Source organism: Paenibacillus sp. FSL R5-0623 (assembly GCF_037974265.1).
Taxonomy (GTDB): domain Bacteria; phylum Bacillota; class Bacilli; order Paenibacillales; family Paenibacillaceae; genus Paenibacillus.
Genome location: NZ_CP150233.1, coordinates 3,460,291 through 3,575,633 on the forward strand (window position 1 = coordinate 3,460,291; position 115,343 = coordinate 3,575,633).

92 protein-coding genes and 7 pseudogenes (2 of these 99 only partly in view) are annotated in these 115,343 nt (G+C 43.8%); 76 read left to right on the top strand and 23 right to left on the bottom strand.

The features are described from left to right. The 3 genes and pseudogenes from MKY92_RS15160 to MKY92_RS15170 form a co-directional block, all read left to right on the top strand. Nucleotides 1-637, top strand: partial view of a hypothetical protein gene (locus MKY92_RS15160; RefSeq protein WP_339301590.1) — the 3' portion only. The gene continues 80 nt to the left of window position 1, outside the view; the window shows 637 of its 717 coding nt (coding positions 81-717); its start codon lies off the left edge, out of view; its stop codon occupies nucleotides 635-637. A gap of 331 nt (nucleotides 638-968) precedes the next feature. Then, nucleotides 969-1,697, top strand: a pseudogene (locus tag MKY92_RS15165) (IS5 family transposase); the annotation flags it as partial. 141 nt (nucleotides 1,698-1,838) lie between these two features. Beyond that, entirely contained in the window at nucleotides 1,839-2,963 is a 1,125-nt protein-coding gene (locus MKY92_RS15170) for a phosphotransferase (RefSeq protein WP_339301591.1), read from the top strand. Between the two features lie 98 nt (nucleotides 2,964-3,061). Here the strand turns inward: MKY92_RS15170 and MKY92_RS15175 are convergent, their stop codons facing one another. Further along, nucleotides 3,062-3,913: an AraC family transcriptional regulator gene (locus tag MKY92_RS15175; protein ID WP_145326062.1), complete on the bottom strand. Its 852-nt coding sequence runs from the start codon at nucleotides 3,911-3,913 to the stop codon at nucleotides 3,062-3,064. A gap of 176 nt (nucleotides 3,914-4,089) precedes the next feature. Between MKY92_RS15175 and MKY92_RS15180 the strand changes: the two genes are divergently transcribed. Further along, the gene (locus MKY92_RS15180) at nucleotides 4,090-5,496 is read left to right on the top strand and encodes a glycoside hydrolase family 4 (RefSeq protein ID WP_339301594.1); all 1,407 of its coding nucleotides are present in this window, start codon (nucleotides 4,090-4,092) and stop codon (nucleotides 5,494-5,496) included. 88 nt (nucleotides 5,497-5,584) lie between these two features. On the opposite strand, the gene MKY92_RS15185 is transcribed toward MKY92_RS15180, so the two are convergent. Then, on the bottom strand, nucleotides 5,585-6,472 hold the full coding sequence (locus MKY92_RS15185) for a LysR family transcriptional regulator (RefSeq protein WP_339301596.1): 888 nt from the start codon (nucleotides 6,470-6,472) through the stop codon (nucleotides 5,585-5,587). 151 nt (nucleotides 6,473-6,623) lie between these two features. On the opposite strand from MKY92_RS15185, the gene MKY92_RS15190 reads away from it, so the two are divergent. From MKY92_RS15190 to MKY92_RS15210, 5 genes are all read left to right on the top strand, one after another. Next, nucleotides 6,624-7,370, top strand: a complete 747-nt coding sequence (locus MKY92_RS15190) for an acetoacetate decarboxylase (protein WP_339301598.1) — start codon at nucleotides 6,624-6,626, stop codon at nucleotides 7,368-7,370. Nucleotides 7,371-7,383: 13 nt separating this feature from the next. After that, entirely contained in the window at nucleotides 7,384-8,415 is a 1,032-nt protein-coding gene (locus MKY92_RS15195) for a ketopantoate reductase family protein (protein ID WP_339301600.1), read from the top strand. A 199-nt stretch (nucleotides 8,416-8,614) separates the two neighbouring features. Continuing rightward, nucleotides 8,615-9,265, top strand: a complete 651-nt coding sequence (locus MKY92_RS15200; RefSeq protein WP_339301602.1) for a hypothetical protein — start codon at nucleotides 8,615-8,617, stop codon at nucleotides 9,263-9,265. A gap of 360 nt (nucleotides 9,266-9,625) precedes the next feature. Further along, complete coding sequence (gene codB, locus MKY92_RS15205) at nucleotides 9,626-10,903, top strand: cytosine permease (RefSeq protein WP_339301604.1); 1,278 nt, start codon at nucleotides 9,626-9,628, stop codon at nucleotides 10,901-10,903. Next, a complete protein-coding gene (locus MKY92_RS15210; RefSeq protein ID WP_101313810.1) occupies nucleotides 10,872-12,140 on the top strand; it encodes a cytosine deaminase in 1,269 nt (422 codons plus the stop codon). The genes codB and MKY92_RS15210 overlap by 32 nt, the downstream gene beginning before the upstream one ends. An 85-nt stretch (nucleotides 12,141-12,225) precedes the next feature. Here the strand turns inward: MKY92_RS15210 and MKY92_RS15215 are convergent, their stop codons facing one another. Beyond that, nucleotides 12,226-13,350, bottom strand: a complete 1,125-nt coding sequence (locus MKY92_RS15215; protein WP_339301606.1) for a GerAB/ArcD/ProY family transporter — start codon at nucleotides 13,348-13,350, stop codon at nucleotides 12,226-12,228. Nucleotides 13,351-13,480: 130 nt separating this feature from the next. Here MKY92_RS15215 and MKY92_RS15220 point away from each other — a divergent pair, with 130 nt between their 5' ends. The 7 genes and pseudogenes from MKY92_RS15220 to MKY92_RS15250 all read left to right on the top strand — a co-directional run bounded on the left by MKY92_RS15220 (nucleotide 13,481) and on the right by MKY92_RS15250 (nucleotide 18,305). Beyond that, nucleotides 13,481-14,443 carry a YafY family protein gene (locus MKY92_RS15220; RefSeq protein ID WP_339301608.1) on the top strand — a complete coding sequence of 321 codons (963 nt, stop codon included), beginning with the start codon at nucleotides 13,481-13,483 and terminating at the stop codon, nucleotides 14,441-14,443. 85 nt (nucleotides 14,444-14,528) lie between these two features. Then, a pseudogene (locus MKY92_RS15225) lies at nucleotides 14,529-14,979 on the top strand (VOC family protein). A 190-nt stretch (nucleotides 14,980-15,169) separates the two neighbouring features. Next, a complete protein-coding gene (locus MKY92_RS15230) occupies nucleotides 15,170-15,526 on the top strand; it encodes a DoxX family protein (protein ID WP_339301610.1) in 357 nt (118 codons plus the stop codon). Between the two features lie 29 nt (nucleotides 15,527-15,555). Then, the gene (locus tag MKY92_RS15235; protein WP_339301612.1) at nucleotides 15,556-16,323 is read left to right on the top strand and encodes a pirin family protein; all 768 of its coding nucleotides are present in this window, start codon (nucleotides 15,556-15,558) and stop codon (nucleotides 16,321-16,323) included. 43 nt (nucleotides 16,324-16,366) lie between these two features. Further along, nucleotides 16,367-16,819 (top strand): MarR family transcriptional regulator, encoded by a 453-nt coding sequence (locus tag MKY92_RS15240; RefSeq protein WP_339301614.1) that lies wholly within the window; start codon nucleotides 16,367-16,369, stop codon nucleotides 16,817-16,819. Between the two features lie 65 nt (nucleotides 16,820-16,884). Beyond that, on the top strand, nucleotides 16,885-17,940 hold the full coding sequence (locus MKY92_RS15245) for an LLM class flavin-dependent oxidoreductase (protein WP_339301616.1): 1,056 nt from the start codon (nucleotides 16,885-16,887) through the stop codon (nucleotides 17,938-17,940). Between the two features lie 194 nt (nucleotides 17,941-18,134). Further along, on the top strand, nucleotides 18,135-18,305 hold the full coding sequence (locus MKY92_RS15250; protein WP_339301617.1) for a hypothetical protein: 171 nt from the start codon (nucleotides 18,135-18,137) through the stop codon (nucleotides 18,303-18,305). Nucleotides 18,306-18,382: 77 nt separating this feature from the next. Here the strand turns inward: MKY92_RS15250 and MKY92_RS15255 are convergent, their stop codons facing one another. Continuing rightward, nucleotides 18,383-19,261, bottom strand: a complete 879-nt coding sequence (locus MKY92_RS15255) for a helix-turn-helix domain-containing protein (protein WP_339301618.1) — start codon at nucleotides 19,259-19,261, stop codon at nucleotides 18,383-18,385. A gap of 102 nt (nucleotides 19,262-19,363) precedes the next feature. Here MKY92_RS15255 and MKY92_RS15260 point away from each other — a divergent pair, with 102 nt between their 5' ends. Then, on the top strand, nucleotides 19,364-21,304 hold the full coding sequence (locus MKY92_RS15260; protein ID WP_339301619.1) for a beta-L-arabinofuranosidase domain-containing protein: 1,941 nt from the start codon (nucleotides 19,364-19,366) through the stop codon (nucleotides 21,302-21,304). A 101-nt stretch (nucleotides 21,305-21,405) separates the two neighbouring features. Here MKY92_RS15260 and MKY92_RS15265 read toward each other — a convergent pair whose 3' ends face one another. Then, nucleotides 21,406-21,543 (bottom strand): winged helix-turn-helix transcriptional regulator, encoded by a 138-nt coding sequence (locus tag MKY92_RS15265; RefSeq protein ID WP_339301621.1) that lies wholly within the window; start codon nucleotides 21,541-21,543, stop codon nucleotides 21,406-21,408. 107 nt (nucleotides 21,544-21,650) lie between these two features. Here MKY92_RS15265 and map point away from each other — a divergent pair, with 107 nt between their 5' ends. The 4 genes from map to MKY92_RS15285 all read left to right on the top strand — a co-directional run bounded on the left by map (nucleotide 21,651) and on the right by MKY92_RS15285 (nucleotide 26,024). Further along, nucleotides 21,651-22,391: a type I methionyl aminopeptidase gene (gene map, locus MKY92_RS15270; protein ID WP_339301622.1), complete on the top strand. Its 741-nt coding sequence runs from the start codon at nucleotides 21,651-21,653 to the stop codon at nucleotides 22,389-22,391. Between the two features lie 169 nt (nucleotides 22,392-22,560). Continuing rightward, a complete protein-coding gene (locus MKY92_RS15275) occupies nucleotides 22,561-23,799 on the top strand; it encodes a DUF418 domain-containing protein (protein ID WP_339301624.1) in 1,239 nt (412 codons plus the stop codon). A gap of 542 nt (nucleotides 23,800-24,341) precedes the next feature. Then, a complete protein-coding gene (locus tag MKY92_RS15280; RefSeq protein ID WP_339301626.1) occupies nucleotides 24,342-24,704 on the top strand; it encodes a hypothetical protein in 363 nt (120 codons plus the stop codon). Between the two features lie 180 nt (nucleotides 24,705-24,884). After that, nucleotides 24,885-26,024: a GntR family transcriptional regulator gene (locus MKY92_RS15285; RefSeq protein ID WP_339301627.1), complete on the top strand. Its 1,140-nt coding sequence runs from the start codon at nucleotides 24,885-24,887 to the stop codon at nucleotides 26,022-26,024. A 58-nt stretch (nucleotides 26,025-26,082) separates the two neighbouring features. Here the strand turns inward: MKY92_RS15285 and MKY92_RS15290 are convergent, their stop codons facing one another. Next, entirely contained in the window at nucleotides 26,083-28,566 is a 2,484-nt protein-coding gene (locus MKY92_RS15290; RefSeq protein ID WP_339296746.1) for a family 43 glycosylhydrolase, read from the bottom strand. A gap of 264 nt (nucleotides 28,567-28,830) precedes the next feature. Between MKY92_RS15290 and MKY92_RS15295 the strand changes: the two are divergent. From MKY92_RS15295 to MKY92_RS15365, 15 genes and pseudogenes are all read left to right on the top strand, one after another. Next, nucleotides 28,831-29,791 (top strand): annotated as a pseudogene (locus MKY92_RS15295) (ArsR family transcriptional regulator). Then, nucleotides 29,781-30,629 (top strand): AraC family transcriptional regulator, encoded by an 849-nt coding sequence (locus tag MKY92_RS15300; protein WP_339296747.1) that lies wholly within the window; start codon nucleotides 29,781-29,783, stop codon nucleotides 30,627-30,629. Before MKY92_RS15295 ends, MKY92_RS15300 begins: the two are co-directional and overlap by 11 nt. A gap of 161 nt (nucleotides 30,630-30,790) precedes the next feature. Next, complete coding sequence (locus tag MKY92_RS15305) at nucleotides 30,791-31,741, top strand: glycoside hydrolase family 43 protein (RefSeq protein ID WP_339296748.1); 951 nt, start codon at nucleotides 30,791-30,793, stop codon at nucleotides 31,739-31,741. 318 nt (nucleotides 31,742-32,059) lie between these two features. Further along, nucleotides 32,060-32,200, top strand: coding sequence for a hypothetical protein (locus MKY92_RS15310; protein WP_339296749.1), 141 nt, complete (start codon nucleotides 32,060-32,062; stop codon nucleotides 32,198-32,200). Next, a pseudogene (locus tag MKY92_RS15315) lies at nucleotides 32,200-32,427 on the top strand (sugar ABC transporter permease); the annotation flags it as partial. The gene MKY92_RS15310 and the pseudogene MKY92_RS15315, both read left to right, overlap by 1 nt. Nucleotides 32,428-32,443: 16 nt before the next feature. Next, a pseudogene (locus MKY92_RS15320) lies at nucleotides 32,444-33,346 on the top strand (carbohydrate ABC transporter permease). Nucleotides 33,347-33,362: 16 nt separating this feature from the next. Continuing rightward, nucleotides 33,363-35,123 (top strand): sugar-binding domain-containing protein, encoded by a 1,761-nt coding sequence (locus MKY92_RS15325; protein ID WP_339296750.1) that lies wholly within the window; start codon nucleotides 33,363-33,365, stop codon nucleotides 35,121-35,123. A gap of 55 nt (nucleotides 35,124-35,178) precedes the next feature. Then, nucleotides 35,179-36,579 carry a family 43 glycosylhydrolase gene (locus MKY92_RS15330; RefSeq protein WP_339296751.1) on the top strand — a complete coding sequence of 467 codons (1,401 nt, stop codon included), beginning with the start codon at nucleotides 35,179-35,181 and terminating at the stop codon, nucleotides 36,577-36,579. Nucleotides 36,580-36,784: 205 nt separating this feature from the next. Continuing rightward, nucleotides 36,785-37,726 carry an ArsR family transcriptional regulator gene (locus MKY92_RS15335; protein ID WP_339296752.1) on the top strand — a complete coding sequence of 314 codons (942 nt, stop codon included), beginning with the start codon at nucleotides 36,785-36,787 and terminating at the stop codon, nucleotides 37,724-37,726. A 189-nt stretch (nucleotides 37,727-37,915) separates the two neighbouring features. Next, nucleotides 37,916-39,208 (top strand): ABC transporter substrate-binding protein, encoded by a 1,293-nt coding sequence (locus tag MKY92_RS15340; RefSeq protein WP_339296753.1) that lies wholly within the window; start codon nucleotides 37,916-37,918, stop codon nucleotides 39,206-39,208. Nucleotides 39,209-39,286: 78 nt separating this feature from the next. Then, a complete protein-coding gene (locus MKY92_RS15345) occupies nucleotides 39,287-40,177 on the top strand; it encodes a sugar ABC transporter permease (RefSeq protein WP_339296754.1) in 891 nt (296 codons plus the stop codon). Continuing rightward, nucleotides 40,177-40,983, top strand: a complete 807-nt coding sequence (locus MKY92_RS15350) for a carbohydrate ABC transporter permease (RefSeq protein ID WP_339296755.1) — start codon at nucleotides 40,177-40,179, stop codon at nucleotides 40,981-40,983. Before MKY92_RS15345 ends, MKY92_RS15350 begins: the two co-directional genes overlap by 1 nt. 86 nt (nucleotides 40,984-41,069) lie before the next feature. Continuing rightward, on the top strand, nucleotides 41,070-42,836 hold the full coding sequence (locus MKY92_RS15355; RefSeq protein ID WP_339296756.1) for a sugar-binding domain-containing protein: 1,767 nt from the start codon (nucleotides 41,070-41,072) through the stop codon (nucleotides 42,834-42,836). Nucleotides 42,837-42,885: 49 nt separating this feature from the next. Continuing rightward, nucleotides 42,886-44,652 carry a sugar-binding domain-containing protein gene (locus tag MKY92_RS15360; RefSeq protein WP_339296757.1) on the top strand — a complete coding sequence of 589 codons (1,767 nt, stop codon included), beginning with the start codon at nucleotides 42,886-42,888 and terminating at the stop codon, nucleotides 44,650-44,652. Beyond that, a complete protein-coding gene (locus MKY92_RS15365; protein WP_339296758.1) occupies nucleotides 44,609-44,929 on the top strand; it encodes a hypothetical protein in 321 nt (106 codons plus the stop codon). Before MKY92_RS15360 ends, MKY92_RS15365 begins: the two co-directional genes overlap by 44 nt. A 473-nt stretch (nucleotides 44,930-45,402) precedes the next feature. On the opposite strand, the pseudogene MKY92_RS15370 reads toward MKY92_RS15365, so the two are convergent. Both MKY92_RS15370 and MKY92_RS15375 read right to left on the bottom strand, forming a co-directional pair. After that, a pseudogene (locus MKY92_RS15370) lies at nucleotides 45,403-45,588 on the bottom strand (LacI family DNA-binding transcriptional regulator); the annotation flags it as partial. Between the two features lie 231 nt (nucleotides 45,589-45,819). Beyond that, complete coding sequence (locus MKY92_RS15375) at nucleotides 45,820-46,263, bottom strand: MarR family winged helix-turn-helix transcriptional regulator (RefSeq protein ID WP_339296759.1); 444 nt, start codon at nucleotides 46,261-46,263, stop codon at nucleotides 45,820-45,822. A 116-nt stretch (nucleotides 46,264-46,379) separates the two neighbouring features. Here MKY92_RS15375 and MKY92_RS15380 point away from each other — a divergent pair, with 116 nt between their 5' ends. The 8 genes from MKY92_RS15380 (at nucleotide 46,380) to MKY92_RS15415 (ending at nucleotide 53,218) form a co-directional block, all read left to right on the top strand. Next, on the top strand, nucleotides 46,380-47,132 hold the full coding sequence (locus MKY92_RS15380) for an SDR family oxidoreductase (protein ID WP_339296760.1): 753 nt from the start codon (nucleotides 46,380-46,382) through the stop codon (nucleotides 47,130-47,132). A 45-nt stretch (nucleotides 47,133-47,177) separates the two neighbouring features. Beyond that, entirely contained in the window at nucleotides 47,178-48,008 is an 831-nt protein-coding gene (locus MKY92_RS15385; protein WP_339301803.1) for an SDR family oxidoreductase, read from the top strand. 202 nt (nucleotides 48,009-48,210) lie between these two features. Next, nucleotides 48,211-48,603 carry a metalloregulator ArsR/SmtB family transcription factor gene (locus MKY92_RS15390; RefSeq protein WP_339296761.1) on the top strand — a complete coding sequence of 131 codons (393 nt, stop codon included), beginning with the start codon at nucleotides 48,211-48,213 and terminating at the stop codon, nucleotides 48,601-48,603. Further along, nucleotides 48,600-49,466 carry an aldo/keto reductase gene (locus tag MKY92_RS15395; RefSeq protein ID WP_339296762.1) on the top strand — a complete coding sequence of 289 codons (867 nt, stop codon included), beginning with the start codon at nucleotides 48,600-48,602 and terminating at the stop codon, nucleotides 49,464-49,466. The genes MKY92_RS15390 and MKY92_RS15395 overlap by 4 nt, the downstream gene beginning before the upstream one ends. A gap of 396 nt (nucleotides 49,467-49,862) precedes the next feature. Beyond that, nucleotides 49,863-51,011: a DNA polymerase III subunit beta gene (dnaN, locus tag MKY92_RS15400; protein ID WP_339296763.1), complete on the top strand. Its 1,149-nt coding sequence runs from the start codon at nucleotides 49,863-49,865 to the stop codon at nucleotides 51,009-51,011. A gap of 90 nt (nucleotides 51,012-51,101) precedes the next feature. After that, nucleotides 51,102-51,956: an AraC family transcriptional regulator gene (locus MKY92_RS15405; RefSeq protein ID WP_339296764.1), complete on the top strand. Its 855-nt coding sequence runs from the start codon at nucleotides 51,102-51,104 to the stop codon at nucleotides 51,954-51,956. Between the two features lie 333 nt (nucleotides 51,957-52,289). Next, nucleotides 52,290-52,718: a 3-hydroxyacyl-ACP dehydratase FabZ gene (gene fabZ / locus MKY92_RS15410; RefSeq protein ID WP_339296765.1), complete on the top strand. Its 429-nt coding sequence runs from the start codon at nucleotides 52,290-52,292 to the stop codon at nucleotides 52,716-52,718. A gap of 50 nt (nucleotides 52,719-52,768) precedes the next feature. Then, nucleotides 52,769-53,218 (top strand): GNAT family N-acetyltransferase, encoded by a 450-nt coding sequence (locus MKY92_RS15415; RefSeq protein WP_339296766.1) that lies wholly within the window; start codon nucleotides 52,769-52,771, stop codon nucleotides 53,216-53,218. Between the two features lie 187 nt (nucleotides 53,219-53,405). Here MKY92_RS15415 and MKY92_RS15420 read toward each other — a convergent pair whose 3' ends face one another. Next, nucleotides 53,406-54,755, bottom strand: a complete 1,350-nt coding sequence (locus MKY92_RS15420; RefSeq protein ID WP_339296767.1) for a response regulator — start codon at nucleotides 54,753-54,755, stop codon at nucleotides 53,406-53,408. Next, nucleotides 54,755-56,446 carry a histidine kinase gene (locus MKY92_RS15425; protein WP_339296768.1) on the bottom strand — a complete coding sequence of 564 codons (1,692 nt, stop codon included), beginning with the start codon at nucleotides 56,444-56,446 and terminating at the stop codon, nucleotides 54,755-54,757. The genes MKY92_RS15420 and MKY92_RS15425 overlap by 1 nt, the downstream gene beginning before the upstream one ends. A 335-nt stretch (nucleotides 56,447-56,781) precedes the next feature. Between MKY92_RS15425 and MKY92_RS15430 the strand changes: the two genes are divergently transcribed. The 5 genes from MKY92_RS15430 to MKY92_RS15450 all read left to right on the top strand — a co-directional run bounded on the left by MKY92_RS15430 (nucleotide 56,782) and on the right by MKY92_RS15450 (nucleotide 63,051). Further along, a complete protein-coding gene (locus MKY92_RS15430) occupies nucleotides 56,782-57,666 on the top strand; it encodes an ABC transporter permease subunit (protein ID WP_026081071.1) in 885 nt (294 codons plus the stop codon). Between the two features lie 18 nt (nucleotides 57,667-57,684). Next, the gene (locus tag MKY92_RS15435) at nucleotides 57,685-58,554 is read left to right on the top strand and encodes a carbohydrate ABC transporter permease (RefSeq protein WP_339296769.1); all 870 of its coding nucleotides are present in this window, start codon (nucleotides 57,685-57,687) and stop codon (nucleotides 58,552-58,554) included. Nucleotides 58,555-58,603: 49 nt separating this feature from the next. Beyond that, nucleotides 58,604-60,289 carry a hypothetical protein gene (locus tag MKY92_RS15440; RefSeq protein WP_339296770.1) on the top strand — a complete coding sequence of 562 codons (1,686 nt, stop codon included), beginning with the start codon at nucleotides 58,604-58,606 and terminating at the stop codon, nucleotides 60,287-60,289. 71 nt (nucleotides 60,290-60,360) lie between these two features. After that, nucleotides 60,361-62,079 carry a discoidin domain-containing protein gene (locus MKY92_RS15445; protein WP_339296771.1) on the top strand — a complete coding sequence of 573 codons (1,719 nt, stop codon included), beginning with the start codon at nucleotides 60,361-60,363 and terminating at the stop codon, nucleotides 62,077-62,079. 30 nt (nucleotides 62,080-62,109) lie between these two features. Further along, nucleotides 62,110-63,051, top strand: a complete 942-nt coding sequence (locus tag MKY92_RS15450) for a family 43 glycosylhydrolase (protein ID WP_339296772.1) — start codon at nucleotides 62,110-62,112, stop codon at nucleotides 63,049-63,051. A gap of 78 nt (nucleotides 63,052-63,129) precedes the next feature. Here the strand turns inward: MKY92_RS15450 and MKY92_RS15455 are convergent, their stop codons facing one another. From MKY92_RS15455 to MKY92_RS15465, 3 genes are all read right to left on the bottom strand, one after another. Beyond that, nucleotides 63,130-63,657, bottom strand: coding sequence for a DinB family protein (locus MKY92_RS15455; protein WP_339296773.1), 528 nt, complete (start codon nucleotides 63,655-63,657; stop codon nucleotides 63,130-63,132). Between the two features lie 146 nt (nucleotides 63,658-63,803). After that, the gene (locus MKY92_RS15460; protein WP_339296774.1) at nucleotides 63,804-65,825 is read right to left on the bottom strand and encodes an ATP-dependent DNA helicase; all 2,022 of its coding nucleotides are present in this window, start codon (nucleotides 65,823-65,825) and stop codon (nucleotides 63,804-63,806) included. A gap of 60 nt (nucleotides 65,826-65,885) precedes the next feature. Beyond that, complete coding sequence (locus MKY92_RS15465) at nucleotides 65,886-67,373, bottom strand: PLP-dependent aminotransferase family protein (protein WP_339296775.1); 1,488 nt, start codon at nucleotides 67,371-67,373, stop codon at nucleotides 65,886-65,888. A gap of 147 nt (nucleotides 67,374-67,520) precedes the next feature. Between MKY92_RS15465 and pdxS the strand changes: the two genes are divergently transcribed. From pdxS to MKY92_RS15500, 7 genes are all read left to right on the top strand, one after another. Further along, nucleotides 67,521-68,405, top strand: coding sequence for a pyridoxal 5'-phosphate synthase lyase subunit PdxS (gene pdxS / locus MKY92_RS15470; RefSeq protein WP_200869424.1), 885 nt, complete (start codon nucleotides 67,521-67,523; stop codon nucleotides 68,403-68,405). A gap of 204 nt (nucleotides 68,406-68,609) precedes the next feature. Next, nucleotides 68,610-71,069, top strand: coding sequence for a helix-turn-helix domain-containing protein (locus MKY92_RS15475; RefSeq protein ID WP_339296776.1), 2,460 nt, complete (start codon nucleotides 68,610-68,612; stop codon nucleotides 71,067-71,069). Between the two features lie 202 nt (nucleotides 71,070-71,271). Beyond that, complete coding sequence (locus MKY92_RS15480; RefSeq protein ID WP_339296777.1) at nucleotides 71,272-72,504, top strand: PTS transporter subunit EIIC; 1,233 nt, start codon at nucleotides 71,272-71,274, stop codon at nucleotides 72,502-72,504. Nucleotides 72,505-72,523: 19 nt separating this feature from the next. Then, on the top strand, nucleotides 72,524-74,797 hold the full coding sequence (locus MKY92_RS15485) for a glycoside hydrolase family 3 C-terminal domain-containing protein (protein ID WP_339296778.1): 2,274 nt from the start codon (nucleotides 72,524-72,526) through the stop codon (nucleotides 74,795-74,797). 189 nt (nucleotides 74,798-74,986) lie between these two features. Beyond that, nucleotides 74,987-76,069: an ABC transporter substrate-binding protein gene (locus MKY92_RS15490; RefSeq protein WP_339296779.1), complete on the top strand. Its 1,083-nt coding sequence runs from the start codon at nucleotides 74,987-74,989 to the stop codon at nucleotides 76,067-76,069. A 212-nt stretch (nucleotides 76,070-76,281) separates the two neighbouring features. Then, nucleotides 76,282-76,941, top strand: coding sequence for a TetR/AcrR family transcriptional regulator (locus tag MKY92_RS15495; protein WP_339296780.1), 660 nt, complete (start codon nucleotides 76,282-76,284; stop codon nucleotides 76,939-76,941). Then, nucleotides 76,938-78,074 carry a choline esterase gene (locus tag MKY92_RS15500; RefSeq protein ID WP_339296781.1) on the top strand — a complete coding sequence of 379 codons (1,137 nt, stop codon included), beginning with the start codon at nucleotides 76,938-76,940 and terminating at the stop codon, nucleotides 78,072-78,074. The genes MKY92_RS15495 and MKY92_RS15500 overlap by 4 nt, the downstream gene beginning before the upstream one ends. Nucleotides 78,075-78,205: 131 nt before the next feature. Here MKY92_RS15500 and MKY92_RS15505 read toward each other — a convergent pair whose 3' ends face one another. Further along, nucleotides 78,206-78,544: a cupin domain-containing protein gene (locus MKY92_RS15505; protein ID WP_339296782.1), complete on the bottom strand. Its 339-nt coding sequence runs from the start codon at nucleotides 78,542-78,544 to the stop codon at nucleotides 78,206-78,208. A 78-nt stretch (nucleotides 78,545-78,622) separates the two neighbouring features. Further along, the gene (locus MKY92_RS15510) at nucleotides 78,623-79,450 is read right to left on the bottom strand and encodes an AraC family transcriptional regulator (RefSeq protein WP_339296783.1); all 828 of its coding nucleotides are present in this window, start codon (nucleotides 79,448-79,450) and stop codon (nucleotides 78,623-78,625) included. 202 nt (nucleotides 79,451-79,652) lie between these two features. Here MKY92_RS15510 and MKY92_RS15515 point away from each other — a divergent pair, with 202 nt between their 5' ends. The 4 genes from MKY92_RS15515 to MKY92_RS15530 all read left to right on the top strand — a co-directional run bounded on the left by MKY92_RS15515 (nucleotide 79,653) and on the right by MKY92_RS15530 (nucleotide 84,164). Next, nucleotides 79,653-81,110, top strand: a complete 1,458-nt coding sequence (locus tag MKY92_RS15515; RefSeq protein ID WP_339296784.1) for a HAMP domain-containing sensor histidine kinase — start codon at nucleotides 79,653-79,655, stop codon at nucleotides 81,108-81,110. A gap of 18 nt (nucleotides 81,111-81,128) precedes the next feature. Beyond that, nucleotides 81,129-81,821 carry a response regulator transcription factor gene (locus MKY92_RS15520; protein ID WP_339296785.1) on the top strand — a complete coding sequence of 231 codons (693 nt, stop codon included), beginning with the start codon at nucleotides 81,129-81,131 and terminating at the stop codon, nucleotides 81,819-81,821. A 119-nt stretch (nucleotides 81,822-81,940) separates the two neighbouring features. Beyond that, on the top strand, nucleotides 81,941-83,449 hold the full coding sequence (locus tag MKY92_RS15525) for an S-layer homology domain-containing protein (RefSeq protein ID WP_339296786.1): 1,509 nt from the start codon (nucleotides 81,941-81,943) through the stop codon (nucleotides 83,447-83,449). A 10-nt stretch (nucleotides 83,450-83,459) separates the two neighbouring features. Next, entirely contained in the window at nucleotides 83,460-84,164 is a 705-nt protein-coding gene (locus tag MKY92_RS15530) for an ankyrin repeat domain-containing protein (RefSeq protein ID WP_339296787.1), read from the top strand. A 116-nt stretch (nucleotides 84,165-84,280) separates the two neighbouring features. Here the strand turns inward: MKY92_RS15530 and MKY92_RS15535 are convergent, their stop codons facing one another. After that, nucleotides 84,281-85,237, bottom strand: coding sequence for an IS30 family transposase (locus MKY92_RS15535; protein ID WP_339296788.1), 957 nt, complete (start codon nucleotides 85,235-85,237; stop codon nucleotides 84,281-84,283). Nucleotides 85,238-85,553: 316 nt separating this feature from the next. On the opposite strand from MKY92_RS15535, the gene MKY92_RS15540 reads away from it, so the two are divergent. Both MKY92_RS15540 and MKY92_RS15545 read left to right on the top strand, forming a co-directional pair. Further along, nucleotides 85,554-86,267 carry a glycoside hydrolase family 16 protein gene (locus MKY92_RS15540; RefSeq protein ID WP_339301804.1) on the top strand — a complete coding sequence of 238 codons (714 nt, stop codon included), beginning with the start codon at nucleotides 85,554-85,556 and terminating at the stop codon, nucleotides 86,265-86,267. A 188-nt stretch (nucleotides 86,268-86,455) separates the two neighbouring features. Beyond that, nucleotides 86,456-88,141, top strand: coding sequence for an extracellular solute-binding protein (locus MKY92_RS15545; protein WP_339296789.1), 1,686 nt, complete (start codon nucleotides 86,456-86,458; stop codon nucleotides 88,139-88,141). A gap of 153 nt (nucleotides 88,142-88,294) precedes the next feature. Here MKY92_RS15545 and MKY92_RS15550 read toward each other — a convergent pair whose 3' ends face one another. Both MKY92_RS15550 and MKY92_RS15555 read right to left on the bottom strand, forming a co-directional pair. Then, nucleotides 88,295-89,935, bottom strand: a complete 1,641-nt coding sequence (locus MKY92_RS15550) for a response regulator (protein ID WP_339296790.1) — start codon at nucleotides 89,933-89,935, stop codon at nucleotides 88,295-88,297. Nucleotides 89,936-89,946: 11 nt separating this feature from the next. Continuing rightward, entirely contained in the window at nucleotides 89,947-91,656 is a 1,710-nt protein-coding gene (locus MKY92_RS15555; RefSeq protein WP_339296791.1) for a histidine kinase, read from the bottom strand. A 212-nt stretch (nucleotides 91,657-91,868) separates the two neighbouring features. On the opposite strand from MKY92_RS15555, the gene MKY92_RS15560 reads away from it, so the two are divergent. From MKY92_RS15560 to MKY92_RS15585, 6 genes and pseudogenes are all read left to right on the top strand, one after another. Continuing rightward, nucleotides 91,869-92,753 (top strand): ABC transporter permease subunit, encoded by an 885-nt coding sequence (locus tag MKY92_RS15560; protein ID WP_339301805.1) that lies wholly within the window; start codon nucleotides 91,869-91,871, stop codon nucleotides 92,751-92,753. 15 nt (nucleotides 92,754-92,768) lie between these two features. Continuing rightward, entirely contained in the window at nucleotides 92,769-93,647 is an 879-nt protein-coding gene (locus MKY92_RS15565; RefSeq protein WP_017688354.1) for a carbohydrate ABC transporter permease, read from the top strand. A gap of 43 nt (nucleotides 93,648-93,690) precedes the next feature. Continuing rightward, nucleotides 93,691-98,139 (top strand): carbohydrate binding domain-containing protein, encoded by a 4,449-nt coding sequence (locus tag MKY92_RS15570; protein WP_339296792.1) that lies wholly within the window; start codon nucleotides 93,691-93,693, stop codon nucleotides 98,137-98,139. Nucleotides 98,140-98,236: 97 nt separating this feature from the next. Beyond that, nucleotides 98,237-98,365 (top strand): DUF6254 family protein, encoded by a 129-nt coding sequence (locus MKY92_RS15575; protein ID WP_219845137.1) that lies wholly within the window; start codon nucleotides 98,237-98,239, stop codon nucleotides 98,363-98,365. 365 nt (nucleotides 98,366-98,730) lie between these two features. Then, nucleotides 98,731-100,020 (top strand): annotated as a pseudogene (locus MKY92_RS15580) (NCS2 family permease); the annotation flags it as partial. 167 nt (nucleotides 100,021-100,187) lie between these two features. Continuing rightward, on the top strand, nucleotides 100,188-101,171 hold the full coding sequence (locus tag MKY92_RS15585; RefSeq protein WP_339296793.1) for an alpha/beta hydrolase: 984 nt from the start codon (nucleotides 100,188-100,190) through the stop codon (nucleotides 101,169-101,171). Between the two features lie 92 nt (nucleotides 101,172-101,263). Here the strand turns inward: MKY92_RS15585 and MKY92_RS15590 are convergent, their stop codons facing one another. Next, nucleotides 101,264-102,616 (bottom strand): MATE family efflux transporter, encoded by a 1,353-nt coding sequence (locus MKY92_RS15590; RefSeq protein WP_339296794.1) that lies wholly within the window; start codon nucleotides 102,614-102,616, stop codon nucleotides 101,264-101,266. Between the two features lie 136 nt (nucleotides 102,617-102,752). On the opposite strand from MKY92_RS15590, the gene MKY92_RS15595 reads away from it, so the two are divergent. Continuing rightward, nucleotides 102,753-103,436 (top strand): TetR/AcrR family transcriptional regulator C-terminal domain-containing protein, encoded by a 684-nt coding sequence (locus tag MKY92_RS15595; protein WP_339296795.1) that lies wholly within the window; start codon nucleotides 102,753-102,755, stop codon nucleotides 103,434-103,436. A 46-nt stretch (nucleotides 103,437-103,482) separates the two neighbouring features. Here MKY92_RS15595 and MKY92_RS15600 read toward each other — a convergent pair whose 3' ends face one another. Then, a complete protein-coding gene (locus MKY92_RS15600; RefSeq protein ID WP_339296796.1) occupies nucleotides 103,483-104,370 on the bottom strand; it encodes a LysR family transcriptional regulator in 888 nt (295 codons plus the stop codon). A gap of 157 nt (nucleotides 104,371-104,527) precedes the next feature. Here MKY92_RS15600 and MKY92_RS15605 point away from each other — a divergent pair, with 157 nt between their 5' ends. Beyond that, nucleotides 104,528-105,367 carry an SDR family NAD(P)-dependent oxidoreductase gene (locus MKY92_RS15605; protein ID WP_339296797.1) on the top strand — a complete coding sequence of 280 codons (840 nt, stop codon included), beginning with the start codon at nucleotides 104,528-104,530 and terminating at the stop codon, nucleotides 105,365-105,367. Continuing rightward, nucleotides 105,357-106,535, top strand: a complete 1,179-nt coding sequence (locus MKY92_RS15610) for an MFS transporter (protein ID WP_339296798.1) — start codon at nucleotides 105,357-105,359, stop codon at nucleotides 106,533-106,535. The genes MKY92_RS15605 and MKY92_RS15610 overlap by 11 nt, the downstream gene beginning before the upstream one ends. Before the next feature lie 29 nt (nucleotides 106,536-106,564). Here the strand turns inward: MKY92_RS15610 and MKY92_RS15615 are convergent, their stop codons facing one another. Together MKY92_RS15615 and MKY92_RS15620 are read right to left on the bottom strand one after the other, a co-directional pair. Further along, entirely contained in the window at nucleotides 106,565-106,966 is a 402-nt protein-coding gene (locus MKY92_RS15615) for a VOC family protein (protein ID WP_339296799.1), read from the bottom strand. Between the two features lie 200 nt (nucleotides 106,967-107,166). Next, on the bottom strand, nucleotides 107,167-107,826 hold the full coding sequence (locus MKY92_RS15620) for a metalloregulator ArsR/SmtB family transcription factor (protein ID WP_339296800.1): 660 nt from the start codon (nucleotides 107,824-107,826) through the stop codon (nucleotides 107,167-107,169). Nucleotides 107,827-107,992: 166 nt separating this feature from the next. On the opposite strand from MKY92_RS15620, the gene MKY92_RS15625 reads away from it, so the two are divergent. The 5 genes from MKY92_RS15625 (at nucleotide 107,993) to MKY92_RS15645 (ending at nucleotide 114,410) form a co-directional block, all read left to right on the top strand. Beyond that, nucleotides 107,993-109,351, top strand: coding sequence for an MFS transporter (locus MKY92_RS15625; RefSeq protein ID WP_339296801.1), 1,359 nt, complete (start codon nucleotides 107,993-107,995; stop codon nucleotides 109,349-109,351). A 349-nt stretch (nucleotides 109,352-109,700) separates the two neighbouring features. Then, nucleotides 109,701-110,060 carry an iron-sulfur cluster assembly accessory protein gene (locus MKY92_RS15630; RefSeq protein ID WP_339296802.1) on the top strand — a complete coding sequence of 120 codons (360 nt, stop codon included), beginning with the start codon at nucleotides 109,701-109,703 and terminating at the stop codon, nucleotides 110,058-110,060. A 326-nt stretch (nucleotides 110,061-110,386) separates the two neighbouring features. Continuing rightward, a complete protein-coding gene (locus MKY92_RS15635; protein WP_339301806.1) occupies nucleotides 110,387-111,751 on the top strand; it encodes an MFS transporter in 1,365 nt (454 codons plus the stop codon). Between the two features lie 70 nt (nucleotides 111,752-111,821). Beyond that, nucleotides 111,822-113,042 carry a macrolide family glycosyltransferase gene (locus MKY92_RS15640; RefSeq protein ID WP_339296803.1) on the top strand — a complete coding sequence of 407 codons (1,221 nt, stop codon included), beginning with the start codon at nucleotides 111,822-111,824 and terminating at the stop codon, nucleotides 113,040-113,042. A 138-nt stretch (nucleotides 113,043-113,180) separates the two neighbouring features. Beyond that, a complete protein-coding gene (locus MKY92_RS15645; protein WP_124114815.1) occupies nucleotides 113,181-114,410 on the top strand; it encodes a multidrug effflux MFS transporter in 1,230 nt (409 codons plus the stop codon). A gap of 161 nt (nucleotides 114,411-114,571) precedes the next feature. Here the strand turns inward: MKY92_RS15645 and MKY92_RS15650 are convergent, their stop codons facing one another. After that, nucleotides 114,572-115,343, bottom strand: partial view of an HTH domain-containing protein gene (locus MKY92_RS15650; RefSeq protein WP_339296804.1) — the 3' portion only. The gene runs 203 nt beyond the window's last position; the window shows 772 of its 975 coding nt (coding positions 204-975); its start codon lies off the right edge, out of view; its stop codon occupies nucleotides 114,572-114,574.

A 115,343-nucleotide genomic window follows, 5' to 3' on the forward strand; every position in this document is an offset into this window, starting at 1 on the left:
TGCTTCTAATACTAATGATCCCTATGCACCAACAGTTACATATGAACAAAATGGAAGCCTTCGAGCTCCCAATGGAATACCGATTACAGTATCTCCTTCTTACAGTAGCTTGGGAGTGTTCGTTGGGAATATTGGTGTAGATGCATTGGATAATGTAACAGTGAGTGGTACCGCAACTGATTATGGCGCTTTAGCTCCTAAATCAGGAAAAGTACCTGCAGTAGTTGGAAAAACATTTGTTTGGAACGTACCTATGACTAAAACGACAATGGTCTACGATGTTAAAATAAAAGTTATTGACGGTAGCGGCACGAGGAATTTAACAGGTAATGCCCGATTGGAGTATTCAGAAGCACAATTGGCTTCTCTAAATTGGCATAAAGGTTCATTTGTCGATCGTAGGAAGTCTCTAGATCACCACTTTGATAAGCATAAGGGTGAAGTAGGTGCAAGAAATTTATATGCATATTTATTAGATGCTGGTACTACTAGAGAAGATGCTATAGCAAACCCCAATGATTATAATGAAACTGAAAGTTTTGGCGCAACTCGCGCACATAAATACAAACACAAAACTAATGGAAAGTTTGTAATTTTAGCTGATTCCGGAAAAGGAATCTTAAGTTTCGGTAGGTAGTTCTAAAATCTTAAATAGCTAGCCACCATTCTTGGATCGTTGCAGATATGCTGACGATCCTTTTTTTTGTATACCTTTAAGGACAGAGAAAAGAAGCTTAGTGTTAACTAAGCTTCTTTGAAAAAGGCGATTTATTGGGATTATGCTTTAATCTGCATTATACAAAACTCTATGAATACCGTCTTGTACTTTGTTGCTATGTCTCATCTCAAAATAGATAAGACTCAGTAAGACAGTTTTCAGCACTAGGGCATGTCTTCAAACTGATTAAATGGTAATAGATGGGTTAATTATTTTAAATGAATACACGATACGAAATTCACGAGAGACAATGGCGGCTAATTCAAGATTTGTTTCCACCTGAACGAAAACCACAAGGAGGACGTCCCGCAGTGGACAATCGAATCATGTTAAACGCGATGCTATGGGTAGCTCGTTCAGGTGCCCCTTGGCGTGATCTGCCAGACCATTTCCCCAATTGGAAATCCGTCTACACCCGCTTTCGGCGTTGGCAGAAAGCGGGCATTTGGGATGAAGTGTTAAAGCATGTTTCCCTAGATTCTGACGAGGAAAGCGTGATGATTGACGCCACGATTGTGCGGGTTCACCAGCATGGATCAGGCGCAAAAGGGGGCAAAGCAAGCAAGCGATCGGACGTTCCCGGGGTGGATTAAGCACGAAAATTCATGCGGTAGTTGACGCGTTAGGAAATCCACTGCGCTTCGACTTGACTGGAGGTGAAGCGCATGACTCCGTCCAAGGTTTCAACATCCTTAAAAGCATGATACTGACCCGGAAGCAAGTCCTAGCCGATCGAGCGTATGATACGAATGCCATTCGGGCCTTTTTGAAGGAACAACAGGCCATACCGGTTATTCCCGGAAAGAAAAATCGCCGAACGACCCTAAAATATGATCGGGATGTCTACAAAGAGCGCCATTTGGTGGAATGCTTCTTTAATAAAGTAAAGAATTATCGTCGTTTAGCCACTCGTTATGATAAATTAGCGTGCACGTTCAAGTCTTTTTTGGCCTTGGCATCCATTATGGTGTGGCTTGCTTGAGTTTGAAGACACGCCCTAGTCAAATCAGGAATAATTATGTAAACTTGTGATATTCAAACAAGAGGAGTGAATTCAATGTCTAACAAGGTGATTTTGCTTTAGGTTCACAGAAGGATATTTGCGTTACAGGGATTCCTTTTGTGGACATTGCAGTGCGGGAAACCGTCTAAACAATGTTTACTGGAGGAGATTATTATTAATTTTAACGAAGCTGTTAACATCAGCAATACACATGTACTGACGCTAGTACCCCAGCTGTTTCATCTGGAGGGTTACAATATTCAGCTTATTCCGCCTCATGAGGGTGGACGTAATGTCGTTTACACTTGCGAGCAAGAGGGGCGTGAATCGCTAATTCTACGGGTGTCTTTTTTGCCTGACAGAAAGCGGGAAGATTACATTGCCGAACTGGAGTATGTCCGGTATCTGTTTGAGCACGGTGCAAGTGTCTCGAATGTAGTGAGCTCGAAAAAGGGTTATTTGTTAGAAGAGATCACTTATGATGAGCATACGTTCTTTATCTGTATGTTTGTGAAGGCCACAGGGAAGTTGCTGGTAGAAAACCATTATCAGTACCGTGAAGGGGTCCCACTTAGCGAATACTATTATAATAGCGGAAAAGTTCTGGGCAGAATGCATCAATTATCGAAAGGGTACACTCCCGTGCATCGCCGGCATCATTTGATTGACAATTACAGCGGTGAATATATCGATAACCTGGTACCTGAATCATTCCCTCTGCTTAAGGAGAAGATGGTTGAGCTTCTGAATACCTTACAAGGTTTGGATACAAACCAAGAGATATTCGGCATGATTCATTTCGATTATAATGACGGGAATTACTCGATCGATTTTGATACCGGTCAGATCACCGTGTATGATTTTGATAATTCATGCTTCGGTTGGTATATGTATGATCTGGCAGATCTATGGACACACGGCGTCGGCTGGATTCAATTTGAGCCGGATGCGGATAAACGCAAACAGTTCATGGATGACTATTTCCAAACCGCCCTCGCTGGATATACTTCCGAAACCAAGATCGAAGATTCGATGCTGGAGAAGCTGCCTTTATTTATTCAAGTCACTCTCTTGGAGAATATTCTAGGTCAATTTGAGGAAATGCAGCGTGCTGGCGAAGAACCGGAAGCTAACGAAGAACTGTTGTATCTCATTAAATGTCTGGAAGAGGATATACCGTATAAAGGATTTTTCCATGAGATGTATTCCACTGAAGCTCCTTTTGAGTATGAGGGACGCTGAAGGGACCTTTACGTAAACTAAGCCATGAATAACCAAGGATTCATCGAGTGTGGAGGCAGCCGGATCGACCGGGTGCCTCTTTGTTTGTCTGCGGCATGTTATTCAAATTTGGAAGGAGGCACGTTGTAGAATTTTTTGAATGCTTTGGAGAACGTAAAGGGATCGGGATAGCCCAGAAATCCGGCAATTTGCTGGATCGTATATTTTTTCTCGTACAGATAGTCTCTGGCCCGGTTCATTTTGATCTGATTGATGTACTGCCCCGGTGTAATACCCAGAATTTTCTTGAACAAAGAAATAAAATATTTCTCTGAGACGCCGGCAATGTCTGCAAGCTCATTAACTCGGATGGCACGATGGAGATTCGCATCCACGTAGGGAAACACATTCTGAAGAACCTCCAAACTTCCTTCGATTTTCCTCAGTTTTCGGTCTTTCAGAAACACACCATGATACAGGCCTTGCCTGTATAATTCAAAAATTTTGGCGATGACGAGAAGCAGAGAGGCTTTCAAGTAAAGTGGACTTCCGGAAGCACCGCTACTCTGCTTGAACCTTCGATAGGACGAAGTGAACAGCGTTGATTCCTCTTGAATCAGATTGCCAGATACAATGCCAGGGAGTTGAAACTCGCCGAGAATTCGCTTTTGCTCAGCGATGCTGAAATCAAAATGCATGTATATGAATCGGCACAACTCTCCTGTCGTGGAAGCAGTGTAGGGCATATCCGGATAAAAAAACACCACGTCACCCGGTTCTGCCTTATGCTCGATTCCATCGATGGTAATCTGCACGGAGCCTGCTGTAATGAACCACAGATCATAATCGGAATGAGACTTGTGTTCCGTCCAAGTGCTGTCGTGCGTTTGTTCCAAATAAGAGCTCATGCGAAGTGTGATATACTCCGAAAGTTCATCGATTATACTCATATTCACAGTTCCTGCATGCATCTAATCCAAACCATTCCTCTCTACTTTATGACATCCTTTATATTTTACTATCATAACAAAGGTTTTTCTTCTTGTTAATCATCGTACTATATGACATGCATTGAAAACTATCACACATTCCGATTCCAGCCCACTCACCTATAATGAACTTATATCGTTACGAGGAGGGGTTATTGATGAATGCTACAAGTACACAGCATCCAAAGGTAGTCGTTATTGGGGCGGGCAGCCTGTTTTTTGGTCGTCAGTCCATCTGGCAGATGGTTCACTCCCCATATTTGAATCAGGGAACGTTGGCTTTGGTGGATACGGACGAGGAACGGCTCTCGAAAATGGTAACACTAGCGGAAATGGTCGCCAAGGAGAACAACGTATCCCTAAAGATTGAGGGTTCAGTGGACCGCAGACAGGTACTTCCGGGAGCCGACTTCGTTGTGCTCAGCTTTGCGGAAGAATCGGTGAAATATCGGGGCATCGACTGCCAGGTTTCTCTAAAGTATGGGATTCGCATGTGTTCCGGCGATACGATTGGCCCTGGAGGAATCTTTCGCGCGATGCGGGAGCTACCGGTTATTATGGAATGCGCCAAAGACATTGAGGAGTTGTGTCCGGATGCGTGGGTGATCAATTATATTAATCCGTCCACCGTGCACGGTATCGCTCTACATCGTTATGCACCCAATCTCAAATCATTTGCGCTGTGCGATAGTCATCATATGCCGCATAAGAAAGCCTATTATGCCGTACGAGCCGGAATCATCAAAAATACAAGCCAGTTCACCGCAGAAATAGACCAGAAATTCGATTTTCGCATCGCTGGTGTCAATCATTTCACTTGGCTGCTCAAAGCAGAGTATGATGGAAAAAATGTGATGTCCACAATCGCAGAAGCCATGCGCAAGATGGCAGGTGAGGAGAATAACGGCGGCGATCGCGGCGCAAAAGCTCTGTATAACGATGCGATTACCTACGAACTGTATGATATTTTCGGAATCATTCCCACTTGCACAGCGCATACGAAGGAATACGTGCGGTATTGGCAGGGTCTTGGCAAAACTTCGGACACTATTCCGCCGTTATCAATCTGGGAGACAGAGGACAGGTATCAGCGCCACGATGAGATGTGGCAGCAGGTCGATGACTTCCTTACAGGAAACATCCCGATTGCCGATTACATGAGCACCTTCGGACCGGATCATGCGACCGACATCATTGAGAATATGGTGGGGAACTTGGGCAAAAAGTTCTTCATCAATACGCTCAATCAAGGCGCGGTAACCAATATGAATAACGATTCGTTCCTGGAACTCCTGTGCGATGTAGATATGGATGGAGTGAAGCCACTCCATGTAGGCGAGATGCCACGTGGAATTAGAGGTATGCAAGAACTTGTACTGGATACGCATGAGCTTACGGTTGAAGCTGTTCTGGAACAGAGCTACGAGAAGCTGAGAAGGGCGATGCTCACTGACCCGCTCGTGAGTTCCATCAGTGACGCGGACAAGATCATCCATGAATTGTTGGAATTGGAGCGTAAGATGATTCCTGACGTTTGGTACAAGGACAGACTGCAGTATAGCTAAGAATAAGATAATGATAAAGATAAAGACCACGTTGGCTCCTTCAAAGGACTAACGTTGGTCTTTGTTTTTTATCATTTATCCAGACTTCCTACTCCACTTTAAACAATCCAGCATGGTCTTCATAGTACGAAGTAATAAAATCACGAAATTCTCCAACAGCAGGAGATAACCATTTTTGTTTGACCCAGGAGAGGCTAATTGGATATATCGCGGAATCATCAGCAATTTTTACATAACTTAACCCCAGTGTTCTACATACGGAGATCGGAAGCAACGCAACACCCTGGTTAAGTCTAATAATTTCGAGCAGGGTATGAGAATCGACCTCAAATGCATGATTGGGCAGGAAACCTGCTTTTTCACAGAGCATGGTGGTAAATCGGCTGTACTCTTTATTATCTGCAAGGGAAATAAAGGGCTCATTTGCAACAACACTTAATGAAATGCTTGTCTCTCCGCCGTATGCATGATTCGTGGGCACAACCAGAACAATGTCCTCCTCAACAAGAACAACACTCTCAATCTCCTCATCCTGAATCGGATGCCCCGTAATCCCCAAATGCATGTCGCCTTTCTTCAAACCTGTAATAATTTCACTGCGGGTTCCAATACCCTGATGAAGCTTGGTTTCGGGGGAACCGTTGATGTAGTCACTAATGAGGCCAGTGAGAAATCGGGTATTCGTAATTGAGATCCTGATTGTATTGGATATTTGCTGTTCCTCCGTTTTAATCTCCATCTCTGCATTTTCAATTTCAATAAAAATCCTGTTCACATGTTTCAATAAAATTTCACCTGAGGAATTCAATTGAATGTTTCGTCCTCTCCTATGAAATAGAGGAGTACCCAGTTCATCCTCAAGTCTTTTAATCGTCAAGCTCAGGGAAGGTTGAGCAATATTCAATTGCGCAGCTGCCTTGGAGATGTGTTCAGTATAGGCAACAGTCTGAAAATATTTGAGCTGAAGCAATTCCATTTATCTGCACTCCTTATTTATTCTGATAAATATATATAGTACTTATTATGTATTATATTAAATTGAAATATTGATGTAGAATTTTTTTATGAGATACAGATCAAATTTTAAATAACAAAATTCAACTAAATTTATAAGGTAGGTGTCTTTGATGAAAATCGATGTGAATAACATAGCTAAAAATCTGAATACACCCCTAACGGCTCCGGCATACCCGATGCCACCGTACAGATTTGTGAATCGTGAATACTTGAATATTATTTACAGAACCGATGAAAAAGCGTTGCGGGCGGCCGTACCAGAACCACTAGATATTACGGAACCACTGGTTAAATTCGAAGTGATGTGGATGCCGGATGTTTCTGGACTGGGTGCTTATACCGAAGCTGGACAAGTTATCCCTGTGCAATTCAATGGGGAGGAAGGCGATTATGTGCATTCGATGTACGTAGACAACTTCCCCGCAATTGCGAGTGGTCGAGAGCTCACCGCCTATCCGAAAAAGTTGGGCACACCCAAGTTGTATACCGATTCAGATACACTAGTTGGCACACTAGATTATGGAACGCTGCGTGTAGCCACGGCAACGATGGGATATAAACATGTGGAGATGGATAAAGAGTTGGCCAAACGTGAAATATGCCGACCTAATTTTATGATTAAGATTGCTACGGACTATACCGGGAATTTAAGAATATGTGATCTGATCCGTACTCAAATTACGGACATCGAAGTGAAGGAAGCTTGGACAGGACCTGCCCGACTTCAACTGTTCGAACATGCGTTGGCACCTCTTGCAGATCTGCCTGTGTTGGAAGTGGTGTCCGCTTCTCATATCCTTACCAACCTAACCTTAAACGCTGCACAACCTGTATATAACTATCTGGAAGAAAAATAAGGAGGAAATTAAAATGAGAATTGCAATTGTAGGAGCAGGATCTTTGGGAACTATCGTAGGTGCATACCTTGCGGATGGCGGACTTGACGTTGAGTTAATTGATGCATATCAAGAACATGTAAATGCTTTAAATCAGACGGGTGCTAAAGTGACGGGTACCACAGAGTTTCAGGCAAAAGTAAAAGCAATTACTCCTGATCAAAAATCAGGACAATATGACCTCGTGTTACTTTTAACCAAACAACTCTACAACGATTCCATCCTTCAGGAATTAATTCCATTCTTGAATGAAGACAGTATGGTGTGTTCCTTGCAGAACGGGATTCCCGAAGAAAAAGTGGCGTCCATCGTGGGTGAAAAACGTGTTATTGCTGGCTCCGTTGAATTCGGCGCTACGTTCATTGAACCGGGTGTGTCAAGCCTGACCACTGAGTACACTCAATTTAAGCAGTATGCTTTTCAAATAGGCGAATTAAATGGTGAAATCACCGAACGAATTCAACACGTGAAATCGGTGTTGGACCTTGTGGGTGGAACACATATTTCCGATAACCTGGTTGGAACCAAATGGTCCAAATTGCTGATCAACAATGCCTTCAGTGGTTTATCGGCTGCATTGAATGGTGAATATGGGGACATTATTGATCATGAAGCCGGTATTGTGAGTGCAGCCCATATTGCGGACGAGACAATTAAAGTTGCTCGCGCCAATGGGGTTACCTTGGTTAAAATGAATGGATTCGACATCGCTTCACTCGAACTGAACAGCAAGGAAGATATTCCTGAACGGGTGAAAACATTACGTTACGTGATGGAGCCCTCCAGACTGCTCAAAGCAAGCATGCTTCAAGATCTGGAGAAAAACCGCAAAACGGAGATTGATTATATTAACGGGGTTGTTTCAAGCAGAGCAGAGGGTACAGGAATTGCGACACCTTATAATGATTTAGTTGTAAAACTGGTCAAATCTGCTGAAGAAACGCAAACCGTTCCTGATTTTGATACGAATATAAAAGCTTTTGAAGAACTATTAAGTGCACAATAATAAATTCAATTATTTCAACTGAAAGTCGCTAATAAATATAGCGGCTTTTTTGTTGTATCAGTAAATCTAATCGGACCTGATTTTAGGATGATTAGACTGTTCTTTGTGATTTTTATTTCCTAACATTATACAAAAAGGGGAATTAAATTTGATATAATATAGACTTGCTGGTTATTTTTCTATTAGAAGGAGATTCATTATGAGGTACTCTTGGTGGGAATTCGGGTTTTATTTGGTTGTATTGATGTTTGTCTTGTTTATGCAAATAAACGAATATTCTCTATTTCTGATTGTGGGGGTTGTAGTCGTTACCATTCTTGTCGCATTTATTAAACATGTTTTTTATCCTTTAGTATTTGATAAGCGTATAGATCGTTTAGAGTCCTTTTTATCCAAGCAGCAAAATACACCTGGGACATACATTATTTATGTCCTTGCAAACAGACTTGATGATGAGGTAGAACTAGTTATGGAGCAAATTATGCAGAAATATAAGCGAAGAACAACACAAGCACAGTTCAAGGCAGCTTACGGATTATATCGCAAGGATATGTTTGCCATTCGGCAAGCTGTACCTCATATCGGCTTATCGGACTACCGTACATATTACGAAACCATTCTACTCTTGGAAGACGGGAAAAGTGAAGATGCGCGTGAGAGACTTCAATCCATTAAAAAACAGTGGATGCGATCAACATTGCTCGCGGGTATTGAACTCAAAGCAGAAAACCGTGATACCGCTATTCAGCACGCGCATGAAGCACTTAACTCTTCCAGAGGTGTTAATCGGTATGTTTTATATAAGGAATACGAAAGAGTATTACCAGAGGTTGTTGGACACATATCGTAAACTCGACATTATTTATTTGCTTGTTCCAGCCACTGGTTAAGGAGGAATGATCAAAAAAATAGCTTACTGTATAAGGAATTAATAACCGTTGGATAATAATGACATTGACAACTGCATGTATTTCCAAAATAATAGAATGTAATTGAATACTGGTACCTTTAATTCAGTCCAGAGAGGCTGGCAAGGGCAGCGGATTTCATAATCACGCGAGAATCAGGGCATATCCCGTAATAGGATGCTCTGTGTCTTCGCGCGGATTATGATGCAAAAAGAGGCTACTTGTCAGTGTATAACTTGACGAGTAGCCTTTTTTTTCTGCTTTTTTTGGTATCGGATACACTTTATGTTGGGGGTATTCTGATGAGCAAACAAGATCAAGAATTTTCATGGCAAGCCGTGCCAAAAGCACAAAGAAACCAATTTTGGAAGACGTTATCCGTCATGCTCGGTTTTACTTTCTTCTCTGCAAGCATGCTGGCAGGAGGGACATTGGGCGTGAGCTTGACGTTCATGGAGTTCATTGGGATCGTACTTGCAGGCAATCTGGTGCTCGGTATCTATACAGGGGCACTGGCACATATCGCCGCCAAAACGGGACTGTCCACACATTTGCTCGCTAAATATGCGTTCGGCGCAAAAGGGTCGTATCTACCTTCGTTCCTGTTAGGCTTCACACAAGTCGGATGGTTCGGAGTAGGCGTAGCCATGTTCGCGATTCCGGTCGCCAAAGCCATGGACTGGAACGTGTACCTGTTGATTGTCGTGTTCGGACTTGCCATGACAGCATCAGCCATCTTTGGCATGAAGTCACTCGTCATCCTCGGATATATCGCAGTTCCTGCGATTGCCATTCTCGGTGGTTACTCCATGTTCGAAGGTGCAGGTTCACTGGGAGGTCTGCAAGGGTTGCTTGATTACACGCCGACTCAGTCGCTTACCGCGGCGGCGGCATTGACGATCTGTATCGGATCATTCATAAGTGGAGGAACACTGACACCCGATTTTGCCCGGTTTTCTCGGACATCCAAACAGGCGGTTACCGCAACAGTGATTGCGTTCTTCCTGGGTAACTCACTCATGTTTCTGTTCGGTGCAGTTGGTGCGATGGCCTATAACCTGGCCGATATCTCGGAGGTCATGTTCCTGCAAGGGTTAATGATCCCGGCAATTATTGTTCTGGGCCTGAATATCTGGACAACGAATGATAATGCACTGTACGCTTCGGGTCTTGGTTTTGCGAACATCACCAAAATCTCAAAGAAATTCTTCGTCATCGTAAACGGCATCGTGGGTACCGTATTTGCCATGTGGATGTACAACAACTTCGTCAGTTTCCTGAACGTACTGGGCGCGGCGATACCGTCCATCGGGGCTATTATTATCGCAGATTACTTCATTGTGAAACGTAGAAACTATAAGCCATTTGCCGACATGTCATTCAAAAATGTAAACTGGGTAGCGATGGTGGCTTGGGCCATCGGCGTTGCATTCGCTCAACTGGCTCCTGGCGTAACACCATTGAACGCACTGCTTGGTACAGCAGTGGCCTATATCGTCTTGATGCTGATTGTTCCTGCGAAAGAAACCAAAGAAATGGGGAAAATAAATGATTATACAGAACGCAAAATTGCGGGGTAAAGAAGGACTATGGAATATCGTTGTGAAGAACGGAAAGTTTGAACGAATTACACAATCGCTGGAAGTGACCGAGAATGAAGAGATCCTGGATGTTAACGGATCGCTTGTGCTGCCACCGTTTATTGAGCCGCATATTCATCTCGATACAACGCTCACTGCAGGCGAGCCGGAATGGAATCTAAGCGGAACGCTGTTCGAAGGCATCCAACGGTGGTCAGAGCGCAAGGCTTTCTTGACACATGAAGATGTCAAAACACGTTCCAAAACGGCACTGAAGTGGCAATTGGCACAAGGTATCCAGCATGTACGGACCCATGTGGACGTTACCGATCCAAGCTTGATTGCTGTTAAAGCGATGCTTGAAGTAAAAGAAGAAATGGCTCCATATATGGACATTCAGCTTGTTGCTTTTCCACAGGAAGGCATTCACTCTTATCCAAACGGGGCAGAATTGCTGGAAGAGTCACTGAAAATGGGCGTTGACGTGGTCGGCGGCATTCCACACTTCGAATTCACACGGGAATACGGTGTTGATTCAATGAAAGTTGCGTTTGATCTGGCTGAAAAATACGATCGTCTGATTGATATCCATTGCGATGAGATCGATGACGAGCAATCCCGTTTTGTTGAAGTTGTTGCCAAGGAAGCCTACGAACGTGGACTGGGTTCACGCACAACGGCAAGCCACACAACCGCGATGGGGTCATATAATGACGCTTATACGTACAAGTTGTTCCGTTTGTTGAAGATGGCTGATCTGAACTTTGTCTCCAATCCGCTGGTTAACATTCACCTGCAAGGACGCTTCGACACGTATCCAAAAAGAAGAGGGCTAACGCGTGTCAAAGAGTTGCAGGAAGCAGGTCTGAATGTGTGCTTTGGTCACGATGACATCTTCGATCCGTGGTATCCGCTCGGCACAGGCAACATGCTGCAAGTGCTGCATATGGGGATTCATGCTTCGCAGTTGCTTGGTTACGACCAGATCGTGAATTCGATCGACCTCATTACGAAAAACAGTGCAAGAACGTTACACATAGAGGATGTATACGGTATTGAAGAAGGTAAACCTGCTAACTTCATCGTACTTGAAGCAGAGAACGAATATGAGGCTGTTCGCAAACAAGCCGGCGTACTTTATTCCTACAGAGGCGGCCGTAAAATTGCGGAATCGAAGCCGCGGGACACATCCATCATTTTTGAAGGCGGTACAGAAAAGGTTACTTTCAATAAATAATGAAGAAAATATACTCCCATTAAAGTCGCTATTTTGCGGCTTTTTTGCTTTTTTGTACTGTCTACATACAATAAGAACCAAACATTTAACTTGCCTTAAGGGCTTCACTAGAAGCCTGCTTCCCGCCTTTTTTACGAACAAAACTAATGATCAGCAGTAGCAGTGGTAACAAGCCAAATAAGAAAATGGACATGTTTCCGAGAAAATCACCCAAAGCTAACGTTTCCTCCAGGTTTTTAGGCAAGTAAGCAATTACATACAAGACTGGCAACATCGCGAATTGTATGCTCGTAATATTTTTGAGACGAAACAAATCTCGGACCCCTATTGCCGCAAAATAGTGTTTAAAAGCATAGGTTGCAAAGATCTGCATCAGCCAAAACACAATGAACAGTGATTCATAACGCTCAAAAAGAAATCCCTCAATTTCAAAACTCCGAACCATGTCGAACGTTGGCCACATTCGTGTTTGAATTCCTGGCAAAGATAAATTTCCTACAACGGTAACAATCGTGACCAAATATATGATCGTACAACTAAGTATGCTGTATATAGCAGCTTTATTACTCGCTTTCACGTCCACCATGTAAGCTGTGATGATGAGTAACACTTCATATCCAGAATAGGAGAGACACGAAGGTTTAAGACCCTTCAACACAGGCATGAATCCATCGCCCAGAAGTGGTCTTAGGTTGTTAAGTTCAAACATGTTGCTGCTTAAAAGGAAAACCAGCGCTAATAACGCAAGCGTAACGGGCAACACGATTGAAAAGACCCGGATGATGACCTTAAGACCACCCGTTAACATATAAATACCAATCCACAAACTGACCATAATGGTGACCCAAGTAGGCGTGCGCTCAAGGATATACATACTTGTAATTTCGGCCATCACTCTAACTTCGAATGAACAAAGAACAACAAAATACACGATAATTAAAAGTCCAAATAGATAAGCAATCCATTGACCTGTGATTTCGGGTATAAATTCGAACACCGTTTTACCGGGGAATCTACGACACAAGGTTACAAGGAGAATGCTGATTGTGGTTACAATTACTCCTGATAAAATGACAGAAATCCATACATCTGGTGTTCCTACTGCTTTACTAATCGTGCGAGGCAGTGTTAGAATTCCAGCTCCGAGTATTGAATTGATAACTACAATAATGACCTCGGAGGTATTAATATTAGATGTGGATTGCTTCATTGGCCTTCGCTCCAAACCGGAGAATATATTTCTAGGTAGTATCGCCCAACGCAGTTGTTTTATGTAAAATAAGCTGTACTGATATAATGTAGAGATATCCAATAATGAATTGAAGATGAGGATGTAGGTTATGCCAAAGAACGATAATATGTTAGCCATTCTATGGATGCTGAATTCAGGCACCAAAGTAACTGCAAAACAGATGTCCGAAAAGTTAGAGATCAATATAAGAACCGTATATCGATATATTGATGCATTATGTGCCAGTGGAGTACCGATCATTTCCGATACAGGTCACAACGGCGGGTATAGCTTGCTGAATCAGCATATCAAAGCACCTTTGTTATTTGATATTGAAGAAAAAAAGGCACTTCTCCAAGCTGCTGTGTTTGCAAAAGAAGCTGGATACCCTTTGAGTGAGGCATTGGACAATGCAACATCCAAATTGAGAATGTATTCAAATCAGGATCAGGAAAACACACTTCGTCGTCATTTAGCCGGGTTTAACGTTATCAACCGCATGGGAGATCCATCCGTTCAGCCGATCTTGGCGGAATTGGAGCAAGCCGTGGCTAATGATTGCTCTGTCGAAATTGATTATCGCAGAAGCCGTGATGAACAACCCAAGAATAGAGTAATAGACCCGTATGGCATGGTTTACTGGAATAATAAATGGTATACCATTGCGTTTTGCCACTTGAGAAATGAATTCCGCAGCTTTCGGGCAGATCGTATTCTGCGAATCAAGCTTACTCCGCTCCGCTTTAAGCGTTCGGAAACTTTTTCAGCCCGTGAATTATTTATGCAAAATTTGTTACCTGATGTAGGGGGGAAAGAGGGGTTAATTTCCTTGGTTATCGAAGGCCGAATAGAGGCAATTGATGACTTGGGGCTGCATTGGTTTATGGGACATTATCTGAAAGAGCGGACTTCCAATCAAGCTATCTTTTTATTTGATGAAAAATCAATTCATACATACGTCCCCTATTTTCTCCTATCCTATGGGAAATCCATTCAAGTCATCGAACCACAGTGCTTGAAGGACAGACTTGTTGCTGTTGTATCCGAGTTAATGGAATACTATCAACTTTAACAACTTCACTGACAGTAGATGTCAGTGAAGTTGTTTTATAATGTTGACAATCTCGGTTTACTGAGAAGGCAGGCGAAGTAGACATATGAGTAAACAGACAAAACACAAGGCAGTATCAGGAAAATATACAAAGAACGGTACGCCAAAAAGCGTTACATCGATTACTCCATTTATAACAGTGAAAGACCCTTCTGAAGCAATAGAGTTCTACAAAGATGTTTTCAATGCAAGGGTGAAGGATATCACTGAGCATCCAGACGGAAATGGTAATATAATAATCGTTCATGCGGAATTGGATTTTGGAAATGGTTTTTTGCAGCTGGGGGCTGCGAACCCTGCATATCAATTGGCTTGCCCTCAGATCAAGATCATGCATGTTATTCTTTAGGGATTTTAACTTTGCGTCTGGTGATCGATTCGGAAGTATACTAGACCCTTTTAACGTACGCTGGTCTATTCTTACCCGGATTGAAGATTTATCGGAAGAAGAAAGTAGTCGAAGAGTTGCTGAGTGGGTCGAAAATGTTAGCGGATGAAGAGTGGAGTTTAGAATAGCCCCAGTAGAATGAATTAATTTATCTTAACGAAACTAAAAACCTTCTTTCCTTAGGAAAGGAGGTTTTTAGTTTCCATAGAATTTTGTTGACACTCATATAGCCTAATGTTAGGATACATTTATCCTAACATTAGGATTAATAATAGTAGGGTAAAGAGGAGATTGAATTTATGAGTGTTCTATCCATTGTTTTGCAAGTGATTTTAGGGTTAGGTTTTCTTATGTTTGGGTTTATGAAGTTCGGGTCCAAGCAGATGGTAGAAGGATTTAAGCACTATGGATATCCTGGAGCGTTTCGAGTGTTTACAGGATTGATCGAAGTCATTGCAGCAGGTTTTGTTATTGCAGGTATTTGGAATGAGGGTTTAGCTGCATGGGGTGGTTTGCTCATCGTGGTAACGATGATCGGTGCGATCATGACCCACATTAAAATAAAGGATCAATTGAAACAAATGCTTATGCCGATCATTTTATTAATTCTAGGGTTGGTCGTATTTCTAATCAATTACGGATCTTTGTTTGTGTGAATGGTCCGTTAAACTAAGGAGTGAGTATAATGGGAATCCAAATTATTAAACCCAAAGATCAAGCGAGTGGTCAGTTCGATGGTGGTAAAATCAAAGAACAAAAACCAATCGGTTTTTCCGGAGAAGGCTCCATCATTACTCGAGTAGGCCCCCTATTTTACTGGGCTTGGGCTCATTCTCAGGAACCAGCAGAGATCGGATTCCATCCGCATCAAGGCTTCGAAATCATCACTTATGTGATCAATGGTAAGGGATATCATCGGGATACACTGGGTACGGAAAGTGTTGTGCAAGAAGGAGGAGCTCAGCTCATGCAAACAGGCTCTGGTGTGCAACATGCTGAGGCGTTAAAGGAACCGACTGAAGCCTTTCAAATTTGGTTTGAACCACATCTAAGCCAAGCCGTTAAACGTACACCTATTTATTCGCAATTCGATTCTAATCAGTTTTCGTTAGTGGATATAGATGACGTTAAAATTAAAACACTTTTAGGAAACAATTCTCCTATGCAGACAGTGACTGATGCTAAAATGTGGGATGTACTTATTCCTAAGGGAACAGTATATACTCATAGCCTTTCCTTGGGTCGTACATTGGCTAGTTTAGCCATTAGAGGAGACGGAACTCTTTTATCAGATACAATTGAAACAACTCATTTCTCACATAAGGATTTTATTATCATTCAATCAGAGGAAGAGGAGAAAGTAGCCATACAAGCTATTGATCAAGACCTTAGAATCTTGCTTATTGAAGTTCCGACTGAAGTTGATTATCCTTTATACAGCAAACCAAGATAACCATTACGAATTTTTTGAAGGTATCTAATAGGAGGTCCTGTACATGTTTCAAGGAGATGAACAAAGTCAGATAGATTTACGGCTTTTTCGTGTGTGGGTAAAGGCTAGTAAAACTGTTTTTGATGACGTTGTAAAAGATATAGAACGATACGGCATTAGTAATGAGAACTTTATGGTGCTGGAACTCCTCTACAATAAAGGACCACACACGGTCCAAAGTATAAGTGAGAAATTTTCGATCCCTAGTGGGAGCATCACATATGTAGTGGATAAGCTTGAGAAGAAAGAATTAGTAAAGCGAGAACCAAGTCCAACAGACCGTCGATCTTCAATTGTAGTCATTACGGATCAAGGCCAAAATGTATTTAAAGAGATCTTTCCTCAACACGTTGAGGTGATATCCAAAAATCTATCTTCTATTACCAATGAAGAAAAAGTACAGTTAACCGATCTTCTCAAGAAACTTGGACTAGGTGCCAGTAAGATCAACGAATGAATTGAGATGAAACCAACTTTTGGTTTCTAGGCCTCCATGGAACTCATATGGAAGGACAGACTAAGATGGAACAATATCGTATTCAACATGAAAAAGGTATGGAGATCGGTCTCTATTCCATTGGAGATCATTTAAGCAATCCTCTCACAGGCCATCGCATCTCTGCACAGCAACGGATTAACGAATTAATCGAAACTGCCAAACTGGCTGAAGAAGCAAGACTTGATGTATTCGCAGTAGGGGAGAGTCATCAGCCGTTATTTGCAACCCAAGCACATACCGTGATCCTTGGAGCAATTGCCCAAGCAACCAAAACCATTAAAATCGCCAGCTCGGCAACAGTCCTGAGTACATCTGACCCGGTTCGAGTATATGAAGACTTTGCAACGTTGGATCTGATTTCAAATGGACGTGCGGAAATTGTAGCAGGACGTGGCTCACGTCTAGGTGCATATGAATTATTAGGTTTTGATGTGAGTAACTATGAAGAACTATTTGAAGAGAAATTGGCATTACTGCTGAAGATTAACGAAGAAGAGCGTGTTACATGGCAAGGGGAGTTCCGGGCACCACTACATCATGCCGAAATCATCCCCCAACCATTACATGGGAAAATGCCGATATGGCGTGCAGTAGGAGGACCACCGGCAAGTGCGATTAAAGCAGGTTTAGCAGGGGTACCCATGATGTTAACGACACTTGGTGGACCGTCAACAGCATTTAAAACTGCTGTTGATCGTTACCGTGAAGCTGCACGAAGTGCAGGCTTTGATCCTGCAAGATTACCCATCTCCACAACGAGTCTCATGTACGTAGCTGAAGATAGCCAAACAGCCTTACGCGAATACTACCCACATATAAATAACGCTACGGTTCAATTAAGAGGTAGTGGTTACCCTGAGCAACAATTCTTGGCTGCTACCGATTATCGAGATGCACTCATGGTGGGCTCTCCTCAACAAATTATTGAAAAAATGTTGTATCAATACGAGATGTATGGGCAACAACGCTTCTTAGCCGAGATCGATGCAGGTGGCGTCAGTATAGATCAGATTAAAAAGAACATTGAACTACTAGCAACAATCATTATGCCTGCTGTTAAGAAACATACACAAAGATGACGAATAAAGTGATTGCTAACTATTTTATTGTGTGATATTATGATTCGCTAAACGTTTACATCGATAACGAATTGAATATTAGCAGTGTTTGACTGTTACTGGTAAAGCAGGCATGACCAAAATGATTTTGCATTTTCCTTATGTGAGTATGGGAAGGCAGATCGTTTTGGTCTTTTTTATTTCCAAATTCAGAAATGGGGCAATGGTATGGATTATCGAAAGTTGGGAGAAGAGATTACGGAATGGGTTGGAAAAAAGGAGAATATCGCTCGGCTGTAGGATCAGATTATGCAAAAAGAGCGGGTAAATCAACGCTAAAAGACAGGGAACATGGACTAGACAGTACAAAAAAAGAAAAGAAATAAAACTGCGACCATTTCCCGGTGTTCTTCCGGGGTACGGTCGTTTAGTTTTTCAATTTACAACTTCCCTCTGAGTTCAACTAATGCAGATATTTCTTGCGAAACTGGAGAGGAGATATTCCAACACTTCGCTTGAAGCAGGTAGAAAAGTAAGGGGAATATTGAAAACCTACTTCAGCAGCTATACGATCTATTGACCATTCCGTGGAGACTAGAAGCTGCTTGGCTCGCTCTATCCTGAATTGTAATAAGTAATGAACCGGTGTGACACCGTATTTCATTTTCATACAGCGAACGATATAGCTAGGGTGGAAGTGTAGTACCGACGAGAGTGTTTCATTGGTGATCTCTTCTTGGTAGTGTTGCTGGATGAAAACAGCTACTTTCTCGGCAAGCCGTGAAGCAGGCGTTTTGGCCATATCGGAGATGCCATTCTCAAGTATAGCCAGAAAACGGAACAGCAATTGTTGCTTCTCCCAGAAGGAATCACCTACCGGCAGTTCCAAAAGCTGTTGCATTAGATCAAATGCGAGCTGGGGACTTAGTACCGTGGATTTCTTAGGTATTCGTATTGATTTTGGCTTATCGAATGGCGATAACGGAATTACCGCTTCCGATTCTTCTATTAAGGGACTCTGATGCCAGTTCCCATGCTCAAAATGAACCCAGTAAAACGTTGTTTCCTGTTCGCAGGGTCTGAATGAGTAATGCTCACCTTCAGGTAGTAATACCAGTGCATCACCTATGCCAAGTGTCCATTCCGTCCCGTTCTCACCGATATGTAGTTCTCCATTAACCACGAACAGTACATCAAACAGGCCGAAATTTCTTCGATTAGGATGACGGTCGCCTACACGGAACGTTGAACGGCCAGATTCCCAGTAATATGGAAGAGGTGGGGTTTGTAACGCAACAATTAATTCTTCATTCAATGTATTGTCCTCATTTTTTAGTATCATTTTGTATAGAAAAAAGATCATTCCATTCCTATTCTCACTTTAAGAAAAAGCATATACTCGACTTTGGAAAGAGTCAAATTTTATACTTTTGGGGTGTGTTTAATGGGACAAAACGAGATCCAAATTCAAGACCAATTTTGGAATGCGTATACCAATCTTGTACGAGAAACGGTTATTCCCTATCAATGGGAAGCTCTGAACGATAGGGTAGAGGACGCTGAGCCTAGTCATGCTATTCGAAATTTCCGTATTGCTGCTGGCTTGGAGCAAGGAGAGTTTGGTGGATGGGTATTTCAGGACAGTGATCTCTACAAGTGGTTGGAGGCCGTTGCTTATTCGCTCCGTCATCATCCAGATCAGAGGTTAGAGAAGATCGCCGATGAATCTATCGAATTGATCGGCCAAGCCCAACATGACGATGGTTATCTGAATACCTACTTCACGATCCAAGAACCTGGGAAGCAATGGACCAATCTTTATGAAGCTCATGAGCTGTATTGTGCAGGCCATTTAATTGAAGCAGCGGTTGCTTATTATCAGGCGACAGGCAAGCATAAATTGCTAGACATCTCTTGCCGATTCGCTGATCTGATTGATCGTATGTTCGGAACCAAACCGGGACAGATAAGGGCTTACTGCGGTCATCAGGAGATTGAATTGGCTCTGGTTAAGCTATACGGTGTTACGGGAGAAGAGCGTTATTTGAACCTTAGCCGATACTTTATAGATGAACGGGGGAAGCAGCCCAATTATTTCATTGAGGAATGGGAACGCGGAAGCCGGACAAACATCTGGTCCCAGGGAGCGCCTAATCTTGAGGTCTATCAATCTCATCTTCCTGTTCGTGAGCAAAAGGTAGCTGTTGGACACTCCGTTCGGGCAGTTTACATGTACACGGCGATGGCTGATCTTGCGAGACTAACAGGTGACGAGGGGCTGAAGGAGGCGTGTGAACGACTCTGGTTGAACACAACAGGCAAACAAATGTATATTACCGGGGGCATTGGTTCAACACATCTCGGGGAAGCTTTTACGTTTGACTACGATCTTCCGAATGATTCCGTTTACGCGGAGACCTGTGCCTCGATTGGCTTGATTTTCTGGGCACGTCGCATGCTTCAATTGGAAGTTAAGAGCGAATATGCGGATGTGTTGGAGAGAGCGCTGTACAACAATGTGCTGGGCAGCATGTCTATGGATGGCAAACACTTCTTCTATGTCAATCCACTTGAAGTTTGGCCAGAAGCCAGTCTCAAAAATCCAGATAAACATCACGTAAAGCCCGTCCGACAGAAATGGTTTGGTTGCTCCTGTTGTCCTCCAAATGTTGCACGGTTGCTAGGTTCGTTAGACGATTATATTTACGACGTGTCTGAGGATGGCAGAACGATCTATACCCATTTGTATATTGGAAGTAAAGCCTCGTTCGAACTTGCCGACACCACAATAATATTGCATCAACGCTCCAAGCTTCCCTGGAACGGTCGTGTTGAATTCACGGTTCAGCTCCCCAAAGACAGCGAATGTGCGGAGTTCGAGCTTGCGCTGCGTATACCCGATTGGTTCCAAAACGGACAGCCCACCTTGAAAGTAAATGGTGAACAGCAAGATATTCATGTTGAGAACGGTTACGCGAAAATAAAACGCAGCTGGTCAGATGGTAATACAGTGGAGTGGCTGCTTCCGATCGAGCCGAAGTTAGTTGCCGCACATCCTTTAATTCGGGCAGATGCAGGCAAGGTAGCCATTCAACGCGGCCCGCTTGTTTATTGCATCGAAGAAGCAGACAACGGAGCTCAACTCACTTCGATCGCATTGGCTACGGAGCCACAATTAACAGAGTATGCTGATCCAGATCTGCTAGGTGGTTGTGTCGTGGTAGAAGGGGACGGTCTCGTGACTGACGACAGCGATTTATGGTCAGATGAGAAGCCGTACCGTTCTTATATTAAGCAGACAAAGGCTGTACGTTTCAAGGCCATTCCCTATTATCTGTGGGGTAATCGGCTGGCTGGTGAGATGAGCGTGTGGCTACGCTATTAAAGAGGAAGTAAGGATGCACTTTTACAATTCCACAAAAGGAACCACCAAGAAAACGAGCGCACCCTGAACATGGGTGCGCTCGTTTTCTACTATCCGTAATCCTATTCGTCTGTATCGGTCGAAGTATCCTCATTGAGCTTCTTATAATCTATTCCCCATGTTTCCATCACACTAATGATGGGCCTCGGCGTATTACCTAAATCACTCAAGCTGTATTCGACTCTGGGCGGCACCTCCACATAAAAAAGTTGCGAAGCTTTGCTGCTTTGGATATGATAATCTAATGTTCGATTAAAAAAATACTTATGTAATCAATTAATGATAAAAGATAGTGAGGTAAGAAAAAATGATCGCAAGAACAGAAGAAGATTTTCATGGCTTGAAGGAAATTGGCAAAATTGTAGCTTCTATTAGAGATGAATTGGTTCAAAGAACCATCCCAGGGATAACCACTAAAGAACTTGATGATTTGGCAGGAGAGCTTTTTGAGAAAGCTGGCGCAGTTTCTGCTCCAAAAAGTGAATATAATTTCCCGGGATTTACTTGTATTAGTGTTAATGAAGAAGTGGCACATGGTATTCCGGGAGATCGGGTTATTCAAGAAGGGGACATCGTCAATATTGATGTGTCTGGCTCCAAGAACAGTTATTTTGCAGATACTGGAATCTCGTTTGTCGTAGGCGAAGGTGCAGAAGTGTTAACGAAAATATGCGACGTTGTTAAACTGGCATTTGAAGCAGGTCTTAAAAAAGCAAAACCGGGCTCCAAAAAAAGCGGAATCGGAAAAGCCGTATTCCAAACTGCCAGACAACATGAATTAACGGTTATTAAAAACCTTACAGGACATGGTGTTGGACGTGGAATACACGAAGCACCTGACCACATCTACAATTATAATGATCCATCGGATGATGAATTGTTAAAAGAAGGTATGGTTATCGCTTTCGAGCCATTTATTTCAACTTCAGAAGAAGAAGTAGTTCAAACTGGAGATGGCTGGACCTTTGTTACTAAAAATAGCTATGTAGCTCAAATAGAACATACCATTATTCTTACTAAAAATGGTCCAATTATTGTCACTCTTTAGGGTGTTCAAACTGAAAGTCGCTAAATTTAGCGACTTTTTTGTTTTTGTTGTATTGGTACGTCAAAGTAAATCATAATTTAAATGTTCACTTATTAATTTATGTTGAAATTATGGAAGGATTTAACGTATATTTAGATCTGATCTTTATGTTATAGACAGAGGTGATTGATTGAGCATATCAAAAAAGCGCGTTCAAGTCATTGATGGACTGCGTGGATTCAGTCTGGTCGGTATTGTGCTGGCGAATATGCTGGCTTTCCAATATGGAATGTATGGCCAGAGCAAACCCCAACTGTTCGGGATTGGCGGAGCAGATCAGGCTTTCCTCTCATTCCTGCTGATCACTGTGGTGGGCAGTTTTATGCCGATTTTTGCATTTATGTTTGGCTTTGGAATGGTTAAACTCTCGGAGAGTCTAAAATCACGAGATTTACGACCAAAGTGTCATCTGGCACGCCGTTTTCTACTACTGTTTGGAATCGGATTACTGCACATCATCTATCTGTGGGAAGGGGATATCCTGGCATTTTATGGCGTACTCGGTTTCTTCCTGCTCATGTTCCTTAATCGGAAGCCTATAACGCTGCTCATATGGGCGGTACTGCTATTCATGGGAGCGGGCATACTTGGTCTCCCGGCATCTAATCCGATGAACCCGCTGGCGATTGAGTCCATTCATATGGAGAACTACATCATTCAAAGTCAGGATGTATACGGCAACGGCACATACGCGGAAATCAGGAATTTCAGTAATAACGGCGATCCATTCGGCGGGGATTTGGAGCTGTCATTTGCCCTGATAGCTCTGATGTTAGCACCACTCATGACGGTGCCGATGTTCCTGCTCGGCATGCGCGCTGCCAGAATAGGCACGTTTAGCGATCCCCAAACGATGCAAGCTATGTATCTTCGCCGGGCATCGTTATTGATTCCGGTAGGTTTGATACTCAAAGCATACGGTGTATTGGCGCCACAATTGGGTGCGGAAGGTTGGCTCGGAATCGGAATCGGGGGGGCGCTTGGAGGAGCGTTGCTTGCACTCGGATACATTTATGCATTTGCGCTGTTGTATGCGGGAAACCGCCGTTTCAGCCTGATGGACAGGTTCGAGGCGGTCGGCCGTCTCTCGTTGACGAATTACCTGATGCAGAGCGTAATCTGTACGACAATTTTCTATGGATATGGCCTGGGACTGTTTGGAAGTGCTGGCGTGTTCATCGGAGCGATTATTGCGCTTGCTGTCTATGGCATTCAATTGTGGATGAGTCCCCTATATCTTAAGAAATTTAGCAATGGGCCGGTCGAGTACCTGCTGCGGATTTGGACATATCTGTCCTGGAAAGGGCAGCCAAGAAAGAAGAAAAGATCGAACTTAACTACGCATGAAAACGCGCCTGGTGTCGAGTAAGCATAAAGTGCTATCGTGAAACGCAAAAAGAAGCTCGTTCTACCAAAAGAAAGGGCTTCTTTTTGCCGTAACGATCATCTTCCTAATGTTTCCTGTTATAATTAGTAATTATTTATAGATTAAACATATCAACCCTAATACATAAGCTAACTATTATAGTGCGGGCAGTGGTAAGGTAATGCGAAATGAAAGATGAAGCATATACATTCAACTGTTTCCACTCAAGCTTGAAAGGATCATTATTGTGCTAAAAATAATTAATTTTCTTCTTTTCTTGCTGATCATTTGGATAGTCATCTTTTATCCTTTTCGTTTTGCTTGGTTTGAAGGTTTGAAACAGATTCCTCCAGATCTTCATGGTGTTTATTTACTTTTCTTGTTCTTTGGATATCTGATCTGTTCATCGGCTATGGGACTTATGGTTGGCAAGATGTTTTTCAAACGAAAAGAACAGTAGACCAATCGAAAATTGGTCTGCAGATGATACATATATTAAGTTCTGAGTTAAAAGTGGCCTGAAATAGTAGATAGGAGGCTGGAGCATGGATAGTGACATTTTAATCAATCAGTTCCTAAGACTTTTCCCTGAATTCTACGATTGTTACATCGAACATCTGGATTTAAATCAAGAGTTTCTGGGACATGTGTTTTTTGGTGATGAAGTGGCTACTTATGTTGAAGGATTGCTTCGTGAAAATGATGACACAGAACTAATTGAGAAGTTTTTCAATTTTTTTGAATGGATGGCAATTCAATCGGACCTTTATATTGTACAAGTGTTATCTACTACAATATTGTATGATCTAGGTGGGCAATCAGATATTTTGCAAATAGCTCAAAGTTATATGAAGCCACAGACTAAAAGACTTTCTCAAGAAATAGAAGATTTGCACTCAGGGAAATAGATTAATGCGTGGAGATCAGGTTGTATATATGGTCCATTGTTTCAGTCGATTTCTTATGGAGAACATGTGTAACTTTTTATTAAAAGGTCTACGTATTACCTTGGATCGTAGGTGTATTATCAGCAGCCTTCACTTGACGAAATTAGTTGTCCTAGGAGTAGCACACATAGTATATTAAACATGGTGATTGTCATGAAGAACATACCATTATACAAACAAATTCAACATGCAATAAAACATCAAATTAGGCTCGGAAATCTGCGTTCAGGAGACCGAATTCCTTCGGAAAAAGAACTGGCTGAACAATTCCACGTCAGCTTAATAACGACCAAAAATGCTATGGCGGGGCTAGCAGAAGAGGGTGTGGTCGTTCGCATAAAAGGAAAAGGGACGTTCGTTGCTGGCCAAGCCTCGTTCAAACTACGCATACCCATTGAGACATACCAAAAAACAGACGAGAGCCTTGCGGCTCATCACATCCCGTTACCTCCAAAAGCAAAAGAAATGATAGGCATAATCATCCCGTCAATGCGTACCAAAGTGGAGCAGCGTCTGCTCGATGCAATTGAGAACGCTGTCAATGAAAACGGATATACGTTGGTTATTCGTGTATCGAGAGGCAGTTCAGTAAAAGAACTCCTAGCTATTGATGAGCTTTATGAATTGAAAGTTGTAGGGTTAGTGCTGTTTTCCATTGGGAGTGAACATGAACGACAAACGGTTGACAGAGCTACAGAACTAGGATTCCCTTATGTATTAATTGACCGTTATTATACGGACAAACCAAACGTAAGCGTCTGCTCGAATAATATAGAAGGGGCATACAAAGCGGTAACTAATTTGGTTAAGCAAGGGTTTCGAAAGTTTGCTTTAGTTACCCCACCCAAGGCACACAGCGTCGTTATCGAACGAATTGCAGGTTTTGAAAAAGCGGCTGCGAAAGCACATATATCACCAGAGCATATTATTCGTCTTACGTTGCCTTATGAAATTTTTATTGAATCGATTCAGCATAGAGAACAGATCTTGGACAATTGGATAAGTCAATATTATGGTCGATTTACAGCGTTGGTGGCTGTTGATGTTGAACTAGCCCGTTTAGCTCATTATTCGTTAATCCGTACTATTGGCAGGGAGAAGGCAAAACACATAGCGATCGTCACGTTCGATGATCCCGGGATCGATGGTATTGCCTATGTTCAGCAAGATGAGAAGATGATTGGTATACAGGCTGTCACCTTGCTATTGGATCAGATACATCACGGCATACGAACCCCCAAAAATCTCTTTGTGCCAATGGAATGGATTCCATCATCATAACAATAATAAAATAAAAAGAAGTGATCCAGCAGCAGTTATGCCGGATCACTTCTTTTTATTATGGTGTTATACGGAAATTGTCGAACCGCGTGTGATTGTTCATGGTTCGCAGGCCGACTTTGCCATGTGTGAACGGATTCATGCTATTGTCTTTGTACGTAATCTTTGGTGTGTTCATATCCTCAACGTACACTCTAATTGTCGTGCCGGATGTAACTACCTTCATATGCTGCCAGATACCTGAAGCAATTGAAAGGGGGACTGAAGCGAGTTGTTCGTAGCCGTAGTTCATTTTGCCCAGGTAGACACCATCTGGCTTGATGAATGCATAGTATGCTTGTACATAATCCGGATTGTTCGCAAGTACTTTACCATTCGAAGGGTTGTTGACCCGAAACAGAATGCCAGCATCCCCACTAGTATCAATAAGTTTAATGTCCGATTCAACCGTATAGTCAGCCCAAGACTCTTTGCCTATAGTGGTCTTTCCGAATACGCCGTTGCCTGCAGAATCGAGCTCACCGCCAATAACGGACCAGTTTCCCTCGAATCGAGTCCAGCCATTATCATTGCCATCATTAAAATCATCCACCATGTCTGCCACTGCCTCACCACGCGTAAAAGTCATATCGCTGAAATCAAATTCTCCTTGCACAAACTCAAACCGTAATTCATGGTTGCCAGCAGTTAAATACAATCCCTTCTTGCTGGCCGTTGTCCATTTTTCCCAATCACCTGAATTAGGTGCACTTATGATGCCTGTCAGATCGGTTGCCCCGTCCCATACCCGGAAGCTTGCATCGTTAAACGTCGTGGCTAGTCGAACATCCAAATCATAGTATCCGGTCTCAGCTACATTGACGCGGTATTTAAGCCATTCGCCAGTCTGATTCCAGCCAACAACATTTTTGCCTTCAGCCGCTGAGTTGCGAATATCAACTGCGTCCTTACGATAGGCACCTCCAATATTAGCTGGTGTAAGATCATGATAAGCAGTGCCCTCAATTCCATCCATATAATGAACGGCCTCAATCTTGCCGGGTAAAGGCTTATACATGTTCCAGGCACTGCTACCCTTCACTTTATTACTGAATGCCGTATAGCCAAAATCAGCGTGTGCATCCGTAGTCGTGTAACCGATCTTACCGCCGTTGAGTCCATGAATTGTTCGAGTCTGCTTCTTCATCCCGTCCACATAAACAGTAAAGGATGAACCAGCCTTCTCTACTCGGATCTGATGCCACTTGGAGTAGTCGTACCCTGCTGGAAGCGATGCATATTGCCAGCCCTGGCTCACGCCTTCTACAACGTAATTCGTCTCCAAACGATTTTTATTGCGATTCAGTACCGCCACGCCATACGAGTTCTCGTTGGTATAGGAGAAGACAGCACCATATACTGGATTCTCAGTGGTGCCTTGTTTCATCTGTTTTAGGTTAAACTCGGCCGTATAATCGCTGGCGCTATTGACTGCTGTGATCTGCCGGTACGTTGATGCAGAACCTATGGTATCTTGCCACATGAGCTCTTGGTTATAAATCCCCCATGTGCCGCCACCAACATTCGTCCAATTGTTGCCGATCGATGTTCGGTTAAAGCGATCCTCAAAAACCGGCAATTCCGGATTTGGTTGCGATGCGATTGTGGGGCCCTGAACGAGAAGCTTCTCTCCATTCCAAACGATCCGATCCATATTCATCTTGCGGCCAGGGTAGGTTATATTCCCATCAGAAGCATGACTATGATAAACGATATAATCTGAATCAAGGTCAGGCCCTTTGATGATCGAGTTGTGGCCAAGTCCGACATTGGTGCCTTCGGTATTGATAAGTACCGGATTCAGATCCGCCGTCGGCTTGAATCCAACCGTAGGACTGCTTCCCGTAGCATAATCGACACGGTACGCAGTACTCCATACGTGGTTACCGGTGTACGTCATGTAGTATTTTCCGTCTCGTTTAAAAGTGGTTGATCCTTCTGTCCATCCAGCCATGGATAATCCGGTTGTGATAGGAGCACCAAATGTGGTCGGGCTTGTCATCGGACGCGCCTCGATTGTATTTGCTCCGGTGGAGTAGAAGTACCATTTGCCGTCATCATCGATGAAGACATTACCGTCAATGCCCATACCCAAATTGCCTGTTTGAAGCGTGAATGGGCCGGTGGGGCTGGGACTGGAAAGTACATAGTGACCACCACCTCCTGGGGAGGTATACATATAGAATTGACCGTTCCAATAAACAACTTCGGGAGCATACGCCGCCTTGGTCACTGCTTCCGTCGTACATATACCGCGATAGGTCCAGTCCACCAGGTTTGTGGAAGACCACACTTTCACACCTATCGAGTCATCTACTGTGCTGACATACAGGTAGTAGGTCCCGTTGAACTTCAAGATATACGGGTCACCCTCACCATAAAAATCGCTATTCGACCAATGCCAAGAGTCTGATAAATTAAGCGGATTATTGTACGCATAAATATTGGTCGGCATCAGAAAGCATAAGGCTGCACTTAAAAACAGAATTCTCCATTTTTTCATATTGCAACTCCTTCATTATTAAATGGCTTTTTAATAAAATACATTTCAAAATAGAGAGAAATACACCTCCTGAATTCAAAATCTGAACGCTTTCTATATTGGAGTATAACAAAGGGACGCACGGATTCTTATAACCAATTAGATATAATTTAAAGATATTTATGCGTTGGGAGGGATGCGGGCTGATAAAGGGTTTAATTGTGTTTGTGTCGGTTATTCAGTAGAATTGACTTTAATTTCTATTGTCCAAAGGAGAACCAAACCGTGCTCGAACTTAGCTTTAATGACCCGGAAAAACTGGTAACTGTAACCCATGCCCTGTCGACTCGTTCCCGGATTGACATTCTTCAGCTTTTACATGCCAACAAATTAAACATCATCGAAATTGCCGAATCGCTGGAGCTGCCTGTGTCAACGGTAGCAAATCATATTAGAGTGCTGGAGGCGGCCAATTTAATACATACGGAAATGCTCCCGGCTTCCCGTGGAGCGATGAAGGTTTGCAGCCGTAATTATGATGATATTCATATTGTTCTGGATCTGGTTTCCTCACTTTCCACACGCGATTCGAATATCTATGAAGTTCAGATGCCGATAGGGCATTACAGTGACTGTGAGGTTGCGCCAACATGTGGTATGGCGAGCACAGAGAACATGATTCTGAAGGAAGACGACCCGGCCAGTTTTTATCATCCCAAGCATATTGATGCTCAGATTATCTGGCTGGCAAAGGGATACCTGGAATATTTGCTTCCGATGGATATTCCAACAGATGCAACGATTGAAGCTTTGGAATTGTCCATGGAAATCTGTTCTGAAGTAGCAACCTATAACAATGACTGGCCCTCGGATATTTCCATTTGGGTTAATGGCATTGAGATCGGGGCGTGGACAAGTCCCGGAGATTTGGGCGATCGCCGTGGTAAATTGAATCCGGCATGGTGGCCTGATGGTTCCACACAATACGGTCTTCTCAAAAAAATGGCGTGTGGATAACAACAAGACCATGCTGGACAAGGAGAAAATTTCTGATGTGTCCCTGTCAGATCTTAACCTCGGAGATAAACCCAAGTTAAGATTACGTATTGGAATTCATCCGGATGCCAAGCATCAAGGAGGCATCAACCTGTTTGGCAATGAGTTCGGTGATCATGAACAGAACATTATTATGCAGGTAAGGTATACGATGAATGCAGGTGATAAGGATGCGAGATATGCCAAATAACGGTACATCATTTATTGTGAGTATCGAGCGTTTCAAACCGAATTGCTTTCATTTGGAGCAGGGGGAAGGTTTATTCAAATCTCATTCACATGCTTATGATGAACTGACACTTATACTGGATGGAGAAGGGTATTACAGTTCACCAGAACAGAATGTCAAAGTGATTGCGGGTGACCTCATTATGATCCCGCCAGGGCTTTATCACGGTTTTGTGTGTACTGAGCCATGGCAGGGCATTTCTGTGCATTATTATCATGATCACCTGCCGGTGCATTGTCGATATCTCTTCAATGGGCAGGATCAACAGAGGAATCGCATTCAACTTGCCCATCTCGATAAAGACAGTTTTCGCTGGGCAGATATCAGTTTATCCGAATTGGAGAAGGAGTGGCGGCCGGGCAACAAGCAGAGCACTGACTCCAGTCATTTGATACGTCTAGCGATGGAGACTACACTTCTACTGTTCCAGCGGAATTGCTCGCTAGAAGTTCCTCATATTGTTAACGACCCAACCGGTCAAGGCATAATTCAGGAAGTACTGAAAGAGATTCATTCAGCATATTACACTCCAATTACGGTCAGTGAGTTGGCGTCTCGATACTTTCTGTCCGCAAGCAATCTGCGAAAGAAATTTACGGAAACCGTGGGTGTCTCCCCGAAGCAGTACATCATCAATCTTCGTCTAATGGAAGCAAAGCGGCTGTTACAGCACACCAACAAGGCTGTCGAGATGATATCTTCAGAAGTGGGATTTACCTCGTCTAGCAGGTTTTATGATTTCTTTGTTAAATCCGTTGGGCTTACTCCGCTGGAGTGGCGAATCCAAAACAAACATTAGAGCTTCAACAAGCAAACCGTCTACGGACGGTTTTTTTCGACCGACGAAACCGCTTGAAGGTTGTCTTTTTTGAATATAAAATTAAAGCGTTTTCATAATTGTTTGTAATCAAAACCTGCCAGATAATAGAAATTAGATCGATATGAAGGGAGAATGAAGAAATGACAAACAAGACCATTTTCTATAACCCGGTGGCCTTGCAATCAGCTGACCCATGGGTATATAGACCGGATGGCTATTATTATTTTATGCGTACACGGTCCGATAAGCTTGAACTAATTCAATCATCCCGTTTATCGGAAATTGATGCGGGAACTCGTAAAATCGTCTGGACACCGGAGCCTGGAGGGCCTTACAGTCATCATTTGTGGGCACCGGAAATTCATTTTTTGAATGAAAAATGGTACATATACTATACCGCTAATGATGGTGGAGGGGACGATTCAAGGCGGATTTGCGTGCTGGAAAATGAAAGTCCAAATCCGATGGAGGGTGAATGGGTATGGAAGGGGGCTCTACATACTCCTGTTCCCGGTTTGGACGGTACTGTGCTGATGCTTGGGGGGCGACTCTTTTTTTTGTATGCTGGATATGGTCATTTTCCGGACTATGGATCAGCAATTTATATTATGAGGATGTCAGACCCACATTCCCTGACAGGTGAACATGTTTTGCTCACGGCGCCGACCTTTATCTGGGAGAAGCAGGGCGGAATGGCGATTAATGAAGGACCCGTTACGCTACACCGGAATGGACGCATTTTTCTAGTATACTCGGGGAGTACAACCTGGTCGGAAGATTACGCACTTGGCATGTTGACCATGAATGAACGGGATGATCCGATGCTAGCATCTTCGTGGACCAAGTCTGCAGAACCTGTTTTTCGGAAAAGTCTGGAGAATGGCGTATATGCCACAGGACACAACAGCTTTACTACGTCACCTGATGGTGAGGAGGACTGGATTGTATACCATGCGCTCCCGAATCCTGGTGCTGACACGGTCTTAAGGGCAACGCGAGTTCAAAAATTTGGTTGGAATCTGGACGGAACCCCTGACTTTGGTGTACCTTTCAGTGATAATAAAGCGCTGCAGGTTCCATCCGGCGAGTGAAAAAGAAGACGGCGAGATGATGCACAGGTATGCCTATAGTTACAATAAATTTGTAATTAATAAAGTTCCAATTGCTCTTGAATAAAATAGATATTATTTAACCAGCGTGATCTGAATTATTTATTACAATAAAATAAATTGTAAGCGTTAACTTACAGTTATTGTGTAATTATACTTTGATTAAAATATAGAAAATTACAAGTTAAGTAGGCGTCTTTTGGTGGTGTTTTGGACTGCAGCATGCAGCAACCAAAATGAAGCCGGAGAGGCCGGAACTCAGGAAAAGAGGTTTCAAAAGAGAGAAACAAGGTCACATTCATGGATATAAGCCAGAATATCCGTGGTAACAAAACTCCTACTCAAGCGCAGGCTGATGAGGTAAACCGTACGTTAAACGACACTTATTTGGGAGATCTGTACGATGAAACCATTCCAAACGATTATTCAGCGTATCCCTAATTGGCGGACTGATGGCATCCGGTTACGAGAAAATTATCCTTCTATATAATCCTCTAACCTATGATACCGCCGATGTCATTGCATCTTATGTGTATCGAAGAGGGTTAAGAGAAGCGAGTCTGAGCTATTCCACGGCTGTCGGACTGTTGAGCGCCATCATCAATTTCGCTTTACTCTGGGCAACGAATAGAATTGCCAAGCGTAACTCTGAGGTCAGCCTGTGGTAGGAGGGAGTGAAGACAGATGAAATATCGCAAAACGATGGGCAACCGAATGTTCGACATCTTCAATTATATGTTGCTGACCCCGCTGACGCTGGCCTGTCTGTACCCCATTCTGCATATTGTGTTTGCTTCTTTCAGCGATCCGGCCCGACTGGTGGCTCACAAAGGACTTCTGCTTAGACCATTGGGATTTACTTTGGATGGCTACAAGCTGATTTTTAAGGATAACAGCCTTTTGGTGGGGTATAGAAACACGTTGATTTATGTGGGACTGGGGTACTTTCGTTAATATGGTCATGACCATTATGGGAGCCTTTGTTCTGTCCAGACGTGATTTGTATTTTAAAAATGCGATCATGATTATCATCACAATTACGATGTTCTTCGGAGGTGGTCTGATCCCCTGGTTCTTATTGATGAAAGATATCGGTCTGTTCAATAATCTGTGGGCCATGATTTTGCCTACGGCGCTCAGTACCTGGAATATTATCATTTTGCGAACCGGCTTTCAGGCAATCCCATTGGAATTGGAAGAGGCAGCAACGATTGATGGTGCGAGTCAGGCGCGGATATTGATGTATGTGATCTTGCCGCTATCCAAAGCCACCCTGGCTGTCATTTTCCTGTACTATCTGGTTGGTAACTGGAACTCATGGTTTAACGCCATGGTTCTGCTGCAGGACAGGTACAAATTTCCGTGCAACTTCTGATGAAAGAGATCCTCGTCGCTAATGACTCAAGTGCCACAACCATGGGGAGTGCAGGCGGCGTCGTCATCGACAGTGCAGGCAGTGCAACGGCTTATCGGGAACTGGTCAAATACTGCACGATAGTCGTATCCACTATTCCGATCCTGATGGTCTATCCTTTCTTGCAAAAGTATTTTGTAAAAGGTGTCTATGTTGGTTCAATAAAAGGGTAAAAGGAGCGATTTACCAATGAAAGAACAGAGTCGCAGCATGTTAGTCATTCCTCGTCCGGAATATCCCCGGCCTCAGTTTGTTCGAGAGGCTTGGGCCAATCTGAATGGTTCCTGGCAATTCGAAATCGATCATGGGAAAAGCGGGAAAGAGCGCGGGTATGAACAGACCGGACATCCGTTCTCCGGAACAATCACCGTTCCGTTCTGTCCAGAGAGCAAGCTGTCTGACGTGCAATATACCGATTTTATGGCAGCCGTATGGTATAAGCGGGAATTCACCATACCGGATATCTGGATGAATGGCCGCATTTTGCTTCATTTTGGTGCAGTTGATTATGAAGCCGAAGTCTGGGTGAACGGAACATCTGTTGGCAAACATCGGGGAGGATACGCGCCATTTCATTTTGATATCACCTCCCATGTTTCATCAGGCACCAATATTGTAACGGTCTATGCGGAAGACGACGTACGTTCGGGACGCCAGCCGAGAGGCAAACAAAGCGAAAGATTCCACTCGCATGGCTGTGATTACACCCGTACTACCGGTATCTGGCAAACGGTGTGGTTGGAAAGCGTGCCAGATGTATATCTTTCCGATATGAAAGTGGTGGCTGACCCGGATAATGCCTGTGCCCACCTCGAAGTGAAGATTTGTGGTAACGCTGCTGGAGCTGAACTATCTGCATCTTCCCGCTTCGAAGGGAGAGATGTTGGATCTACAACAGCTGTTATCCAAGGGCCTTCCGTGAAGCTTACTGTCCCATTGTCAGAGATTCATTTATGGGAGCCGGGGCATGCCAAACTGTATGATCTGGAGCTCAAGATCCAAGGGAAGTCACGGGCAAGCGATACGGTAACATCGTATTTCGGCTTACGGTCGGTAAGACTGGATGGCATGGCGTTTCGCATCAATGAGAAGTCCGTTTTTCAGCGGCTGGTGTTGGATCAGGGCTTTTATCCGGAAGGTATCTATACGGCACCGAGCGATGAGGATCTGCGCAAGGACATCGAAATCTCAATGGAGCTTGGCTTCAATGGGGCAAGATTACATGAAAAGATGTTTGAGCCACGTTTCCTGTACTGGGCTGACAAACTCGGCTATCTGGTATGGGGAGAACATGCTAACTGGGGACTGGATATCACAACAACCGAAAGCCTTGCGCGTTTTCTGCCGGAATGGGTGGAAGGAATGGAACGTGATTTTAATCATCCCTCACTGATCGGCTGGTGTCCTTTCAATGAAACGTGGGATCGCGGTGGAACCTGCCAGGATAACGATGTGCTGCGCATTGTCTATGAGATGACCAAACGTCTGGACCCGACACGTCCTGTCATCGATACCAGCGGTAACTTTCATGTCGTGACAGATATCTTCGACTTGCATGATTATGATCAGAATCCCGAAACGTTCCGGGCCAGATATGAACCGATGAAAAATGGTGGAGAAGTGTTTAATACGTTTCCGGAGCGGCAGACGTATGGAGGGCAGCCTTATTTTATCAGTGAGTACGGTGGAATCTGGTGGAATCCGGATCAGCAGGATGAGAAGTCCTGGGGCTATGGCGACAGACCCCAATCGGAAGAGGCGTTCATTACCCGGTATGAGGGCTTAACCAACGTTCTGCTGGATCATCCCATGATGTTCGGTTTTTGTTACACCCAATTATATGATGTGGAACAGGAAGTGAATGGACTATATACCTATGACAGACGTCCAAAGTTCAATCCGGAAACGATTCACCGAATCAATTCCCGAAAGGCTGCCATAGAAGATTGAGCATATCACTTTGGTACGTACATGATTCATAATCCGATAGGGAGTGTGATTGGAGATGAAAATCATGAATTACAGGAACAAATTGCTGTTGGCCTTATGTGCATTTCTCATTTTTCCCATGGGGCAGATATCACATGCTGCAACCACGCAGAATAACTTCTATAATGTCGTCATGCAGGACGGAGCAGATCCATGGGTGTATAAGCATACAGACGGATTCTATTATTTCACGAAAACGACGGGTGGCAACGTCACGATCTGGAAGTCTGCTCAATTAACAACCATTGATGCAGCACCAATCACAGTGGTTAATACAGGCTGCTGCGGCATCTGGGCTCCTGAACTTCACTATATCAACGGCGCATGGTACATCTACTATGCCAAGGATGACGGAGACAACGTCAATCATCGCATGTACGTTATGGAAAACACATCCGCCGATCCGACCCAGGGAACCTGGCAATATAAAGGTCAAATCAAGGACCCGACAAACAAGTGGGCCATTGATGGTACGGTGTTGCAGTCCAACGGACAGCTTTACTTCATCTGGTCAGGATGGGAAGGAGACACGAATGTTCGGCAGAACCTGTACATTGCCCATATGAGCAATCCCTGGACCATCGATTCGAATCGTGTGGAAATTGCAAGACCAACCTACGCCTGGGAAACGAATCATTCCCCGAACGTGAACGAAGGTCCGCAAGTGATCGTTCGAAATGGGGTAATCAGCCTTGTGTACTCGGCAAGTGGCAGTTGGACCAATGACTACTGTCTTGGGCTTATTACCGCCAGCACCTCCAGCAATTTGCTGAGTCCAGCATCCTGGAGCAAGCGCAATCAGCCCATCTTCCAATCCGGAAACGGACTATATGGTCCGGGCCATCATTCCTTTACCAAGTCTCCTGATGGAACAGAGGACTGGATCATGTACCATACAGCAAAGGTCAATAATTCCGGTTGGAATCGGGAGATCCGGTTGCAAAAATTCACATGGAATGCCGATAATACTCCAAATTTGGGGACACCGGTGAATCCCAATGCTCCAATTGCCTTGCCTTCGGGAGAAAAGTCAGTGGTTCGATACGAAGGTGAAGAGGGTACGTTCGGCGGGATTGCATACGCTTCTCAAAGTCCTTCCGGTTCGGGAGGAATGAAAGCAGGACATATCGATACAGTCGACAGCTATGTAGAATTTAATGTGAATGCAGCTTCCGCTGGACAATATATTTTGCTGGCAAGAACGGCGAATGGTACGGCTGGTGGCAACTGGTCCAATCTGCTGCTGAGTGTGAATGGAGGCACAGCGAGTCCTTTTCATATCACCAACAAAGGGTGGGAGAACTGGGGACTGTCTACTGCCCGAGTGCAGCTGAATGCCGGTGTGAACAAAATTCGCTTTTCCAAGGGCGAAGGTTATGGAGAACTGGACTTTTTTGATATCAAACCTGTGAACTAGATGTTTATATAATACGATCAGAACCCTGTCAGGCCCTCGCGGACCTTGGCGGGGTTTTGTCGTTATGGAATGGATCCTTCCGAATTCGTGCATACAATAACTCTATTTAATACAAAATAAATAATTTAATACAGTAATATTGACTCTTTTGGGGCATACCAGTAAAATTATTGTAATATACTCATAAAATGAGGTGGGAATTGTAATGCTTGAGCTTAGTTTTGATGATCCGGATAAGCTTGTGACAGTGACTCATGCCTTATCCACACGCTCCCGAGTTGATATTCTCCGCCTTCTGACTTCGAAGAATCTTAATATTGTAGAAATCGCTGAAGCTCTCAAACTTCCCGTGTCTACTGTAGCAAGCAACATCAAGGTACTGGAGGCAGCACGGTTAATTAATACAGAACTGCTGCCCGCCTCTCGCGGAGCTATGAAGGTATGCAGCCGCAATTATGATGATATTCATCTTGCGCTGAATACGGAGAAGGCCCTACCCAAAGGGGATGTACAGGTATATGAGGTAGATATGCCTATTGGTCATTATAGTGATTGCGAAGTATCTCCTACTTGCGGCATGGCGAGTGCCGATGGGATGATTATAAGAGAAGACGAGCCTGCCAGCTTTTTTCACCCCAAACATATTGGTGCCCAAATTATGTGGTTCCGCAAGGGTTATGTAGAGTATTTAATGCCACTTGAGATCCCGACAGGGGCTCGGATTGAATCGCTTGAACTGTCCATGGAAATCTGTTCCGAAGCGCCCAATTACGATCACAACTGGCCTTCGGATATCTCCATTTGGATTAATGGGCTCGATATTGGGACCTGGACGTGTCCCGGAGATTTTGGGGATCGAAGAGGGAAGTTGAACCCAGCTTGGTGGCACGAATGGTCTACACAGTATGGATTGTTGAAGACATGGCGCGTGGACAGGGAAAAGACGACTCTGGATATGGAGAAGATCTCTCCTGTAACATTGAATCAACTTAATCTGCAAAACATCCATAAGTTGAGAGTGCGTGTGGGCATTAAGCCAGATGCCGTTTATCAAGGCGGGGTAAACCTATTTGGGCGGCAATTTGGAGATTATGATCAGAACATTAAAATGACAGTGAATTATGCAATAAATCCGGAAAAATCGTAAAAAAGAAGCTTTAGTTACATGATATCCGTAACTAAAGCTTCTTTTTTACTTATTAGTTACATAATTATAACTTGAAAGCGTTGACATTAGTGAGATGAGCCAATATAATCTCTGTATAGATACAATAATATTGTAACAAATCAATAATACCGTTTGTATCTACAAAACAAGAACAAAGGGGATATTCGCATGAAAAGAAGAATGGGTCTGTTGGCACTCACATTACTTTTCTCACTATCGATGGTTCTAAGCGCATGTAGTGGAAGCGGGAACGGCACTGGAGAAGAAGACTCCGGTGATGGAAAAGTGACATTGTCTTTCTGGACGCTATTCGATGGTGGTGACGGTGCGAACATGCAGACGTTGGTTGACGAATTCAACAAAACCCACCCGGACATTGAAGTGAAAAATACCAAGCTTGCTTGGGGCGAGTATTATACCAAACTTGTCACCGCGGTTGGAAACGGCAACGGACCGGACATTGGCATATCCCATTCCTCCAGGCTGCCCGATCTGATTGATCAGGGGGTAGTCACTGAACTCGATACACCCGCTACAGCTGCAGGTGTAGATTGGAATTCCTACAATCAAAATCTTTTGAATGCGGTTACAGTAGACGATCAGCACTATGCAGTGCCCATTGATACACATGCATTTATCATGTTCTACAACAAAAAGTTACTTAAAGAAGCAGGTCTGCTCGGCGAAGATGGAAAACCGGTGTTGGAGCAATCGGCTGATGGTTTTGTAAGTTTCCTTAAGACACTAAAAGAAAAGTTGCCAGCTAAGGCTACTCCGTTTGCACTGTCTAATAACAATGATGATCCTTTCCGTCTATGGTGGTCGTTGTATACGCAACTGGGTGGCAATGATGTAGTATCGGATGATCTGAAATCCGCGGCTATTGATAAAGAAAAAGGGATCCAGGCAGCCGATTACATCCAGAAGTTATATACCGAAGGTTATATCAAGAAAAATGATCCGGATTTCTATAAAAATTTCCAAAGTGGAACTGCCGCAATAATCATGACGGGTGTCTGGACAACAGGAACCTGGGAATCCACCAAAGATTTTGAATTTGGTGCTATGCCGATACCCAAATTTTACGATCAGGAAGCAACATGGGGAGACTCCCACACGATTGTTCTGCCTTTGACTCAGGATGAAGACGAAGCCAAACGTAAAGCGGCCATGATATTCGCCGATTGGGTTGCAGACAATGGCCAAATATGGGCAAAAGCTGGCCATATTCCTTCCAAACCATCCGTTCTAGAAAAACAGGAATTTAAGGATATGCCTTATCGCAGCGATTACTCCGAGGTGGCAAGTGTCGTTAAATTCAGCAAACAATCAACCAAAACTGCCCAAATCCGTGAAGAAGTCGCCTTTAAATTTTTGAATGAAGTATGGGTCAACAAAATGACACCGGCTGATGCCATGAACAACATGGAGGCAGGCATTCAGAAAATACTGAGTGAATAGAAGGAAGACGGGACACGCAAGTTTTCGCAGGGGTAAGCATTATGGCGAGTTTGCGTGTCAATCAAAGGGGAGACGGGTATGAAATTCAAAAAAATGAGGGCGGAGATGCAGGCACTTGTATTTCTGCTTCCATTCTTGATTGTCTATGTATTGTTTACGATATGGCCCATGATCAAAGGCATTGAAATGACCTTTTACAAATGGACGCTAATAAAAAAAATGGATTTTGTCGGCCTGGATAACTTCCGCAAGGTACTTCAGGATCGTGAAGTTTGGGAAGCGATATGGCACTCGACCTTCTTTGTTTTTCTAAGTACTCCGACCATGATTATCCTCGCCATTGTACTGGCTCTGATTGCGAATCGAAAATCGGTTTTGCAAAAGTTTTACCGGATTATTTTTTTCATCCCAAGTGTGCTCTCGGTTGCTGTGGCAGCTTATCTGGGATTGTTCGTATTCCAGCCTTATACGGGGTTCGTCAATTCCGTATTACACCTCATTGGCCTATTGCCTCAAAACGCCGAGATTTTCTGGCTGACCGAAACAAGCCTGGCCTGGATCGTCATTACGGTTGTTACCCTGTGGTGGACGGTGGGTTTTAACTTCATTCTGTATCTGTCAGCACTACAGGATATACCGGATGAGATCTATGAGGCTGCACGGTTAGATGGAGCGAGTGATTCGCAAATATTTTGGAGAATTACCCTGCCATATCTGTCACCACTCACCAAAACGATTACGATGCTGCAAATTATCGCTTCATACAAGGTCTTCATGCAGATCTATGTTATTACGGGCGGAGGCCCGCTGGATCAGACACGCCCGATTATCCAGCTAATCTATCAGACCGGATTCAAGAATAACAATCTCGGTTATGCCGCGACGATGTCCTATATTTTATTCGTCATTCTACTGGTGTTATCGGTGCTTCAATACTGGATTAACAACCGGAAGGGAGCGGATAGCTGATGAAGTGGCTGTTTCGTACGGGTTCTGCATTGATGGCTGTAATGTTTGCGACTCCGCTGGTGTGGATGCTTGTCGTCTCGATTAAGGAAGAAGGCATGAAGATCATTACAGTTCTGGACTGGTTCAAACCTCCCTATTCTTTAGCCGTTTACGAAGAGATTCTAACGACGACCAAATTGTCTCAATGGATTGCCAACAGTTTGTTCGTGGCAGTGATTGTAACGGTACTCACTGTCATTTTTGCAGCAATGGCAGGGTTTGCACTATCCAAGGTACCGTTTCGCTATCGTACCATTGTTTTCTTTTTCATCCTTGGAGGGCTGTTGATTCCAGGGGAAGCTACCATTATTCCACTCTATCAGGTGGCGAAAGATCTTCATTTGCTGAATTCATACAGCGGACTCATCATTCCGGCTCTTGCTTCGCCCGTAGCTGTCATCGTACTCAAAAGTTTTTTTGACGGTGTTCCCAATGATCTGTTGGAGAGTGTACAGATTGACGGTGGTGGCTTTTGGAGGATATTCACCAGCATTATGTTACCACTCACCCGTCCGGCAATGGCTTCCATGGCCATTCTGACGTTTATCGGTTCCTGGAACAATTTCCTGTGGCCGTTCCTGTCCATAACCGATGATAATTTATTTACATTGCCAATGGGTATTCCTACGCTGATGGGTCAATATTCTGAGGATTATGTAAAACCTATGGTGATCAATGCTGTGGCTTCAGTGCCTATTATTATTCTGTTCATCATTTTCGAGAAGCAGATTGTCAAGGGAATCAGCATGTCCGGAATTAAGGGATAATGTGAGCAAGTACGAATTTCATAAAAACAAAGCAGCTATTTGAGGCCAGCGAGCCCAATGTAGCTCAAAGAGATGGGAGAAACGAAATGACGACTAAATTTTACAATAAAGATTATCCAAGACCACAATTTGTACGTAAGGACTGGCTGGATTTAAATGGAGAATGGGACTTTAGTTTTGATGACAATCAGGTGGGCGAAAGCGAGCATTGGTATGATCAAGCTCAATTTCCGGAAGGACTCCAAATTAAAGTTCCCTTTACCTATGAAACAGAGGCGAGCGGAATCGGGATTGAGACGTTTCATCCGCTAGTTTGGTACCGCAAGCAAGTCATCATCCCTCAGGAGGTCAAAGGGAAGAGAACCATTTTGAATTTTCAGGGTGTAGATTATCGCGCCAAATGCTGGGTGAACGGAACGGTTGCGGGTGAACATGAGGGGGGATATGTTGCATTTTCCTTCGACATTACACCTTATATCACTTACGGTTCGGAGAACAATATTGTTCTTGAAGTAGAAGACAGTCAGAGCGCGATGCAGCCACGGGGGAAACAACGCTGGGTGGATGAAAATTTTGAATGCTTTTATGTGCAAAGCACCGGCATATGGAAAAGTGTTTGGCTGGAGCATGTAAGTGAAGCAAGGGTTGAAATGGTCAAGATGACACCGGATATCGATCGTCATATGATTCGTTTGGACTTTCAATTAAATGGAATAGAAGGCAAAAACAACTTGCGTTTGGAAACAAGGATTGAGCTGAAGGGGCAGCATGTGCAAACCATCAGTCTGTTTCCAGATCGACCTTGGATGACCGTGGAAGCCAGTGTCAAACATGAAGCGGGTGGGCCATGGAAACAGTCGTTGTGGTCTCCGGCTTCACCGAACCTATACGATATCGAGTTTGTGATGTACGAAGATGAGAAGGAAATCGATCGGGTTCATTCCTATTTCGGCATGCGAAAAATATCCATTGAAAATGGACAGATTCTGCTGAATAATGCTCCATTGTACCAAAGACTGATTCTGGATCAGGGCTATTGGACGGAGAGCCATTTGACCCCGCCTTCAGTGGAAGCACTGATTGATGATATCGATAAAATTGCCGAGATGGGATATAACGGAATCCGTAAACACATGAAATTGGAAGACCCACGCTTTTTATATTGGTGTGATGTAAAAGGCATGCTGGTCTGGTCGGAAATGGCAGCGACCTTTGAGTTCAATGATGAGGCTGTTAGCCGTTTCACCAAAGAATGGCTGGAAATTGTACCACAGCAATACAATCATCCCAGCATCATTACCTGGGTTCCGTTTAATGAATCGTGGGGAATACCTACGATAGCCCACGAGGTGAGACAGCAGCAGTTTACGCAATCCATCTATCATCTGACCAAGGCCATCGATCCCTATCGCCCGGTTATTACCAACGACGGATGGGAGCATACGGTATCAGATATTTTGACACTCCATGATTATGTGGAGTCAGGAGAAGCTTTTTCGGAACGGTATCAGGATAAGGACATGATCGTAAATAACAACACCGCTTCCAATCGATGGAAGTTTGCTTTTGCCGAAGGTTACCACTATAAAGGACAACCCATTATCATCAGTGAATTCGGCGGAATTGCTTTCCAATCGGATAAAGGCTGGGGTTATGGCAATCAGGTGGACTCGGTTGAAGCCTTTATCGAACGGTTTCGTTCCATCACCGAAGCGATCAAAGCAGTTCCCTACATTTCGGGATATTGTTACACACAGGTCACGGACGTGCAGCAGGAGATTAATGGTCTGTTGACGGAAGATCGTCAGCCGAAAGTGCCGCTGGAAGTCATCCGCAAAATCAATCTGGCATGAAGCCTCAGTATACATTACAGATTCATGGGGAACAGGAGTGTAGATCACAATGTTACGAGAAGATTATCCACGACCGCAATTTGTGCGACAAAACTGGATGAGTCTGAATGGGCAATGGGAATTCGAGTTTGATGACGATCATCGTGGACGTTCAGAAAAATGGAGCGAAGGTACCCAAACGTTCAGTCGTCGCATTCAGGTTCCGTTTGCCTTTCAAAGTCAGCTTAGCGGTATTGGAGATCCGGATTTCCACGACAACGTCTGGTATAAACGCACATTTGAAATTCCGGATGGGTTTATAGGCAAACGTCTGCTGTTGCATTTCGGAGCCGTGGACTATGAAGCCTCTGTCTGGGTCAATGGACAGCTTGTGGTTCAGCATGAAGGGGGACACACCCCTTTTCATGCCGATATTACAGATGTTTTGCAAGAGGGAACCAATGTATTAACGGTACAGGCGCTGGATTACAGCAAGGATGTGACGTTACCCCGCGGGAAGCAATTCTGGCAGGAGCAATCCGCACAAATATTTTACACTCGTACGACTGGCATATGGCAATCGGTATGGTTAGAGGCTATGGACTCAATCCACTTGCAGAAAGTGCGCATGCCCCCGGATATTGACCGGAACCAAATAAATGTTACTTCTTATGTCCATGGGTCACTGGATGCGCTGGATGTCAGACTGCGTGTACAGATTTCCTACCAGGGGGAGGAGCTATCTGCCGATGAGTACCGGATCAGTGCCAAGGAACAGAGTCGCACCATTGGACTTCATACCTTTAACGAGCACGGACTTGGAAGGCTTTGGTCACCGGAGCATCCTAATCTGTATGATATCCACTTCACCTTACTGTTAGACGGTATGCCGACCGATGAAGTCGACAGCTACTTTGGCATGCGGAAAATTTCGATTGAACAAGGTAGGCTGTTTCTGAACAATCGTCCTTACTTTATGAAATTGGTTCTGGATCAGGGATATTTCCCAGATGGCAATCTCACACCGCCGAATGACGAAGCAATCCGTAGGGATGTAGAACTGGCGAAAGAACTGGGATTTAACGGCGCTAGAAAACATCAAAAGATTGAAGATCCAAGGTATTTATACTGGTGTGACAAACTGGGTCTGATGGTTTGGGGAGAAATGGCTAATGCCTATGAATTCTCGCAGGAATATGTCTCCCGAATGACAAGAGAGTGGCAGGAGGCAATAAATCGGGACTACAATCATCCATGTATCGTGGTCTGGGTACCTCTTAATGAAAGTTGGGGTGTACCAAACATTTTGACCAGCAAGGAACAGCAGTATCATGCCTTATCCATGTATTATTTGACCAAGTCGATTGATCCAACCCGACCGGTCATTTCCAATGATGGTTGGGAGATGGTTCAGACCGATTTGTACAATATCCATGATTACGAATGGCGAAAGGAGGTTCTCAAAGAACGGTATCGATCCAGGGAAAATGCGGTCAACGGCCTTCCAGGTAGTCGTCATTTAAGCGTAGGAGGGCACCGTTATGATGGCCAACCGATATTGATTACTGAATTTGGTGGAATCGGGTACAAGAAGAGCGATTGGGAAGGCTGGGGTTATTCCGGAGCAGAGAATGATAAAGACTTTGCGGAGAGACTGCATGCCGTGATACAACCACTGCTGGATTCTCCTGTGGTGGAAGGCTTTTGTTATACACAGTTGACGGATGTGGAGCAGGAAATCAACGGGTTGCTGACATATGACAGGCAGCCGAAAATGCCGATCGAACAGATTCGTGCCATTATTGATGGTCATAACCCATCATCCGTTGACGAATAAGGGGGAAAAGCGTGTAAACACAAATACTATCAGTGCAGCAAGCGCATTCTGGGAAGGTGATTATCAAGGGGAGAAGGCCATTTATCTGCGCTACGGTTCCTATGAAGCTGTGATGTTTCCAGAGTATATAAGTGAAGGAACACAGGGGACAGGGCTACGCCAGCCAAGCGCTTGCTTTTCTGGAGCAATTATGTGTAGAACAAAGCAAGTTGCTGATATTGGCAATGGATTTGTGATGGACGATTTTATTATGGAAAAAGAAATCATCGTTTCTTAAACAAAAGAGACAATTTGCGCATACTAACATAATGTCAGATGTCGAAACACATGCATCGTCACGCTGAAGAAGTCGCTTAACTGGCGGCTTTTTTGGTTTGAAAACAATGATTTTGAAATGATTATGATAAATGAAAGCCCTTTCTTTATTCTATGATATACTACGTTGTAACTGGCATACCATGAATAACGAAGATTTCCCCAATCTCTATATCCTCTTACTTTCACTCGTAAAGGAGATGTCATGATGTTTAACGTTCTTGTTAATGACGATGAGTGTGTTCAAAGAGAAGGAATTAAGAACTTAATTGCTCACTATGGCTTTCCTTTTCACATCATGGAAGCGGAGAATGGAAAGACCGCTGAGCGGATTCTGGTTCAAAGCCAAGGTATTCAAAAACAAGTTCGGTGTAAGTCCGATACAGTTCAGAGAGTGCGGGGTGCTTCATGATCGGGTGGATCAAGAGCAGATTCAATGACTTTTGTCGCGCCGTTTTTTAAGGACTTTGCATTCGAATTAGGGACATAATCAAATTGCTCAATGATGTTCAAGACTTTTTCTCTTGTTAAATCGCTTACATAAGGATGTCGATTAATTACCCTTGAAACGGTTGCTGTAGAAACGCCTGCAAGACGTGCAATCTCTTGAATATTTGCCATTTGATCCACCTCATCATAAGGATAGCACGATTTTAATTGTTTACAAGGTAGAGGCCATCATCTCGATTTGTGACCAGGTAATGGCATGTTAGATGTTGAGAACAAAACTTAAATCCTCACAAAGTGACACGTATTTTTCATTTACCTTCTACGTTGGTTGACAAACCGAAACCACGTTTGTTAGAAGCTGGCCTTTAACAAACGTGGTTGAGATGGCGGCTAAATAAGACGCTAAGAGCTTGAGTTTGTCCTTTCCGCCAGTTTAGTAATCAACTCGATATCTTGTTCGGTTAATTGTTCGAAAAAATGTTTGCGTATTGCCTTGGAGAGGAAGGGACGGGCATCATCTAACATTGATTTTCCAGAAGAAGTGATACTGACTTGTACTCCACGATCGTGGTCTAATGGTTTCTTCATCACGAGTCCACGTTGTTCCATACGCTTCAGATGATGAGATAACCGACTTTTATCCCAGTCCATAGAGTCGGCTAATTCCTGTTGGCGAAGGCTACCATCCCCAAAAAGAACTAATCGGTCCAATACTCCAAAATCACCCTCTGACAATCCTGAGTGATCGGCCATATCTTTGACGATGCGACCGAAGATGGTCTGAAAGGAACCTTTCCACATATGCCATATTCGCATTTCTTCTTCGTTAAGTTCATTTTTATCCATAGGAGCATAATAACATGGTTGACGTGTCAACTTCAATGTGCTAAATTTGATCCAAGGTTGACATGTCAACTCAGTTCATATGGACCTACCAATCACAAAAAAAGGAGTTTTTAACTATGCAAAATAAACCTGTCGCTCTGGTCACCGGGGCTAATAAAGGTATCGGCCTTCAAATTTCTAAGGATCTCACGGAACAAGGATTCACCGTGCTCGTTGGATCTCGCAGCCTCGAGAATGGAGAAACTGCCTCAAAAAGCATCGGTTCAAATGCACACGCTCTCCAGCTCGACGTTACAGATGAAAACTCCATCGCTGCTGCTGCAGAACGTATTCGGAACGAATTTGGTCGTCTCGATGTACTCGTGAACAATGCGGGGATCTCGCACGCAGGCAGATCGGGTGAACCGTTTCCGAACGGTGGCGCAGCGAGTGGTCTTTTGACCGTTGCTTCGCTTGAAGATATTCGTACAGTTTATGAGACTAATGTTTTTGGTGTTATTGCTGTCACGCAGGCGATGTTGCCACTTTTGCGGGAGGCCCCGGCAGCACGTATCGTCAACATAGGCAGTACCGGCGGCTCCCTTAGCTGGAACTCTATTCCGGAAAACTCGCATCGTGCGATGTTTGGTGCCTATTCGGCATCAAAATCGGCTGTTCATGCGGTGACACTTGCATTTGCATTTGCGCTTGAATCAACAAACATCAAGGTCAATGCTGCATGTCCAGGCTTCACATCGACTGCGCTTAATAATTTTGCTGGTACTCGTAGTGTCGAACAAGGGGCTCGTGAAGCAGTTCGGCTTGCGTTGATTGGAGCGGACGGTCCAACAGGAACATTCTCAGATGAGGATGGACCCATTGCTTGGTGATCACAGTTATATAATAAGGGTGAGCAACTTAAGGAGGATTTCATGATGCGCGTTTTCGTAACAGGAGCAACAGGCTACATCGGTTCCGCTGTCACCCGCGAACTTATTGAAAGGGGACATCAGGTCGTCGGTCTCGTGCGTTCAGACAGTAGTGCTGCGAAACTAGAAGAGTCCGGGGCCGAAGTACACCGCGGTGACATCAACGATCTTGACAGCCTCCGTAGTGGTGCAGCTGCTGCGGATGGCGTCATTCATCTGGCATTCCATCACGACTTCTCGAACTTCGCTGGAGCACTCACAACAGATCTGCATGCCGTAGAAGCGATGGGGGCGGCACTTGAAGGATCTGGTAAGCCGTTCGTAATTACCACGCATGTAAATGGAGTGGCAACGGACAACATGGTGTTAGCGCTGGCAGAGCGCGGAGTACTTACATCGATTGTAGAGCTTTGTCCGTCGGTACACGGTGAGGGTGATACAGGCTTTGTACCAAGCCTCATCAATATTGCCAAGACTAAAGGCTTCTCCGCCTATGTGAAAGGAGGGAGCAACCGTTGGCCTGCTGTACATCGCCTTGACGCCGCGCATCTATATTGCCTGGCGTTAGAAAAGGCACCAGCTGGTTCACGACTAGATGGGGTCGCAGATGAAGGAGTGCCATTTTGCGACATCGCGAGTGCTATTGGTGAGCAGCTGAACGTACCTGTAGTCAGCATTTCACGCGAAGAGGCAGATGCCCATTTTGGGTTTCTCAGCACACTCGTAGCGCTCGATATCCCGAGATCAAGCGTTGCAACTCAGGAACTTATGGGATGGCGGCCAGTGCAACCTGCACTGATTCCCGACCTTAAACAGTCTCATTACTTCAACAACTGATTGGAATTTTCACGCCTTTTAAAAAAAATAACAACCATTAATAGAAGCCACTCCATTCGTCAGGGGTGGCTTCTTCTTTTGCTAATGTATTCTTAAGACATGGGAAAAATAGGTTCTTGAATTTCTTTCCCGATGTACAGCCGAATCCGAGATTGTGATAGGCTGTATCTACAAAAGTATTACACATTCTAAATGGAAGGGGATGCTTTACCTGGATCAGGAACTTGCGACCACGATTGCTATCGAATTTAAGAACAATCAGAAGGTATTGAATGCGATCGGAGACGAAACCCGGCAAGCCATCCTCATAGCCTTGATTCAAGGGCCGCAAAAACCCGGCATGCGCGTAGGAGAGATCAGGATGAAGACTCACCTTTCCCGACCGACCGTATCACACCATCTGAAAATATTGAAAGAATCACAGATTATAAGTGTTCGTAAAGAAGGAACTTTCAACTATTATAGCCTTGACTCCGGTAGCAAGTTGAAATTGTTGAAAAATCTGGTGAACCAAATAGAAAAGTTGCTAGCGCAATGCGAAGATCAAGCATCGGAACAACAAATAGGAAAAACGGGGAGGGGGAGTTGCGAATGAATCAGACAGTCGCAGCGGTAAACGGAGTGGACATTCCTCAACTCGGGTTCGGCCTATATAAGATCAAAGACGGGGGAACCTTCGAGAGGACTGTCGAGGAGGCTATTCGAAATGGTTATCGCCATTTCGATACGGCCAAAATTTACGGTAATGAAGCGGTGTTAGGGCGGGTCATCCAAAACAGCAGCATTCCCAGGGAGGAGTTCTTCATTACCTCCAAGGTATGGACGACAGATCTGGGGTACAGTGCGACTAAAAAGGCGTTCGAGCAGACTTGCCAGAAGCTGAACGTGACATATCTCGATATGTATTTAATTCATTTTGCCGGTCCTCAATACGTGAATGCCTGGAAGGCGATGGAAGACTTATACGACGCAGGTAAAATCAAAGTTATAGGTGTAGCCAATTTCGAGATCCGGCATCTGGAGCATCTGAAGAAACATTCCCGGATTTCGCCGATGGTAAATCAGATCGAGACCCATCCGGAATTTCCGCAACATGAATTGCATGATTATATGGTTCGGCATCGGATTCTACATGAGGCTTGGGGACCGTTGGGACAGGGAAGCAAAGCCCTGTTGGAGCATCCGGAGCTAGCAGCAATTGCCCTTTGCCATCAGAAGTCGGTTGCGCAAGTCATTTTGCGCTGGCATCTGCAACGCGGAATTATTGTCATCCCCAAATCATCGAATCCTCAAAGGATAAAAGAGAATAACGAAATATTCGACTTTGAGTTGAATGAGAAGGAAATGGAACAAATACGACGATTGGATACGGGTAAGAGATATTCAGTAAGTCCGAATGGCTACATGGTCAACCCGTTTTATATCAATTTGATGAAGTTATTTACTCGCTCTCATTGATGAATCATATTTCTCCGGTACTGATAGGGCGTAACAGCAATCGCTTTTAAAATATTGTAAATCCATGTAGAGACATGATAAGATGAGAAGAGATCCGTTTGAATGAGGTTACCTAAATCAAAATTTGGGAGTGTTATTATATTGAACAACAATAACATTAAAGTTGGTGTCTCTAATAAAGAAGGCCAGTTAGGTTTTGTCTTTTCGAGAGGTGGCCTGCGAGAAGGTTCCGGGAGAAAGAGTATAGGTGTGACTAAAAAAATATCTTTAACTCTTACAGAGGACATGTGGGGGGAAATCGAAAACCATTGCACAGAGCATAAACTTTCTCGTTCGAAGGCTATACGTAACATCATTGAGTCCTTCTATACAAAATAATTTTTTTATTCGAGGTAGGTGAGGTCTTTGCTGGTAGAGATAACAAAAGATTCTCTTATGAATGCCATACAATATGTGATAAAGGCAGTAGCAGCGAATAGTCCAATACCTATTCTTCAAGGAATACATATTCAAGCAGGTGCAGATGGCGTTACTTTTACGGCAAGTAATACAAGTTTGACGATACAGTCTATAATTGTTCAAGATGATGTTTCTCTGACTGTAAAAAGAACAGGGGCTATCGTTATACCATCGCGTTATTTTCACGATATTATTCGTAAATTTAATGATGACAAAGTTATACTTGAAATTAAAGAGCCAATGATTCTTTCGATTGTATCCGGTCATTCTCAATTACGTTTATGCGGCATGGACCCTACAGAATTCCCTTCCATTGATGATGGAAAGGCGTTCCCTTCTACTAAACTACGCATTAATACTTCCTTACTTCGTTCGACTATTAAACAGCTAGCAATCGTAGCATCAACGTCCGAGACCAGCCCCATATTAACAGGAGTTTCTTTGGAATGCAGTAATGATTGTCTTAACTTAATTGCTACAGATGGAGTGCGGCTTGCATACCGAGCTTTAAATTTAGAAGATGCTGCCATCAACAGTGTGAACGTTATTATTCCAGCGAAAAATCTCTATGAATTGTCGAAAATGTTAAACAAAGCAGATGAAACGACTGAAATTGAAGTGATTAACAATCGAGTTAATTTCACGACAAATGGACTGAAAGTGGAGTCGGCTCTTATTGAAGGAACGTTCCCATCCATAATAAATGTAATTCCTCAATCGTATATGTGTGAAATCGCAGTTGATACAGCATGTTTGTTGAAAGCAGTTGAATGTGTAACTGTGATGGCTAGAGAACAAGTGATTAGATTAGTAGCTAATGCAGACACATTAAAACTATTGTCCAAAACAGCCGATGTTGGAGATATTCAGAATGAAATTCCACTATTAGAGATGGGTGGGGAAGAATTTGTGGTATCACTAAATGGAAAGTTTTTTATCGATATACTTCGCAATATGGATTGCGCTAGCGTCCGATTAAGATACGCCGGGAAAACAAGTCCCATCGTCGTACTTCCAGATGATTCGCTCATGTCTACTCTGTTCTTGATTACTCCAGTGATGACCTGTGAGCCGTATTATAAATAACGGCAAGTTTTTTACTGACTTTTTCGTGCAGAAATTGCAAGGTATTCATTATTTATTTCCCATAAAATTACCTTGAAGGGAGGGAGTACGATGGATTGGTTGGTCAGGATGAATAGTGCCATGGAATATATCGAAACAAATCTAGCGGACACTATTTCATATGATGAAATAGCACAGAGAGCCTGTTGCTCTACCTATCATTTTCAAAGGATGTTTCCATTTATTACTGGCGTAACGTTATCGGAGTACATTCGACGTCGACGGTTGACATTGGCGGCATTCGAACTGCAGACAACAGGCTCAAAGGTTATTGATGTAGCCATGAAATATGGATATGATTCGCCGGAGGCGTTTGCACGGGCCTTTAAGAATCTTCATGGTATTATGCCTACATCTGCTCGCGATACAGGCGTTTCGCTAAAAGCCTATCCTCGAATGTCCTTTCATATTTCAATAAAAGGGGATGTCGAAATGAATTACCGTATTGAGCAAAGAGATTCTTTTGAGATGTTTGGAGTATATGGAATTATAAATGCAGACCAGAAAACAGCGTTCGCTGAAGTACCTCAATTCCGTATAAAATGTGATGATGATGGCAGCGTTGATCATATGAATGACTTACTGGGGCGTTTTGGTGATACCATGTTACATGCCGCCCTTTATGATCACACGAAAGAATCTTTCAAATACATGATCTGTTATCATGTACCTAAGGGGCTTGAAATTCCGGAGAGATTCACAAAATTTGCTGTCCCAGCATTAACGTGGGCGGTTTTTCCGGAGCCGCAGTGTGATATGCAAAAGTTATGGCAACGAATCTATTCTGAGTGGTTTCCAACATCTGAATACGAACAGGTTGAGGGCCCTACTTTCGAAATGTATTATGGAATGGCACGACATGGGAATGTTTCAGGTGAGATCTGGATACCCGTGAAGAAAAAATAACGCTTTTATATGAGCGAAATTCAGGCGTTAACGAAGAAGACAACTGAAAAAATTTAGATTATAATACAGGGTCATCCCCACAAAGGATGGCCCTATAGCTTGCCGTTACAGACAGCGCGGAGAACCGTATCAAAAGTGATGGTGAAAATTCGTTGTTGGTAAAGTGGGAGAGTGCGGTGAGCGTGTGATTTAAAGAATTAACAGAGCCTCTATAGTGGGGAGCCTTTACCTAGATGTAGGGCCCTCTGGGAAAGGGATCTAGTTACTAGGTCACTAATATTAAATATACCCAAAATTTGCTTGAGACACTTTGAGCTAAAGAGGAGGCAATCCATGTTTGATATTGAAAGAATAAAAGAGGTAATTCCTCATAGGTATCCATTTCTTTTGGTGGATAAAATCTTGGAAATTGATGAGGGCAAGAAAGCTGTCGGAAGTAAAAATGTGACAATCAATGAGCCTTATTTCATTGGTCATTTTCCCGGCCATCCGGTAATGCCTGGAGTCGCGATTGTTGAAGCGCTGGCACAAGTCGGTGGTATCGTTATGTCTAAAAGAGGGAGTAATAATCATGAAATAGGTTTATTGACTGGTATTGATAATTGTCGATTCAAACGCCAAGTAAAACCTGGAGACCAACTTCTACTTACATTCGAGGTAACTCGTATCAAGGGACAGATCGTCAAAGGGAAAGGTTTCGCCACAGTAAACAATGAACTGGTTTGTGAATCTGAAATCATGTTTGCATTCAGTTCAATTTAGGATTTAAGTTTACGGGCACGCCTGCATTTTTTATCTTGAGGGGGTTAGTTATGGATATTAAAATTCGAGAAATTATATCAGATGATTATGCTGAAGTTGTTTCTTTATGGAATGATGTACTTGAAATTCGTAATGTTAATGATGCAAACTTCCGAGTGACTATGGAAGAGATGAATAAGGCCGGGAATTACAAAACATTTGTCGCATTGATAGAAAATAATGTGGTCGGTTTTGTAACTATTGTACAGGCATTATCCGTAGGGGTTCCAATTGGTTATCTACATATTCAAGCTCTTGCTGTTAAAAGGGATCTGCAACATAGAGGGATAGGTACAAAACTACTAAGACAGACTGAAAATTATGCTAAAGAACGGGGAATATCAAGTATAATTTTATGTAGTGGAATGAAGCGAACCAACGCCCATGCTTTTTATGAGCATAACGGCTATGACAGAGATTCATATTGCTTTGATAAGATGATCGACCTAACCCAAGATTAAACGAATATTCACTCACCTCCACAGCGTCTTAAACAAATAAAACAAAAATCGCTACATCATTCATTAAAGTTTCTTATATATTAATTGCACCAAAAAGACCCTACTCACTCTTTAAACTGAAGAGTGGAAGTTGGGCTTTTTCGGTACTGCATTGGACATATCCATTATGTAACATATTCAACCGAAGTCATTGATGGATCATATTTCTGCGGTACTGGTAGGGCGTAACTCCATATTCCACTTTGAACAACTGGATAAAATATTGATTTTTTCGGTAGCCAACCATCTGAGCTATATCGGCTACACGGAGTTCCGAATCCTGAAGCAGTTGAGAAGCTTTCTCTAACCGCTTCCTGGAAATGTAGTTTGACACATTTTGGCCCGTCTCCTGTTTAAACAGTTTGGAAAAGTAGACGGGATGGAGATGTGCAACTTTCCCCAGTTCATCCAGGCTAAGACCATGTGACAGATGGTCTTCGATATACGTTTGTACTTTGTTAACGATGGTTTGGATGGACATCTGTTTGTTGTTTCTAATCCGACTGACCCGATCCATGAGAGTTGAGGATAGTTCATCAGGATAGCGTAACTGGTTGAATATCCAATCCACGGTCACAGAGTCATCCTGATCCTTGTCCGTCAGATATACATATAGAATGGTCTCCATGAGAAAGATTATTTTTTGCTTATGGAGATGGATTTGATCATATTTTTTAATGATATTTCCCGCCGACTCCCAATCACCACATGATGGAGAATAGCCCAATAAGCCAACAAAGTCGTCCGCGCGTACGTCCTCATTAAGGAAAAACCTGTAGAACATCTGCCGGGTCACGTTGCGATCGGTCAATGTAAAGGGAGGGGATACAACCGATTGCTCCAGTTCAATAGTTAGTTCCCCAGCAGCTTCTTCCGGAACAAGAGCGAACAGTCGCGTGCCCGCAGTCCAAATGAGACGATCCAGTTTGTCTCCGACAGCATGTTTTATAGCATCCTCATGTTCCTGTGTAAACCCCTCCAGCTTGAAGCAGCACATACGCCGACGCCCTAAAAATTCAGTATAAGCATCATATTGCTTCCTTAATGTCTCGTTATGACCAATAAGCGAAAGCAGATACTCCAATCCATCGAAGTTCTCCCATGCAACAGATTGAACGGGCCGTGTCTTTGTAATATTGTTGATGGCTTTAGACATAGCTTTCTCCACATCATCTTTGTCGACAGGTTTGAGCAAGTAGTCGAGCGCACCTAAACGGATTCCTTGTTGCGCATATTCGAACTCGGAGTAGCCGGAAAGGATGATCACTTTGGTTGGCAAGTTATGTTGGTGGATATGTTGAAGCAGATCAATACCAGAAACCTCAGGCATTCGGATGTCAGTGATCAGAATATCGATGTGGTTTTGAGTCAACATGTCTCGGGCTTCAATCGAATTGGTCATCGTCTCGATCTGATCAATGCCAAAGGTGTTCCAATCGAGCAAGTGCTTCATATATTCAACAACATAATGTCCATCATCCACAATTAATAATCGCATTAGCTATCTCCTTTCACCACGGGAATGCTGATGAGCAGCAGGACGGACAAGCCGCCCCAATCATTAGTAGTAAAATGTAACCCGCTACGTTCACCGTATGTATTTTTCAGACGTTGATTTACATTCCAGAGCCCTACGCCTTTAATTCCTTCAGGCGGGGTATCACTCTCAAGCCGAGCCTCCAGGCTACGAATATCATCCAGTGAAAGACCTTTGCCGTCATCGGAGACCTTAATCGTTATTGCAGCCTCCGTCTGTTTTACATCAATCGAGACCCGATGGGCACCTTGTTGTCCTTCAATTCCATGTTGAATCGCATTTTCAACCACTGGCTGGATGATTAGCGGCATGAGGGGAAGGGAGGACAATTCCGACGGCAGATCAATGCTGTACTCCATTTTTTTGCTTAGAGCCATAATGATCAGGAAATGTTCCGCAAACTGAAGCTCACTTTCCAGCGTGACTTCATGCCGGTCCAATTTGGTTAAATAACGATAATATTCAGCTAGATGTTTGCTCATGCGCATGACAGAATCAGGTGAAAACTGAGCCACCGACATAATGAAAAATAAACTGTTGTACAAAAAATGAGGATTGATCTGAGCTTGGAGTTGTTGAAGTTCCGCACTTCGTCTTAGTTCCGTTTCAGTCTTCAAGGATACAAACAAATCCTGGATCTCAGTAACCATATGATTAAAACTTCTGAACAGGCTGTAGAACTCTCTATCCGTATTTTCGGTAATACGTGTATTGTGATTGCCTTGTTCGACCTGTGAAAACTTCCGCTCCAACAAACGAATATTACGGTAATAGTTCCGGTAAAACGTAAAGATCACAACCAACCCAAGCGTAAAAACGGCTAAAATACTGGCAAAAAAAACCTTGCGATTGCGGTCAATCGGTTGCAGAAAATCATTCGTCTGTGTATATGTAATCAGGTAGGCGTCGATTGATTCAATATATCGGGAAAGAACATAGTAATCGTCCGACTTGGTGTGATAATCATATTTCAAAGTGATCTCCGGCTGTGGAGAAAGCATATCAGTAACCGCTTTCAATAGATCGCTGTCGACTTCTTTCTCACTCCATAACTGATTGGAATTAAACCAAAAAAAAGCGTTTGAGCTGTCGTTGTTCACAGCCTTTTTCAGCAGATTTTTCAAATAATCGGTATTCAGCTTTACACCAACGACGTACTGAGTCGGTTCGTTTTGTCCGGATTTTTGGATGTAAGGGTAGAGGGCAAAGTAATACAAGCTATTGCCGACAATTTGCCATCCCCGCTCATGAACATCCTTGAACGGAAGTCTCGCCTCCGGCGTACTGTTGGTGGACAGAAACGTTTCTTCATACTTCCAGTAAATGCCGATCGATTCAATCGATCGACTGGATAGGAGCGTTTGCCGCAAGCGATCAACGATTTCGTTTTTCTTCATTTGGGAATCGTAATTGTTCAGCTCGATAACATGCCTCTGATAAAATCGGACATCACTGTCTGCCGCATATTGAACTCCGTACATGTTAGCCTCGTATATAATCCCGTCCAGAATGCCTTTCACATAATCAAGCTGGTTTTTGGAAGCGCCAATCAGATTTTCTTCAAGTGTCTTGGAGCTTAATCGGTTCATCACGAAAAACAAACTTAACGTCAGCAGCAGAAAAAAAACAAAGAAATAGATAAATCGCTTCATATACATTTTTCGGATCATATATGTTTCCTTTCATATCGCCAAACGCAGAAGTTTAAAATCCAGATCGGATTAACTTTAATATAAGCCAAACCTTCGAAAAGCGGAAGGGCAGCATCTGCTATAAATGAAAGCGTTTTAAAATTGATTCAGGATGAGGTGATGATCTTGAAATTTTGGCATTTTGGAGTGAAAGCGCTTTTGTTAAGCTTAATTGCGAGGATTACATTCGAAGAGCCAACATAGAGGAGGTATGCAACATTAACGAGATTGTGCCCGTCCGATCTGCAAAAAAAACAAAACCAAAGATTCCCCAGCGAAATTTATTCAAAAAGGAAATTAAGAAAAGCTGGCCTTTGTACGTACTGTGTATTCCCGCATTTGTGTTTGTTTGCATCTTTTCTTATGGCCCGATGGTAGGTTTGCTCATGGCATTCCAGGACTACAAACCATGGCTGGGCATCACAGGTTCACGGTGGATCGGGTTAGATAATTTCGAACGAATTTTCCAGTACAAAGAAGCCACACAAGCGATCGTTAATACGTTAATTATCGCCGTTTCTAAAATTATCGTTGGTATTATCGTTCCGATCGTCATGGCTATCCTGCTGAGTGAGATCCGAAATATGGGCATTAAGAAAAGTGTACAGACACTGGTGTATCTGCCACATTTCTTATCTTGGGTTACGGTCGCAGGGTTGATGATTGATATTCTCGGATTAGACGGAGGAATCAACCACATCTTGACCCAGATTTTCGGGAACGATCCCATTTACTTCTTGGGTGATCCTGATCTGTTTCGATTCACGGTTGTGATCAGCGATGTGTGGAAGAGTTTTGGCTTCGGCATGATTGTTTATCTGGCGACCATTGCGGGAATTAATCCTTCCTATTACGAAGCGGCTGAGATCGATGGTGCCACACGCCGGCAGCAGATTCGGTACGTCACCTTGCCTAGCATGTTGCCCATGATCATCGTCATTTCTACGCTGAGTCTGGGGAATATTCTGGACGCGGGTTTTGATCAAGTCTTCAATCTGTACAATCCGCTAGTCTACAGTACGGGAGATATCATTGACACCTATGTCTACCGTTCATCCTTGTTAAACGGGCAATACGGCTTCGGGACCGCTGTAGGACTGTTCAAATCGGGGATTAGCTTGATCTTGATTGTTGTCTCTTACAGGCTGGCCTATAAATACGCCAATTACAAAATATTCTAACAAGGAGGGAGAGGGATCATGTACCATAAGACTACAGGCTATAGAGTATTCTCCTATTTTAATTACGCGTTCATGATACTGGCGGGTCTGGCGTGTTTTCTTCCACTGCTTCATCTGCTCGCGCAATCGCTAAGCAGTAAAGCGGCCATTAGCGGTAATATGGTTTCATTTTGGCCGGTCGGGTTCAATGTGGATGCCTATATCAAAACATTCAACAATTCCAATTTCAACGGTGCCATGCTGACATCCATCACTCGAACCGTATTGGGTACAACCATCAGCATGTTTATTCTTATCTGTGCAGGATATGCCTTGTCCAAGGAATTCCGGGGACGCAACGTGCTCATGTGGTTTTTCATCTTTACCATGCTCTTCTCGGGGGGATTGATACCTTCTTACATATTGATCACAGCCCTTGGATTAAAGGATACCATCTGGGCTCTTGTGTTACCGGGTGCTTTCGGTGCTTATAATTTGATTCTTCTCGTCAATTTTTTCAAAACGATTCCCAAAGCCTTGGAAGAAGCAGCATTTATTGATGGAGCGTCCTTTTTCGTAATTCTCAGCAAAATCTATTTACCATTATCTCTGCCTGGCATAGCGACAGTTTCCTTGTTCATTATGGTAGGGCACTGGAACTCCTGGTTTGACGGGATTTTGTACATGTCGGATGCAAGTAAGTATCCGCTGGCTTCGTTCCTACAGACCGTTGTTGTGCAGAGCAATATGCAGAATATGGCAATGAGCCAGTCCGAGGTTGCCGCAATGTCGGAACAAAGCATCAAGGCAGCGCAAATTTTTGTAAGCACGCTCCCGATCATTTTGGTCTATCCTTTTTTACAACGTTATTTCGTGAAGGGAATTGTACTAGGAGCCGTCAAAGAATAGTTAGGATGACGAAAAACAAATTGAGCTTGAGTAAAGGGGGCATGTTTCCATGAAGAAAAGAACTCATTTATGGAAAATGGTAAGTATGGTTATGCTGTCGGCTATTCTTGTGGCTGGTTGTAGCAAAGGGGAGAGTGCTTCCGAGACCGCACCGGCATCGGTGCTTAAGGACGGAAAATATGATCCACCGTTTACGATCACCATCGCCAAACAACAGGATGAAAATGCTGGAAAGTACATCAACGGTGAGACGTTGAATGACAATGTATTGACCCGCTGGGGCGAACAAAATCTGGGTATCAAAATACAAACCACCCTGCTGGGAGGTGATGCTTCACAATATAATACCAAGCTGCGGCTGGCACTGACGGGTTCAGAGAAACTACCAGATGTTCTGCCCGTCTATGACACCATGCTGGTCAATGATCTGATCGATTCGGGACAGGTCAAGGAGATTACAGAAGACATCTCAACCTACATGCCTGACCGGATTAAAGACATATACAAACAATACCCAACAACCTTCAATCCAGTGGTTAGAGAAGGTAAGGTTTACGGGATGGCAATCGCGCCCAATCTGACGGAAGGCGAAGTCATGTTGATCCGCCAGGACTGGTTGGACAAATTGAATTTGAAAGCGCCAACAACGATTGAAGAGTTTGAGCAAGTCATCGCGGCGTTCACCAATGAGGACCCGGACGGGAACGGCAAGAAAGACACATATGGCTTTACATTTTCGGGTAAAGATTCCTACAATACGGGCTGGGTTAGCGACCCGGTTATGATTTTCAGCGCATACACGGGCAAGCACCTTCCAAGACAATGGCATAACGACAACGGCAAACTCACCTATGGATCTGTGGCTCCTGGCAACAAAGAGGCATTGGCCAAGTTACGCGATTGGTATGCAAAAGGGTACTTGAACAAAGAATTGGCCACCCAAGGGGCATGGGATGCATTATCCGATTTTACGGAGGGGAAAGCTGGTATCATCATTGGTCGTCCTTGGCTGTACGACAGTGTGAAAGATGTGGAGAAAAATGTGGATGGTGCGAAAATTAGTGCTTACCCGACCATTCAAGGTGTGAACGGTGATAAGACCTACCAATCCGCCCAGTTGAACGATGGTGTATTCATGTTTAACAAGGATTTTCAGAACATGGAAGCCTTCTTCCTGTACTACGATAAAATGTACGACGCAGCGTTCAGCACAGGGGAGTTCAAATACGGCTACGCTCAAGGATACGATTACGATATCGTTAACGATAAAGTCACTTTTGATCCAACGAAATTTAATACGCCATTAGAGGCCGTGCAAGGCGTTGGGAAAATGGCATTTACCAAAAATACACCGAGTGTTGATGGTCCCGGCCAATCCTACTACGATCTGGCGAATGGAGTTAAAGCCGACACGGGTGTCCTCATTCAGAGCGCCTCGAAGGATCAAACGACGCAGGACGGATACCGGATTTCGTATGAAAACAGAGATGTTTTGCTCCCAAATGAGTTTAACGGTCCACCAACGCCAACGATGCAAAATGTATGGGAACAGTTGACCACCATGGAACAAGAGACGTTTACCAAAATCATATATGGCAATGAGCCGCTTGAAGCATTTGATACCTTTGTGAAACAGTGGCATGAAAAAGGCGGAGACACCGTGATCGAAGAAGTTAACGAATGGTACAACCAAGCCAGCGAGACGGATGTCATGACATTGATGAATTTGAAATAAAGTCTAGTTTCACCTGAACCAGCCTTCCGGCAACAGGAAGGTTGGTCTTCTAAAAAAGGAGATGATGAGACATGATCAAAGGTAAATCGTGGATGGCTATCTTCATTGCATTGATGTTGTTAACAGTTCATGTAACGTCCTCAGCTCAAACTATTCACGCTGCTGCTGGTGAAGAGACCAAGATCGCTGCAACACTGTTTGTATTGAAGAACGAATCCGAAGTATCCAACGCCAAAATCCATTGGGCACCTGTAACGGGAGCTACAAAATACGAGTTGTACAGATCCGAGAACAATTCGCCCTATACGTTATTACAGACCCTAACCGGTACAACGACGGACGATTATGACCTCAACATAGGTAGCACGTACAGATACCAAGTGAAGGCATATGCCGGAACTTCCTTAATTACCTCCGCTGTCTCGACAGAATATATCCCTTTCAGCCTTCCAGAGAACCTCACCACTTTTGATAACACAACGCAATCAACGCTTATGCTTCCGAATGAACTAAAAGTGGGGGATACCTACTACAGATTCAATTTCGCACAAAAATCATCAGGCGGTTTTGGTGAAATGATTCAACAGACATCAACGGATGATATCACCTACGGTAATGATAAAGTGGTCCTTTCCTACACGGATCATCCCGATCTGGCGAATTCTAAATTTGAGGGGATCAATATCCTCTACCATGCGCCAACAAACAAGTTTGTTTTTTGGGCTCACTATGAAAACAGTACAGACTACACACTTGCCAGAGTATCGGTGGCTTCAGCCACGCCTGGAGAAGACTTTACATTTCACAAAAGCTTTCGGCCGGAAGGGAACCAATCCCGGGATATCTCCATTTTCAAAGATGACGATGATTCGGCGTATCTTATCTCTACGGCCAATAATAATTCGGACACGATTTTGTATAAATTGACCTCCGATTGGCTGGATGTGGATCATCAAGTTTCAGTTATTTACCAAAATCAACACAGGGAACTGCCCAAAATGATCAAAAAAGATGGCATTTATTACTTGTTCTCTTCCCAAGCGGCAGGTTGGTATCCGAGCATACCCTTGTATTCTTCAGCAACAAGCATAGACGGCGATTGGTCTGAATTACGGACGATTGGCAACACGTCAACCTTCTCGGCGCAGTCGGGTTCCGTCATGCGTGTGAAGCCAGATACGGGCAACAACGTGGTTATGGTTGCATATCGCTGGATGTTCGGCTGGGCAGGCACGCAAAATGGAACAACGGAGGAACGTTTGCTTCCCGTTTGGTTCTCCGATGGTTACGCATTTTATGATTATTTTGATCAAGTCCTGTACAACACAAACAATGATATTGTCATTCCCGTTCAGAATGGAAAACTGCTGTCGCAAGGCAAACCTGCAACAGCCCAAACGGCTACCGGAACGAACCCGGCAAGTTTTGCTAATGATGGTAACTATCAAACCGAATGGATCGGCACAGGCAGTTCCTGGCCACATTGGTGGAAGGTCGATCTCGGCTCCGTTCAACAGTTAAATAATGTGCAAATCTCCTGGTGGATGCAAAAAGGCTCCGAAGGTTATTACAAATATAAAATAGAGACCAGTACGGATAATGTGAACTGGACCGTGGCATTGGATCGAACCAATAATACATCTTACGGTTTCACATCAGATACTTTATCAAACACTGCTGCCAGATATGTACGAATTAATATGCAAAATGTGGCACTTCATAACAACCCTAACAATTGGTACACGCCAAGACTTTGGGAAGTGAAGGTATTTGGATCGGAGACCAATTAACGATGTTCCTAAAAGAAGAGAGGTAACGGTGTGAATAATCAATTAACCAATGGTGGTATCTGGAATGATTCAAGCGGTAATCCAATCCATGCTCATGGTGGACATATGTTATTCCATGACGACTATTATTACTGGTATGGCGAAGATCGGAGAGACGATATTTATGTGAGTTGTTACCGTTCCAAAGATCTATTCAACTGGGAGTTTCGGAATCATATCCTGACGACATCTACGCCAGCTGCCCCCATTCGAGTTCGGACGAATCTGGCATTAGTGAATGACAAAGGTGGAAAGGTAAATCTCGAACGGCCTAAAGTACTTTTCAACGCGGTGACAAAAAAGTTTGTACTCTGGGTCCACTATGAGAATGGTAACAATTACAACGATGCCACATGCGCCATTGCCACATCGGATTCTCCGGATAGTCATTTCGTGTATCATGGCAGCTTTAATCCCTACGGGTATATGTCGCGTGACTGCACGCTCTTTCAGGACGATGACGGGACGGCTTATTTTATTTCGGCTGCCAGAGACAATGCGGACCTACACATTTATCGTCTGCAGGAGGATTACCTTAATGTCGAAAGTCTTGTCGGAAAGCTGTGGCAGGGGGAGTATCGGGAGGCGCCAGCTGTCTTCAAACGAAAAGGGAAGTATTATATGCTAACCTCATTTTGCACGGGTTGGGCTCCCAATCAAGGGAAATACGCGATGGCTGATACGATGGATGGACCATGGGGGATGCTCAGCGATTTTGGCGATGAAACGACGTATCAAACGCAACCAGCATTTGTGCTAAAACGAACAGAAGAGGAGTACCTCTACTTTTCGGATCGCTGGAACGGATCGGACTACTTCCAATCCAGCTATGTGGTTCTGCCCATTGAGTTCAATGGGGACATTCCGATTCTGAATCATTATTCAACGTTATCTTTGCGAGAGGACGCACATCTGATTCATTTTGAACGATAATTTGAACGATAAAACGACTCATTCAAAAAGACTTTGATCCTACAGCGAATGCAGGTTCAAAGTCTTTTTGAATGAATTTTATAATTCCAAATCTAACGAATAGCGATCGCGAAGTACTGATAAGTGGTGGAGCTCATGCCCAGCCATAACAAATGCAATCGATCGAGCTGAAGCAGGATTATCACTGACGATCCCTCTACAGAGCCAAGCTTCCGGGGTGAGACGACGAAACATAAGGATGGTTGACCGGCGTGTGACGGCATATTCTTCGCTCAAATCGGCCAGGGTATACGCATCGAAGGGATGGGTCTGCATAAGCACGTCCTGATCGTAGCCGGGATGATTCGCTTGGTCACCTCTGGCGATGCGAAGCAATCGGCTGCTCATGATGCGTTCATTATCCAAAAGGTGTCCGATGACCTCCTTCACGCTCCATTTGCCTTCGGCGTAACGATAATTTGCTTGCTCTTCTGTTAATGAAGAAAGCAAATTTTGTACGATGTTGGCCTGCTGCTCCAACATCTCAATGATGTTCCCTTCAGGAACAAGCTGGATGTATCTTTCATAATAGACTGCATATTCCTCTGTAGTTGGTCTTTCAACCATGGTACTACCTCCTTTGGGATTCGTAGATCTGGAATATATTGTAGCATAAATCTTACTTCCAGCATTGAAATTGGCCCTTCCGCTTGATAGGTGGAAGGGCCGTTTCATGTAATTGGAACAGTTTATAGCGTTTGGGTGTACCACTTCTAATCCGTACCTCGTATCCTTTTATTTTGGACAAACTTCTCCAAAACCGCAAAATCCTCCGTCACTTTTTTGAACGGCAGCGTATTCAGCACCTGTTCTCGGTAACTTTTTTTTGCTGCTTTGCTGAGACGGGAGTCAAGTATGCTGAGTATGCCAAGGTCTGTTTCACTACGAATCAAGCGTCCCGTTCCTTGCCGTAACCGAAGGAGCATATCCGGTACAAACACCTCCATGAACGGATTCTCTGCTACAGATGCCTTATATTCATAAACAGGATCCGATGGAACAGGGAAGGGCAGCCGGAAAATAATGACCTGTGACAGGTCAGACCCCTCGATATTCACACCTTCCCAGAATACACCGGTACCCAGGAGTACACCTTTGCTTTTCCTGAAATCGGCGATGACACTGTCCTGGGAAGATCCTTCTTTTTGAACATGGACTGCCCATGTGTATTCATTAGCCCTTGAGATCAACTTTTTGTGAATGTACTTCATGTCCTCTTTTGCTGAAAAAAGGACGATTGTTCTTCCCTGAGTTAGATTACAGAGTTGAATCACTTCATTGTAGGCTGCTTCAAGATAGTTTTCGCGCTGGTCATGGTGGTAATAGGGAACTTTGTTCGAAATGTACATCATGGCATGGTTGGTGTAATCAAAAGGGGAGGGTTGGCGCTCTAGGAAATCTCCCTTATAACCGAGGGAGTGCGTCATATAAGAATATTGTTCCTCCAGCGTATCCCCGCCTTGGCACAGCGTTGCTGATGTTAGGATTACAGGTACCTTACCATTAAATAAAGCGTATTTCAGAAATTGGCTTATATCTTTGGGACAGATGCTGATCGTGGGTACTCCAAGGGGACTACTTGCCCATAAAAGATAGTTGTCCTCCATTTCAGATAAGACACGAATGAGGGTAATAAGCCCGTTGATGGCTTCAAAAGCGTCATCGATCTCCCGCTCGTGTCGTGAGGTCAAAATGGAAAGGCGTAGGCTGAGATCTTTTAAATCGTTTGAGACCTGGTTCAACGGTATTCCTTTGATCTCCGACACTTTGATTCGGTCGTTATCCTGTTTAGCATGGTGGAGCAGATCCGCGTTTACCTGTTTGAAGATGCGCTCAGCGCAGTTTTTGATGAACTTGGATTGTGAGAAGTGACTTTTATCGCCGGACTGCTTCGTGAGAAGCTGCACCGTGGTATCCAGAATGCGGCAGATTCCCCGATAAGTGAACTCAAGTGTTCTGGCATCTCGAACTTTTGCTTCCAGATTATGCGCTTCATCAATAACGATCAGAGCAGGCTGTTCCGAGATGATGCTCTTGGTTCCTTCTTTTTTCTTCATCAAATCCCGTATGAGCAAGTCCTGGTTCACGATAATAAAATCAATCTCGTGAGCCTTTGCATTTAATTTCGCTCTCATATCGTAAAACAAACATGCATTTTTGTGATGACAACGTTCAAATTTGCAATCATTCACGGAAACGTGGGACCATACGGCATCACTAACTCCAGCTTTAATATCGGCTCTTTCATCAATTTCATAATCTAATATGCGCTGTGCAAGGGTAGATACGGAGGAGTTAGCATCATCAAGACTGATCCATTCCGCTGCTCTACTTCGGCAGGCATACTGCCCCATGCCTTTTCCCACCACGGAACGAACCGTTGAGAATCCCAACCGACTACCAATAATCCTTAAATCTTTATGTATCTGTTCCGAGAGCTGAATGGAGGATGTCGCTATAATGACTGGTTTCTGAGACATTTGATTCGTGAGCAGACTTGGGATCAGGTATGCAAAAGACTTACCGATTCCGACACCAGCTTCAATCATGGCGTTATGCCCATGGATATAAGCATCGGCGATATCAAGAGACATTTCTTGCTGTCCGATCCGCTCTCTAAGGCCGATTCGGGGGAACCGGTCATATATTCGGAAGATCGCGTTAACCAAAGAACGTTCGATTTCTTTGTCCGGTTCCCGCTTATTTATTTTATAAAGTTCATTTAACCAATTCATAACGATCGCCCCTCTTCCGAATAATGAGCTTCTTGTACTACAATTTGGAGACGAATTACCTCACGATGGGGTTGTGACGGCATTTTTTAATCTGGAAACGCCTTCCTGTAATTGTTCTTCTGACAAATGTGCAAAAGATAAATAGATACCATACTTCGTACCAACAGACGTTGAACTGCTGACTTCTGAGTATATCACACCTTGTGACCTTGCCGATTCCCGGAAGACCTCATAAGTGGTCACATTACCTCGCCACCAGCCAAACACATGAAGGCCCGCTTCATTCTCCACCCAATCAAACCATGTAGAGAGTTGCTTGTTCAACAGTTTGAGTAACAGATGGAATTTACGACTGTATAATCGATTCATCCTGCGCAGATGACGCTCATATTGACCGCTTGTCATAAATGCAGCCAATGCCCGTTGTTCGATCAGGTTGACGGGTCTTGGCTCGTATAATGCCTGCGCCTTTCTAAAGGTGTCTGCCAAGGTAGGGGGAAGAACCACATACCCAAGTCGTACTTCTAAAGGTAATGTTTTTGTAAAGCTGCCCAGGTAGATTACGCGACCTGCTTTATCGAGTGTTTTCAGCGGTTCAACATGCATTCCGCGATATCGGAATTCACTATCATAATCATCCTCGACAATCATGGCATCATTTCGCTGTGCCCAGTCCAGCAGGGTTTGTCTGCGTTCCAGGCTGAGCATTTCACCAGTAGGAAATTGTCGTGACGGCGTGACAAACAACATACGTGCTTCCCAGTCTTGGGGCACAACGCCCTGACCATCGAGATTGGCTTCAATCAACTTTGCACCCGCAGCCAATATAGCTTTAGAAATCCCGACATAACAAGGACTTTCTGTCACTACATAATCCCCAGGATCTGCAAGTAATTGAGTGAGTAGTGCTATAGCTTGCATGGAGCCTGCAGTTACTGCAATATGATCCGGATCAACTTGAATGCCCCGCATCCTCCGAAGATAGGCAGCAATGGCTTCTCTCAATTTTGGATCCCCGGTTGAACTCATGGCAGAGGTTGTTTTCAGGTGATGCTCACGCTGCCTTATCTCTGCATACAATCGATTATTCCATTCATCGTAAGGAAACTTGGAGAAATCAGGTTGATATTTGCTAAAGTCGATCACTTCGTCGCTATTCATTCTGGAATCATGTGTATGAGCATTGGCTGGTGCATTTCTTTGAATCGACGGCTGTTCAAACTGCTGAATACGATTCCCCCAGGCGGATAAGTGATGCGTACAAGCTTTCTCGGTGGACGCATTATTGTTCAAATCCAACTGGTAAGCAACAAAGGTTCCTCTTCCATGCTCTGAATGAATGTAACCTTGCGCAGTCAACGTATCATAGACCTGATTCACGGTTCCTCTGGAAATGTGATACGTCGCAGCTAACTCTCTTGTAGAGGGTAACTTCTCGCCATGTATAAGATTACCTTCATGAATTGCATCACGAATGGCATGATAGAGAGCCTTCATCTTGGTATATTTTCGGTTCAAATATGAACTGTAAGCTACATGAAATTGCATAGGACCTCCAGAAGTTATATTGAAGTGGTACAATAAAAACCAAAAATATTGGATCTTTTTATATGACCATTCTCATTCTATACTAAATCATAGATTAGAGCGATGCCTTTATTGAAAATCACCCAAAAGTTAATTAGGAGGACTACAATCATGCAAACAGGTACAGATCGTGTAAAAAGAGGAATGGCTGAAATGCAAAAAGGTGGCGTCATCATGGACGTTATGAATGCAGAGCAAGCAAAAATCGCTGAGGCGGCAGGGGCAACAGCTGTTATGGCTCTTGAACGGGTACCTTCCGATATTCGCGCAGCTGGCGGTGTAGCTCGTATGGCAGATCCAACCATCGTTGAAGAGGTTATGAAGGTTGTTTCTATTCCAGTTATGGCTAAAGCACGTATCGGTCATTACATAGAAGCCAAAGTGCTTGAATCCCTAGGTGTGGACTATCTCGATGAAAGTGAAGTTCTTACTCCTGCAGACGAAGTGTTCCATATCGATAAACATGAGTTTACTGTACCATTTGTATGTGGAGCCAAAGATTTGGGAGAAGCTCTTCGCCGTATTGGTGAGGGTGCATCGATGATTCGTACAAAAGGTGAACCTGGAACGGGCAACATTGTTGAGGCAGTTCGTCATATGCGTCTAATTAACAGCCAGCTACGTAAAGTGCAAAACATGTCCAAAGACGAGCTGTATGCTGAAGCAAAAAATCTGGGTGTAGCTTATGAGTTGCTGCGCGAAGTTCATGAAAATGGTAAACTTCCTGTCGTTAACTTTGCAGCAGGCGGTGTAGCTACTCCGGCGGACGCAGCATTAATGATGCACCTGGGAGCAGACGGTGTGTTTGTAGGATCAGGTATCTTCAAATCCGATAGCCCTGAGAAATTCGCTCGTGCAATCGTTGAAGCTACAACACATTACACAGATTACAAACTGATTGCCGAAGTATCCAAAAACTTGGGCGCCCCGATGAAAGGGATCGAAATTTCCAAATTGGCTCCAGAAGAGCGCATGTCCAACCGCGGTTGGTAAGATAGCAGTGCATCAAGTTGAATAGGTAGTTTGAACATTTATATAGAAGAGCCGATCAATTGAACCTTAATTGATCGGCTTTTTGTTATTAATGTGTGGTTTGTTGATATCTTCAAAATGCTGTGCCTATAATAATCCGTATGAAGGAAGGTGCAGACAATTCGCTATCTATATGAGTTTATTCAACATCAGGACGATCTGCCTATGAAACTCTTCGTGAACTCGGTAAAACATATTGATTTTCATTGGCACAAGGAAGTGGAAGTTGTATATGTTCTCCACGGTTCAATCATCATGTATCTGGACCAGCAGCAATATACACTGCATGAAGATGATGTGATCGTGGTTAACAGTATGTCCGTCCACAAGATCGAACGAACCAATCAGGACAATGTGTTATTAACATTGCAGTTCGGTCCCGAGTTGATGAACAATAATGCATTTATCTCCTGTAACTCTGCTATGAACGTGGAACAAAACGCTCCTCGCCTGCAAAGTATTAAACAATATCTTGCGCAGATGGTATGGGAGATCAACAAAAAAACGCCGGGTTATCAAAATTTCACAATGGGCAGATTACAGATGTTATGCGGATGCCTGCAGAGGTATTTTTCCAGTGGTACGAATTCCGCATTGGAAGACGGTAGCAGGGATTATGACTATAAAAGACTGAACAGGGTCCTCACATATATTGATTTACACTACAATGAGAAGATTACACTGCAGGATATGGCGGATTCCGAACATTTAAGTTTGCATTATTTCTCCCACTTCTTCACCGACAAAATCGGGATACCTTTTCAAAAGTATTTGACGCTCATTCGCTTGGAGAAGGCTCAGGCTCAGCTGGCAGCCAACGATAAAAATATTTCGGAGATCGCGCTGGATTGCGGATTTGCCAATGTGAAGCTGTTTAACAAGTATTTCAAGGAAAAGTACGGCTGTACGCCTGGTTCCTATCGGGAAGCTTCGCGTACACCGGAACTCCATCAGTTGAATGTGAACCGCAAACCCAAAACGTATGAGGAGTCTTCAAGCGGAGATTATTACGAGATGGAAACGTTGAATGCGATTGGTTTACTGTATCGATATCTGGATGTTAAGGTTGACGCTAATCAAGACAGGCTTCCTATACCGTCTGTACATCTGTCAGACCAAACTTATATTGAAATTCGTGCGGATCAGACGTCGTCTGTCTATGAAAAGCACTGGAATATGACCATGACGGCAGGTAGAGCCATTGAAGGTTTGCGTGAAGATTGGCGGAAGCAGCTCTCCGCGCTGAAAGGAAAAGTGCCTTTTCAATATATTCGATTTCACGGCATCTTTAATGATGAGATGATGGTGTACAGCGAGAAACAGCAGGGCACTCCCCTCTATAACTGGTCATATGTGGACAAGTTGTATGATTTCCTGCTGGATCAGGGCGTTCGGCCATTTGTGGAATTAAGTTTTATGCCGAGCCAGTTGGCGAGATCCAAAGAAACGCTTTTTTGGTGGAGGGGGAATATTAGCCCGCCATCCGACCCTGCCAAGTGGCAGGCGCTTGTTGGCGAATTTGTTCGCCATTGTTTGAATCGCTATGGAGCGGAAGAAGTGAGGCAGTGGTATTTCGAAGTATGGAACGAGCCTGACCTGGCGGGTGTTTGTTGGGCAGGAAGCAAGGAAGAATACTTTGCGTTTTACGAATCGACCGTTCATGCCATCAAATCGATTTTGCCGGAACTGAAGGTGGGGGGCCCAGCTATGGGTTACGGGTCTCTCTGGAACGATACCTGGGCTGAGGAATTTTTGTCCTATTGCCGCAAGCGGGAAGTGGCTCTCGACTTTTATTCGTTTCACATCTATTCGGAGTATCCCAAGCTAAAAGTTGAAGACGATCGTTTAACCCAGATCATGCCGCCTTCTTTTTATAAAGAAAGTATTGAGCTTATGCGGCAAAAAATGAATACGTCTTCGTACGGTCATGTTGAACTTCATGTCACCGAGTGGAACTTTTCGCTGTATGACCGGAACTTGCTGCATGATACCATGTTTATGGCTCCGTTTGTCATTTACCACACCATGAACACACTCGGTGACGTGAAAGCGATGGCTTTCTGGTCCTTTACCGATGTATTCGAAGAAAGCATCGTTCCCGCTTCTCCTTTCTACGGAGGTTTTGGCCTGATTAACCGCGATGGGCTGAAGAAACCCAGCTATTATGCATTTGAGCTTATGCAAAAGCTTGGGGATGAGCTGATGGTCAAGGGAGACGGTTATGTCGGAACCCGAAAAAGGGATGGAAGCATGCAATTTTTGTTCTATCACTATGTTCACGTAGACCAGCTGTTTACAAGTGGAGATTGGTCGGAATTATCCAGCTCAACCCGCTATGACGTATTTGAGGAAAAAGGTAGCAAAGCTTATGAACTTACCCTGAGCAATCTCGAGGGCCCTTATAAATGCACCAGTTATCAACTGGATCGGGAGCATGGATCGGTATTTGATGAGTGGACCCGCATGGGATCGCCCTATTCCTTGACGGAAGAAGAAATTGCCTATCTAAACGGCAGGAGTGGACCCGTGATGGGGACAGAGATGGTAAGAGATGAAAGTTGGCGCAAAGAGATTTTGCTTCCACCGCATGGGGTAATGCTGCTCATTTTGGATAGACAATATTAAAAAAAAGTGCTTTTAAGACATCCTTTCAGTTTGAAGGGATGTTTTTTGTTGTTTATTTCTTGTTCAGGCTGGCAAGCTAGAACTATAGCGATGGATTGGGCAAAAAACGAACCATGATGCGGCAAGTTCCAACAAGAAAGCGTTAACACAAATCGATATACTATGGTTGTGGCAGCATAGAGGAAGACAGGGGGAGTTTTGGATGAAGCGTTTCATGAAATGGATGACAGATTCGTTTGCGCCAAGATTGGAGGCGTTTACGAACAATATTTGGGTTTCTTCGATTCAAGAAGCCATCATGGTCGCCATTCCGATGATTTTCATCGGTTCGATTATTACATTGATTTCGATTTTGCAGGATTTCATTCCGGGAATGCCGGACCTGACACCTATCACGACATTCAGTTTTGGTTTGCTTGGTTTGTTTATTGCTTTTCTGACGCCTTATGTCGTGATGGAAAAAAGAGAACGACACAAAATCAAGTTGCTGGCGGGAATGACGGGGATATCTCTGTTCGTCATGCTGCTTAACCCGACGGTAAACGAAGACGGTACCATTCAGTTCATCCTTGAACGATTTGGACCCTCGGGGATGATTACAGCACTCTTGGTAGGTGTATTTGTCGCTCTTGTAATGATCATGTGTAACAAATTTTCGTTCTTCAAAAAGGGGTCTTCACTTCCCGAATTCATTATGGACTGGTTCGATTTTCTCGTCCCGATCGCCCTGGTATTAACAACAGGATGGTTGCTTGTATATCAGCTTCATTTTGATATTTTTGGACTGATCGTAAACGTATTTGAGCCGATCAATGCCGTAGGGCAAAGTATAACCGGATTTTTATTGTTCAATTTCATTGGTGTTGTACTGTATTCTTTCGGCGTAAGCCCGTGGGTCATGACACCGATCTGGTACGCGATCTGGATACCTGCAATCGAAGAAAATGCAGCTCTTGTGGCAGCAGGACAAGATCCAGTCAATATCAACACATTTGAAACCTTTTTCTCCGGATGGCTGGGTATTGGCGGTATGGGTGCGACCTTGCCGTTAGTTGTTTGGTTCCTGATGGCACGTTCGAAAAAACTGAAATCTGTCGGCAAGGCGACTATTATCCCGTCCTTGTTCAACATTAATGAACCTGTCGTGTACGGAGCACCGATTGCCTTTAATCCGTTACTCATGGTGCCGATGTGGATTAACTCACTTATCACGCCAGTGATTGTGTATTTGGCTCTCGACTGGGGTTGGGTGCGGATTCCGAGCCAGATCTTCCAGCTATGGTACACACCGATCGGCCTGTCCACCTATATTATGTCCGGACTCAATGGGCTTATCTTGCTGGCAGTCGTCCTGGTGATTGTATTTATTGTCTGGTTCCCGTTTTTCAAACTGTATGATGCACAGGAACTGAAGAAAGAACAGGAACAAAATTGATATCAGAAGGGTGAGTACTATGGATAAATCAATCAATGAATTGTTGTCGACACTAACGCTGGCCGAGAAAGCTTCACTCTGCGCAGGATTGAATATGTGGATGACAAAAGGAATTGAGCGGTTAAACATTCCGCCAGTTCATATGTACGATGGGACAAACGGCATCCGTAAAACAAACAGCGATGAAGAAATGGGGATTACAACGGAAAATGTACCCGCAACCTGTTACCCTACGGGTTCAGCCATCGGTTCTTCGTGGAATACGGAATTGTTATATGAAGTTGGTGTGGCACTGGGACGTGAATCAAAAACCATGGACGTTGAGCTGCTGCTTGGACCGGGTGTCAATATGAAAAGAACGCCGCTTGGCGGAAGAAACTTCGAATACTACTCGGAAGACCCATACTTGACGGGAGAACTCGGGGCAGCGTTTATAAATGGGATCCAAAGCGAAGGCGTGGGCGCTTCTGTCAAACACTTTGCAGGAAACAACCAGGAGTTTGAGAAGATGGTAACCAGTTCGGAAATCGACGAGCGAACGCTTCGCGAGATTTACCTGAGCGCCTTTGAACGAATTATTAAGAAATCCGACCCTTGGACGGTTATGTGTTCTTATAACTTATTGAATGGAACATATACAAGTGAGAACGAACATTTGCTGCATGACATTTTGAGAGAAGAGTGGGGTTATGAAGGTGTTGTTCTATCCGACTGGACGGCTGTCAATGATCGCATACGCGGTCTGAAGGCTGGGCTTGATCTGGAGATGCCGGGTCCCGCCAATTACAATGCCAAAGCGATCATTGAAGCGGTTCAGAACGGAAGCCTATCCGAAGAACAGTTGGATCGCAGTGTGGGCCGCATTTTGAAGCTGGTTGAGCGGGTAACGGGCAAGAAAGACATAGATTCTTCTCCAGATTCGGACTATCATGCACTTGCACGTAAAGCGGCGGCCGAGAGTATTGTGCTTCTGAAAAATGAGAACGCGATTCTCCCGCTAGGGCAGGAGTCCATTTCGTCGATTGCCGTGATCGGACGGTTTGCCAAAAAACCGAGAATTCAGGGAGCAGGCAGTGCCAAGGTAACGCCTACAAATGTCGATATTCCATGGGATGAGATAAAAAATCTGGCTGGCGATGCCATGACTATGAATTATGCAGAAGGGTACCCGGAGGATGACTCCATCAATGATGAGCTAATTAAGGAAAGCGTCTCATTAGCCATGAATTCCGATGTTGCTGTACTGTTTGTTGGCCAACCGGAATATGCGGAATCGGAGATGCATGATTTGCAAGGCATTGATCTTCCCGAGCATCAAGTGAAATTGATTCTCGCGGTGGCCGCAGTTCAACCCAAGTGTATTGTCGTAACGAGCAGCGGTTCCGCACTGGCGATGCGTCCATGGGTACAGCATGTACCTGGTGTGATTCATTCCTGGTTGTCGGGTCAGGGCATGGGTAAAGTGATTGCAGGTGTATTATTCGGACAGACAAATCCTTCGGGCAAACTGTCTGAGACATTCCCTGTCAAACTGTCGGACAACCCTTCACATATGCGAATTCGCGGAGAGAACGGCAAGCTGTATTATCGCGAAGGCCTGTTCGTGGGTTATCGGTATTATGACCGGAAAGAACTGGCACCTCAATTCCCGTTTGGACACGGATTGTCTTATACATCGTTTTCCTATACGGATCTGGAAGTGGAACAGACCCATACCGGTGTTACGGTGTCCTTCCAATTGAAAAATACCGGAAAGCGCAAGGGGAAAGAAGTTGTTCAATTGTATGTTCACGATGAAGAGTGCACATGGACCCGACCAGAGAAAGAATTGAAAGCTTTTGCCAAAGTTGAACTGGAGCCGGGTGAAAAACGCAAGGTTACTTTTGAACTGGAAGAGAGAGATTTCTCATACTACAACACCAAGTATAACCGTTGGGTGGCTGAGACCGGTTTTTTCCAAATTTCACTTGGCAGCTCGTCCAAAGATATCCGAATTACGGAACGTTTGCATTGTGACTTTGGTAAGGAAGAAATCACGTTCCACAAATTCAGTCTGCTCAGTGAGTGGATGAGTGATCCTGTAGCGAAAAAGGAATTGGAGCATTGCCTGAATGAAATGAACGAGCACGTTACGGACAAGGTATATCTAAACGAGGAGTTTGTGGGATTCTGGGCAGATTTCCCGATGATCAAAGTATTCCAAATGTTCGGTCAACAATGGATGAATGAACGTTCACCTGATGAAATTATTAATGAACTTATCGCCAAGGTTAACCAGGCACGTAATAAATAGTTAAGTAAAAGAGGAACCAAGTTCGATCCTAAACAAAGGACATGAACTTGGTTTATTTTTATCCATCAGATGAATGATATTGATTATTGTTCTCATTTACACCCTTCGACATTTACTGTATACTGACAATAGTTAATTTACATATGGGTCTAAAAGACAAGAGAGAATTAAAAGGGAGAGATTACTTACATGTTGGTATCCGTTAAAAAAGGGATGTTTCTTTGCTTAATTACTGCAATGATTCTGGTGCTCGCAGCGTGTTCAAGCAACAATGGTGGAAGCAAAGATGCAAATGGCAGCTCACAGCAAGCTGCGGAGAGCAGCGCCACGAATGCAGCAACAAATGGGAAACAAACCGAAGCAGACGCTTCAGCACCTGCTGAAACAACTTACCCGATAACCGTTTCAAATTATACAACAGAGAACGGCACATGGGTGAAGAAGGATCAAACGTTTGACAAAGCACCTGAACGAGTAGTTGCCAATACCCAAGGTGCAGCCGAGCTGATGATTCGCCTTGGTTTGACAGACAAACTTGTAGGTGTAGCTGCGTTGTTTGGTAGTGTACCTGAAGATATTGCTGACGAATTTAAACAAGTTCCTGTGCTTGCTGAAGGCTATGTAGGTAAGGAAGTGACAATAGGCGCTACGCCTGACCTGGTTGTAGGGCGTGGTGGATTGTTTGAGGATGCGGACTGGGGTGTTGGTACAGTAAGCAGCTTGAATGATATGGGGATTAAAACGTATGTACAAAGCACCAGTGTTCCTGATGCATCGTTAGATAGTCTGTATCAGGATATTACTGAATTAGGTGAGATATTCAACGTACAAGCTAATGCAGCGGCATATATTGAGACGCTTAAAGCACGTGAGAATGCCTTGTCGGCCCGAGCTAGCGCTGAAACGATCAACTATGCATCATTTTCGGATAATGGTGATGGAACCATTGGAATCTACAACGGAAATGGTGATACGTTTATTGAAAATGCAATGTCATTAATCAATATGCATAATATGCTGATTAATGAAACTGGCACACTCAGCCTGGAGAAGTTAATCGAGATTAATCCGGATGCAATGATTATTTCGAGGTATGCAGGTGGTATTGATCCTGAGCAGACGATTGAAAAGCTGCTTGCCAACAAACAGGTACAAAACATTAACGCAGTTAAAAACAAAAAAATCTACATTATTGATTTCAATAACTTCTGGGGTTACGGGGATTCCATCTTCACAGGTGTTGAAGGACTCGCTGATGATCTCGGGTTGTAATGAAGCTAAGAACAAAAACATAGTACCATTAAAAGTCGCTATTTTAGCGGCTTTTTTTGTTATCAGGGACCAAATTCTTGTTTCAAGCTGTTCCGGGTCAGCCTGAATGATAGCGAGAATGGAGTGAACACTCTATTTTAATACGACTTGACTTGTGAATATATTATCGATATAGTGTGAATCAGTTCACACTTCAAATTAAGGAGTAATCTATGCCAAAAAATACTTTCTTTCGTTTAGACGAAACAAGGCGTGAGGAAATATCGAATAGCGCTATGCATCTTTTTGTTGATAATCTTTACGAGGATATAACTATGAAGATGGTTTTGGATAGTTTGTCCATGCATCCCGGAACATTTTATCGGTATTTTGAAGACAAAGATGACCTTTATTGTCACTTAATACGTAATGTGACCCAGAAAAGAGCTGCATATTTTAATAACAGTAATGAAGATTCCCTTTACAGCTATTTCCTTACTGGCTTATTTGGTAACGTTAATGGCATGATGACCGAGCCACTGAATGAGTTGGAAATCAAACTGACTAAAACATTTTCATATATTCCTGAGGACATTTTGCTGAAAGTATACGTGAATGTGTTAAAGGGCGAGTCATTCCCCATGATCAAGGACATTTTACGCCGAATGAGGGTTGATGGATATCTCCGACCGGATGTTGACGACGACCTGATTTCTTTTATGTTTGAGTCAATGCAGCTTAATTTAATCTTGTTTTTTAGGGAATTCGATATTAAGGACTCTAAGCTGCAACATAAGATCAGCAAATACTTTGCTGAATTTATGGGCCATGGGCTGCTTGAAGATCATAAATATTCTGAAGTGGTTAGCGATCTCAAGGGGGAAAGAAAATGAAAACCTATGACGTATTTCCAGAACCAATTGGCGCCTATACTGTCGGTCGAACCCAGATGGATTTTGAGTACGCGGCATCAGATGACTCCAAAAGAGAACTGACCGCTTTTGTGTATTATCCGTCCGACAGTAGCGAAGGTAAGACTACATCAACGTACATGTTTCCTGAAGTCTACGAGATGTTTAATGAGCAGCCACTTGTCACTGCGTTGAAGGATGTTTTCTCTATAGATATCAAGACCCAGTGTTATGACGACCTTGCTCTCTCCGGGAAGCAAAAGCGCTATCCAGTGTTATTCTATGTTTGCGGCGGGGGCGGTTCTCCAGAATGGGGTACAGTGCTCTGTACAGACTTGGCAAGCATGGGGTATGTTGTGGTAAGCATCGGCCATCAGAATAGCACGATGTATAAACGTAAAGATGGACGCCTGTTTAATGTGTCAAGGGACTTTTCGGATGTCATTACAGGCTTTGGTGAAAATCCGGAGATGCTGGCGTTGGCTGGTAAGATGGAGATGCAGCCTGACGATGAAACTGCCATTGAGATGTGCCGTAAGGTGCTTGCACTGCCGATCCTTTCCAAGTTAACAGAGTATAGTGAATCACAGGCAGAAGATGTAAGGTATGTAGCCGATTATCTTTACAAACTGGACTCGGGAGAGCTGAATTCCATCTTTAAGGGCAGACTGTTGCTTGACGTCGGCATGGGTATAGTCGGACATTCTTATGGAGGGCCTACCACGGCGATGGTTTGCCGGGATGACGACCGGTTCGCCTGCGGGATTGGCTTAGATAGTGGTGCGTTTGGACTTCTTGACAGCGATCTTAAGAAACCCTTCTTGTTACTGTTTTGTGAACCTAACTATAATATGAATGCGATTATTGGCGCTAACAATAGCATGGAAACCTATTATTACTCAGTTGATCGTGTTGCACATTTGGATTACTGTGACATCGTGTTTACCAGTGTTAATGAGGAACACAGAGGCGAACGGGATGCTATGGAGATGCGAAATCTTATTACAGACTATGCGAAGAACTTTTTTGATCATTACATACTGCAGAAGGCAGCAAGTGTGGAAAGCCTGGCATACGATGGTGTGGAATTGATCAGGAAGACCAGCAACAAGTGACATAACCGAGAGACTGTTGATAAATGCATGTCAAAGAGCTAGCCGTACAGACGCAGAGCCGATAACCCCTATTACGCGGTTATCGGCTCTCTGATATTGCAAATTGACATCCTGGTACCAATAACTGACGCTTATTCAGTCTTAGTCCCGCCAATGTTTACTTCGCCTCCAGGCTCCATTAACATGATATGACATTCCTTTTCAGCGGAAGGCTTGATCTCGACTCCTTTAGGCACAATATACATCTCACCCTTGGAAATCTTCACTTGTCCATCACGAAAATCAATTACCATTTCTCCTTCGAGCACAAAAAATAACTTATCAGTCTCCTCATGAACATGCCACTCAAAATCTCCAGCAATCTTAACGATCTTAAATTGATAGTCATTCATTTCACCAATGAGTTTCGGAGACCAAAGATCGTTTAATTTCGAAAATTCCTCATTCAATTGAATAGCTTGATAGTGCATCGTCATTCCTCCTGTGTATTAATCCTATATGTTCAGTATACTGATAAAGCTTTGGTATAACATGGATGCCTATTGAAATCAGGATGGATTATTGATGAACTTCAGACGATACTCCGTAGGAGAGATACCACATTGTTTCTTAAACACTCTGCTAAAATAAAAGGGGTCAGCAATGCCAACGCTCTCAGCAATCTGTTGTACAGATACATCACTTGCCAATAACATTTGCTGTGCCATGTTTATACGATATTTCAATACATATTCTGCTGGACCCATACCTGCATGTCTTCTAAACACATAGGAAAGTCGATTTCGATTAACATTATTTTGTTCTGCAAGCGATGCGACAGTCAGACTTTGATCATAGTATTCTTGTATATAGGTAGAGACCCGTTCGAATAAAACATCTGATTCACAACTATTCTGCCTATGATCAACACATATTAAGGTCTCATTCAGTACATCGCGAAACAGCATCTCGGTCTGAAACTTTGAAATACCTCCACACTGGTTATACACATGCCAAAGACGCGTGATTAATTCGATCAGACGTGGAGACTGACCTGTTGATAATTCAAAATGCTGATGGGAAAAGCTTGTCTCTTCGAGGTCCGAACTACATATCCGGTATAAAACGAGGATGTATTCCCAGTCCGTTCTATGAAACACGGTTTGATCCAGTTTCATTTTCGCGCCCCCATGTACAACTTTTCCTGGTGAAAAGATATAGGGCGTACCATCAAATTGAAATTGTATTTTTCCTGTAAGAGGAAATACAAATCCAGGAAAAGAATCGGTATAATCAGCCTGGGGAACCCCTGGATTTCTAGCATATCGATATACTCCTTCTACTTGAAAAGGAATATGTGCAAAATGTGCTGCTAACTGATTAACGTCTACTTTCACATTACTACCTCATTTCAATCATGTTTACCGGTGATTCTGAGATAAATCGTTGTGCACCTTACTCCAACATTATTGATAACGATTATCACTGTCAACATATATAATGAAAAAGAAAGCTCTTTTTTACATATGGGCAATAGAATCCATCTTGTGTTAACATGTGCACTAACTAATCCAATGGCTTGTTTGAGAAGGGGAACCCATGTCAATTCGAATAAAAATGCTGCTGTCCTTCACGGGCATGCTTGTTATAAGTCTACTGTTCATCCTGCTTACGGCAAGTCTGTATACGATTGCGGCTACAGGGGATCTACAAAGTTTCCGTGATATCTACAAGGTACATTATCAGGTCAACCCCCTGACTGAACAGGGAGAATCGATCTTTCAAGAGATGAAGTTTCTGGCCAAAAATGACCCGGACGACCTGCAGAACAAGGTTTTGCTGCGTGAATATGACATGAAGCTTCGAGCCGAGAAGTCGGGGCTCTACGTCAGACGGGAGAATAGCCAGATCTTCGAATCGCTGACTTTCAACCAGCCAGAACTGAAGCAAGCACTGCCTGCCTATGATCTTAACAATTATCAGATTCGGAGCACCTTCAATATTGGTGAGCGATTTTACGCGTATGCAAAATTTGATTTTCAATATTCGGATGGGGAACGGGGGAGTATCTTTGTCATTCGTGAGAGAAGCCCCTTTGCGGAGCTTACTCGCAAGTTGCTGCCTGTGATGTCATTTCTGCTTATTGGTGTCCTCATCATTGCAAATCTACTCTTGTTCCGCTGGATCACGCGCAGCTTCATTAAACCCTTGAATCAACTACGAAGTTCAGCCGAACATATTAAGGATGGCAATCTATCCTTTAAACTTCAGCTAAACTCCAATGACGAGGTTGGTCAACTCAGCGAAGCGTTTGAGAGCATGCGGAATCAATTACAGCTCTCCTATGCATTACGAGAGCAGGACGAAGTGAATCGCAAAGAGCTCATCTCCAACATTTCGCATGATCTCCGTACGCCGATTACTAATATCAAAGGGTACATTGAGGGTATCCGTGACGGCGTGGCTAATACTCCGGAGAAAATGGAGAGTTACGTTAATATCATTCATTCCAAAGCAGTTAGCATGGATAAGCTGGTGGATGAACTGTTTTTGTATTCTAAGCTCGACTTGAACCAAGAACCTTTCCTGTTCAAAACAGTTGATCTCGCTGATTTCCTTGAAGATAGCATTGAAGAGCTGAGATATGATCTGGAGGACAAAGGCGTTGCCTTAGAGTGGAATAACCAGGTGTCTGGTCAAGCCATGGCTGCTGTGGATCCGGAGAAGTTAAAACGTACCGTTGTTAATGTGGTGGATAACGCACTCAAATACATGGAAAATGAACATAAACGATTCGAGATTACACTTCAAGCGGATGAGAAATGGATTACGATGGGCTTTAAAGATAATGGCAGGGGAATACCTGAAGAGGCACTGCCTTATATATTTGAACGCTTCTATCGTGCAGAACAATCCCGCAATTCCTCAACGGGCGGAAGTGGACTTGGACTGGCAATTGCCCGCCAAATCATTGATGGACATGGGGGCTTCATCTGGGCTGAAAGCCAGCCCAATGATGGCACGAGTATATATATCAAACTGAAACGGCTGAATTAAAAGAGGGATTAATAAGTAATGGCAAACATTTTGATCATTGAAGATGAAACAACGATTGCGGAACTGGAACGGGATTATTTTGAGCTCAACGGATTTTCCGTGGATCTCTGCCATACTGGAGATGAAGGTCTGAAGCAGGCATTGGAAGGGGACTATAATCTGATCATTGTTGATCTGATGCTTCCGGGACTGGACGGCTTCGAATGTTGCAGGCGCATTCGCGAGGTAAAAGAGGTCCCCATCCTTGTCGTTTCCGCGAAAAAGGAAGAAATCGATAAGATCAGGACATTTAATCTGGGAGTGGATGACTTTATTACAAAACCGTTCAGCCCAAGTGAATTGGTTGCACGAGCAAAGGCTCATTTGACCCGATATGAGAGACTACTTGGCAAAAACAAACCAGCTAAGCAGGATGAAATCCACATTCGAGGGCTTCACATTGACAAAGGATCACGCCGCGTTTTTGTTAATGGAGAAGAGGTGGCGATTACAACCAAGGAATTCGAGTTACTTGTATTTCTTGCGAGTCATCCCAATCGTGTATTCAGCAAATCTGATCTGTTCGAGCGGATCTGGGGCATGGATTCCACCGGAGACATTGCAACGGTAACCGTCCATATTCGCAAACTGCGTGGGAAGCTGGAGACAGACCCCAAAAATCCGGAGTATATTGAGACCGTCTGGGGCGCAGGCTACCGGTTTACTGCATAAGTTTCGTGAAAATTTAGAGCCAGTTTATATTTTGTTAATAACTTTGTCCTTGGGAGTTTCTTTTTGTCCTCTATTCTATAGATACAGGCAACTACAACCTATAGAGGAGGAATTCAACTATGAATTCTACAACCCGCAAAATCGCTACTTTTTTAACCATAACTGCATTAGGTACAGCAGTATTCCCGCTAACTGCGAATCAAGTACATGCAGCTACATACGTTACTAACATTGCAGCAACAACCGCACAGCTTACCCAACAACAGATTGAAACTGCTATCAAGGATCTGAATAGCTTGGGAATCATGAACGGATATGCAGATCAATCCATGGGTGAACATAGAGCGATTACCCGTGCGGAGTTAGCTTCATTGGTTTTCAAAACGTTTAATTTGGAGAGCAAGACGGGAGAAACCGTAGAACTAACAGATGTCAATTCCAATGCATGGTATGCACCATATGCTTCAAAGCTTGTTGAACTCGGCATCATGCAAACAAATGATGGACAATTCAATCCGCAAACTCAAGTGTCGGATGCTGAACTCGAACAGGTCGTATCCAAAGCGATGCAACGTGATGTAAAGTCCGTTCACCATTGGATGAGCGAGTTCTACTCCGAGAACGGTTCAGCAACGCGTGGCGAAACAGCAGTGTTGTTGCAAACCGCATACCAAGCTATTCCTTCGGAGCAAGCTCAAATTGAGAGCGTTCGATCGCTGAACGCCATTACGTTAATTGTCACGTTCGACAAGCCGCTGACAGCGGCGGATGAGGCTTTTGCCAAGGCACAAACGGACTTTGCGTTTAGTGGCGGGTTGACGTTAACCAATATGCCCCGTTTAAAAACAGGGTCAATCGCGACTTACATCGTTCCAACGTCCGTACAAGATGCTGGTGAAGTGTACAACCTGACTTACAAAGGCCAAGACGCTGGTTCCTTTGAAGGCATTGGCACGAAAATAAACATGACAACGGCTAGTCAAGTAACGAATGATACATTCGAGATTGAAGCATTGCAAGAGAACGGTATAGTGGATTACGGTTACATCATTTCGGCTTACAGCGGTGGTCGAGGAGCTAATGCATTTGTGCTTAATGATCAAGAGCAAGCAGGAGGAAAAACGGTTCAAATCATCTCTTCCATGCAAGCAAGACAAGTTGTAATTACGCCAGAAGGTGGCGAGCCTATCGTTGCCAGATACGTTCCGTTTACACAATCCACAGATGGTAAACAAGAACCGAAGTTCCGTTTGCCTGAAGGACAAACGCTGAAATCAGGTGTCACTTATACGGTTTCTTCGGATTGGGCCAACATCGAAAATGCTTCATTCACTGCGAAATCGTTTGATGCGCTGGAGGTTGCAAGTGCTCAAGCAGTCAGCGAAACCTCCATTGAAGTTACGCTTGACCAGGACCCTGGGGATGAACTGTTCTCTGGTCGAAGTGTAACGTTAACTTCACCTAGCGGGGATGTTCTGACGGCCACTTATAAATATTCAAGTCGAAAAGGTGCGACGGGTGTATTCGACCTTACGAATGATGGGAAGTTGACCCCGGGTACTACGTATACAATAAACCCAGTTGGGGATTGGAGTATCGCTTCTTCGGTCACCTTGACACTGGAGTAAAGGAGGCAGTATGAGTAAATCGCTGATCATCGTTGTCCTGATAAGCAGTATGTTGATCGTTCAAGGCTGCGTGCCTGAAATGAGAAACGACTCCAACGTGGAGGAAAAGGCTATGACTTCAGCAGATGAACAGCTGTTCAAGGCAGTAGAGGACAGCGATACTGAACGCATCGAACAAATGATTCAAGCGGGCGCCAATATCAATGCTCAAGATCAGAGTGGACGAACGGCTACAATGATTGCAACCTACAATAATGATCTAACATCGGCTAACGTATTAATTGAAGCGGGGGCAGATGTGAATATACAAGACGATATGAAGAATACCCCGTTTCTGTATGCTGGCGCTGAAGGATACTTGGATATTTTGAAGCTGACAATCGAGGCGGGAGCGGACCCAGCGATAACGAATCGATATGGAGGGACAGCACTTATTCCAGCTTCGGAGCATGGATATGTGGATGTAGTGCAAGAACTACTCACTCAAACTTCGGTGGATGTGGACCATGTGAATCAATTGGGATGGACAGCACTACTCGAAGCGATCATTCTTAACGATGGCAATGCTCAACAGCAGGAGACGATACAATTACTCATTGATCATGGAGCAGACGTGAACATACCGGATCGTGATGGGGTATCACCGCTCAGTCATGCGAAGAATAAAGGCTTTAAGGAAATTGAAGAAATGTTGGTACGGGCTGGAGCGGAATAGAAATGATTCAGGGTAAATAAATTTAACAAAATGTTGAGATCCATGTAAAAATGCTATTCATGAAGCGCCTAATTCCTTCTAAGTTGAAGGGCAGGCGTTTTATTAAAGACGGATTGTCAAACCAAGTGCGACAGTTCCTCTGTGAAAGATTCGTGAGCCGTCTTCCAACCCAAGCATTTTCGTGGTCTGTGATTCATTAGATCGAGTGAGTGTGCGAGTTCTTCATCCTCCACTTGAGCGAAATCTGTACCTTTGGGGTGGAACTCTCGTAGTAAGCCATTCGCATTCTCGTTGGAACCGCGTTGCCAAGAGGAATACGGATCAGCAAAAAAAACGTGTAGGTTATGCGTGGTTTCCAAACTGGCATAACATGCAAACTCCTTTCCTCGGTCAGCCGTGGCTGTGAGAAAGGTCCCTGTAGGGTACTGTGAGATGGCTACACCGAGTGCAATCTCCATCGACAACGCGGTACGGTCGGGCATGAGAACAGCGGTATATAGGCGTGTTTTACGTTCAATCAACGTGGCCACGCAGCCTTTACTTTTCCCACGGCCCGATACGACGGTATCCAGTTCCCAGTGCCCAAACGTTTCACGGGAACGTACCTCTTTGGGACGATCCGAAATGGATCGACCAATGGCAAATTTACCACGAGTTTCTGCGGGTTTTTGACGCTTCCCTTTGTGCCGAAGAATCTGTAATACGCCTTGAACCAAGCGCCCCGTGTAGATCCAGCGATAGATGGTTTTGAAGGTGACGGTTGGCAGGCCTTCCATGCGGAAACGTTCAGTGATTTGTTCTGGAGACCACGTCGCCTGAAGCTTCTTCTCCAAGGAAGCAGCCAAGGCTTCTGACCATTTACCTAGGGAGACAGAAGCCTTACGACGCTCCTCATAAGCGTTTTGAGCGTGTTCTGCCTGATAGGGTTGCGATGCAGCAACACGATCTAACTCACGACAAATCGTCGACGGATGCCTCCCCAGTTCTTTTGCAATGGCTCTCGAACTTTGGCCTTGGCTGTGGAGGATTTCTAGCTTGCTGCGTTCGATTATGCTAAGATGTGAATAACTCATGGACTGATTCTCCTTGTGTGAATGCTTGTGTGGTAACTTTCATTCTACACGAATCAGGCTATGAGCCATTTTTTTATTTCCAGTAGGTGTCGCACTTCATATTACAATCTGTCTAAATCAATCTTACGTTTATCAAAGTGGCATAGTCTTAGCCTGTCATAATCAGATACGAGGATCTTAAAAATTGAATATCTCTGCTTTAAAGTTTGCTATAGTGTACCACTATACTTCCGGATAAAATGGAAATACCAACCATGTAAGCGCTATCTATTAATGTGCTGATTGTACATGTTGGAATCATTCATGGAGGTGTATGATGAAGAGGAAGTCTTGGTATACTTTGGCGGTAACTGGTGTCATCTCTTTATTTTTTTCGGTAAGCGCTTTCGCGGGTTATGTGTTCTGGGAACCTCTAACCTATTTTAACGCAAGTACGTGGCAAAAAGCAGATGGGTATTCCAATGGGAGCATGTTTAACTGTACGTGGAGGGCTAACAATGTTAATTTTACAAGTGACGGCAAGCTTAAGCTTGGTTTGACCAGCTCTGCACAGAACAAGTTTGATTGCGGAGAGTACCGTTCCACGAATACGTATGGGTACGGCTTGTATGAAGTCAGTATGAAACCTGCCAAGAACACAGGTGTAGTTTCCTCATTTTTCACATACACAGGCCCTGCACATGGCACCCAATGGGATGAGATTGATATCGAATTTTTAGGAAAAGACACAACCAAAGTGCAGTTTAATTATTATACCAATGGGGTTGGTAATCATGAGAAGATTATCAATCTAGGTTTTGATGCATCCCAAGGTTTCCATACGTACGCATTTGACTGGCAGCCGGGACATATCAAATGGTATGTTGATGGTGTATTGAAACATACGGCAACCAACAATATTCCTAAAACTCCCGGAAAAATCATGATGAACCTCTGGAATGGAACGGGTGTAGATAGCTGGCTCGGCCCTTATAACGGTGCCAATCCGCTCTATGCAGAGTACGATTGGGTCAAATATACGAGTAATTAAGCAGACTGAAGCAGCCGTTAGCGGCTGCTTTTTTCTATATTCTGGAATTGTATTTATTTAATATATGTATTCAATATCCAATATCCTAAATTAATGCAATAAATGTTGCAATATTAGTATGGGCATAAATATCAAACATTCATTATGATTAACCTGTAAGCAACATTACATAGACTGGGGGAACGAAGTTGGACACAAGTAAAAAGAGACGAGTAGGCAGTTTGGTCATGATCGGTGTATTGGCCCTATCTGCAGCCTTGAGTGGGTGCAGCAGCGGTAGCGACAAGAAAACAGAATCGAGTACACCAGCGACAACGTTGGAGCTCAAAAATGGGAAGTATGATCCACCAGTGTCCATTACGTATTTACGACCATGGGGTCCAGACGTGAAGTTTAAGCCAGGCGAGGATCAGGATAACAACGTCCATACCAAATGGGCCAAGGAGAAACTCGGGATTGAGTTGAAAAACCAGTGGATATCTCCTTCTACCAATAATGCATTTGAAACGAAACTGCGCCTGTCACTGGCTTCCAATGCGGACATGCCAGACATTATTTCGTATCGCGGCGAATTCAATCTGGTGCGTGAATTGATTGAGTCCGGAAAATTTGTCGATGCGGGCGAATTGTTTGACAAATATGCCAGCGACACATGGAAAGCAGCCGTAAACGAAGATCCTTCCGTATGGTATCCTTACATGCAAGATGGCAAAAAGATCGGTATTCCGATTCTGGACTATTCCTATAATGGTGATCCTGTCATGTGGATCCGTGAAGACTGGATGAAGAAGTTCAATCTGGAAGCACCTAAAACTATAGATGATCTTGAAGTCATTATGGAAACGTTTACGAATCAAGATCCGGATGGCAATGGGAAGCAGGATACTTACGGACTCACCATTGGCTTCAAAAACTGGCTGAACACATGGATGTCTGAAGCTGGGTGGGTATTTGGCGCTTATGGTACAATGCCAAACCAATGGAATCTGACGGCAGATGGAAAACTTGAATACGGTTCCGTTACACCTGGTGCCAAACAGGCTTTGGCCAAATTACAGAGCTGGATGAGCAAAGGGTATATCCCGGAAGAAGCTGGCGTGTATGACGAGACAAAAGCAGCTGAAGAATTTACTGCTGGAAAAGCAGGTATTGTGGTCGGTCCTCACTGGATGCCATCCTGGCCGCTGGAGGATGTGAAGAAAAACAATCCTGAGGCTGAATATAAAGCGTATCCAATTCCTTCCGGTCCAAATGGTCAAGCAGGAAGACATGGTACGTCAAACGGAAATGGCGTAGTTCTAATTAACAAAGACATGAAAAATCCGGAAGCCTTTTTCACCTATCAGAACTATCTCTTTGATCACTATGCGAATCCTAAAGAGGGCGATGAGTTTGAGCATGGATTTGCGGAAGGATACGATTGGGTTATGGTAGATGGGAAACCATCAACTGATGCAAGTCTTACGGGTGGTTATGCTCCCGAGAAGTACACTTTGACTTTTGATGGAGCGCGTATTCCCAATCTAAGTATGACAACACTTGCCAAGCTGGCAAGCGGTGAAGAAGCAACTACACCGTTTGAGAAAAAAATCAAATCAGGTGTACCAGTACCTATGCTTGATGCAGCCAAGATTGTTTTGGATCAAAAAGATATCGTGTTCAATCAGATGTTTACCGGTGCACCTTCAATGACAATGCAGATGAACAATGACATTTTGACAAAGATGGAGAAAGACACCTTCTCTCAAATTGTATATGGCAAAACCTCTGTTGATGCGTTCGACTCATTTGTTGAGAAGTGGAAGTCTTCAGGTGGAGATCAGATTACAAAAGAAGTTAACGAGTGGTATGATTCCGTGAAAAGCGGAAAGTAGGATGACGCAGGGCTGGCTGAATTGATTCATCCCGGCCACATAAGCACCAAAAAGGCATTGCAGGAGAGATCTCCGGCAATGCCTTTTTGTATTCGATATAGAAGGGGAAACCGGAGAGATTACTAGAACGTCAAGTCTGGCCTGAGTACTCTCTTAAACCGGCAGATTTTCCCGATATTCCTGCGGTGTAAGATCATAAAATTTCTTGAAAACTCGAATGAAATATGCGGTATTGTTGTAACCGACAAGTTCTGCAATCTCAAACACTTTGGCGGTTGATGTTCGCAAATGATAGGCTGCTTTCTCCATTCTTAATCGGTACACATAGGCAGTAAGTGCTTCACCTGTCTCCGCTTTGTATACCTTGGACAAGTACACTGGATGCAGATGCACATGGTCGGCAATTGCAGGCAGCGATACATCTCCAGCTAGATGAAGGTCGACGAAACTTTTGACGCTGCGCACAATAGTGCTGTGATTGTCTCTAAGCTCTTGTTCAGCATCATCTCGTATGTAATGAAGTGTACGCACGGACCAGTCCTGTAGCTGCTGCGCTGTGGAGTAACTGGGAGCTTGAAAGTAACGATAGGACTCTGCTGGAATTAAAGAAGAGATTTGTTTGCCATTTTTATGAATGATGTACGCAAATGCACCCGCAATAGCAAAATACACCTCGAAGGTTGACTCGGCAATATCATGATGTTCATTGGAATGCAACAGTTCCTCAAATATGTGCTCGATTTTCTGTTCCACATCCTCAAAGCGACCAGCTTCGAGCAGGCTAATCAACGTTGGTGGCTGATACAGCGACCTAATCGTATGTAGAGGATTGGCATCCGTTTCATCGGAAGCGGTGACAAACAAACCTTGCACCTGACCCATTCGTTTACGCATGGACATAACTGTTCGCTCATAGAGTTCTCCAATTTCATGGGGAAACTTGCCCCAACTGGAGACGGAAATGGAGATTGCACCTTTCAGGTATAACTGAACATTGGTTTGAATCTGGGCAGCATACTGCTCAAGCAATGTCTGAGGCGTCTCGCTCCTGCTGTAACTCATCGTTGGTGGATGCTTCATGCTCACCAGAACAACAATGTAATCGTGCACGTCACGTGTATGCCAGATATGAAAATGATTATGCATCACTTCACTTATGATGTTACATATTGCATATTCCATTAGGGCCAGGTCGCCGTGCGCCATATCGGATAGATGTTTCTCCATACGAATAATCAGCATGCCGAGATCCTCTCCTACGGAGTAGGGAAGCTCCAGCAGATCAAGCTTGTCTGCCAGCGTCTTCTGATCATAGACTTTTCCAGTCAGCAACTCATGCAGCATCGTGGATTGAAGCAATGGCAGATGATCCTGAAACGCGTGTAAGGCTCTTTGATGAGATGCTGCGGTTTCCCACTTTTCTTTAATTCGATGAACAAGACGTTGCACGGATTCGATCAGATCTTCATCACTAACGGGTTTCAGCAAGTAATCAAAGCTTTCCTGCGCAATGGCCTGTTTCGCATATTCAAAGTCCGCGTGACCTGATAACAGAATCGTCTGCACATGCGGCCACTTTTCATGAATCACTGTAATCAGTGCAATGCCTGACATTTCGGGCATACGTATATCCGTAATTACAATGTCAATGTCGTGATTGTCCATAATTTCCAGCGCTACTGCACCGGATAAGGCTTCATGAACTGTACCGATCCCGCAGCTTTCCCACGGAATGGTCTCTGCCAGCGTTTCCACGACAGAACGTTCATCGTCCACTAGTAATATTTCCAGCATGGGTCTTTCACCTACTTGTCTGTATTGTCGTGCCATGTGATGTTAACTTTAATCCCACCCATTGAAGAATGGTCATAGAATAGTCCAGATCCTTCACCGTACAGAAAAGATAAACGCTGATGGACATTCCATGTACCACATCCCATATTCTCATCCAGCGGGTTAAGAAGATTATCTCTCAGATGATCAAGCTGTTTCTCAGACATGCCAAGCCCGCTGTCCTCCACGATAATCGTGTACACATCATCCTCGCAGTCCGCATAGATTTTAATCTCACCATCTACCGATTTGGGCTCCAGACCATGAATAATAGCGTTCTCAATAATAGGCTGGAGGGTTAGTCTGGGAACTGTTTTATCTAAAATATCATGGGGCACGTCGATTGTAAAATGCATTCGTTCCAGACGAAGTGACTGGATTTCCAAATAATTTTTGACCATTGTCAGCTCTTCACGAAGCGTGGCTTGATCCTTTTCGGACCTGGTTATGTATCGGTAATACTCCCCCAGATTCAGTGCCATGGCTACCACGGCCTTCTCATTTTTCATTCGGGCCATGTTCTTGATATAGAACAGACAGTTATATAGAAAATGTGGATTAATCTGCGACTGCAACTGTTTGAGCGTGGCTTCCCGACTTCTTAATTTCTCCTCATATACATTCTCGATTAATTCCTGAATTCGTTGTGCCATGATGTTGAAACGTGCAAATAACAAGCTGAACTCATTGCGTGCAGAATGATGAAGCCGAACGGAAAAGTCCCCGGTGGACAAGCGATTTGTCCCTTTCACCAACTGTAAGAGCGGAAGCTGCACACTTCGGTAGAGTGTATATAATACAACAACGCTCATCACGATCAGAACGGCAATTGAAGCGTAAAAGAGATTCCGGCTGCTCGTAATCGGTTTCAAAATTTGCTGCATAGGCACATAGTCAACATAATACCAGCCGAGGCTCTTGGATTGAATGTAAGAGACGTAATATTCCGTTTTGTTCAACGTGGTACTGAATCCACCGCTGGCTTGCAGTTTTGCTCCTTTCAGAGAAGGCAGGATCGCGTTCAAGGTTTCCTTTCCAGAACTATTGCTGATTAATCCATAAACGGGATGGAACATGAACGGATCACCTTTATTATTTAACTTGTTTTGATTAAGAAGTGCAGTTAAGTGATGAACTGGAAAACTGATTTTGGTAATCAATCTGGCTTTGCCAGGTCTCGCCATCGCTGTCGTTGGATCGGTAGTGTACCAGATAAACTGATTGTCGGCATAGGTCCAGGACTGCGAGAGAGGCTCCTTAAATTCATCATCCCTGTACGGAATGTAAGCATAATAATCCGTTGATATCACTTTTTGCATCCTTGGGAAGTATAGTGTGATGGTCGAATGCCATTTGCTTGCTGCGTTGTACAGATTCATCTTTTCCAGAATGGCGCTTCCAACTTTCACACGTTCATAGGGAATGTCCTTGTAGTCGGGACGTTGATATTCCTGAATACTCGAATCTTGCCCAATAGACATCCCATACAATGACAGTTGGTAAATGTTGGATTCTACTGAATCAGCAAATGTTGAGAGATGATTCATCGTATTGTTCTGAATCTCGTGTTCGATAACACGCACGCTTTCCCGGTTCGAGTATGTATAGAGAAACAGCACCAGAATAAGCAGCATCACAAACAACAGTGTAATTTTGGTAAAGACATTCAAGCGTGTGAACAAAGTCCAACCTCCTTAATCTTATTAAAATATTGATATCGTTGTTGCAATATTAGGATATAGATCACAAATTTCCATTGCTATAATTTTAATATACAAGTTCACGATGACTTGTAAAATACAAAATTTAGAACATGGGGGATGCAGGAGTGAAGGAACATACGTTAGAAACGCCGCATAAACGGCGCTCCACCAGGGTTAAACAGCGCTGGAATATGCAACGGAACTGGACCTTGCATATGATGCTCATTCCAGCTGTATTGCTGGCACTGGTGTTTCAGTACATACCGATGGGTGGCATTGTAATTGCTTTTCAGGATTTCAAACCATACTTGGGATTTTCTGAATCCAAATGGGTGGGTTGGGACAATTTTCGATACTTATTCTTATATCCGGACGTAGGTCAGGTGATCTGGAACACGCTGGTCATTGCATTTTTCAAAATCATCGCAGGACTGTTCGCTCCATTCCTGTTTGCCATTTTGCTCAATGAAGTACGCTTGACGGCATTCAAAAGAGTAAGTCAAACGCTTGTGTATCTACCGCATTTCCTATCATGGGTTATTCTCGGTGGTATTCTGCTCGATATCCTGTCTCCTCAGGGTGGCATGGTTAACCAGCTTGTCGAAGCCTTTGGAGGAGAACCGATCTTCTTCCTGGGAGACGGTACATGGTTCCGAGTAACGCTGATCCTCAGTGATGTGTGGAAAGAATTTGGTTTTGGTACGATCGTATTTCTGGCTTCTCTCTCAGGAATTAATCCTGCACTCTACGAGGCTGCCGAGGTGGATGGGGCCAACCGATTTAAACAGACGCTGCACATTACGATTCCGGCATTAATGCCGATTACAATCGTACTGATGACACTCTCTATCGGCAATATCCTGAACGCCGGTTTTGATCAGGTATTCAACTTGTACAATCCGCTTGTGTATGACAAAGGCGACATCATTGACACCTTTGTATATCGACTCGGGATTCTGAACGGGAAGATGAGTTTTGCCACAGCAGTAGGATTGTTCAAATCTGTGGTTGCTACCATTTTAATTGTTATATCTTACAGAATGGCTTACAAACTAGCTAATTATCGAGTTTTCTAGAGAGGAGAAAAGGGCTTGTATTATAAAACAAAAGGATACCGCATATTCAGCATCGCTAACTATACTTTTCTTGGGATATTATCGATACTCTGCATTTTACCAATTATTCATATATTGGCTGTTTCATTCAGCAGTATGGCGCCAGCATCATCAAACCTGGTTACCTTCTGGCCCATCGGGTTCACAACCGACGCCTATGTGAAAACATTCGGGAATTCAAACTTCATCAACTCCTTGATCGTATCACTTAAACGGACTGTAATTGCGACGATCATTGGTATGGTCATCATGCTCTTAACCGCATTTCCGTTGTCGAAGGAAGATATCAGTTTTAAAGGTCGCTCCTTATATACGTGGTTTTTCGTATTTACCATTTTGTTCAGCGGCGGTTTGATTCCAAGTTACATTCTGATCCAAAAGCTTGGCTTGATGAATACAATCTGGGCACTTATTCTGCCTGGCGCACTGTCCGTGTGGAACGTTATTCTCATGATGAACTTCTTCCGCGGTCTGCCCAAAGAACTTGAGGAAGCAGCTTATTTGGATGGAGCAGGTCATATCAAAACGTTGATTCTGGTCTACGTACCGCTTTCACTTCCAGCTATCGCAACCTTGTCCTTATTTACGATGGTGTATCAGTGGAACTCCTGGTTCGACGGCATGATCTATATGTCTGATATTAAAAATTATCCACTTGCTTCTCTATTACAGACCATTATCGTTCAGCAAGATCTCAGCAAAATCAACGTCGATCCTTCCATGTTGGAGAATATCTCGCAGCGAACCGTACGCGCAGCACAGATCTTTATCGGCGCGCTTCCGATCCTGATGGTATACCCGTTTTTACAACGTTTCTTCGTTAAGGGGATCGTTATTGGAGCAGTCAAGGAATAGGCTATGCAAATGCAAGGATAACTGAGCTGAGGGAGGAAGAAGGATGAGAAAAGGACTGGCATGTATGGTGGCATGGAGTTTAATGGCTTCTCTCGTTTATCCAGCAACTGCTGGAGCAGAAAGTGTACAGGGTCAAGCGGAGGTGGGAAATGTGCAGGCGAAAAGCCTGCACTTCTCTGTTCCCTATACAGACCTGACCGGGCATTGGTCACAATCTGCAGTTACAAGGTTGCAAGACTTGAATTTATTGAAAGGTTATACAGACGGTACATTCAAGCCCAGTCAGGTCATTAGCCGAGCTGAATTCGTCATGATTCTGGATCGGGCCTTTGGTTTCACCGGTAATGCGGCGACTGGCTCATATGTGGATATGACTTCAGACGACTGGTACTATGACGTCATGGTACGAGCGAATGGTTCTGGTATCATCGAAGGGACAGACCGTGAGCATCTGTCACCGCAACAACCGATTACACGCCAAGATGCAGCGGTTATGGTAGATCGAGCTTTTCAACTTTCAACGGTTACAAATGAAGATAGTGAACAATTGAAATTTCAGGATGCAGATGATATATCCAGTTACGCAAAGAAAGCGCTTACCTATATGGTGAACGAAAATATTCTTAAAGGTTTCCAGGGTAAATTAAATCCCAAATCCCCGATTACACGAGCAGAGACGGCAACAATGTTGTCGGCGATGATTGCAGATGTAAAAAGCACTCCTGGAACATATGAGTCTCGGGTAGATGGCAACTTGATTATTAAATCAACGGATATCACGTTGAAAAATATGATTGTTAATGGAAATCTGCTGCTGGCAGAAGGCATAGGCGAGGGATCTGTTGTTCTTCAGGGCGTAACTGTTACAGGAAGTGTCATCATTAAAGGCGGAGGCAGTCATTCCATCAACATTAACAACTCCAAGCTGAAGCGAGTAGTCGTTGACAAACGTGGGGAGCCCGTCAGAGTAGCCATTACGGAAGAAAGCAACATTCAGGAGATGCATGTAATGCAGAGATCCATTCTGGAGATCTCTTCAAACAGCCTGATTGATTCCATGAATATCCATGCAGAAGCGAGTCAGTCTCGAATAGATACCAAAGGTACGATCCAAAAATTGAGTGTAGATGCCGATGATGTTGTGATCAACGGAGAGAAAGTAAAACAAGGATTGCGCACATCCATGGTGGGTGAAGCCCAACAACCTGTTTCATCGCAGCCTGGTGGTCCAACCAATGTGACAATCACACCCACACCATCTTCTCCAGATGGACAATCACCATCAACACCAAGCAATCCGGCGGGCGAAAAACCGGTTCCTGCAACAACGATTCCGCATGAGCAATGGGAGCTGGTCTGGAATGATGAGTTTAACGGACCTTCGATTGATTCTTCCAAATGGACCGTGCAGGATACAGGACTCGTTTATAACAATGAAATGCAATATTACAGCCCGGATAACACTCGCATTACGAAAGATCAGAATCGAAGCGTGTTGCAAATTGAAGCAAAAAAGGGTCCGAAAAATGGTAAGGATTACAGCTCTGGCAAACTGATCTCCATGGGAAAAGGCGACTGGACCTACGGTAAAGTAGTTGTACGTGCGAATCTTCCGATCGAAAAAGGCATGTGGCCTGCCATATGGATGATGCCAACAGATGAAGCGCATTATGGTGGATGGCCTGCCTCTGGAGAAATCGATATTATGGAGCTAATTGGTGGCAAAGAGAGTAATAACAAGGTATATAGTACATTGCATTATGACAGTGTGAAGCCTGACGGTTCCCATGGACATGATCAGGGAAGCCTTACCCTTCCGAAGGGAGAAACTTTCGCTGACGATTATCATGATTTCCAGGTGGAATGGTTGCCGGGTATGATTCGTTTCTATGTGGATGGAAAGCTGCATCATGAAGTGACCAACTGGCAAACGAAGGCCGCGGGCCAGCCCGAGTATTATACGTTCCCTGCACCATTTGATCGTCCATTCTATCTGATTCTGAATCTGGCAGTTGGAGGAGACTGGCCAGGCTCACCTGAAAGCAACTTTACTTCCGAAAAGATGAATATTGATTTTGTGCGAGTATATTCTTACAAAAATCTAGACACATGGCCTGATGTAACAACAAATCCCATCGAGCCTGCGCAACAGCGGGAACCACAAGCCGATGGCAATCAAATCTACAATGATCGTTTTTCGGAAGGGTCTACAGACAATGGAGCGCCTCTTCAGTGGAAATTCATCACAAATGCTGATGGAGCTGGCAGTGTCAAAGTTATAACGGATGAGCAGAAAGGGAAAGCAGCAGAAGTTACCATTGATGCATCGGGTACTGAAAACTACTCGGTTCAACTCACTCAGATGCCGATGTACATCAAGAAAAATAAAAAGTACAAGATACAATTTGATGCGAAAGCATCTGCTAACCGTACAATCATGTCCAAACTGAACCAATTTGAAAAAAGCTGGACGAATTATTCGGGTGATAACACCTTTGCACTCACGACAGATTGGCAAACCTATGATTATACCTTTAATATGCGGGATGGATCGGATAACAATGCCAGATTCGAATTTAATCTGGGGCTGGATGATACAACCGTTTGGTTTGCCAATGTCAGACTGATCGAGGTGGGTGAAGCTGATCCGTTAACTGTCGAACGAAACGTGCTACCTGATGGCAACTTTATTTACAATGGCACATTCGATCAAGGCAAGGAGCGTCTGGGATTCTGGTCAAGCAGCATTCAGGACAGTGCGGCAGCCAATATAAGTGTAAATAACTTTTCGAAATTCCCAATTATGGAGCGTCAACTGGTTGTTGATGTTACTCAAACGAATGGTGACCCACAGCAAGTTTCGGTAAACCAACCGGATTTGAAACTGGAAGCGAATACAACGTATGGTTTCTCCTTAGATGCCAAGGCAGATACAACGCGAAGCATCGATATTGATGTTGTCAGCAGTAATGGGCATACGGTACAGGTTCATCAAGGACAAAACCTCTCCTTGAACCAAGAAATGAAAACATTCACCGGAGAAATCATCATTGGAGATGGAGCATCAATCGCACAATCCGAGCTAAGACTGTTATTTGGCAGTTCTGAAGGTAAGGTATATGTGGACAATGTTCGTCTGACGAAACGCGGCAAACCTCTGTCAGTGAATGGCTACGCACATGTACCGGCAACCGAAGCCTGGATGATGCAGGGCTTACAACTGGAGGACTCCGTAGAAGGAGGAAAACATGTCAGTTACATGGATCAGGGAGATCTGCTGCAATATAAAATCGATGTAGCTCACGACGGAGTATATGTTCTGTCTGCCCGAATGGCCAGTGGAAAAAGTGATTCCAAGGTTCAGTTCAGCATTCAGGATGAACACGGTACAACCGTTGCACAATCAGACCTGAGTCTCGGAGACACGGGTGGATGGCAAGCATATCAAACGGTGTATTTCCCAGGGGTCAACTTGACAGCAGGCAAACCCTATTATGTGAATTTTGAAGGAGCAGATTATAATACACGTTGGGTGGATATTTCACAAAACAAAATTCAGAACAGTGAGCTAACAGCTGATCTGAATCATTGGGAGCTAATTCCTAATGATCTGACAGCCTCACATGACGAGGGCGCAGGATTAACGATTAAATTGCCTGGTACAAGTGAACATTGGTGGGATGCTTTGTTACAACAAGGTCAGATCAAACTTGATGCAAACAAAACGTACCGACTTACCTTCGAGGCATTTGCTTCAAGTCCTAAATCCATGCAAGCGGTTCTTTCTCAGAATACAGGGGATTTTGTGAAGTATTTTGAAGAAGAAGTGGAATTAACTACGGATCAAAAGTCGTATACTTACACCTTCACTATGGGGGATAGCTCCGATTCGGCAGCTATGCTAGCATTTGGAATAGGATATCCGCTCTCTACAAGTGAACACTCGATTCACATCAATAACGTCCAGTTATATGAAGTTAATCCGAATGCAGATCAAGGAGGTCAGCCAGCTCATGTTAACCTTATTCCCAATGGAGACTTCTCCAAAGGTAAGGAAGGTTGGTTTACCCACGCGGATGGTAATGCAGCGGACCTTGAGATGCAAGTTAGCAATCAACAGCTTCAAGCCAAGATTGGTCATGCAGGCCAGCATCCATGGGATCGCCAAGTCATCAATGAAGGATTCGGCATACAGCAAGATTTTAAATATAAATTAACGTTTAAAGCCAAAGCGGAGAAGTCCAGAAAATTGGGTTTGGGGATTGGATGGGTTGATGCAGCTGCCAACTATGAATGGCATGGTTTCTTTGGGACACGAGTTGATTTGACTCCAGAAGAACAGGAGTTCACGTTTACATTTGATGCAACAGAAGACAGCTATGCGAATACTCGAATTTCATTTGATCTGGGTAACATTGATGGTGAGCAAGATGGCAACACAACCGTCTCATTATCCAAGGTCAGCTTGATTAATCTGGGTCCTGCCAATTAACTTCTGAATTCTCTAAATGCATGCAGAATAAAGTTGTCCAGAAATGACATCATAAAGAAGTAGTATACATCTCAGTTTCCAGAGGAGGATATCTTGTATGGCTGACCAGAAGAAACGCAAAGAAGCTGCCTGGAAGTCACGTAAGCAAGAACAGCATCCCCATGGCAAAATCAAATCGCTTAAAGAATTATCCAGCGAATATGAAGAGAAACCTACTACGAATTAACCACGAGACTGTCAGTGAATATTGCTGGCAGTCTTTCTTCATACATTGCAGACATTGAGTCATACATCTATATACTCTATTCTAAAAACGAATGAACACAAGATATAAGGTCTGTATAGTTCGTAAATAACTGTGAACAAATCGTTAATTCATTGACATTGCATGTCATTTTAATTAGAATACGAAATGGACTTCAGGTTGAAAACAGATATGAGTATCTTTATGTTTTGTTTAGAGCTTAGCTGTTGAATCTTTAAATCCTAACAACGAATATAGGAGCGACAATATTACAATCCTATATGAAGATTAGGATTTTTTGTTTTTAGCTTTGGAGTATAATTTGAAAGTTGGAGGCTGGCTTTACCATGGACAAATGGTTCAAACTTAAAGAACGAGGCACGAGCATCCCCACAGAAATTATCGCAGGGGTTACAACATTCTTCACAATGGTATACATAGTTATCGTAAACCCAGGAATCCTCAGCAGCACAGGCATGGACTTTAACGGTGTATTCATAGCAACGGTACTGGCAAGTATTGTGGGAACTCTGATTATGGGAATATGGTCCAATTATCCAATCGTCATCGCACCGGGTATGGGCCTGAATGCATTCTTTGCCTATAGCGTAGTTGCCGGATATGGCGTGTCTTGGCAGGTTGCACTGGGAGCCGTATTTATAGCAGGGATTTTGTTTATTATTTTATCACTGACTTCATTCCGTTACATGTTGCTTGATGCAATTCCTGCTAGCTTAAAACATGCCATTACCGCAGGGATCGGATTGTTTATTACAACGGTAGGTCTGCAAAATGCCGGGATTATTGCCGATTCTGAATCGAATTTGATTACGATCGGAAACTTGGCTGAGCCAATGGCTTATCTGACTATTATCGGATTGATTATTACCGTTATGCTGATGGCTTATAATGTGAAAGGTTATCTGTTCATCGGAATGGTGGTAACAGCGATACTTGCCTGGATCATGGGACTATTCCAAATGCCGGAATCGATTGTATCCATGCCGCAAGGTCTTACTTCAACGGCTTTGCAACTGGATCTGGCAGGTGTATTCTCGAATGGTTTGTATACGATCATATTTACGTTCCTGCTGATCACGCTGTTTGATACGACAGGCACAATGCTCGGCGTTGCTGAACAAGCAGGATTACTTAAGGATGGTAAATTTCCACGCTCGCGTGGCGCATTATTGGCAGATGCCGTAGGAACAACCAGTGGCGCTTTGCTCGGAACAAGCCCAACATCAGCTTATATCGAGTCCAGCACAGGGGTAGCCGCAGGAGGTAGAACGGGACTGACAGCGGTAACGGTAAGTGTGCTGCTTGCGCTGACCTTGTTCTTTACACCGATCGTAAGTGTAATATCAAGCATTCCGGCGATCACTTCTCCAGCACTGATCATTGTTGGATACTTTATGATTAACGTCATCAGCAAAATCAAATGGGATGATCTCGAAGAAGCATTTCCTGCCTTCCTGATTATCATCCTTACTCCATTGACACACAGTATTGCAACAGGCATCGGCGTAGGTTTCATCTTTTATCCGGTACTTAAGCTGCTTCGTGGAAAAGGTAAAGATGTTCATCCAATCTTCTACATTTTTGCGGTATTGTTCTTCATTCAGCTTGTGTTCCTGGACACTAAGAAACTGTCTAATCAACAGGAGAACTGCCCTAACAAGCAGCTCTCTTTTTTTGCCTGTTCATACTCCGTTCATATTCCCGTCACGAAGGGGACATCTTCGATGGTTACACTAGACCTATGTCGCAAGAGCGGCTCTACAGATATAATGGACAGGAGAAGATGGATTTGGAAAAAACAGTGGAAGCAACAACAACGGGGACTAAGGGCCGTAAAAAACGGAATTTATGGTTGAAAATAATAGGTGGTATTGTCGGCGCGCTGGTGCTGTTCATGGGCATCACGTTTGTCGTTCATACGATAAGTAATGGGGCAGAGAAAAAGAAAATCGAATCGTACGGCCAATATGTCAATGTTGATGGAAAGAATATGAATGTATCCATTCAAGGTAGCGGCGAACAAACCATCGTGCTACTTCCCGGACAAGGAACACCATCACCAGTACTTGATTTCAAATTGTTAATCGATGAATTAACTTCTGATTACAAAGTTGTGGCGATTGAGCCTTTCGGTTATGGGTTAAGTGACCAAACCGAAACGGAGAGAACCACCGAGAATATTGTTAGTGAAATTCATGAAGCTGTACAGCAGCTCGGTATAGATCGTTATATTCTGATGGGGCATTCCATCACGGGACTGTACGCAGCGACTTATGTGAACACGTATCCGGATGAAGTTTCTGCTTTTGTCGGGATCGATAGCAGTGTTCCGAATCAACCTGGCATGGATGTTAAATTACCTTTGAACCTAATGAAATTCCTTCAAAAATCAGGCTTAATGAGAGTACTCAATAAAGTGAGTGGTGATTCATATGCATCACTTGCCTATGATGAACATACCAAAGAACAGATGAAGTTGATTTCGAATCAAGTCTCGACAAATCCAACATTAGTAGATGAGCTTAAACACCTGGGTTCCAATTTCAAAAATGGAGAAAAACTCACGTATCCTCGTGATCTGCCAGTGCTTCTCTTTGTTCTTTCCAATAACGAGAAAAACCCGCAGTGGATTCCGCTGCATGAGGAGCAAGTGAAACAATCCGCACAGGGCAAAATGATACCAATGGAAGGTTCACATTATCTGCATCATACGAAATACAAAGAAATCGCCGAGGAATTCAAATCTTACATGAAACAAATCCAATAGGATGATTGATTAATAAACTGCGGTGTTGCAATAATTGAAAGCAGGATTGAGGGGAATACCCTCATCCTGCCTTCTTTCGTTTTTTTGGGTAACTACTGTACCAAAAGTTCCAGATCCGGCTGCAATTTGGTCCGCAAAGCATATAACATGATGGCCCCAACTAGGAACGCGACGGCATCAGCAATAACAAGTGACCAGATCACTCCATGAAAGCCGTTCATCTGATTAGCGATATACAACACAGGAATTAGTGTAATCCCTTGAATTATGGACATTACAAACGCGGCGGTTCCTTGGGCTGTTGCTTGGAAGATCCCCATAAACAAAGAAGTCATTCCTGTAATGAACAAGGATAAAAAGGTTACATGAAGAATGTAGCTACCCATTTCAATTAATTGCGGATCAGTCGTAAATAAACCAATCAAGTGGTCAGAGATCAGATAGACGACAACCCCAAACAGGACGGCTAACGCCAAAATAGATTTGATCGTGAATCCAATCGTTTGTTTCATGCGTAATTTGTTCGCTGTGAATGAGAAGGCAATCAACGGCACAACTCCCTCGCACAAGCCCATTAGAATAAACTCAGGAAATTGCAATAATCGTGATGAGATTCCATACCCCGCAACAGCCTGATCTCCATATTCAACAAGAAAAAGATTAAGAATAAGCGACATTGCACCCAAGAAGACACTCATAACAAAGACGGGAACACCAATTTTCAATACATTGCTCAGGATGTCCTTGGTCACCTTGAACCATTTCAAGGAGACGGTTAAGAATGGACTCTTATAACTCATATGGTAAGCGTAAAATGCACTCGCAACCAAGTTAGAGATGACGGTAGCAGATGCAACGCCGATCACACCCCAATGGAAGACAAAAATGAATAACGCATCGAGGATAATATTTATAACCACACTGAGAATCATACCGGTCATCGATGTGATTGCTGAACCTTCTGAGCGCACGATATTCTCCAGTGTGAAGAATAAGATGACGAAGGGTGAACCAATAAGCATAATCGTGACATACTCTTTCGTAAATCCGAAGGACTCTGGCGTTGCCCCCAGCCCATGAACGATTGGTTCGATCAGCGGGAGGCCAACGGCCATCACAATAATTCCGAGAACTAAACTACTGTAAAAGGCGAATGAAGATACATGTTTCAGATCATCGACTTTTTTCTCTCCCAGCAAACGAGAGATGAATGTACCGCTGCCTATACCAATTAAATTACCAAGGGCCATGATGACCGCGAATAAAGGTAAAGTTAGTGCAAGTGCAGTTAACATTGCCGTATTACCCAGTGTGCCAAGGAAATATGCATTCAAGATGGAGTAAATAACACTCATTGACGTGCCTAGCATCATTGGGACAGCAAAGTGAGCTACGGCTTTGGCAATCGGTGCTTTTTCAAAGTAATGGAGGTTTTCTGTATCCATGTGGGTCACTACCTTCTTCGTTAATTTTGGTTCAATCTAACACTGTTAGATTGAACCTTACAGTGTTAGATGTTATCATGAACGTATGAACCTGTAAAGCATAAACTTACACTGTTAGATAAAAGGGCGGATAGCGATGAAAAAACAACAGCCTCAGATTTCGGAAGATAAGATTTTGGAAATTTCATGGGAGCTTCTCGGAGAAGAGGGAATCGAGAAATTCAGCATGAGACGCTTGGCAGACAAGCTAGGGATTCAGGCTCCATCTCTATACTGGTACTTTAAGAGCAAGCAGACGCTCTACCAGCGTCTGGCTAACCAGATATCGAAAATTATTCTGGACGAGTTTCACACTGAAGGGGACTGGAAGGAGCAGATGGAGGGGCTTGCGGTGACGGTGCGAAGTGTACTCAGCCGGTACCCGTGCTCCACACAGCTCATGATGATGACGCTGCCTCACGAGCCGGACATGATCCGCTTTACCAACCGCATGTTGCTCTGCATGGAATCAACGCCACTAGAGCAAGAGCAGAAATTACAGGCCGTTCTTACACTTGTCAATTATGTATTCTATTTCGTACTGGACGATTATCAGCATCAGCGTAATATATCTGCTGCCCTTAAGGACAAGGAAGCACTTGAGGGTGAAGAGATGATCCATCTTCTGGACTCTATGAGTGAGAAGGAAGCTGGACTCTTCAGTAGGATGTATAAGAATGGTCTGTTTGAGGTTATGGGAACCGACGGAGCTTTTGAGTTTGGCTTGAAGCTTATTTTGCTCGGGATCGAACAAGCGATAAAGAAACCCACCGAGAATTAAACTCCGATGGGTTTCTTCTTGTACTCACGTTAATCCCTTTATCAGTCTAAAATTTTGCCTGAATTTCTTTTAAAAACAAATCCGCAGCAGTCGAAAAGACCTGATGTTTTTTCCAAACGATATTTAAACCAGATTCAAGTCTTGGCTCCAGGGGTCTGAAACAAAGATCGCTTTCACTGGATGTATTCACTATTTTATCAAGTGTTAATGCATAACCAATACCTTCTTCAACCATAATGGCAGCATTATATGCAAGATTGTATGTAGTAACGACGTTTAATTTGTCAAAATCTTCACCAAACCAATCCGCAAACTCATTTTTCGAAAATGTCTGCTTCATTGACTGTCTTGAACAGATCAGTGGAACATGCAATAAGTCTGTGGATCGAATCGTATCTTTGGAGGCGAGTGGGCTTCCTTTTCTCATAACCACTCCCCAAACATCCTTGTCTGAGAAATTGATATAGTTATATTTGGAAACATCTGCTGGCTGGATTAGAATACCGAAGTCAAGGAGTCCCTTGTCGAGCCGCTCAGTTACATCATCTTCGTTGCCGCTGTATAGGTGATAGCGTATATTGGGATATTTGTTCTGCACGTCTTTTGCCACTCTTGCAATCTGTTTCATGGCTTCCGTTTCTCCACCGCCAATATAAATATCACCACTTATGGTTTCTTCCATGGATTCAAATTCTGCCTCTAATTTATCGACCATACCCACAATTTCTTCAGCTCTATTTCTTAAAAGCATACCTTCATCTGTGAGAATAATTCGGTAACTACTGCGAATAAATAATTTCTTTCCCAACTCTTGTTCAAGGTCTTTCAATTGTCTGGACAAGGTGGGCTGCGTAACATGCAAGAAATCAGCAGCGCGTGTAATACTTCCTTCTCTGGCGACCGTAAGAAAATAACGCAATACTCTAATCTCCATTTTAACTCCTCCTTTATCCTTTATATTCTACAATAAACCTTACAGAAATGCCTTTCAAGCATAACTTGTTATAAGATATGAGTATTTGCTATGTGGTGTATAAACGCTAAACTAAAAAGCAAGGCAACTGGAGAAGAAATTGAAGGGAATGAATGATATGGACAAGACAAAGGTATGGTTTATCACTGGCGCTAGTCGAGGTATGGGCACGACTATTGCGAAGGCTGCTTTAACTGCTGGACACAAGGTTGTGGCTACGGGCCGGAATCCTGATGCAGTGGTTCGTGCGATCGGTGAGTCCGAGAATGTAATGGTTGTCTCATTAGATGTTTGCGAGCCTGCAGATGCACATTCCGCAGTTAAGGCGGCAATTGAACGGTTCGGGGAAATCGATGTACTTGTAAATAATGCGGCACATTTCTGTGGAGGGTATTTTGAGGAACTGACCCCGGACCAGATTGAACATCAGCTTCAGGTAGCGGTGGTTGGTTCCATGCACGTTACCCGGGCCATATTACCTGTTATGCGCAACCAGCGTTCAGGACATGTGATCTCGATCTCTTCGGGCGCTGGCCTTTCAGGATTTGAGTTTAATTCGGCATACAGTGCTGCGAAATTTGCGCTTGAGGGATGGATGGAGGCACTGGCTCCTGAGGTAGTTCCTTTCGGTATTCATACGACTATAGTCAATCCCGGATTTTTCCGAACAGAATTTCTTACGGACGCATCATCAACTTTCGCTAAGTCCTCGATTGAAGATTATGATGACCAGAGAGCTGGTCATATGAAATTCTTCAAGAATCAGAACGGGCAACAGGCTGGAGATCCAAAAAAACTTGCCAATGCCCTCCTCAAGATTACAAACGAGGTCCAACCGCCGAGACGTTTTATTGCAGGAGCGGACGCGATAGACATTGCAGAGCAGAAAATTGCCAACCTTCAGACAGAGATCAATGCTTACCGGGATCTCTCTAAATCCATGGCATATGACAACTAAACGAAATCACCTGCTTGTATTCATTCTGACCTTTGGTGTATTCAGTATTTTAAATACGGAGATGGGCGTAATCGGAATCTTGCCTTTGATTGCAGAACATTACCAGGTCAGTATCTCAACCGCTGGTTTGATCGTGAGTCTTTTTGCGCTTGCGGTTGCTGTATCTGGTCCGATTTTACCCTTATTATTTTCGGGCATGAACCGGAAGCATGTCATGTTGTTTGTACTTGGCATTTTTATTTTGGGCAGCCTGGTCTCCGCCATCACATCAAACTTTACGGTATTGGTCATTGCACGTGTCGTTCCGGCTTTTTTCCATCCGGTATATTGCTCATTGGCATTTACGGTGGCAGCGGCGTCAGTCCCCAAGGAAGAGGCGCCGAAGGCAGTGGCTAAAGTATTTGTAGGCGTGTCGGCAGGCATGGTACTCGGAGTCCCCCTTTCGAGCTTGATTGCTACCAGTACATCGTTGTTCTATGCGATGTTGTTCTTTGCCGCCGTAACGATCATCGCATTTGTAGCAACACTTCTTTTTGTGCCCTCCATGCCAGTTACGAAAAGAATCTCTATAGGTACTCATCTGTATGTATTGAGAAGATCCGTGATGTGGCTATCCATTGCTGGCGTGATTTTCATGAACGGAGCTGTATTTGGGGTCTATAGTTACCTTGCCGAGTTTCTGAAAACCGTGACAAGATATGACTGGAACACCGTCAGTGTGTTGTTATTTCTATATGGCTTGGCCAATATGGTTGGAAACATGATAGCAGGGAAACTGCTCGCTAATTTCCCTTTAAGAACAATCAAGATGTATCCCATTGCATTAATAACAGTATACATCTTGTTGTTCACCTTCGGACAATTCAGTGTGCCAACAGCCCTCCTTATTTTCCTTTGGGGGATCTTAGGAGGCATTGGGGGCAATATCACTCAATATTGGGTGGTATCTGCAGCACCAGAGGCACCCGAATTGTCAAATGGGATCTTTCTAACCTCTTCCAACCTGGGAACAACACTTGGTGCTAGTGTATGTGGACTAATCGTAACTGGAATAAGTACACAATATATAGTAGTTGGGGGAATCGTATTTCTAATATTTAGTATCGTAACGAACTACTTTAGAATCTCCATGACTGGCCGATTGAAGGGTTCAAATGTTGAAGGATAAGAGGCGGACGTGGTGATAGGCGTTATACATTACCGTTTCGGCATTTTGCTCTCATCCATGTACAACAGGTTCCAGCGGTGACCGTCCAGGTCGGCAAATCCCGCGCCATACATCCAGTCGTCTATTTCACCCGGCTTGCCAAAGATGGTTCCTCCAGCTAACTCGACTTTTTCAATAAAAGCATCAACTTCTTCTCTGCTGTCAGCACCAATGGAAAATATCACTTCTGCGCTATGGGAAGTATCTGCGGTTTTGGCACCTGTAAATTTCTCAAATGTTGCGTCCGGAAACAGGAGAATCGTTGTTGAGCCTATGACAAGCTGGGCTCTCTCGTTACCGACATTCTCCCCATGGAATCCAATCTCATTGAAAAAGGTAGTGGATTTCACAACATCTTTCACCGGCAGGTTCATCCAGATTTTTTGTGACATGGTAGTAGCCTCCTAGAGTATATTATCGACACTCTTACTATACTCTACCTCAATTCAAAATTACATAATCGGGTACATACGATTATGTAAGAGTTAGAAATAACTAATATAATGAAGGATGATTTAGAGAAATCCGAATCGTTCTAATCAGTTCAAAACCCAAACCAAAAGAGCAATCTCCAATGAGGTTGCTCTTTTGGTCATGACTTATTTTGCCTAACGGTGTATACGCAGTTTCTTCCTCCGGCTAGAATGTATTCTCCCCGTTCAATATGAACATTATCGCCTAGAACTGTTTTGAATAAATGTAACTCATTCTTGCATAACCCGGTACATACCGCGGCCGCTTCACAGATGGGGCAATGCTTCTCAATGAATAGGAGAATGCCATCATCCTGCTCCTTAACCTCGGCCATATAACCTTCATTTGTACGAATTTCGGCCAATTTCTCCAATCTCTCTCTGACTCCTGATGAATCGCCAAGATGCTGAAGATATTGTTCTTGCATATTTTTATTTCGAACATCCAGCAGCTTGTCCAGCCCTTCATGACCAAAAGCTTCTTTCATCGAATTGATGAGGCTGACGGATAAATCCGAATATCCACTTGGGAAAAAACGATTAGCCGCGGGAGTTAATATCCATAACTTGGTGGGACGACCCATGGGACGGGCCTCTTCCACAGTGGTAACCAATCCTTCTCCTTTTAGCGCATTCAGATGTTGACGAATAGCCATTCCAGATAACGAAAACTGAGAGGAGAGAGTGACAACATCCATTCCCCCGCGCTCTTTTAACAGATTAATAATTGCTCTCCGGGTACTGGTAGAGACATCCTTTTTAGTTTGATTTCCGCTCATGGTGCACCTCCTTGTGACGCTACTGAATCTACATGAATAACTACATTTTAAACAAAAATGTTGACAAAGTCAAAGCCGAACTGTAGCTTAGACATTATAAACAAAAATGTTTACTAAGTATCCGGATACGATGTATACATAACAATTTTCTTGGAGGTCACATTTCATGTCGTCTAATCATCAAAGTATTTTCAGCCCGCGTTATTTTGCATTGTCCATAGGAATCATTTTGTCAGTGATGGCCGTTGGATTCGAAGGTTTATCCGTCACCACCATTGCTCCTTCAATTGCTGGAGACTTGAACGGTCTTAGCCTGTTCGGGTGGATATTCAGTACGTATCTGCTTGCGCAGATTATCGGAACGCTGGTCGTCGGTCGAATCATTGATAAAAGAGGACCTGCAGCACCGTTCACTTTTGCACTTCTGTTGTTTATCGTAGGGCTGATCGCTGCCGCAACCGCAGGCGACATGTATACCATGATAGGATCACGGGCCCTGCAGGGTTTGGGTGCCGGAGCTATGATGACTTGTGTGTATACAGCTATATCGTTAAGTTACCCGGATGAGTTGCGTGCCAAAATTCTTGGAGCATTTGGTACTGCCTATGTTCTTCCGTCCATGCTCGGTCCATATGTAGCAGGAGTTATCGCAGATCAGTGGTCCTGGCGTTTTGTTTTCTGGGGGATCTTACCCGTGCTAGTGGTTTCAGCATTGCTTAGTTTACCTGCCTTTAGGAAATTGAAAGTGCAGAAGACGAGAGTGGATAGCGGATCTTCATCCACTTGGATGGCGTTACTCTTAACGTTGGGTACAGGGATTTTCCTGGTTGGTCTAAGTAGGCTTCCGAGCATTATGGGATTTGTTTTAGTCATAATTGGCTTCGTATTGATGTTATTTCCGCTCCGTAAATTGCTACCGAAGGGAACACTTACGTTGCGAAGAGGTATGCCAGCAATTCTGGCAACACGTGGGTTGTTCTTCGCTGCCTATACCAGCACACAGAATTTCCTGGTATTAGCTCTAATCGACGTGAAAGGGATTACACCTTCTCAGGCTGGATTAATTGTCGCGAGTGCTGCATTAAGTTGGTGTATCATTGCGTATCTGCAAGGACGGTGGGATGCGGCAGATCAGGGTAGTGGACGTCATATGAGAATCATTCTTGGGGTATTGCTGCTTGCGATAGGGATTGCCATCGTATTTTGGGTACCTGTTGTGACCGTTACCATCGCAGTTCTTGGTCAGATCATTGCAGGAGTTGGTATTGGATTGGCGCATCCGATTAGCGGTGTTGTCGCATTTTCCCAAACGGGGGAGGAAGGCGTGGGCCAAACCTCAGCAAATCTGCAATTTGCAGATTCTTTTACACCTGGCGTAGTGATCGGCATTGGTGGTTCCATTCTTGTAGTGTGTCAGGCTGGTGGTATGTCACTTCAATCCGGCTTAATTGTAGCCATGGGTTTCCATCTCTTGTTGATCGTCACGAGTATCATTGCCAGCACTCGGATCTCACCACGCGGATGAATAAGAAAGTGGGTGTACAGACCATTGTTCACTGAAGATCCGAATAAACTATTTACAGCTTATCGCATCATCGGAACGAAATGGACGATCCATATTTTATGTGCTCTGTCTCAAGGCCCGAAGAGATTCGGTGAAATATTCGATAACATTCCTTCCATTTCCGAAATGATCCTCTCCAGACGTTTAAAGGGTCTTCAACATGATCATTTGGTCAAAAAAACAATACGGACACGCCCCACACAAATTATTTATGAACTTACGCCAAAAGGAGCTGCTCTTGCAACATTCATACCCTGTCTAATGGACTGGGATACCAAATTTCAAAATGACACCACCGGGAGGAATAAAAATGATCATTGAGGTCAGTGATACAGCATCGGACAAAATCGTTGAGATCTTATCAAGTGCGGATATCCAAAATGCCTTTCTTAGAGTAAGCGTTGATGAAGGGGGATGCAGTGGATTATCTTATACCCTTATCGTGGATGAACAACAGGCAGAAGAAGACATTGTGTTAAATAAAAAGCAATTTAAGATATTGGTTCACGCAAACAGTATTCCATATATTGATGGTCTTGAGATTGACTATGAAGAGAGCGGAATGTTAGGCGGATTCACCATAAATAATCCAAATGCCAAAGTTTCGTGTGGATGCGGGGCCAGTTTCAGAATGGCCAATTATCGTGGCGAAGTGAAAAAATGTGATTAATGAAGGAAGGAGTGCAGAGCAATGATCTCATTTCTTTGTTGAAAAAACAGATGCCTGGATCCTGGAAGATGAACTTCTCCAAATTGACTGTAATGAAAATGGCATATTTTCAAGCAAAATCTCCTATTGAACATGGGAACCCTATTCTAGACCATAATCTTACTTTTTAAACATTTAACTTTACAAAGTATAACTCTTCATGTATATTCAGGAAGTTAAAAGGTTTAATTTTCCATAATAACTATCAACTTACGGAGGTGTGGAAGACAAATAACAATCAGATTGGGATTTTTGATGCTCAGTACAGGGCGGCTACAATTGGCATTATGCTGGTTCTGGCAACCGTAGCTTTTGAAGGACTGGCTATCACAACGATTGCTGCGAAAATGGCACAAAGTTTAGAGGGCATTCATTTATACGGTTGGATCTTCAGCGCATTTTTGTTATCTCAGCTTATTGGAACTTTGGTTATGGGTCAGCAGATTGACAAGCGCGGTGTTTTTACATCCATGCTGATATCTTTTAGTGTTTTTGTGTTAGGAACTGTGGTCTCTGCTATCTCTTTCGATATGCATATGCTTATTGCCGGAAGAGCCCTTCAAGGTTTTGGAGCGGGGGCCCTGATCACATGCATTTATACCTGTGTGACGTTACATTATCCAGATACACTTCGTACTCAAATCCTGGCCGCATTCTCGATGGCATTTGTCCTGCCTACCTTAATCGGACCTTATGCAGCAGGCCTTATTGCTTCCTACATCTCGTGGCGATATGTTTTCTGGATCGTTTTACCCTTGATTGGAATAGCGCTCAGTCTCACATTCCGTTCTTTTCGTAATTTGCAGCTTCAGCAAGATCTGACAGGTCCAGCGCGAGCAACCGACTCAAAGATTATGTATGCAATTCTGCTTGCCGTTGGAACGGGGCTGTTACTCACAGGACTTGGTATGATAACCGATTGGAAAGGTATAGTACTCACTTTGGGTGGATTAGTCGTCATGATCCCACCAATGCGTAAATTGCTGCCTGTGGGCACTTTCTCGGTAAAAAAAGGATTGCCTGCTACTTTGGTTTCGAGAGGGCTATATGTTGCTTGTTATTTTACAACGGAAAGTTTCGTGATCTTGGCACTAACCGAAGTGAAGGGGTTATCAGCTGATCTTGCTGGCCTCATTGTAGCAGCAGGTTCTCTGAGCTGGTCCGCCGCAGCGTGGTTGCAAGCCAAGCTTGATGCACGAGATCAAGGTCGTGCCCGAAAGGGCAGAGTCATGACGGGCATTGGGATTATGATCGCTGGAACTGTACTTGTGATCCTGGCTCTTATTATGACGGACGATGGGATTATACTCATCCTTCTCTCGCAAATGATTACAGGATTCGGTGTTGGATTGGCCAACCCTACTACTGCTGCCATTGCTTTACAACATGCCTTGCCCAGAAAAGAAGGAGAAATGTCCGCGAATCTGCAATTTGTGGATTCCTTTTATATGGGAGTAAGCATTGGCGTTGGTGGCGCTCTGATTGCCTTGTCCGAAACTTTACAATGGGGCATATCGACAGGCGTTTTGATCGTGTTAACACTGCAATTACTATGGGTCTTGTTAAGTTTCTTGGCATCACTACGAATTACCAAACTCGTTCATCAAGAACATCATCCAATCAGCCAGGTGAAGGATAACATTTCCATGTAACGGATGACGGCCGCGTCGCTAAATACATCACGAAGAACGGGGGGACTAATTGCATTGGGAGGTAGTTAAGATGGCACGTGTATTAGTAGTCATTACTCCAGCTGAAGGACATGTGAATCCATCGTTAGGATTAGTTACTCAGTTGATAGACAATGGTGAGGAAGTCATCTATGTGTGCACGGAGGAGTACCGTTCCCGAATTGAACAAACCGGTGCCCAGATCATTACCTATCCGTTTCCACAAGATGCCTTCTCTCATGATCCGGTGTTGAAACCCCAGGAATACAAGCATTCTTATCAGTTCATTTATATGATGGTAAGTATTGTCCGGAGGATCATCCCCAATGTACTGCAGGTGGTAGAGGATCAAAAGTTTGATTATATGATCTTTGATTCCCTGATGGGATGGGGAGGGACTATTCTTGCAAAAAAACTGGGAATTCCTGCGGTGTGCTCGATTGCGTCCTTTGCTTTTGTGGAGCCTCTCGGGTCTAGCTCAGTTCTGAATGAGACGGAGACGAAGGAGCTTTATGAGGCTACGATGAAGATCACAACGGAGTTAGCCGAAGAGTTTCAAGTGAGTATTCCAGCCATCGAAGAAATTCCGGCACATGCAGGTCAGTTAAAGCTTGTGTACACCAGCCGTTATTTTCAGCCGCAGGCAGAAAAGCTGGATGATCGTTTTATTTTCACGGGTCCTTCGATCATTACACGTCAAGATGCTCCGACCTTCTCGTTTGAGTTGCTTCGTGAACGGTACCCGCAAACCGTGTACATTGCTATGGGTACGATTTTAAATAAAAATTTGGATTTCTATCAGCTTTGCTTTGAAGCATTAGGGGATCTACCCGTGAATGTTGTTTTATCTTCAGGAAAGTACACGGACATGACGCCGCTGGCTGATCAAGTACCTCCTAATTTTATCGTCAAGCCATACATTGCCCAGTTGGACATGCTGCAGCATACGGATGTTTTTATTACACATGCTGGAATGAACAGCACAAGTGAGGCGTTATATTACAACGTTCCGATGGTGATGATTCCATTAACATCGGATCAGCCTCTTGTCGCCGATCGGGTACAGGAATTGGGCGCGGGTATTACTTTAAATAAACATAATCTCAATGCAACTGATTTGAGAGAAGCATTAACAGAAGTACTACACAATTCACTTTATAGACGGCAGGCTTACCTCATTGGTGAATCTTTAAGGCAGGCTGGCGGTTACAAGCGAGCTGCCGAAATGATCATGAGTCGTATAGGTTCAGGCCGGGGAAGTTACACCATTTAATGGTTTTCCATTCAAAGTCGCTTAATAAGCGGCTTTTTTTGGTTTTAATGGTCTCAAGACTTGACCTACAGTTAACTCTATGTCTTATACTCCGATTAGGCTTGCAAATTATATAAGGAATTGGAGATTTTATTTATTATGGCGAAGAGCACGAATTGGAATGTTTTTGGACTTGCAGTACTACTAGGTTTATTTTCTACATTAGGTCCATTTACGATTGATATGTATTTACCGGCTTTTCCGGAGATTGCACAAAATATGAATACAACTGCATCACTTGTACAATTTAGCCTTACTGCTTGTTTATTAGGACTGGGTGTAGGACAACTCGTTATGGGACCTTTGAGTGACGCTTACGGTAGACGAAGACCATTGTTGATCTGTATGGCAGCCTACATTATATGTTCCTTGGCATGTGCTTTTGCTCCGAATATCGGACTATTAATTTTGTTTCGTTTCACGCAAGGATTTGCGGCTTCGGCTGGCATTGTCATTTCCCGTGCGATAGCTAGAGATCTATACAGTGGACATGAACTCACTAAATTTTTCTCATTGCTATTGCTTGTAGGGAATTTGGGGCCTTTGGCAGCACCCATCGCGGGAAGTGGGGTTCTTTCATTTACAACCTGGATTGGCGTGTTTATCTGCCTTTCATTCTTGGGGATTTTCTTATTAATCATGACAAAGTGGAGCTTAAAAGAAACACACCCCGTGGAAAGACGTATGGTTCCTGACTTCAAACAGCAATTGGGAAATTACAGAATGCTTCTGCGTGACCGCAAGTTTGTTGGTTACATGCTGGCACAGGGAATCATGACGGCAGGGGTCTTTGCTTATGTGGCGGGAACACCATTTATTTACCAAAATATATATGGAGTTACACCCACGGTATTTGCTATATTGTTTGCTTCGAACGGCATCAGCTTGATCATCGGATCTCAAATCGTGGGTCGATTGGCCAAACGTATCCCTGAGCAGACGCTGCTATTATCGGGACTATGGCTTGCTATAATAGCAAGTGTTGCTGCTTTGGTCGTAACCCTGGCTCATGGTCCACTTTTCGCGTTGGTGATTCCATTGTTCTTCTTCGTATGCTCGATCGGCATTACGTCTACAGCGGCATTCCCGCTTGCCATGGAGAGTCAAGCCAAGATGGCCGGAAGTGCAGCAGCACTGCTCGGCGTTGTTCCTTTTCTTCTGGGTGCACTGGTTGCTCCTCTGGTCGGCATCGCTGGTGAGGACACTGCCGTCCCGTTAGGACTCACTTTATTAATGACCAGTATCATTGCGATTGTTACTTATTTCCTACTCGTTAAAAACGTCCCGCAGCATACACCTAATCATGCCCAGTCTAATGCTGACTTTTAGTATAGAAGGAACAGCTCGCCAAGCATTGGCGTGAGACATGAACATGATTCCATCACAAGTCGCTCAAGTAGCGGCTTTTTTTAGTTTTTCTTACTGAACGCTCAGCCTGAATTCAGGTAAGAATTGTTAGATAATGGAGAGACTGGGGAGGAGGGGGCTGCTCACTGCTTCATTTGATATAAGCTTAATCTCTCTTGTACAGCATTCAGGGCTTCTTTCGGAATCTCCTTCACCTTGATATCTTCTCCTAGAAAAAGCAACCAATTGGTGATTTCGGTTAACTCTTCTGAGTTATGAACATTCACAAATGCCTTTAGGAGGGCTGTCGTTTGGTATGGATTTGTATAGGCAATTGAAAACTTTAAAGGATGGTATTTTTTGAATTGCGCAATCGCCTTTGGACCAAGTTCCAGGACAAGGTTAATAACTTCTTCCTGTGTATTTCGTTTGAGTTGTTCTACAATCTTTTTTGTACTCAGTCTTTTTTTCGTGGGATATGCTTCGACATGGATGAGGTTGTCAACTGATACGATTCGTCTCTTTTCTTCCGCCAGGTCAAAACCTTCAATGATCCAATGGCCTTTTTGATGATGAAGGTGCAAGAGAACGATGGGATAGGACTTTGTTTTCTTCTCTTCTTGGACAGTAACTAACAAATAACGTTCTATAAGCAGAATTTGGATGAGTTTTTCCAAGGTAGGGTGAGGCAGGTCTGATAGATCAAGCAAGTCTGGATTATGGGGGTTGGTCCCTTCAAAAAGCAATATTTGATTCAAATGCACAAGGTCATCTTGCTGATTTTCTGAGATAAGGCCCAATAACTTTTCAGCCAAAGATTGACGACTCTTCAGATAAGGAAGCTGTTGATTTCTTGTCGCCATAAAGGCTATGAATAACGCTTTGATTTCATTATCGGTAAACCGGACCGTGGGC

Bases quoted from the DNA above. Each gene is read 5' to 3' on its own strand.
- MKY92_RS15335 (WP_339296752.1), top strand. From the start codon at position 36,785: ATGCTTGAGCTTAGTTTTGATGATCCGGATAAGCTTGTGACAGTGACT.
- MKY92_RS15595 (WP_339296795.1), top strand. From the start codon at position 102,753: ATGAAAAAACAACAGCCTCAGATTTCGGAAGATAAGATTTTGGAAATT.
- MKY92_RS15310 (WP_339296749.1), top strand. From the start codon at position 32,060: ATGGATATAAGCCAGAATATCCGTGGTAACAAAACTCCTACTCAAGCG.
- MKY92_RS15185 (WP_339301596.1), bottom strand. From the start codon at position 6,472: ATGGAATTGCTTCAGCTCAAATATTTTCAGACTGTTGCCTATACTGAA.
- MKY92_RS15605 (WP_339296797.1), top strand. From the start codon at position 104,528: ATGGACAAGACAAAGGTATGGTTTATCACTGGCGCTAGTCGAGGTATG.
- MKY92_RS15305 (WP_339296748.1), top strand. From the start codon at position 30,791: ATGACAAACAAGACCATTTTCTATAACCCGGTGGCCTTGCAATCAGCT.
- MKY92_RS15290 (WP_339296746.1), bottom strand. From the start codon at position 28,566: ATGAAAAAATGGAGAATTCTGTTTTTAAGTGCAGCCTTATGCTTTCTG.
- MKY92_RS15495 (WP_339296780.1), top strand. From the start codon at position 76,282: ATGCCAAAAAATACTTTCTTTCGTTTAGACGAAACAAGGCGTGAGGAA.
- MKY92_RS15480 (WP_339296777.1), top strand. From the start codon at position 71,272: ATGAAGCGTTTCATGAAATGGATGACAGATTCGTTTGCGCCAAGATTG.
- MKY92_RS15425 (WP_339296768.1), bottom strand. From the start codon at position 56,446: ATGAAGCGATTTATCTATTTCTTTGTTTTTTTTCTGCTGCTGACGTTA.
- MKY92_RS15465 (WP_339296775.1), bottom strand. From the start codon at position 67,373: ATGCAATTTCATGTAGCTTACAGTTCATATTTGAACCGAAAATATACC.
- MKY92_RS15460 (WP_339296774.1), bottom strand. From the start codon at position 65,825: ATGAATTGGTTAAATGAACTTTATAAAATAAATAAGCGGGAACCGGAC.
- MKY92_RS15485 (WP_339296778.1), top strand. From the start codon at position 72,524: ATGGATAAATCAATCAATGAATTGTTGTCGACACTAACGCTGGCCGAG.
- MKY92_RS15515 (WP_339296784.1), top strand. From the start codon at position 79,653: ATGTCAATTCGAATAAAAATGCTGCTGTCCTTCACGGGCATGCTTGTT.
- MKY92_RS15440 (WP_339296770.1), top strand. From the start codon at position 58,604: ATGAAGAAAAGAACTCATTTATGGAAAATGGTAAGTATGGTTATGCTG.
- MKY92_RS15180 (WP_339301594.1), top strand. From the start codon at position 4,090: ATGAATGCTACAAGTACACAGCATCCAAAGGTAGTCGTTATTGGGGCG.
- MKY92_RS15600 (WP_339296796.1), bottom strand. From the start codon at position 104,370: ATGGAGATTAGAGTATTGCGTTATTTTCTTACGGTCGCCAGAGAAGGA.
- MKY92_RS15330 (WP_339296751.1), top strand. From the start codon at position 35,179: ATGAAAATCATGAATTACAGGAACAAATTGCTGTTGGCCTTATGTGCA.
- MKY92_RS15175 (WP_145326062.1), bottom strand. From the start codon at position 3,913: ATGCATGCAGGAACTGTGAATATGAGTATAATCGATGAACTTTCGGAG.
- MKY92_RS15355 (WP_339296756.1), top strand. From the start codon at position 41,070: ATGACGACTAAATTTTACAATAAAGATTATCCAAGACCACAATTTGTA.
- MKY92_RS15590 (WP_339296794.1), bottom strand. From the start codon at position 102,616: ATGGATACAGAAAACCTCCATTACTTTGAAAAAGCACCGATTGCCAAA.
- MKY92_RS15325 (WP_339296750.1), top strand. From the start codon at position 33,363: ATGAAAGAACAGAGTCGCAGCATGTTAGTCATTCCTCGTCCGGAATAT.
- MKY92_RS15420 (WP_339296767.1), bottom strand. From the start codon at position 54,755: ATGCGATTATTAATTGTGGATGATGGACATTATGTTGTTGAATATATG.
- MKY92_RS15360 (WP_339296757.1), top strand. From the start codon at position 42,886: ATGTTACGAGAAGATTATCCACGACCGCAATTTGTGCGACAAAACTGG.
- MKY92_RS15190 (WP_339301598.1), top strand. From the start codon at position 6,624: ATGAAAATCGATGTGAATAACATAGCTAAAAATCTGAATACACCCCTA.
- MKY92_RS15500 (WP_339296781.1), top strand. From the start codon at position 76,938: ATGAAAACCTATGACGTATTTCCAGAACCAATTGGCGCCTATACTGTC.
- MKY92_RS15250 (WP_339301617.1), top strand. From the start codon at position 18,135: ATGGGGCAATGGTATGGATTATCGAAAGTTGGGAGAAGAGATTACGGA.
- MKY92_RS15350 (WP_339296755.1), top strand. From the start codon at position 40,177: ATGAAGTGGCTGTTTCGTACGGGTTCTGCATTGATGGCTGTAATGTTT.
- MKY92_RS15610 (WP_339296798.1), top strand. From the start codon at position 105,357: ATGACAACTAAACGAAATCACCTGCTTGTATTCATTCTGACCTTTGGT.
- MKY92_RS15455 (WP_339296773.1), bottom strand. From the start codon at position 63,657: ATGGTTGAAAGACCAACTACAGAGGAATATGCAGTCTATTATGAAAGA.
- MKY92_RS15635 (WP_339301806.1), top strand. From the start codon at position 110,387: ATGCTGGTTCTGGCAACCGTAGCTTTTGAAGGACTGGCTATCACAACG.
- MKY92_RS15575 (WP_219845137.1), top strand. From the start codon at position 98,237: ATGGCTGACCAGAAGAAACGCAAAGAAGCTGCCTGGAAGTCACGTAAG.
- MKY92_RS15240 (WP_339301614.1), top strand. From the start codon at position 16,367: ATGTTTCAAGGAGATGAACAAAGTCAGATAGATTTACGGCTTTTTCGT.
- MKY92_RS15395 (WP_339296762.1), top strand. From the start codon at position 48,600: ATGAATCAGACAGTCGCAGCGGTAAACGGAGTGGACATTCCTCAACTC.
- codB (WP_339301604.1), top strand. From the start codon at position 9,626: ATGAGCAAACAAGATCAAGAATTTTCATGGCAAGCCGTGCCAAAAGCA.
- MKY92_RS15415 (WP_339296766.1), top strand. From the start codon at position 52,769: ATGGATATTAAAATTCGAGAAATTATATCAGATGATTATGCTGAAGTT.
- MKY92_RS15235 (WP_339301612.1), top strand. From the start codon at position 15,556: ATGGGAATCCAAATTATTAAACCCAAAGATCAAGCGAGTGGTCAGTTC.
- MKY92_RS15520 (WP_339296785.1), top strand. From the start codon at position 81,129: ATGGCAAACATTTTGATCATTGAAGATGAAACAACGATTGCGGAACTG.
- MKY92_RS15215 (WP_339301606.1), bottom strand. From the start codon at position 13,350: ATGAAGCAATCCACATCTAATATTAATACCTCCGAGGTCATTATTGTA.
- MKY92_RS15620 (WP_339296800.1), bottom strand. From the start codon at position 107,826: ATGAGCGGAAATCAAACTAAAAAGGATGTCTCTACCAGTACCCGGAGA.
- MKY92_RS15645 (WP_124114815.1), top strand. From the start codon at position 113,181: ATGGCGAAGAGCACGAATTGGAATGTTTTTGGACTTGCAGTACTACTA.
- MKY92_RS15550 (WP_339296790.1), bottom strand. From the start codon at position 89,935: ATGCTGGAAATATTACTAGTGGACGATGAACGTTCTGTCGTGGAAACG.
- MKY92_RS15390 (WP_339296761.1), top strand. From the start codon at position 48,211: ATGCTTTACCTGGATCAGGAACTTGCGACCACGATTGCTATCGAATTT.
- MKY92_RS15630 (WP_339296802.1), top strand. From the start codon at position 109,701: ATGATCATTGAGGTCAGTGATACAGCATCGGACAAAATCGTTGAGATC.
- MKY92_RS15615 (WP_339296799.1), bottom strand. From the start codon at position 106,966: ATGTCACAAAAAATCTGGATGAACCTGCCGGTGAAAGATGTTGTGAAA.
- MKY92_RS15345 (WP_339296754.1), top strand. From the start codon at position 39,287: ATGAAATTCAAAAAAATGAGGGCGGAGATGCAGGCACTTGTATTTCTG.
- MKY92_RS15245 (WP_339301616.1), top strand. From the start codon at position 16,885: ATGGAACAATATCGTATTCAACATGAAAAAGGTATGGAGATCGGTCTC.
- map (WP_339301622.1), top strand. From the start codon at position 21,651: ATGATCGCAAGAACAGAAGAAGATTTTCATGGCTTGAAGGAAATTGGC.
- MKY92_RS15260 (WP_339301619.1), top strand. From the start codon at position 19,364: ATGGGACAAAACGAGATCCAAATTCAAGACCAATTTTGGAATGCGTAT.
- MKY92_RS15525 (WP_339296786.1), top strand. From the start codon at position 81,941: ATGAATTCTACAACCCGCAAAATCGCTACTTTTTTAACCATAACTGCA.
- MKY92_RS15540 (WP_339301804.1), top strand. From the start codon at position 85,554: ATGAAGAGGAAGTCTTGGTATACTTTGGCGGTAACTGGTGTCATCTCT.
- MKY92_RS15280 (WP_339301626.1), top strand. From the start codon at position 24,342: ATGGATAGTGACATTTTAATCAATCAGTTCCTAAGACTTTTCCCTGAA.
- MKY92_RS15405 (WP_339296764.1), top strand. From the start codon at position 51,102: ATGGATTGGTTGGTCAGGATGAATAGTGCCATGGAATATATCGAAACA.
- MKY92_RS15560 (WP_339301805.1), top strand. From the start codon at position 91,869: ATGCAACGGAACTGGACCTTGCATATGATGCTCATTCCAGCTGTATTG.
- MKY92_RS15585 (WP_339296793.1), top strand. From the start codon at position 100,188: ATGGATTTGGAAAAAACAGTGGAAGCAACAACAACGGGGACTAAGGGC.
- MKY92_RS15255 (WP_339301618.1), bottom strand. From the start codon at position 19,261: ATGATACTAAAAAATGAGGACAATACATTGAATGAAGAATTAATTGTT.
- MKY92_RS15195 (WP_339301600.1), top strand. From the start codon at position 7,384: ATGAGAATTGCAATTGTAGGAGCAGGATCTTTGGGAACTATCGTAGGT.
- fabZ (WP_339296765.1), top strand. From the start codon at position 52,290: ATGTTTGATATTGAAAGAATAAAAGAGGTAATTCCTCATAGGTATCCA.
- MKY92_RS15380 (WP_339296760.1), top strand. From the start codon at position 46,380: ATGCAAAATAAACCTGTCGCTCTGGTCACCGGGGCTAATAAAGGTATC.
- MKY92_RS15220 (WP_339301608.1), top strand. From the start codon at position 13,481: ATGCCAAAGAACGATAATATGTTAGCCATTCTATGGATGCTGAATTCA.
- MKY92_RS15230 (WP_339301610.1), top strand. From the start codon at position 15,170: ATGAGTGTTCTATCCATTGTTTTGCAAGTGATTTTAGGGTTAGGTTTT.
- MKY92_RS15625 (WP_339296801.1), top strand. From the start codon at position 107,993: ATGTCGTCTAATCATCAAAGTATTTTCAGCCCGCGTTATTTTGCATTG.
- MKY92_RS15475 (WP_339296776.1), top strand. From the start codon at position 68,610: ATGAAACTCTTCGTGAACTCGGTAAAACATATTGATTTTCATTGGCAC.
- MKY92_RS15340 (WP_339296753.1), top strand. From the start codon at position 37,916: ATGAAAAGAAGAATGGGTCTGTTGGCACTCACATTACTTTTCTCACTA.
- MKY92_RS15570 (WP_339296792.1), top strand. From the start codon at position 93,691: ATGAGAAAAGGACTGGCATGTATGGTGGCATGGAGTTTAATGGCTTCT.
- MKY92_RS15300 (WP_339296747.1), top strand. From the start codon at position 29,781: ATGCCAAATAACGGTACATCATTTATTGTGAGTATCGAGCGTTTCAAA.
- MKY92_RS15210 (WP_101313810.1), top strand. From the start codon at position 10,872: ATGATTATACAGAACGCAAAATTGCGGGGTAAAGAAGGACTATGGAAT.
- MKY92_RS15535 (WP_339296788.1), bottom strand. From the start codon at position 85,237: ATGAGTTATTCACATCTTAGCATAATCGAACGCAGCAAGCTAGAAATC.
- MKY92_RS15490 (WP_339296779.1), top strand. From the start codon at position 74,987: ATGTTGGTATCCGTTAAAAAAGGGATGTTTCTTTGCTTAATTACTGCA.
- MKY92_RS15375 (WP_339296759.1), bottom strand. From the start codon at position 46,263: ATGGATAAAAATGAACTTAACGAAGAAGAAATGCGAATATGGCATATG.
- MKY92_RS15435 (WP_339296769.1), top strand. From the start codon at position 57,685: ATGTACCATAAGACTACAGGCTATAGAGTATTCTCCTATTTTAATTAC.
- MKY92_RS15505 (WP_339296782.1), bottom strand. From the start codon at position 78,544: ATGCACTATCAAGCTATTCAATTGAATGAGGAATTTTCGAAATTAAAC.
- MKY92_RS15530 (WP_339296787.1), top strand. From the start codon at position 83,460: ATGAGTAAATCGCTGATCATCGTTGTCCTGATAAGCAGTATGTTGATC.
- MKY92_RS15445 (WP_339296771.1), top strand. From the start codon at position 60,361: ATGATCAAAGGTAAATCGTGGATGGCTATCTTCATTGCATTGATGTTG.
- MKY92_RS15285 (WP_339301627.1), top strand. From the start codon at position 24,885: ATGGTGATTGTCATGAAGAACATACCATTATACAAACAAATTCAACAT.
- MKY92_RS15385 (WP_339301803.1), top strand. From the start codon at position 47,178: ATGCGCGTTTTCGTAACAGGAGCAACAGGCTACATCGGTTCCGCTGTC.
- MKY92_RS15640 (WP_339296803.1), top strand. From the start codon at position 111,822: ATGGCACGTGTATTAGTAGTCATTACTCCAGCTGAAGGACATGTGAAT.
- MKY92_RS15200 (WP_339301602.1), top strand. From the start codon at position 8,615: ATGAGGTACTCTTGGTGGGAATTCGGGTTTTATTTGGTTGTATTGATG.